The organism is Bradyrhizobium sp. sBnM-33, from assembly GCF_032917945.1.
Lineage (GTDB): Bacteria > Pseudomonadota > Alphaproteobacteria > Rhizobiales > Xanthobacteraceae > Bradyrhizobium.
In genome coordinates this window covers 1-115343 of the sequence record NZ_CP136624.1, presented here as the reverse complement: position 1 = coordinate 115343, position 115343 = coordinate 1, and the positions used below count along the sequence as shown (strand labels likewise).

At 63.7% G+C, this 115343-nt stretch carries 98 protein-coding genes, 1 tRNA gene and 2 pseudogenes (1 of these 101 running past the window's edge); 32 read left to right on the top strand and 69 right to left on the bottom strand.

Annotated features, from left to right (window positions below):
• From ugpB to RX328_RS00500, 3 genes are all read right to left on the bottom strand, one after another.
• A protein-coding gene (ugpB, locus tag RX328_RS00510; RefSeq protein WP_213252516.1) for a sn-glycerol-3-phosphate ABC transporter substrate-binding protein UgpB crosses the window boundary here: on the bottom strand, positions 1 to 444 show its 5' end (the start). The gene continues 870 nt to the left of window position 1, outside the view; only the first 444 of its 1314 coding nucleotides appear in the window; it begins with the start codon at positions 442 to 444; the stop codon falls past the left edge of the window.
• 289 nt (positions 445 to 733) lie between these two features.
• Positions 734 to 1930: a CaiB/BaiF CoA transferase family protein gene (locus RX328_RS00505; RefSeq protein ID WP_249726559.1), complete on the bottom strand. Its 1197-nt coding sequence runs from the start codon at positions 1928 to 1930 to the stop codon at positions 734 to 736.
• Positions 1931 to 2103: 173 nt separating this feature from the next.
• Positions 2104 to 2529 carry an organic hydroperoxide resistance protein gene (locus RX328_RS00500; protein WP_213252515.1) on the bottom strand — a complete coding sequence of 142 codons (426 nt, stop codon included), beginning with the start codon at positions 2527 to 2529 and terminating at the stop codon, positions 2104 to 2106.
• 165 nt (positions 2530 to 2694) lie between these two features.
• On the opposite strand from RX328_RS00500, the gene RX328_RS00495 reads away from it, so the two are divergent.
• Complete coding sequence (locus RX328_RS00495; protein ID WP_213252514.1) at positions 2695 to 3153, top strand: MarR family winged helix-turn-helix transcriptional regulator; 459 nt, start codon at positions 2695 to 2697, stop codon at positions 3151 to 3153.
• Positions 3154 to 3174: 21 nt separating this feature from the next.
• Here the strand turns inward: RX328_RS00495 and RX328_RS00490 are convergent, their stop codons facing one another.
• The 3 genes from RX328_RS00490 to RX328_RS00480 all read right to left on the bottom strand — a co-directional run bounded on the left by RX328_RS00490 (position 3175) and on the right by RX328_RS00480 (position 4189).
• Positions 3175 to 3411 carry a GIY-YIG nuclease family protein gene (locus RX328_RS00490; protein ID WP_213252513.1) on the bottom strand — a complete coding sequence of 79 codons (237 nt, stop codon included), beginning with the start codon at positions 3409 to 3411 and terminating at the stop codon, positions 3175 to 3177.
• A 186-nt stretch (positions 3412 to 3597) separates the two neighbouring features.
• Positions 3598 to 3673 (bottom strand) — tRNA-Ala (locus tag RX328_RS00485).
• A 90-nt stretch (positions 3674 to 3763) separates the two neighbouring features.
• Positions 3764 to 4189: a TIGR02300 family protein gene (locus RX328_RS00480; RefSeq protein WP_065726216.1), complete on the bottom strand. Its 426-nt coding sequence runs from the start codon at positions 4187 to 4189 to the stop codon at positions 3764 to 3766.
• Between the two features lie 143 nt (positions 4190 to 4332).
• Between RX328_RS00480 and aroA the strand changes: the two genes are divergently transcribed.
• The 13 genes from aroA to RX328_RS00415 all read left to right on the top strand — a co-directional run bounded on the left by aroA (position 4333) and on the right by RX328_RS00415 (position 17949).
• On the top strand, positions 4333 to 5670 hold the full coding sequence (aroA, locus tag RX328_RS00475) for a 3-phosphoshikimate 1-carboxyvinyltransferase (protein WP_213252512.1): 1338 nt from the start codon (positions 4333 to 4335) through the stop codon (positions 5668 to 5670).
• Positions 5667 to 6299 (top strand): (d)CMP kinase, encoded by a 633-nt coding sequence (gene cmk / locus RX328_RS00470; RefSeq protein WP_213252511.1) that lies wholly within the window; start codon positions 5667 to 5669, stop codon positions 6297 to 6299. Before aroA ends, cmk begins: the two co-directional genes overlap by 4 nt.
• A 372-nt stretch (positions 6300 to 6671) precedes the next feature.
• Positions 6672 to 8375 (top strand): 30S ribosomal protein S1, encoded by a 1704-nt coding sequence (gene rpsA, locus RX328_RS00465; RefSeq protein ID WP_028347899.1) that lies wholly within the window; start codon positions 6672 to 6674, stop codon positions 8373 to 8375.
• A 292-nt stretch (positions 8376 to 8667) separates the two neighbouring features.
• Positions 8668 to 9648: a signal peptide peptidase SppA gene (gene sppA / locus RX328_RS00460; RefSeq protein ID WP_213252510.1), complete on the top strand. Its 981-nt coding sequence runs from the start codon at positions 8668 to 8670 to the stop codon at positions 9646 to 9648.
• A 171-nt stretch (positions 9649 to 9819) separates the two neighbouring features.
• Positions 9820 to 10125: an integration host factor subunit beta gene (locus RX328_RS00455; RefSeq protein ID WP_057844774.1), complete on the top strand. Its 306-nt coding sequence runs from the start codon at positions 9820 to 9822 to the stop codon at positions 10123 to 10125.
• 80 nt (positions 10126 to 10205) lie between these two features.
• Positions 10206 to 10598: a DUF1049 domain-containing protein gene (locus RX328_RS00450; protein WP_213252509.1), complete on the top strand. Its 393-nt coding sequence runs from the start codon at positions 10206 to 10208 to the stop codon at positions 10596 to 10598.
• A gap of 63 nt (positions 10599 to 10661) precedes the next feature.
• Positions 10662 to 11321 carry a phosphoribosylanthranilate isomerase gene (locus RX328_RS00445; protein ID WP_213252508.1) on the top strand — a complete coding sequence of 220 codons (660 nt, stop codon included), beginning with the start codon at positions 10662 to 10664 and terminating at the stop codon, positions 11319 to 11321.
• Positions 11318 to 12535, top strand: a complete 1218-nt coding sequence (gene trpB, locus RX328_RS00440; RefSeq protein ID WP_213252507.1) for a tryptophan synthase subunit beta — start codon at positions 11318 to 11320, stop codon at positions 12533 to 12535. The genes RX328_RS00445 and trpB overlap by 4 nt, the downstream gene beginning before the upstream one ends.
• A complete protein-coding gene (gene trpA / locus RX328_RS00435; RefSeq protein WP_213252506.1) occupies positions 12532 to 13368 on the top strand; it encodes a tryptophan synthase subunit alpha in 837 nt (278 codons plus the stop codon). The genes trpB and trpA overlap by 4 nt, the downstream gene beginning before the upstream one ends.
• Positions 13369 to 13471: 103 nt before the next feature.
• Complete coding sequence (accD, locus tag RX328_RS00430; protein ID WP_213252505.1) at positions 13472 to 14413, top strand: acetyl-CoA carboxylase, carboxyltransferase subunit beta; 942 nt, start codon at positions 13472 to 13474, stop codon at positions 14411 to 14413.
• Positions 14410 to 15750 (top strand): bifunctional folylpolyglutamate synthase/dihydrofolate synthase, encoded by a 1341-nt coding sequence (locus RX328_RS00425; RefSeq protein WP_213252504.1) that lies wholly within the window; start codon positions 14410 to 14412, stop codon positions 15748 to 15750. The genes accD and RX328_RS00425 overlap by 4 nt, the downstream gene beginning before the upstream one ends.
• Before the next feature lie 251 nt (positions 15751 to 16001).
• Positions 16002 to 16742, top strand: a complete 741-nt coding sequence (locus RX328_RS00420) for a metallophosphoesterase family protein (protein ID WP_213252503.1) — start codon at positions 16002 to 16004, stop codon at positions 16740 to 16742.
• A gap of 172 nt (positions 16743 to 16914) precedes the next feature.
• Positions 16915 to 17949, top strand: coding sequence for an IS110 family transposase (locus RX328_RS00415; RefSeq protein ID WP_317258590.1), 1035 nt, complete (start codon positions 16915 to 16917; stop codon positions 17947 to 17949).
• Between the two features lie 345 nt (positions 17950 to 18294).
• Here RX328_RS00415 and RX328_RS00410 read toward each other — a convergent pair whose 3' ends face one another.
• The 13 genes from RX328_RS00410 to ubiE all read right to left on the bottom strand — a co-directional run bounded on the left by RX328_RS00410 (position 18295) and on the right by ubiE (position 37264).
• On the bottom strand, positions 18295 to 18756 hold the full coding sequence (locus RX328_RS00410) for a DUF2231 domain-containing protein (protein ID WP_213252741.1): 462 nt from the start codon (positions 18754 to 18756) through the stop codon (positions 18295 to 18297).
• A 210-nt stretch (positions 18757 to 18966) separates the two neighbouring features.
• Positions 18967 to 19977 (bottom strand): ATP-dependent DNA ligase, encoded by a 1011-nt coding sequence (locus tag RX328_RS00405; RefSeq protein ID WP_213252819.1) that lies wholly within the window; start codon positions 19975 to 19977, stop codon positions 18967 to 18969.
• Between the two features lie 139 nt (positions 19978 to 20116).
• A complete protein-coding gene (gene trxA / locus RX328_RS00400; protein WP_016847387.1) occupies positions 20117 to 20437 on the bottom strand; it encodes a thioredoxin in 321 nt (106 codons plus the stop codon).
• 104 nt (positions 20438 to 20541) lie between these two features.
• Positions 20542 to 24033 carry a double-strand break repair helicase AddA gene (gene addA, locus RX328_RS00395; protein ID WP_409410830.1) on the bottom strand — a complete coding sequence of 1164 codons (3492 nt, stop codon included), beginning with the start codon at positions 24031 to 24033 and terminating at the stop codon, positions 20542 to 20544.
• Positions 24027 to 27173 carry a double-strand break repair protein AddB gene (gene addB, locus RX328_RS00390; RefSeq protein WP_213252742.1) on the bottom strand — a complete coding sequence of 1049 codons (3147 nt, stop codon included), beginning with the start codon at positions 27171 to 27173 and terminating at the stop codon, positions 24027 to 24029. The genes addA and addB overlap by 7 nt, the downstream gene beginning before the upstream one ends.
• 234 nt (positions 27174 to 27407) lie before the next feature.
• On the bottom strand, positions 27408 to 28130 hold the full coding sequence (locus RX328_RS00385; RefSeq protein WP_213252743.1) for a nucleotidyltransferase family protein: 723 nt from the start codon (positions 28128 to 28130) through the stop codon (positions 27408 to 27410).
• Positions 28131 to 28258: 128 nt separating this feature from the next.
• The gene (locus RX328_RS00380; protein WP_057844762.1) at positions 28259 to 28582 is read right to left on the bottom strand and encodes a PilZ domain-containing protein; all 324 of its coding nucleotides are present in this window, start codon (positions 28580 to 28582) and stop codon (positions 28259 to 28261) included.
• Positions 28583 to 28669: 87 nt separating this feature from the next.
• On the bottom strand, positions 28670 to 30190 hold the full coding sequence (gene tsaE, locus RX328_RS00375; RefSeq protein WP_213252744.1) for a tRNA (adenosine(37)-N6)-threonylcarbamoyltransferase complex ATPase subunit type 1 TsaE: 1521 nt from the start codon (positions 30188 to 30190) through the stop codon (positions 28670 to 28672).
• Positions 30187 to 32706 (bottom strand): PAS domain-containing sensor histidine kinase, encoded by a 2520-nt coding sequence (locus RX328_RS00370; RefSeq protein ID WP_213252745.1) that lies wholly within the window; start codon positions 32704 to 32706, stop codon positions 30187 to 30189. The genes tsaE and RX328_RS00370 overlap by 4 nt, the downstream gene beginning before the upstream one ends.
• A gap of 272 nt (positions 32707 to 32978) precedes the next feature.
• A complete protein-coding gene (dut, locus tag RX328_RS00365; protein ID WP_249726601.1) occupies positions 32979 to 33431 on the bottom strand; it encodes a dUTP diphosphatase in 453 nt (150 codons plus the stop codon).
• Between the two features lie 2 nt (positions 33432 to 33433).
• Complete coding sequence (gene coaBC, locus RX328_RS00360) at positions 33434 to 34873, bottom strand: bifunctional phosphopantothenoylcysteine decarboxylase/phosphopantothenate--cysteine ligase CoaBC (RefSeq protein WP_213252747.1); 1440 nt, start codon at positions 34871 to 34873, stop codon at positions 33434 to 33436.
• 58 nt (positions 34874 to 34931) lie between these two features.
• Positions 34932 to 36506: a 2-polyprenylphenol 6-hydroxylase gene (ubiB, locus tag RX328_RS00355; RefSeq protein ID WP_213252821.1), complete on the bottom strand. Its 1575-nt coding sequence runs from the start codon at positions 36504 to 36506 to the stop codon at positions 34932 to 34934.
• Positions 36503 to 37264: a bifunctional demethylmenaquinone methyltransferase/2-methoxy-6-polyprenyl-1,4-benzoquinol methylase UbiE gene (gene ubiE / locus RX328_RS00350; RefSeq protein ID WP_213252748.1), complete on the bottom strand. Its 762-nt coding sequence runs from the start codon at positions 37262 to 37264 to the stop codon at positions 36503 to 36505. Before ubiE ends, ubiB begins: the two co-directional genes overlap by 4 nt.
• A 78-nt stretch (positions 37265 to 37342) precedes the next feature.
• Between ubiE and mutM the strand changes: the two genes are divergently transcribed.
• A complete protein-coding gene (gene mutM / locus RX328_RS00345) occupies positions 37343 to 38224 on the top strand; it encodes a bifunctional DNA-formamidopyrimidine glycosylase/DNA-(apurinic or apyrimidinic site) lyase (protein ID WP_213252749.1) in 882 nt (293 codons plus the stop codon).
• Positions 38212 to 38778 carry a GNAT family N-acetyltransferase gene (locus RX328_RS00340; protein WP_249726597.1) on the top strand — a complete coding sequence of 189 codons (567 nt, stop codon included), beginning with the start codon at positions 38212 to 38214 and terminating at the stop codon, positions 38776 to 38778. The genes mutM and RX328_RS00340 overlap by 13 nt, the downstream gene beginning before the upstream one ends.
• Positions 38779 to 38922: 144 nt before the next feature.
• Here the strand turns inward: RX328_RS00340 and RX328_RS00335 are convergent, their stop codons facing one another.
• Entirely contained in the window at positions 38923 to 39678 is a 756-nt protein-coding gene (locus RX328_RS00335; protein WP_213252750.1) for a ParA family protein, read from the bottom strand.
• Positions 39679 to 40111: 433 nt separating this feature from the next.
• Positions 40112 to 41491 (bottom strand): serine protease, encoded by a 1380-nt coding sequence (locus tag RX328_RS00330; RefSeq protein WP_213252751.1) that lies wholly within the window; start codon positions 41489 to 41491, stop codon positions 40112 to 40114.
• 266 nt (positions 41492 to 41757) lie between these two features.
• Between RX328_RS00330 and RX328_RS00325 the strand changes: the two genes are divergently transcribed.
• Positions 41758 to 42561: a HesA/MoeB/ThiF family protein gene (locus RX328_RS00325; RefSeq protein ID WP_213252752.1), complete on the top strand. Its 804-nt coding sequence runs from the start codon at positions 41758 to 41760 to the stop codon at positions 42559 to 42561.
• A 273-nt stretch (positions 42562 to 42834) separates the two neighbouring features.
• On the opposite strand, the gene RX328_RS00320 is transcribed toward RX328_RS00325, so the two are convergent.
• Positions 42835 to 43836, bottom strand: a complete 1002-nt coding sequence (locus tag RX328_RS00320; protein ID WP_213252753.1) for an aldo/keto reductase — start codon at positions 43834 to 43836, stop codon at positions 42835 to 42837.
• Between the two features lie 104 nt (positions 43837 to 43940).
• On the opposite strand from RX328_RS00320, the gene RX328_RS00315 reads away from it, so the two are divergent.
• Entirely contained in the window at positions 43941 to 44855 is a 915-nt protein-coding gene (locus RX328_RS00315; RefSeq protein WP_213252754.1) for a LysR family transcriptional regulator, read from the top strand.
• A gap of 189 nt (positions 44856 to 45044) precedes the next feature.
• Here RX328_RS00315 and RX328_RS00310 read toward each other — a convergent pair whose 3' ends face one another.
• A complete protein-coding gene (locus tag RX328_RS00310; RefSeq protein ID WP_213252755.1) occupies positions 45045 to 46046 on the bottom strand; it encodes a 2-hydroxyacid dehydrogenase in 1002 nt (333 codons plus the stop codon).
• Between the two features lie 345 nt (positions 46047 to 46391).
• Between RX328_RS00310 and RX328_RS00305 the strand changes: the two genes are divergently transcribed.
• Complete coding sequence (locus RX328_RS00305) at positions 46392 to 46919, top strand: SH3 domain-containing protein (protein WP_213252756.1); 528 nt, start codon at positions 46392 to 46394, stop codon at positions 46917 to 46919.
• A gap of 144 nt (positions 46920 to 47063) precedes the next feature.
• On the opposite strand, the gene irrA is transcribed toward RX328_RS00305, so the two are convergent.
• Complete coding sequence (gene irrA / locus RX328_RS00300) at positions 47064 to 47555, bottom strand: iron response transcriptional regulator IrrA (protein WP_057844747.1); 492 nt, start codon at positions 47553 to 47555, stop codon at positions 47064 to 47066.
• Between the two features lie 335 nt (positions 47556 to 47890).
• On the opposite strand from irrA, the gene fabA reads away from it, so the two are divergent.
• From fabA to fabI, 3 genes are all read left to right on the top strand, one after another.
• Positions 47891 to 48415 carry a 3-hydroxyacyl-[acyl-carrier-protein] dehydratase FabA gene (fabA, locus tag RX328_RS00295; RefSeq protein WP_171578877.1) on the top strand — a complete coding sequence of 175 codons (525 nt, stop codon included), beginning with the start codon at positions 47891 to 47893 and terminating at the stop codon, positions 48413 to 48415.
• Positions 48416 to 48476: 61 nt separating this feature from the next.
• Positions 48477 to 49700, top strand: a complete 1224-nt coding sequence (fabB, locus tag RX328_RS00290) for a beta-ketoacyl-ACP synthase I (RefSeq protein WP_213252757.1) — start codon at positions 48477 to 48479, stop codon at positions 49698 to 49700.
• A 213-nt stretch (positions 49701 to 49913) separates the two neighbouring features.
• Positions 49914 to 50714, top strand: coding sequence for an enoyl-ACP reductase FabI (gene fabI, locus RX328_RS00285; RefSeq protein WP_213252758.1), 801 nt, complete (start codon positions 49914 to 49916; stop codon positions 50712 to 50714).
• A gap of 108 nt (positions 50715 to 50822) precedes the next feature.
• On the opposite strand, the gene RX328_RS00280 is transcribed toward fabI, so the two are convergent.
• The 4 genes from RX328_RS00280 to RX328_RS00265 form a co-directional block, all read right to left on the bottom strand.
• Positions 50823 to 51419 (bottom strand): glutathione S-transferase family protein, encoded by a 597-nt coding sequence (locus tag RX328_RS00280; protein ID WP_213252759.1) that lies wholly within the window; start codon positions 51417 to 51419, stop codon positions 50823 to 50825.
• A 188-nt stretch (positions 51420 to 51607) separates the two neighbouring features.
• A complete protein-coding gene (locus RX328_RS00275; protein WP_213252760.1) occupies positions 51608 to 52444 on the bottom strand; it encodes a hypothetical protein in 837 nt (278 codons plus the stop codon).
• A gap of 79 nt (positions 52445 to 52523) precedes the next feature.
• Entirely contained in the window at positions 52524 to 52979 is a 456-nt protein-coding gene (locus RX328_RS00270; RefSeq protein WP_213252761.1) for a GNAT family N-acetyltransferase, read from the bottom strand.
• 31 nt (positions 52980 to 53010) lie between these two features.
• Positions 53011 to 53949, bottom strand: a complete 939-nt coding sequence (locus RX328_RS00265; protein ID WP_213252762.1) for a LysR substrate-binding domain-containing protein — start codon at positions 53947 to 53949, stop codon at positions 53011 to 53013.
• 104 nt (positions 53950 to 54053) lie between these two features.
• Here RX328_RS00265 and katG point away from each other — a divergent pair, with 104 nt between their 5' ends.
• The gene (gene katG, locus RX328_RS00260) at positions 54054 to 56207 is read left to right on the top strand and encodes a catalase/peroxidase HPI (protein WP_213252763.1); all 2154 of its coding nucleotides are present in this window, start codon (positions 54054 to 54056) and stop codon (positions 56205 to 56207) included.
• Positions 56208 to 56276: 69 nt separating this feature from the next.
• On the opposite strand, the gene RX328_RS00255 is transcribed toward katG, so the two are convergent.
• The 9 genes from RX328_RS00255 to rimP all read right to left on the bottom strand — a co-directional run bounded on the left by RX328_RS00255 (position 56277) and on the right by rimP (position 67591).
• Complete coding sequence (locus RX328_RS00255) at positions 56277 to 57023, bottom strand: superoxide dismutase (RefSeq protein ID WP_213252764.1); 747 nt, start codon at positions 57021 to 57023, stop codon at positions 56277 to 56279.
• A 217-nt stretch (positions 57024 to 57240) separates the two neighbouring features.
• A complete protein-coding gene (gene pnp, locus RX328_RS00250; RefSeq protein WP_213252765.1) occupies positions 57241 to 59397 on the bottom strand; it encodes a polyribonucleotide nucleotidyltransferase in 2157 nt (718 codons plus the stop codon).
• 319 nt (positions 59398 to 59716) lie between these two features.
• Positions 59717 to 59986 (bottom strand): 30S ribosomal protein S15, encoded by a 270-nt coding sequence (rpsO, locus tag RX328_RS00245; RefSeq protein WP_028347859.1) that lies wholly within the window; start codon positions 59984 to 59986, stop codon positions 59717 to 59719.
• Positions 59987 to 59988: 2 nt separating this feature from the next.
• Complete coding sequence (gene truB, locus RX328_RS00240; RefSeq protein WP_213252766.1) at positions 59989 to 61122, bottom strand: tRNA pseudouridine(55) synthase TruB; 1134 nt, start codon at positions 61120 to 61122, stop codon at positions 59989 to 59991.
• A complete protein-coding gene (gene rbfA, locus RX328_RS00235; protein WP_028347857.1) occupies positions 61122 to 61535 on the bottom strand; it encodes a 30S ribosome-binding factor RbfA in 414 nt (137 codons plus the stop codon). Before rbfA ends, truB begins: the two co-directional genes overlap by 1 nt.
• 182 nt (positions 61536 to 61717) lie before the next feature.
• A complete protein-coding gene (gene infB, locus RX328_RS00230; protein WP_213252767.1) occupies positions 61718 to 64369 on the bottom strand; it encodes a translation initiation factor IF-2 in 2652 nt (883 codons plus the stop codon).
• 75 nt (positions 64370 to 64444) lie between these two features.
• Positions 64445 to 65128: an RNA-binding protein gene (locus RX328_RS00225; protein WP_213252768.1), complete on the bottom strand. Its 684-nt coding sequence runs from the start codon at positions 65126 to 65128 to the stop codon at positions 64445 to 64447.
• 75 nt (positions 65129 to 65203) lie between these two features.
• Positions 65204 to 66814: a transcription termination factor NusA gene (gene nusA / locus RX328_RS00220; RefSeq protein WP_213252769.1), complete on the bottom strand. Its 1611-nt coding sequence runs from the start codon at positions 66812 to 66814 to the stop codon at positions 65204 to 65206.
• A gap of 3 nt (positions 66815 to 66817) precedes the next feature.
• On the bottom strand, positions 66818 to 67591 hold the full coding sequence (gene rimP, locus RX328_RS00215) for a ribosome maturation factor RimP (RefSeq protein ID WP_213252770.1): 774 nt from the start codon (positions 67589 to 67591) through the stop codon (positions 66818 to 66820).
• A gap of 337 nt (positions 67592 to 67928) precedes the next feature.
• Between rimP and RX328_RS00210 the strand changes: the two genes are divergently transcribed.
• The gene (locus tag RX328_RS00210; protein WP_213252771.1) at positions 67929 to 68999 is read left to right on the top strand and encodes a DUF2336 domain-containing protein; all 1071 of its coding nucleotides are present in this window, start codon (positions 67929 to 67931) and stop codon (positions 68997 to 68999) included.
• Positions 69000 to 69116: 117 nt separating this feature from the next.
• Here RX328_RS00210 and trmB read toward each other — a convergent pair whose 3' ends face one another.
• The 18 genes from trmB to murJ all read right to left on the bottom strand — a co-directional run bounded on the left by trmB (position 69117) and on the right by murJ (position 87313).
• Positions 69117 to 69860 carry a tRNA (guanosine(46)-N7)-methyltransferase TrmB gene (trmB, locus tag RX328_RS00205; RefSeq protein WP_213252772.1) on the bottom strand — a complete coding sequence of 248 codons (744 nt, stop codon included), beginning with the start codon at positions 69858 to 69860 and terminating at the stop codon, positions 69117 to 69119.
• Positions 69857 to 70984 carry a M20 family metallopeptidase gene (locus RX328_RS00200; RefSeq protein WP_213252773.1) on the bottom strand — a complete coding sequence of 376 codons (1128 nt, stop codon included), beginning with the start codon at positions 70982 to 70984 and terminating at the stop codon, positions 69857 to 69859. Before RX328_RS00200 ends, trmB begins: the two co-directional genes overlap by 4 nt.
• Positions 70985 to 71108: 124 nt before the next feature.
• Positions 71109 to 71525, bottom strand: a complete 417-nt coding sequence (locus RX328_RS00195; protein ID WP_213252774.1) for a helix-turn-helix domain-containing protein — start codon at positions 71523 to 71525, stop codon at positions 71109 to 71111.
• Positions 71526 to 71770: 245 nt separating this feature from the next.
• A complete protein-coding gene (lnt, locus tag RX328_RS00190; protein ID WP_213252775.1) occupies positions 71771 to 73381 on the bottom strand; it encodes an apolipoprotein N-acyltransferase in 1611 nt (536 codons plus the stop codon).
• A complete protein-coding gene (locus RX328_RS00185) occupies positions 73378 to 74499 on the bottom strand; it encodes a hemolysin family protein (RefSeq protein WP_409410831.1) in 1122 nt (373 codons plus the stop codon). Before RX328_RS00185 ends, lnt begins: the two co-directional genes overlap by 4 nt.
• Position 74500: 1 nt before the next feature.
• Positions 74501 to 75001: an rRNA maturation RNase YbeY gene (gene ybeY / locus RX328_RS00180; protein ID WP_409410832.1), complete on the bottom strand. Its 501-nt coding sequence runs from the start codon at positions 74999 to 75001 to the stop codon at positions 74501 to 74503.
• Between the two features lie 83 nt (positions 75002 to 75084).
• Positions 75085 to 76140: a PhoH family protein gene (locus RX328_RS00175; RefSeq protein WP_213252777.1), complete on the bottom strand. Its 1056-nt coding sequence runs from the start codon at positions 76138 to 76140 to the stop codon at positions 75085 to 75087.
• 4 nt (positions 76141 to 76144) lie between these two features.
• On the bottom strand, positions 76145 to 77581 hold the full coding sequence (miaB, locus tag RX328_RS00170) for a tRNA (N6-isopentenyl adenosine(37)-C2)-methylthiotransferase MiaB (protein WP_213252778.1): 1437 nt from the start codon (positions 77579 to 77581) through the stop codon (positions 76145 to 76147).
• Positions 77582 to 77813: 232 nt separating this feature from the next.
• Positions 77814 to 79586 carry a glycosyltransferase family 39 protein gene (locus RX328_RS00165; protein ID WP_213252779.1) on the bottom strand — a complete coding sequence of 591 codons (1773 nt, stop codon included), beginning with the start codon at positions 79584 to 79586 and terminating at the stop codon, positions 77814 to 77816.
• A gap of 500 nt (positions 79587 to 80086) precedes the next feature.
• Positions 80087 to 80485, bottom strand: coding sequence for a hypothetical protein (locus RX328_RS00160; RefSeq protein ID WP_213252780.1), 399 nt, complete (start codon positions 80483 to 80485; stop codon positions 80087 to 80089).
• 206 nt (positions 80486 to 80691) lie between these two features.
• On the bottom strand, positions 80692 to 81390 hold the full coding sequence (locus tag RX328_RS00155) for an HAD family hydrolase (protein WP_213252781.1): 699 nt from the start codon (positions 81388 to 81390) through the stop codon (positions 80692 to 80694).
• A 12-nt stretch (positions 81391 to 81402) separates the two neighbouring features.
• Positions 81403 to 81852, bottom strand: a complete 450-nt coding sequence (locus tag RX328_RS00150; protein ID WP_028347833.1) for a Fur family transcriptional regulator — start codon at positions 81850 to 81852, stop codon at positions 81403 to 81405.
• Between the two features lie 52 nt (positions 81853 to 81904).
• Positions 81905 to 82390, bottom strand: a complete 486-nt coding sequence (gene rimI / locus RX328_RS00145) for a ribosomal protein S18-alanine N-acetyltransferase (protein ID WP_213252782.1) — start codon at positions 82388 to 82390, stop codon at positions 81905 to 81907.
• Entirely contained in the window at positions 82387 to 83085 is a 699-nt protein-coding gene (gene tsaB / locus RX328_RS00140) for a tRNA (adenosine(37)-N6)-threonylcarbamoyltransferase complex dimerization subunit type 1 TsaB (RefSeq protein ID WP_213252783.1), read from the bottom strand. Before tsaB ends, rimI begins: the two co-directional genes overlap by 4 nt.
• 142 nt (positions 83086 to 83227) lie before the next feature.
• Complete coding sequence (locus RX328_RS00135) at positions 83228 to 83797, bottom strand: NifU family protein (RefSeq protein WP_213252784.1); 570 nt, start codon at positions 83795 to 83797, stop codon at positions 83228 to 83230.
• A 115-nt stretch (positions 83798 to 83912) separates the two neighbouring features.
• Complete coding sequence (locus RX328_RS00130) at positions 83913 to 84407, bottom strand: universal stress protein (protein ID WP_213252785.1); 495 nt, start codon at positions 84405 to 84407, stop codon at positions 83913 to 83915.
• A gap of 92 nt (positions 84408 to 84499) precedes the next feature.
• Positions 84500 to 85552, bottom strand: a complete 1053-nt coding sequence (trpS, locus tag RX328_RS00125) for a tryptophan--tRNA ligase (RefSeq protein ID WP_213252786.1) — start codon at positions 85550 to 85552, stop codon at positions 84500 to 84502.
• Between the two features lie 216 nt (positions 85553 to 85768).
• A complete protein-coding gene (murJ, locus tag RX328_RS00120; protein ID WP_213252787.1) occupies positions 85769 to 87313 on the bottom strand; it encodes a murein biosynthesis integral membrane protein MurJ in 1545 nt (514 codons plus the stop codon).
• A gap of 290 nt (positions 87314 to 87603) precedes the next feature.
• Between murJ and RX328_RS00115 the strand changes: the two genes are divergently transcribed.
• From RX328_RS00115 to RX328_RS00105, 3 genes are all read left to right on the top strand, one after another.
• Complete coding sequence (locus tag RX328_RS00115) at positions 87604 to 88605, top strand: adenosine kinase (protein WP_213252788.1); 1002 nt, start codon at positions 87604 to 87606, stop codon at positions 88603 to 88605.
• Between the two features lie 224 nt (positions 88606 to 88829).
• Complete coding sequence (locus RX328_RS00110) at positions 88830 to 89150, top strand: hypothetical protein (RefSeq protein WP_213252789.1); 321 nt, start codon at positions 88830 to 88832, stop codon at positions 89148 to 89150.
• Positions 89151 to 89399: 249 nt separating this feature from the next.
• Positions 89400 to 89786: a hypothetical protein gene (locus RX328_RS00105; RefSeq protein ID WP_213252790.1), complete on the top strand. Its 387-nt coding sequence runs from the start codon at positions 89400 to 89402 to the stop codon at positions 89784 to 89786.
• Positions 89787 to 90737: 951 nt separating this feature from the next.
• Here RX328_RS00105 and RX328_RS00100 read toward each other — a convergent pair.
• Positions 90738 to 91925, bottom strand: a complete 1188-nt coding sequence (locus RX328_RS00100) for a serine hydrolase domain-containing protein (RefSeq protein WP_213252791.1) — start codon at positions 91923 to 91925, stop codon at positions 90738 to 90740.
• Positions 91926 to 92269: 344 nt separating this feature from the next.
• Here RX328_RS00100 and RX328_RS00095 point away from each other — a divergent pair, with 344 nt between their 5' ends.
• Both RX328_RS00095 and RX328_RS00090 read left to right on the top strand, forming a co-directional pair.
• Positions 92270 to 92590 (top strand): hypothetical protein, encoded by a 321-nt coding sequence (locus tag RX328_RS00095; protein WP_213252792.1) that lies wholly within the window; start codon positions 92270 to 92272, stop codon positions 92588 to 92590.
• Between the two features lie 112 nt (positions 92591 to 92702).
• A complete protein-coding gene (locus tag RX328_RS00090) occupies positions 92703 to 94196 on the top strand; it encodes an NAD-dependent succinate-semialdehyde dehydrogenase (protein WP_213252793.1) in 1494 nt (497 codons plus the stop codon).
• Between the two features lie 11 nt (positions 94197 to 94207).
• On the opposite strand, the gene RX328_RS00085 is transcribed toward RX328_RS00090, so the two are convergent.
• The 4 genes from RX328_RS00085 to RX328_RS00070 all read right to left on the bottom strand — a co-directional run bounded on the left by RX328_RS00085 (position 94208) and on the right by RX328_RS00070 (position 99423).
• Entirely contained in the window at positions 94208 to 96406 is a 2199-nt protein-coding gene (locus tag RX328_RS00085; protein WP_409410834.1) for an SLC26A/SulP transporter family protein, read from the bottom strand.
• A 111-nt stretch (positions 96407 to 96517) separates the two neighbouring features.
• Complete coding sequence (locus RX328_RS00080; RefSeq protein ID WP_213252794.1) at positions 96518 to 97324, bottom strand: crotonase/enoyl-CoA hydratase family protein; 807 nt, start codon at positions 97322 to 97324, stop codon at positions 96518 to 96520.
• 197 nt (positions 97325 to 97521) lie between these two features.
• Entirely contained in the window at positions 97522 to 98436 is a 915-nt protein-coding gene (locus RX328_RS00075; RefSeq protein ID WP_213252795.1) for a phosphoribosylaminoimidazolesuccinocarboxamide synthase, read from the bottom strand.
• 69 nt (positions 98437 to 98505) lie between these two features.
• Positions 98506 to 99423, bottom strand: coding sequence for a pirin family protein (locus RX328_RS00070; protein ID WP_213252796.1), 918 nt, complete (start codon positions 99421 to 99423; stop codon positions 98506 to 98508).
• A gap of 208 nt (positions 99424 to 99631) precedes the next feature.
• Between RX328_RS00070 and RX328_RS43215 the strand changes: the two are divergent.
• The 3 genes and pseudogenes from RX328_RS43215 (at position 99632) to RX328_RS00050 (ending at position 102918) form a co-directional block, all read left to right on the top strand.
• Positions 99632 to 100197 (top strand): annotated as a pseudogene (locus RX328_RS43215) (GNAT family N-acetyltransferase).
• 77 nt (positions 100198 to 100274) lie between these two features.
• On the top strand, positions 100275 to 101339 hold the full coding sequence (locus RX328_RS00055; protein ID WP_213252797.1) for a helix-turn-helix domain-containing protein: 1065 nt from the start codon (positions 100275 to 100277) through the stop codon (positions 101337 to 101339).
• 148 nt (positions 101340 to 101487) lie between these two features.
• Positions 101488 to 102918 (top strand): serine hydrolase domain-containing protein, encoded by a 1431-nt coding sequence (locus RX328_RS00050; protein WP_213252798.1) that lies wholly within the window; start codon positions 101488 to 101490, stop codon positions 102916 to 102918.
• A 302-nt stretch (positions 102919 to 103220) separates the two neighbouring features.
• Here the strand turns inward: RX328_RS00050 and RX328_RS00045 are convergent, their stop codons facing one another.
• From RX328_RS00045 to dnaA, 9 genes and pseudogenes are all read right to left on the bottom strand, one after another.
• A complete protein-coding gene (locus tag RX328_RS00045) occupies positions 103221 to 104591 on the bottom strand; it encodes an MmgE/PrpD family protein (protein WP_213252799.1) in 1371 nt (456 codons plus the stop codon).
• Positions 104592 to 104823: 232 nt separating this feature from the next.
• Complete coding sequence (locus tag RX328_RS00040; protein ID WP_213252800.1) at positions 104824 to 105297, bottom strand: DUF2867 domain-containing protein; 474 nt, start codon at positions 105295 to 105297, stop codon at positions 104824 to 104826.
• Positions 105294 to 106700, bottom strand: coding sequence for an MATE family efflux transporter (locus RX328_RS00035; RefSeq protein WP_213252801.1), 1407 nt, complete (start codon positions 106698 to 106700; stop codon positions 105294 to 105296). The genes RX328_RS00040 and RX328_RS00035 overlap by 4 nt, the downstream gene beginning before the upstream one ends.
• A 53-nt stretch (positions 106701 to 106753) precedes the next feature.
• Positions 106754 to 108052 carry a UDP-N-acetylglucosamine 1-carboxyvinyltransferase gene (gene murA / locus RX328_RS00030; protein WP_213252802.1) on the bottom strand — a complete coding sequence of 433 codons (1299 nt, stop codon included), beginning with the start codon at positions 108050 to 108052 and terminating at the stop codon, positions 106754 to 106756.
• A gap of 14 nt (positions 108053 to 108066) precedes the next feature.
• A complete protein-coding gene (gene gyrB / locus RX328_RS00025; RefSeq protein WP_213252803.1) occupies positions 108067 to 110505 on the bottom strand; it encodes a DNA topoisomerase (ATP-hydrolyzing) subunit B in 2439 nt (812 codons plus the stop codon).
• Between the two features lie 327 nt (positions 110506 to 110832).
• A complete protein-coding gene (recF, locus tag RX328_RS00020; protein ID WP_213252804.1) occupies positions 110833 to 111972 on the bottom strand; it encodes a DNA replication/repair protein RecF in 1140 nt (379 codons plus the stop codon).
• A gap of 86 nt (positions 111973 to 112058) precedes the next feature.
• Positions 112059 to 112331: an endonuclease domain-containing protein gene (locus RX328_RS00015; RefSeq protein WP_410733925.1), complete on the bottom strand. Its 273-nt coding sequence runs from the start codon at positions 112329 to 112331 to the stop codon at positions 112059 to 112061.
• A 201-nt stretch (positions 112332 to 112532) separates the two neighbouring features.
• A complete protein-coding gene (gene dnaN, locus RX328_RS00010) occupies positions 112533 to 113651 on the bottom strand; it encodes a DNA polymerase III subunit beta (RefSeq protein WP_213252806.1) in 1119 nt (372 codons plus the stop codon).
• Positions 113652 to 113915: 264 nt separating this feature from the next.
• Positions 113916 to 115336: pseudogene (dnaA, locus tag RX328_RS00005) on the bottom strand (chromosomal replication initiator protein DnaA); the annotation flags it as partial.
• Between the last annotated feature and the right edge of the window lie 7 nt (positions 115337 to 115343).

Below are 115343 nucleotides of genomic sequence, written 5' to 3'. Positions count from 1 at the left end.
CACCATGGAAGACGAGTTGAAGGGGAACGACAGCATCTCGCCTTTGGAGGTCGAGTAGTAGCCGGTGATGGTCGGCAGGTACGCCTTGGGATCGAACGGCTCGCCGGCATCCTTCATGAGCTGGTAAACCGGCTTGATGGCGCCGGTAGCGCTCATCATGGTGGCGGTGCCGACCTCGAACACCTGCATGATGTGCGGCGCGTTGCCGGCGCGGAAGGCGGCGATGCCGGCGTTCATGGTGTCGGGATAGCTGCCCTTGTAGGACGGCACGACCTTGTAGTCGGACTGGCTGGCGTTGAATTCCTCGGCAAGCTTGTTGACGATGTCGTTGTTGCCGCCGGTCATGGCGTGCCACCACTGGATCTCCGTCACAGCGTGGGCAGGTGTTGCGAACGCCAGCGCGACAGTAACTGCCGCGGCTGGGCCAAATTGTCGAAATGCCATGTAATTCCTCCAGGTTGGGGTCGTCACCTTCGTTTCGCGCGATAGCAGCGCCGGATGACGTGCAAATGACCCTATAAGCGAAAGGATGCTAGTGGGAAAGCTTACGGCTGGGGAAGCCGGAAAATAGGCGAAGGCATGCGGTGACGGCGTGCCCCGGACGCGGCGCAGCACGAAGTGATGCATCGCAGAGCCGGGGCCTAGCGAGCGCCATTCAGATTACATATCGGCGGTAGGTCCCGGCGCTGCGGAGCAGCGTTGCACGCTGCACCGCGTCCGCGACACGAAAGCCTCAGCGCTTGCGTTCGGAGCCGCAGACCGCGCCGTTGGCGACCAGCGCCTCGATCTCGCCCTTCGAGTAGCCGAACTCGCCCAGCACCTCCGATGTGTGCTGGCTGAATTTCGGCGGCGTGCGGCGCAGGCTGGGCTTGGTCCGCTCCAGCCGAATCGGAGAGGCGACGCCCTTGTACCAGTCCTTTTCGATGATATCGCCGCGATGCAGCGTATGCGGATTGGTCAGCGCCTGGTCGATCTTCTGCACCGGACCCGCCGGCAGGCCGGCTGCCAGCAGCCGATTGCACAGCGGCTCGGCCTCGTGCTGGCTGAACACGGCGGCAAGCTCGGCGCGCAGCGCCTCGCGGTTGGCGATACGGTCCTTGTTGCGGGCAAAGCGCGGATCGGTGCCGAGTTCGGGCTTGCCGATTTCCTTGGCGAGCTTGCGGAAGGTGCCGTCATTGCCGACACCGATGAAGATATCATCGGTCTTGGTCGGAAAGATCGCGTAAGGAACGAGATTCGGGTGCTCGTTTCCGGTGAGCGACGGCGGCTTGCCATGCATGAAATAGTTCGCGGTGTGCGGATGCATGATCGCAAGCCCGGTTTCATACAGCGTGGTTTCGAGAAACTGGCCGAGACCCGAACGCTGCCGCTCCGACAGCGCCATCAGGATACCGATCGCCGCGTAAAGCCCGGTGGTGATGTCGACCAGGGGAACGCCGATCCGCATCGGGCCGCTTTCGGGCGAGCCGGTGGCCGCGATCATGCCGGTCATTGCCTGGATGATTGCGTCATAGCCGGGATTGCCGCCGCGCGGGCCATCGGCGCCGAAGCCGGAAATCCGGCAGTGCACCAGCTTTGGAAACTTCGCGCGCAAGACGTCGTTGCCAATGCCCCATTTGTCGAGCGTGCCCGGCTTGAAATTCTCGATCAGGACGTCGGCCGTCTCCAGTAGCTTCATCAGCACCGCGCGCCCGTCTTCGGACGCGAGGTCGAGGCCGATCGAGCGCTTGTTGCGGTTGATCCCGACGAAATAGGCCGCGTCCTCCTCGTGGAACGGAGGACCCCAGTCGCGCACCTCGTCGCCGGCCGGCGGCTCGACCTTGATCACGTCAGCGCCGTGGTCAGCGAGGATTTGCGTGCAATAGGGGCCGCCGAGCACGCGCGTCAGATCGATCACGCGCAGGCCGGTCATTGCGCCGGGAGAACTCATGGAGAAAACCTTCGCTCAGGATGAGAAATGGAGGCTTTGAGCTAGCGGTCTTCAGGCGCGGCCGCAATGGCGTCTCGCGCACAGGCGCATGACGGGACAGCCGTAGCACGAGGTGAAAATTCCGCGGGACGAATGGCCCGCCTATATCGGCGGCGGGCCATCCTGCATCGTCGTCAGACGACGGTCAGGCGCACGTCGACATTGCCGCGGGTGGCGTTGGAATAGGGGCACACCTGGTGGGCCTTGGCGACGAGAGCTTCCGCTTCAGCCTTGGGAACGCCGGGCAGGGAGACGGCGAGTTCGACGTCGAGGCCAAAGCCGCCGGCCGAGCGCGGGCCGATGCCGACGGTGGAGGTCACCGAGGCGTCCGCCGGCACCTTCGGGCCGCCCTGGGAAGCTACGAATTTCATCGCGCCGATGAAGCAGGCGGCATAGCCGGCCGCGAACAACTGTTCGGGATTGTTGCCGGCGCCACCGCCGCCGCCGAGCTCTTTCGGGGTGGCGAGCTTGACGTCGAGTGCGCCGTCGAGGGTGGCGGCGTGGCCATCGCGGCCGCCGGTGGCCTTGGCGCTGGTCCTGTAGAGCACGTTCACGGACATGTCGGTCTCCCCTTGGGTTTGCCGTTTCGATGAACGGTGTATTGCACACAATTAGATCGTGCGAATATAAATTATTGCAGAGGTCGCAATTTAATTGTATGCAATTGAAATCAAGAGCTTGCGGCTCCGAATCGGGGCAGGGCGCCACCCATTGACGAGGTTGTGATGGCCAGAAAACACGCGGCCGACCTGCCGCTGAAACTCGACAATCAGCTCTGCTTTGCGGTGTATTCCACCGCGCACGCGTTCAACCGCGTCTACAAGCCGCTGCTCGACCGGCTCGGCCTGACCTACCCGCAATACCTGGTCATGCTGGTGCTGTGGGAGCGCGACGGCGTACCGGTGAAAGATATCGGTGAGCGGCTGCACCTGGATTCCGGCACGCTGACGCCGCTGCTCAAGCGGTTGGAGGCGGCCGAACTGATCAAGCGGACACGCAGCACCGAGGACGAGCGGCAGGTGCTGATCGCCCTGACACCAAAGGGCGAAGCGCTGCGGGAGAAAGCGAGAGCTGTGCCACAGGCGATCCTGGCGGCGTCAGCCTGCTCGGTCGGCGAACTCGTAGCGATGAAGAACGAGATCGTCGCGCTGCGCGATCGATTGAATGCGGTGGCAGGGGAGTAAGGGCTTGCCGCGCAGATACGGTCAGAAGTGCTTCTTTGCAAATGCCCTGCCGGAGCCTGACTTCAGATACTTCTCGAACGCGCGGGCGCACTGCTCATCGCTAAACGCGATGTAGGTTCTGGGCCGCCAAGGCCCGTACTTGGAGGTATGAGGCACTTCCCCAGCATTATGCTTTGCCAAGCGAGCACGTAGCTCTTCGGTGATGCCGACGTAGAAATGCTCGGAGTCGAAACTTTCGGGGATGTAGACGTATTTCATGCGACCCGCCCGCGTTGAAGAACAGATCGCAGGATACCGCATTCGCGAGGCCGCACGGGATTGCTTGCACGAGGGCTTGCCGAGGCCCGCCGTCGCCCTTCGGGCTATGGCGTGGCAGCCTTCTCACTTCGCTACGAGGGACTTCCAGGGGCTTGCCCAGCCGAAGCTCGCGAAGCGAGCGAAGGCTGGTGGAGCCAGGCGGGATCGAACCGCCGACCTCTTGCATGCCATGCAAGCGCTCTCCCAGCTGAGCTATGGCCCCGTCACAGTCAAGGCACGGTCTTTCCGACCATGCTCCCGCGAGCCTTGGGCGACTCGCGGGGGAGACCCAGAACATAGTTCTGGGCCGATCTCAAGTCTCTTCGTCGCCTCCGACGTCGCCGATGATGTCGGTGACGTCCTCATCGCCCTCTTCCTCGTCCGGAATGAAGGTGGAATCGTCGTCGTCATCGTCCTCGATGGTCTCGTCGATCTCGATATCGTCTTCCGATTCGGGAACCACGGCCTTCACCTTGCCGGTGTTCTCCTCGGCGTCAGCCTCCTCAAGCGAGACCAACTCTTCGGCCTCGGCGGCCTCCGGCATGTCGGCAGCGGCAGTGGCCGAAGCGGCAGCAGCAGCGCGCGCGGCATCGCCACGGGCAGCCCGCGGCGGCGCGATCGGGGCAATCGGAACGACCTCGCCGGTGTAGGGCGAAATCACCGGGCTCTTGTTCAGGTCATAGAACTTCTTACCCGTCGTCGGGCAAATACGCTTGGTTCCGAGATCGGATTTGGCCACGTGTAGATCCTGGGAAATTCTGAAAAACGGTGCTTCACTTGGCTAGTTGAGGGGCCGGTGTCAATAGCGCTTTGAAGCTTTTGAGGGCCGCGTGACGCCGTGTGGTCCATGTGATACTGCCGCCCCCGCAGAGGACCACCATCTTGACCCATTCAACCACCCAGACCCCGCTGGAATCCCGTGCCAGCGGTCCCTTGGCCGGGAAAGTCCGCGTTCCCGGCGACAAGTCGATTTCGCACCGCGCACTCATCCTGGGGGCACTTTCGGTCGGCGAAACCAGGATCTCGGGCCTGCTCGAGGGCGAGGACGTCCTCAACACCGCCAAATCGATGCAGGCGCTGGGCGCCCAGGTCGAGCGAACAGGGCCATTTGCCTGGCAGGTCAGGGGCGTGGGCGTGGCAGGCTTCGCCCAGCCGGCTTCTCCGCTCGATTTCGGCAATTCCGGTACCGGGTGCCGGCTGGTGATGGGGGCTGTGGCCGGCTGCCCGATCACGGCCGTGTTCGACGGCGATGCCTCGCTGCGCTCTCGCCCGATGCGCCGGATCCTCGATCCCCTGGAATTGATGGGGGCCAAAGCCGGGGAGATCAAGGAAGGCGGCCGCCTGCCGCTGACGCTGCATGGCGCCCGCGATCCCGTGCCGATCCTGTATCGCACGCCGGTGGCCTCGGCTCAGATCAAATCGGCGGTGCTGCTGGCGGGACTTGCCGCGCCCGGCGTTACGACCGTCATCGAGCAGGAAGCCAGCCGCGACCACACCGAGCTGATGCTGAAACATTTCGGCGCAGATATCGTCTCAGTCACGGAAGGAAGCCACGGCCGCAAGATCGCGCTCACCGGCCAGCCCGAACTGCACGGCGCTGACGTGGTGGTGCCTGCCGATCCATCCTCGGCGGCATTCCCGATCGTCGCGGCGCTGATTGTCGACGGCTCCGACGTGACCTTCTCCGACGTGATGACCAACCCGTTGCGCACCGGCTTGCTCACGACGCTGCGCGAGATGGGCGCCGCCATCGAGGAAAGCGAGGTCCGCGGCGACGCTGGCGAGCCGATGGCCCGCTTGCGCGTGCGCGCCTCAAAACTGCGCGGCGTCGAGGTGCCGCCGGAGCGCGCGCCGTCGATGATCGACGAATATCTGGTGCTCGCGGTCGCAGCCTCCTTCGCCGAAGGCACCACCATCATGCGCGGCCTGCAGGAACTACGCGTCAAAGAGTCCGACCGGCTCGAGGCAACCGCCGCCATGCTGCGCGTCAACGGCGTCAGGGTCGAGATCGCGGGCGATGATTTAATCGTCGAGGGCCGCGGCCACGTGCCCGGCGGCGGTCTCGTCGCCACTCACATGGATCACCGTATTGCGATGTCGGCGCTGGTGATGGGGCTTGCGGCCGACAAGCCGGTCAAGGTCGACGACACCGCCTTCATCGCCACCAGCTTTCCGGATTTCATCCCGATGATGCGCTCGCTCGGAGCGGAGTTTTCATGATCATCGCCATCGACGGGCCGGCAGCTTCCGGCAAGGGCACGCTCGGCAAACGTCTCGCCCATCATTACGGCTACCGCCATCTCGACACCGGCGTGATCTATCGCGCGGTGGCGAAGGCGTTGCTGGACGAGGGCTTTGATCTCACCGACGAAGCGCGGGCAGTGGCGGTCGCGATGGAGCTCGATCCCGAGAAGTTTGGGCATCCCGAGCTGAAGACGCAGCGGATCGGCGATGCCGCCTCGGTGGTGTCGGCGATCCCCAGCGTGCGCGAGGCGCTGGTCAATTTTCAGCGCCAGTTCGCGGCCGATCCGCCGGGCGCCGTGCTCGACGGGCGCGACATCGGAACCGTGATCTGCCCGAATGCCGATGTGAAGATTTTCGTGGTCGCCGATGCGCAGGTGCGGGCCCACCGCCGGACGCTGGAAGCCCGCGCGCGGGGCGAGGAAGCTGACGAGGCGGCGGTGCTGGCCGACATCCTCAAGCGCGATGAGCGGGACCGCAATCGAGCCGCCGCGCCGCTGAAAGCGGCCGACGACGCGCATATCCTGGATAATTCCAATCTCGACATCGAGGCCGGCGTCCGCGCCGCGATTGCCATCGTCGAGGCCGTCCGCGCCCAGCGAAAATAAGCAGGATTTGGCCTCTCAGGGCCGCCCCAAACGCCCGTAAATTGGGCATTTCCGGCTTGCCGAAAATGGCTCGTGGGGCTATATCCACGCCCATCCGGGCCGCCATCGATGAGATCAGGGCTGTCCGAGCGGGCCGGCCGGAGGTTTGAACCCCCGCCGTCATTGGAGGAAAGCCCGCTCCAGGCTCCTGAAGTCGATACGCTCGTTTCAGGCTCCGGATAGACAATCAACGTATCGAACGTGCAGGCATGCTGCCGGCCCGCTTTTGCGCCCTCCGCAAATGCGGTCGTCAGGGTTTGCGGACCCCTGACACTTCACGCGCGATGCGCCCTTTAACCCGAACGGCCGGCAAGATCCCGCATTGGAGAACAAATGGCTTCGACTACTGCTGCTTCTTATAATCCGACCCGCGACGATTTCGCTGCGATGCTGGACGAGTCCTTTGCCGGCGGCAATCTGCAGGAAAGCTCCGTCATCAAGGGCAAGGTGGTTGCAATTGAAAAGGACATGGCCGTCATCGACGTCGGCCTGAAGACCGAGGGCCGTGTGGCGCTGCGCGAATTCGCCGGACCCGGCCGTGAAAGCGATCTCAAGGTTGGCGACGAGGTTGAGGTGTTCCTCGACAGAATCGAGAATGCGCTCGGCGAAGCCGTGCTGTCGCGCGACAAGGCGCGCCGCGAGGAAAGCTGGGGCAAGCTCGAGAAGGCCTTCAACAACAACGAGAAGGTTCACGGCGTCATCTTCAACCAGGTCAAGGGCGGCTTCACCGTCGACCTCGACGGCGCTGTCGCCTTCCTGCCGCGCTCGCAGGTCGATATCCGCCCGATCCGCGACGTAGCTCCCTTGATGAACAACTCGCAGCCGTTCCAGATCCTCAAGATGGATCGCCGCCGCGGCAACATCGTGGTGTCGCGCCGCACGGTTCTCGAAGAGACCCGCGCCGAGCAGCGCCAGGAGCTGGTGCAGAACCTCGAAGAAGGCCAGGTGATCGACGGCGTGGTCAAGAACATCACCGATTACGGTGCGTTCGTTGATCTCGGCGGCATCGACGGCCTGCTCCACGTCACCGATATCGCCTGGCGCCGGGTCAATCACCCGACGGAAGTGCTGACCATCGGCCAGACCGTGAAGGTCAAGATCATCAAGATCAACCACGAGACCCACCGCATTTCGCTCGGCATGAAGCAGTTGCTGGACGATCCGTGGCAGGGCATCGAGGCGAAGTACCCGCTGAACGCGCGCTTCACCGGCCGCGTCACCAACATCACCGACTACGGCGCGTTCGTCGAACTGGAGCCGGGCATCGAAGGCCTGATCCACGTCTCGGAAATGTCGTGGACCAAAAAGAACATGCACCCCGGCAAGATCGTTTCGACCTCGCAGGAAGTCGAAGTGCAGGTGCTCGAAGTTGATTCCGTCAAGCGCCGCATCTCGCTCGGCCTCAAGCAGACCATGCGCAACCCCTGGGAAGTCTTCGTCGAGAAGTTCCCGGTCGGTTCGGTGGTCGAAGGCGAGGTCAAGAACAAGACCGAGTTCGGTCTGTTCCTCGGCCTCGACGGGGACGTCGACGGCATGGTCCACCTGTCCGACCTCGACTGGAAGCTTCCGGGCGAGCAGGTCATCGACAACTTCAAGAAGGGCGACATGGTCAAGGCCGTGGTGCTCGACGTCGATGTCGAGAAGGAACGCATCTCGCTTGGCGTCAAGCAGCTCGAAGGCGACCCCTTCGCAGAACCCGGCGACGTCAAGAAGGGCGCGGTCGTGACCTGCGAAGTGCTCGAAGTGAAGGAAGCCGGCATCGAGGTGAAGATCTCGGGCACCGACTTCACCACCTTCATCAAGCGCTCCGAACTGGCCCGTGACCGCAACGATCAGCGCGCCGAACGCTTCGCCGTCGGCGAGAAGGTCGATGCCCGCGTGATCCAGTTCGACAAGAAGGCCCGCAAGGTGCAGGTCTCGATCAAGGCGCTGGAAGTTGCCGAAGAGAAGGAAGCCATCGCGCAATACGGCTCCTCCGATTCGGGAGCGACGCTGGGCGATATTCTCGGCACCGCGCTCAAGAACCGCGAGAAGTAAGCGCCCGCTTATCGGCTGCGACATCAGGCCTCGGTTTCGACCGGGGCCTTTTTCGTTCTTCCTTCTCTCCTTGTGGGAGAAGGTGCCTTGCCGAAGGCGGATGAGGGGTTCTCTCCGCGGAGACAGACCCCTCATCCGTCACAGACTTCGTCCGCGCCACCTTCTCCCACAAGGGGAGAAGGGAAACAGGGTCCTTGTTTTCTTCATATTGCGTCGCAATTGATGTAATCAGGTGACGCTTCGCTGACGCTGCGAGTGCAAAAAGCGCGATGATTGTTTCAGGAGAATTTCGATGTCGCTCGATTCGGACGTGATCGTCGATCGCCGCAGGATCCGCCGCAAGCTGACGTTCTGGCGTATCATGGCTGGCCTTGTCACGATCGCGGCGATCGTCACCTTTGGCGCAATCGCGACAACGCGCGGGCCGGCCGCGCTGACGCCATCGGGATCGATCGCGCGCGTCAATATCGAAGGGCTGATCCGCAGCGACCAGCAGCGCGTCGAGGCGCTGGAGCGGCTGGAGAAATCGAGCCATGCTGCGGTTATCGTGCACATCAACTCGCCGGGCGGCACCACGGCCGGCTCCGAGCAGCTCCATGAGGCGCTGATCCGGCTTAAAGCCAAAAAGCCGCTGGTGGTGGTGGTCGAGGGGCTGGCCGCTTCGGGCGGTTACATCGCGGCAATGGCCGCCGATCACATCGTCGCCCGGCAGAGCTCGCTGGTCGGCTCCATCGGCGTGCTGTTTCAATTTCCGAATTTCAGCGAGCTGATGAAGACCGTGGGCGTCAAGGTCGAGGAGGTGAAATCCTCGCCGTTGAAGGCTGCGCCCAATGGGTTCGAGCCGACCAGCCCGGAAGCGCGTGCTGCGCTGGATGCGCTGGTGAAGGATTCCTATGCCTGGTTCCGTGGCCTGGTGAAGGAGCGGCGCGGCATGGATGACGCGCTACTCGAAAAAGTTGCGGATGGTCGCGTCTTCACCGGCCGTCAGGCGGTCGAACTGAAACTGGTCGATCAGCTCGGCGATGAAAAAGCAGCCGTCGCGTGGCTGGTCGCCGAGAAGAAGATCAAGAGTGATCTGCCGGTGCGCGATTACAAGCTGAATCCGCAGTTTGGTGACCTGACATTTCTGCGCACGGCGGCTTCCATCGCGTTCGATGCGCTCGGGTTGAGTTCCATCGCGCGTCAGATCGAGCAGGCCGGGGTCGCACAGGCGGTCGATCAGCTCTCGCTCGACGGCATGCTGGCATTGTGGCGCCCCGCAGCCTCCAATTGAGCCGCTGCGGCTGCCCTTCGCTGCGTTCTCCCGCATTGCGGGTATTGTCACAAACCGCTTCCGGGCGGTTTGTCGCGCCATTTCTCGCTGCCCAAAAGTGATTTAGCGTCTTGACAGTGCAAGGCATTTTCACGGAAATGGATATCCGCACGATCCCGGATCCCAACTTCGATGATCAAATCCGAACTTGTTCAGCGCATCGCCGAGCACAACCCGCACCTCTATCAGCGGGATGTGGAGAACATTGTGAACGCGATCCTCGATGAGATCGTCGCGGCCTTGGCGCGCGGCGACCGTGTCGAGCTGCGCGGCTTCGGCGCCTTCTCGGTCAAGCATCGCCCGGCTCGGGCGGGGCGCAATCCGCGCACTGGCGCCCATGTGCCGGTCGACCAGAAGAGCGTCCCGTTCTTCAAGACGGGCAAGGAAATGCGTGAGCGGCTGAACCGCGACAACGGCTCCCCCGAGGCCGGCGCATAAGCATTGTTTCGGGCTTTAATTAGATGTAGCCGTGTTGCGGGGCTCGTGCCCGCCTTTCTCCATCACGACGAGAGATGGTCATGCGAAAGTTCTTCACGGCGCTGGTCGTCATTCCCCTGGGCCTGATCTTCATTGTCTTTGCGGTCGCCAACCGCCATTTCGTGACGGTGTCGTTCGATCCGTTCAATGCGACCAATCCGGCGATTGCAGTGTCGCTGCCGCTGTTCGCCGTGATCATCACGGTGGCCATTCTGGGGGTGGCGGCGGGCGGCATGGCGACCTGGTTCCGCCAGCGCCACTGGCGCCGGGCGGCGCGCCACCACGAGGCCGATGCTCGCCGGGCCAGGGCGGAAGCTGCCGATTTACGGGCCGCGGCGGCGGTTTCCCGGGCCGATCAGCAGCGGCTTCCGGCGCCGTCCCAGTACGGCTTCTACGGGGCCGCCGGGCGAGACAAGCAGGGCGCGACGTTGTAGAACCCGCCCCGTCAACTTGTTCCAATCGGCCTTGGCGGCCGTAGACCCGCCTCCTGAGAGACCATGTCCCTGCTCGTCAAAATTTGCGGCCTGTCCACGCGCGAGACGCTCGATGTAGCGCTCGAGGCGGGTGCCGACATGGTGGGGTTCGTATTCTTTCCGCCGTCGCCGCGTCATCTCAGCCTCGAGACCGCGCGCGAGCTCGGCCGGGAAGTCAAGGGCCGGGCCGCCAAGGTGGCATTGACTGTCGATGCCGACGACGCGACGCTTGAAAATATCGTCGAGACACTGCGGCCGGACCTGCTGCAATTGCACGGCAAGGAAACCATCGCGCGCGTGCGCGACATCAAGGCGAAGTTCGCGCTACCAGTCATGAAGGTGATCGCGGTCGAGACCTCAGCCGATCTCGCCGCGCTGCCGGGCTATGCGAGCGTAGCTGATCGCATGCTGTTCGACGCCCGTGCGCCCAAGGGCGCCACTCGTCCCGGCGGATTAGGAGCCGTGTTCGACTGGCACGTTCTGGAAAAGCTCGATCTCAAGCTGCCCTTCATGGTCTCGGGCGGGCTCAGCGCCGGCAATGTCGCTGAGGCGCTCCGTGTCAGCCGTGCCGGCGGCGTCGATGTGTCCTCCGGCGTCGAAAGTTCGCCCGGCATCAAGGACCCCGAGCTGATCCGCAATTTCATTCGCGCCGCGCGCGCCACCGAAGAATTGATGGTCCGATGAATTCAAGCCTTCCGAACTCTTACCGTACCGGTCCCGACGAGCGCGGGCATTTTGGCAATTTCGGCGGCCGCTTCGTAGCGGAAACGCTGATGCCGCTGATCCTCGACCTGGAAAAAGCCTATGCGGCGGCCAAGGCCGATCCGCTGTTCCAGGCCGAGATGACCGGCTATCTCAAAGATTATGTCGGCCGGCCATCACCGCTTTATTTCGCCGAGCGGCTCACCGAGCATCTCGGTGGCGCCAAGATCTATCTCAAGCGCGAAGAGCTGAACCATACCGGCTCCCACAAGGTGAACAACGTGCTCGGCCAGATCATGGTCGCGCGGCGCATGGGCAAGAAGCGCATCATCGCCGAGACCGGCGCCGGCCAGCACGGCGTCGCCACCGCGACGCTGTGCGCGCGTTTTGGTCTCGAATGCGTGGTCTATATGGGCGCGGTGGACGTCGCCCGCCAGGCGCCGAACGTGTTCCGCATGGAGATGTTGGGTGCCAAGGTCGTGCCGGTGCAGTCGGGCACGCGCACGCTGAAGGACGCGATGAACGAGGCGCTGCGCGACTGGGTCACCAACGTGCACAACACCTTCTACTGCATCGGCACGGTGGCGGGGCCGCATCCCTATCCGATGATGGTGCGCGACTTCCAGTCGGTGATCGGCGAGGAAACGCGCAAGCAGATGCAGGAGGCCGAAGGCCGGCTGCCGGACTCACTGATCGCCTGCATCGGCGGCGGCTCCAACGCGATGGGCCTGTTTCATCCCTTCCTCGACGACCGCTCGGTCGAAATTTTCGGTGTCGAAGCGGCCGGCCATGGACTGACGCAACTGCATGCCGCCTCGATCGCCGGCGGCCGGCCCGGCGTTCTCCATGGCAACCGCACCTATCTCTTGATGGACGATGACGGCCAGATCCAGGATGCGCATTCGATCTCGGCGGGTCTCGACTATCCCGGTATCGGCCCGGAGCATTCCTGGCTGCATGAGACCAGCCGCGTCACTTACCTTTCCGCGACCGACGACGAAGCGCTCGCCGCCTTCATGCTGCTGTCGCGACTGGAAGGCATTCCACCCGCGCTGGAATCTGCGCACGCGATCGCCAAGGTCACGGAGCTCGCGCCGAAGCGGCCGAAGGAGCATCTGATGGTGGTCAATCTTTCCGGCCGTGGCGACAAGGACATTCCGCAGATCACGGAGATATTGAAAGGCAAGAAGCAGTGACCACCCGCATCGATGCACGCTTTGCCGAGCTCGCAAAAGAAGGCCGCTCGGCGCTGGTGACCTTCCTGATGGCCGGCGATCCCGATCCCTTAACTTCGCTCAACATCGTCAAGGCGCTGCCCAAGGCGGGCGCCGATATCATCGAGATCGGCATGCCCTTTACCGATCCGATGGCGGACGGACCGTCGATCCAGGCCGCGGGCTTGCGCGCGCTCAAGGGCGGCATGACCCTGAGGAAGACGCTCGAGATGGTGCACGGCTTCCGCAAGGAGGACGACACCACGCCGCTGGTGCTGATGGGCTATTACAATCCGATCTATATTTACGGGGTCGACAAGTTCCTCGCCGACGCCAGGACCGCCGGCGTCGATGGCCTGATCATCGTCGACCTGCCGCCGGAGGAGGACGAGGAGCTCTGCATTCCCGCCCTGAAGGCCGGGCTCAACTTCATCCGCCTGGCGACACCTACGACCGACGACAAACGCCTGCCCGCGGTGCTCGCGAACACCTCCGGCTTCGTCTACTACGTCTCGATCACCGGCATCACCGGTGCTGCGGCGGCCGATTTGAAAGTCGTCGGCGATGCGGTGGCCCGTATCAAGCGCCACACCAAGCTTCCGGTGTGCGTCGGCTTCGGCATCCGCACCCCGCAGGCGGCGCGCGCAATTGCCGAGAAGGCCAATGGCGCCGTGGTCGGCACCGTCTTAGTCGATGTGTTGCGCGACAGCCTCGACGCCCAGGGGCAGGCGACCACCAAGACGGTGGCCGCGGTGGCCGATGTCGTGGCGTCGCTGGCGCAGGGCGTCCGGGGCGCGAAGCAGGCCGCGGAATAAGCCACAATTTGCGTGGAAATAGGCGTTAACGGCGGCTTGCCGGCCCTCGGGCGGACGGCCATATATCTCATCTGATGCGTTCAACCGCATTTCGGAGCGAACCATGAATTGGCTCACCAATGTCGTCCGGCCGAAAATCCGCAACATCCTGCGCCGCGAGACGCCGGAGAATTTGTGGATCAAGTGCCCGGATTCCGGGCAGCTCGTGTTTTACAAGGACGTCGAGGCCAACCAGTTCGTCATTCCCGGCTCGAACTACCACATGCGCATGGGCGCGGTGGCGCGGCTGAAGTCGATCTTCGACAACGAGACCTGGTACGACATCGCGTTGCCTGAGGTGACGCCGGATCCGCTGAAATTCCGCGACGAACGCAAGTATGCCGATCGCATCAAGGACGCGCGTGCCAAGACCGGGCTGAATGACGCCATCAAGGTCGGCTACGGCAAGCTGGAGGGCGCCGGCGTTGTCATCGCAGTGCAGGATTTCGATTTCATGGGCGGCTCGCTCGGCATGGCCGCGGGCGAGGCGATCGTGCGCGGGCTCGAGCTTGCGGTTGAAAAGAAGTCGCCCTTCATCGTGTTCGCGGCCTCCGGCGGCGCGCGGATGCAGGAGGGCATCCTGTCGCTGATGCAGATGCCGCGCACCACCGTCGGTGTGCAGATGCTGCGGGAGGCGAAGCTGCCCTACATCGTGGTGCTGACCAATCCGACCACCGGCGGCGTCACCGCGTCCTACGCCATGCTGGGCGACGTGCAGATCGCCGAGCCCGGCGCGCTGATCGGCTTTGCCGGCGCGCGTGTGATCGAGCAGACTATCCGCGAGAAATTGCCGGAAGGATTCCAGCGCGCCGAATATCTGCTCGACCACGGCATGATCGACATGGTGGTGCATCGCCACGAGATGCGTTCGACACTGGCGCGGCTGTGCCGGCTGTTGACCAAATCGCCGCCGCTCGAAGCGGCCTCAAAGCCTTTGCCGCAGGTGACGGACCCGGCCCAGATCGTCTCGGCGCCGGAAGCCGTGCCGGCTGCGCCCCACGCGTGAACCTGCCTGCCGCCAGACCCCAACCGCTCGATGAATTGATCGCGCGGCTGTCTGCCTTGCATCCAAAGCGCATCGATCTCAGCCTTGATCGGATGCACCGCCTGCTGGCGCGGCTCGATCATCCGGAGCGGCTGTTGCCGCCGGTGATCCACGTCGCCGGCACCAATGGCAAGGGCTCCACCATCGCTTACCTGCGCGCGATCCTGGAGGCCGCAGGCTTGCGCGTGCACGTCTACACCTCGCCCTATCTGGTCAGGATCAATGAATGCTTCCGCCTGGGCGAGAAGGGCGGCGGACGGCTGGCTGATGATGCCGAATTGCGTCGGGTGCTGGAGCATTGCGAGCAGGTCAACGCGGGCGATCCGATCACGATTTTCGAGATGGAGACCGCGGCGGCGTTTTGCCTGTTCGCGGAGCATGACGCCGACGTGGTGCTGCTGGAAACCGGCCTCGGCGGACGATTAGATGCCACCAACGTCATCGATCGGCCGATCGCGACCGTGCTCACGCCGGTCAGCATGGACCACACCGAGTTTCTCGGCAGCTCGCTCACCGCGATCGCCGGCGAGAAGGCCGCCGTCATCAAGCGCGGTGCGCCGGTGATCTGCGCGGAGCAGGCACCGGAGGCGATGTCGGTGATCGAGGCGCAGGCCAACCGCATGCGCGCGCCGCTGCATGCGGCCGGACAACACTGGCATGTCGGCGTCGAGCGCGGGCGGCTGGTTTATCAGGACGAGCGCGGCCTGATGGATCTTGCAGCGCCCAAGCTGTTCGGCCGGCATCAATTTGATAATTCCGGCCTTGCCATCGCGACGCTGCGCGCGATCGAGGCGTTCAGGATCGGAATGCCGGCTTTCGAGGCCGGCATCATTGGCGCCGAATGGCCGGCTCGGATGCAGCGGCTGGTTGCGGGGGTTTTGGTCGATCAGGGGCCGAAGGGGTGCGAGATCTGGCTCGATGGCGGACACAATGCGGAAGGCGGGCGTGTTGCGGCGGCGGCGCTTGGCGATCTCGAAGAGCGGGTGTCGCGGCCCTTGGTGGTGATCGCGGGCATGATGGCGAACAAGGACGCGGACGCGTTTCTCGCCAATTTCGCAGGACTGACGCGGCACATCGTGGCGGTGCCGATTCCCGGGCGCGACAATGCGATGCCGCCGGACCGGCTGGCGGATGCGGCGCGCGCGCTCGGCATGCGCGTGGAAAATGCCGCAAGCGTCGAAGCCGCGCTGCACGCGCTGTCGCGTCTCGCTTACGAAGTGCCGCCGCGGATTCTGGTTACCGGCTCGCTTTATCTCGCCGGCCATGTGCTCGATATCAACGGCACACCGCCGGCATAGTATTCCCTAAAATTAAATGACCGCTGGAATCGCTTCCAGCGGCCGCCCGGGAAAAAAATATCGATTGCTTATGAATTCGCCAGCCCCGGTCTTTGTAAACTCTAGCCAAGACGCCTCAAAGCTGCGAGTCGGAACCTTCGTTCCGCAATAGGAAGTAAGGATAATGTTGCAGGCTGGCTTCACCCAAATGAGGTAGATGGCGCAGCATCGTTCTTGCAGGCCGTACCACAATCATCAAAGCTGGAAACTCCATGCGTTTTGCCGCCATTGCCGACGTGCACGGAAATTATCTCGCGCTGGAAGCCGTGCTGGCCGACATCCGCGCGCGTGGCATTGGCGAAATCGTCAATCTCGGCGACATGGCGAGCGGTCCGCTCGACGCGCGACGCACGATGGATGCGCTGATGGCGCTCAACGCCGTTCACATCCTCGGCAATCACGATCGCTATCTGATCGACCGGCCGCCGGAGCAGATGGGATCGTGGGATCGGCCGGCGCACGCGCAGCTTGAAAAGCATCATCTCGATTGGCTGCGCGCGGTGCCGAAGACGGCGGTGTTTCGCGATCAGGTCTTTCTGTGTCACGCCACGCCTGAATACGACGAACTCTATTGGCTGGAGACGGTGTTGCCCGACGGCACCGTGCGAATGTCATCGCTCGATGCGATCGAGGAGCACGCGCGAGGCATCGCGCAATCCCTGATCCTCTGCGCCCACACCCATCTCGCCCGCGCGGTAAGGCTTCGCGATGGCCGCTTGGTCGTCAACCCCGGGAGCGTCGGCTCGCCCGGCTATCGCGACGTGCATCCCTTTCCGCATGTCGTCGAAGCCGGCACGCCGGATGCGCGTTACGCGATCCTCGAACTTGCTGATGGCGCCTGGCGCGTCACGTTTCGGCATGTGCCGTATGATCACGGCGCGATGGCCGCGCTCGCGCGACAGAACGGTCAGGCAGAACTCGCGAGCGCGCTGGCGACAGGATGGATCGGGTAGCCGATACCTGTAGATGGGGTAACGGGCCGGCCGAACCAGCCGCACGCTCGCTACGGCGCGATTTGGAAGCGCGCTCGCGTGCGGCTTTGCCGGGAGGCGGTCGTCCCTCAGACTGATGGTGTCAATAACCGGAGTCGGGCGAGCCCGCTCCAAGCATCATCGAGGGACGACCATGTACCACTATGCCGGAATCGACGTGTCTTTGAAAAGCTCGACCATTTGCGTGGTCGATGGCGCGGGCAAGATTTTGCGGGAGGCGAAGGTGGCGAGCGAGCCGGAGGCCCTGATCGCCTGGTTTCGGTCGTTGGGGCTTTCGCTCGAGCGGATCGGCCTGGAGGCAGGTCCTCTGTCGCAATGGCTTTACGCGGCGCTGCGCGAAGCGAAGTTTGCGGTCGAGCTTTTGGAGACGCGGCACGTCCGCGATGCCTTCAAATCGATGCCGGTGAAGTCGGACCGCAACGATGCCCGCGGGATCGCGCAACTGATGCGGCTGGGCTGGTTCCGCCCGGTGCACTGCAAGTCGATCGAAGCGCAGGAGACGCGTGCGGTTCTGACGGCGCGCAAACTGCTGCAGTCGAAGCTGCGCGACGTCGAGAACAGTCTGCGTGGCGTGCTCCGGGGCTTTGGCCTGAAGGTCGGCAAGACCACCGAATGCACGTTCGCCAGCCGTATCCGGGAGCTGGTCGCCGGCCATCCTGGACTGGAGCTGGTGGCAAAGGCGCTGCTCGAAGCCCATGCCGTGCTGCGGCGCGAGTTCAGCAGCCTGGACAAGCGAACCCAGAAGCTCGCCCGATCGCATCCGCCGGCCAGGCTTCTGATGACAACGCCGTCAGTCGGTCCGATCGTCGCTCTCACCTATGCCGCTGCGATCGATGATCCGAAGCGATTCCGCGCATCCAAGGCCACAGGCGCGCACTTCGGACTGACCCCGAAGAAACATCAGTCGGGGCAAAAAGACTACACCGGCCGCATCAGCAAGATTGGCGATGCCTCGGTGCGGGAGGCACTCCACCAGGCCGCTCACGTCATGCTGACCAAACCGATCAAGGGCTGCTCGGCGCTGAAGAGCTGGGCGATGCGGATCGCCAAACGCGCGGGCATGCGCAAGGCCAAGGTGGCGCTGGCGCGCAAGCTTGCCGTCATCCTGCACCGCATGCTTGCCGACGCCAAACCGTTCAACCCGATGGCCAAGGCCACCGCAACCTAAGCAAGGAGTATCGATCGATTCCGGGCGGGCCAAGACACCAGGCTCTCCCCGAGCGAAGTCCCTCGCCGGGACGATGGATCCGGTCAGGCCGCCATCCGGGAAGTCGGCTCACAACCACGCACCCCGTAGATTGGCCGGCCGATTCCTCATGCACCCCAGAAGGTGACGGCCTCAGCGCCGATCCCGTACAGAAGCAAGTGCCCGGCAAGTGGACCAAGCAAGAGGGATTGACAAACCAAGGCCCGTTACAGAAGCCCGGATGGAGCGAAGCGAAATCCGGGTTCGCGCCGCAAACAAGGACCCCGGGTTACGCTTTCGCTTCACCCGGGCTACAGCCCGCCTTAATCAGCGCGCCTGATCGGCGACGTCGGAGACGCCGACGTGGTCGCGATAAACCATCTCCCAGCCTTTCCAGCCGGTGAAGAGCAGGATGAGTACCACGATGAGCGATAGGATCAGTCCCGTGGGGACGATGGCCGAGGTTCCCTCAGCGTAGCGCGAGTACCAGTTGTAGAGCTCGATCAAGACCGCAACGACATTGCCGCCGGCATGCAGCCAAGCGTCATTGAGATTGCGGATGCGATCGTCTCCCATCAGGTCGATCACGCCCACGATCGCCGCGAGCGCAGCCATGATCAGGCCTATTCCCAGCAGCCAGAGCGACGCGCTGGCCCAGAATTCGTTCGAGGTTCGCCAGAACGCCACGTCTGAGACGAATGCGAGGACGAAGCAGGCGACCGGAAATGGAATGAGCATGGGATGGATCGGGTGTCCGGCAATTTGCGCGGTCGATCTGGGGTTTGTCATGCGTCCCTCCTCAAGTGGCAGTTTCGCGGTCAACTGCCTGTTGCCGGGCCAGTTCCTGGCAATTTGCGGATTAGGTGCTCGTTTGCGCCGCAATAATTTCGGTAATTTAGCTGTAGCCCGGATGGAGCGCACCGCAATCCGGGATAAGTTTGAATAATTGTACGAGCGCTCCCGGGTTACGCTTTCGCTTCACCCGGGCTACGGCCACCCCTACTTCAGCAGCTTCATCGGATCGGCAGCCTTCTGCTTGAGTTGATCGAAGGTGCACTGCCGCGGCGCCTTGTCGGGTCGCCAGCGCAGGATGGAGGTGCCGTGGCGGAAGCGCTCGCCGCTGAAATGGTCGTAGCAAACCTCGATCACGAGCTTTGGCTTCAAGGGACACCACTTTGCGGATCGCTCGGTCGACCACCGGCTTGGCCCGCCCGGCGCGTTGCCGGTGAAGCCGGGCGGCGCAATCAGCGGTTCGAGCCGATATGTCAGCGCCGGCTTGTCCGCCTGCTTGATCGCGGAGGTGAAGCCGACATGATGCAGGAGACCTTTATCGTCATAGAGGCCGAGCAGCAGCGAGCCGACGACTTTCCGGTTTGCAATTTTGTTCGTCGCGTAACGGAAGCCGCCGACGACGCAATCGGCGCTGCGGAATTTCTTGATCTTCTGCATGCCGTCGCGGTTGCCGGCCTGATAGGGCAGGTCGACGCGCTTGGCGATCACGCCATCCGAACCGCCGCCGGCCTGCTTCAGCCATTTCTGGGCGGTGGTGTAGTTCGTGGTGACCGGAGACAAGCGAAACGTCGGATTGGATTTGAACTGCGCTTTCGCAAAGGCGTCAAGCGCGGGGCGGCGCTCGCGCAGGGGCGATGCGGCGAGCTTCTTGTCCGCGGCGGTCTTCAGCAGGTCGAACGCGAGAAACAGCGCCGGCGTCTCCTGCGACAGCTTCTTGACCCGGCTTGCGGCGGGATGAATCCGCTGCAGCAGATCGTCGAACGAAAACGCCTTGCCATGCGGCACGACGATTTCGCCGTCGAGCACGAATTCGCTCGCTTTCAATGCCAGCGCGGCGCGGACCAGTTCGGGAAAATAGCGGGCGAGATCCTCGCCGGACTTGGAGCGGAGATCGACGGTCTCGCCGTGGCGGGACAGCAGGCAGCGGAAGCCGTCCCATTTGGGCTCGTACTGCCATTCCGCACCGCGCGGGATGGCATCGACCGAGCGCGCCTCCATGGCCGCAAGCGGGGCGCGGCGCCGACGCGCCTTTCCGGATGGCAGGCTCGATAACTCTTCAACGCGAGACATACCGTCTCAACGCAACGGCCAGCTATTCGCCGGCCGTTGTTAAAAATTTATTGTCTCAAGACGGCGATCAGACCGCAGCGGTGATCCACTGCTGCAGCTTCGCCTTCGGCGCGGCGCCGACCTGACGGGAGGCCATCTCGCCGCCCTTGAAAATCATCAGGGTCGGGATCGACATCACGCCGTATTTCGAGGCCGTCTTCGGGCTCTCGTCGACGTTCAGCTTCACGATCTTGACCTTGTCGCCCATCGCGCCGGAAATCTCGTCGAGCGCAGGCGCGATCATGCGGCAGGGCCCGCACCATTCGGCCCAGAAATCGACGACCACCGGCCCGGTCGCCTTGAGCACTTCGGCTTCGAAATCGGCGTCAGAAACCTTGCCAACGGCCATCGGAATTACCTCGTTCGGTTAGAAATTATGGGGCGCGGTCAAGAATCGCGCCCAAGGATGATAGTGGCAAACCTATGAACGCGACCCTGCCGGGTCAAGCGCGGTCACGCCGAGATGATGGATGCCAGCTCGGCCTCCAGCGCGGGGGCGGAAATCTCCATTAATTCAGCGGATTCGGTCCAAAGCAGCGCGGCCCGGACGGGGAGCTGGGGATAAAGCTTGCCGAGCACCGCCCGGTACAGCGCAAGCTGGCGGACATAGCCTCTCGGCGCCTCCTCGGGCCGGCCCGGCGGGGCGTGGTTGGTCTTGAAATCGACGATCAGGACTTCGCGCTCGGTCACCACGAGGCGGTCGATCTGCCCAGATACCAGCGCCGGCCGGCCGCCCGGCCGCTCCAGCCGTCCGACGATCGGGACTTCGGCGCGGCTGCCGGGGGCGAAAGCGTGCGCAAACCGCGCATCGGCGATCAAGGCGAGCGTGCTTTCGGCCAGCATTTGCCGTTCTTCCTCCGTCCAGCCATCGGCGTTGCGGGCCAGATAGGCCAGCGCGGCCTCGCGGCGGCGCGCGGCGGCGACGTCGGGCAGCGACTGCAGCAGCCGGTGTACCAGCGTGCCGCGCTGCAGGGCGCGGGCACGCTGCACAAGAGATTCGGCCGTCCGTACCGGGTGCTCGCTGTCTGCCGGGTCCGAAGGCCGCAACAGACCTTCTGGCGAAATTTCGGGCTGTGCTGGCGTCAGCAGCCAGGTGGGCAGCACGATCGGCGCTGCCGGGGATGACGCAGCAGGCGGAGCGGCCGAGGGCGCTGCTTCTTCAGGCCGCGTATAGCGCTTCACCCGGCCTATGGCGGTCTCGATCTCCTGAAGCTGCAATCCGGAGCCGGCGAGCCCCTTGGTGATCAGATCGTACCAGGACAGCGGCCGGACGCTCTTCATATTGCCGGGCAAGCAGCCGCCGACGATCAGGCGGTCTGCCGCACGCGTCATCGCAACATAGAGCAGGCGGCGGTATTCATCCTCGGTATCGTCGATCATCGCGGCGCGGGCGGTGGCGACAGCCGGGGGGTCCTCCGCCTTGCGGCCGGCCCACACCACGACACCGGGCGCATGCGGATCTGCATTGCCCAGCGGCAGGTTGATGAGCTTCAGCCGCTGCGTATCCGAGGGCGAGGTCGTGGTGTCCACCAGGAACACGACGGAAGCCTCCAGGCCCTTGGCGCCGTGCACCGTCATGACGCGGACTTCGTCCCGCGAGATCTCCATGTCGCGCTTCACTTCGAGATCGGCCGTGCGCAGCCACGCCATAAAGCCCTGCAGCGAGGCCGGCGCTTTGCGTTCGTAGCTCAGCGCCAGCTCCAGAAATTCATCCAGCGCATCGTTCGCCTCGTGCCCAAGCCGCCGCAGGATACGCGCGCGGCCGCCGTCGCCGCCGAGCAGCCAGGCATAGAACGAAAACGGCGTTTCGCTGGCAAAGCGGCGCTCACATTGCTCGAGCCGCCACAGCGCATCCCGCAACCGCCCGTCGGTTGGGGCACGCGCGGTCAGTGCGGCGCGTAACGATCCCTTGCGCTGCCAGGCGATCTTGAAGAGATCGTCGTCGTCGAGCCCGAACAGCGGGCTCTTGAGCGCCACCGCCAGTGCCAGATCGTCCTGCGGCAGCAGCAGCGCGTCGGCGAGGTTCATCAGGTCGATGATCGCGATGTGCTCGGTCAGCTTGAGGCGATCGGCGCCCGCGACCGGAATGCCGGCGTGCTTCAACGCCTGGATCACGGCGTCGAACGCGTTGCCGCGCCGCCGCACCAAGACCAGCATGTCGCCATAGCGCAGCCTACGGCGGTCGTTCTTGCTGCCGGTCATCGCACCACTGCCGACCAGCGCCTTGATCTCGGCCTGGATGCGCCGCGCCAGCTTCACTTCAGGGCTGGTCGCGGAGACGCCGTCGAATGGCGCGCGCCAGCCCTCGATATCCTGCCGGTCGTCGGCTTCCGCCAGCTCCCAGAGATCGATCTGGCTCGGACCAGCGTCGGCCAGCGCGTGATGGATCGGGTTGCCGATATCGACCGCATGAATGCTGCGAAAAATATCCTGCTCGCGAAACACCTGATCGACCGCGTGCAGGATCGCCGGCCCCGAGCGGAACGAATAGGTGAAGGACACCGGATCGAATTTTAGTCCGGCGCCCTCGAACTTCCGCTGCAATGCGCGTCGGCGCAGGTCGAATTCGCGCGGGGCCGCGCCCTGGAACGAAAAGATCGACTGTTTCTCGTCGCCGACCGCGAACACCGTTCGCACCACGCCGTCGCGCGCGCCGGCACCCGAAGTAAATTCGGAGATGATGTGTGCGACGATGTCCCATTGGCGGGGGCTGGTGTCCTGCGCCTCGTCGATCAGCACATGGTCGACGCCGCGGTCGAGCTTGTAATGCACCCAGCCCGAGGAAACGCGGTCGAGCATTTCCAGCGTCTTGTCGATCAGGTCGTCATAGTCGAGCAGGCCGCGTTCCTGCTTCTCGCGGCGGTAGTTCGCCGCCGCAGCGGTTGCGATATATAGCAGCGCCTCGGTACGGTCGCGCGCCACCAACGCGCGCCGGCGTTCGATCAGGGGGAGGACGCGGCCGACTTCCGAATCGAACAATCGACCAACCGCAGGATTCTTTTTGACAAAGCCGTTGGTGACGACCGTGGCCCTTGGCGTGCGTTCATCTGTGAGAAATAACCCGAGATACGCGTCAACTTGGGCAGCCCCGGTAAATGCCAGCGCCTCTCGAAGTCGGTCGGCCTGTTTCTGGTCGGCCTTACCGCTAGTATCGAGAACTCTGGCAATTTCCTGCCATTGCGATCGCGGCAGGTTGGGTCCTTCAATGATCTCACGCTCGACATCTTCGATGCGATCATTGGGATCAACACCGAGTGCGGCTGAAATCTGCGCTGCGGCCGCCTGCGCGCTTCCGGCGGCGTCCGTCCAGGCCATGAAATGATCGCGGCTGAGACAGGCCTCGCGCACCACGTCCTTGAAGGTGACGTCGGCGGCGCTGGCCATCGCCGTCATCAGCGCGCGCCCGGTCGCGCTGTCAGGGTTGCGCGACGCCTCGAGGAAAACGGCGAGATTGGCTCGCTCCATCATCTCGTTCTGGTCGCGCTCGTCGAGCACGGCAAACCGCGCCGGCACATTGGCTTCGAACGGGAATTGCTGCAGCAGTCGCGTGCACAGCGCGTGGATGGTCTGCACCTTTAGCCCGCCCGGCGTCTCCAGCGCGCAGGCGAACAGTTTGCGCGCCGACTTGCGCAGGCGTGTGCTGGGATGGGGAATGCCGGCCTCGCGGATCGCCGCATCCAGAGCGTCGTCGTCGAGCGTCACCCAATGGCCCAGCGTGGTGAACACGCGCTCCGCCATGTTGGCGGCGGCGGCTTTGGTGAAGGTGATGCAGAGAATCTTTTCCGGCGCCACGCCGTCGAGCAAGAGCCGGATCACCCGCTGCACCAGCACATGCGTCTTGCCCGAGCCGGCATTCGCCGAAACGAAGGCGGACGCGGCCGGATCGGACGCGCGCGCCTGCGTTGCGCGGACGGCGTCGGGAATGATGCGTCGCGCCTTCACCATTCCTCGATTCCCAGGCCGCCGGCTGCCGACCATTCCTTGATGCGGGCGAGATCGTCATAGGCGCCGTAGCGGTTCGACCACATGGAAAGGTTCAGGGAAGTGTACGCGGTCTCTTCGTTCTCGAATTTGCGGATCAGCGCTTCGAGCTGTTCGCGGGCGTAGTCGGCGGCCTCGTCCGGCGGCTGCGGTGTGTCGTTGTTCCTGATCTTCAGCTCCAGCGAGCGCTGCTCGCCGGGCGGATTGTTGCCGCTGAGCCTGACATAGACGAGCTCGCCGACGGATGAGCCGGCGCGGATATTCTCAAAGCCGCCCTCGCGCAGGATCGCGGCCTCCAGCGTCAATTGCGGCGACAGGCCCATGCGCACCTGCTTGCCAGTCGGCGGCTGTCCGGTCTTGTAATCGAGGATCGCAAAACTGCCGTCATGGCGCTGCTCGATCCGGTCGGCACGCGCGGACAGCGTGAAGGTGCGCTCATTGTCGAGCGGGATCTTGATCTCGCCCCTGATCTCGGCGGCAATCTTCACAATGTGGTCGCGCCGCGCCTTTTCCCAATCCGCAAACCAGGCGGCGATGCGCTGAAACCGCGGCCACCACAGGGCGCGTGCCTCCGGCCGCTCCATCAGCGGCGCGAAATATTTCTCGCCGATGCCGCGCAGCGCCAGCGCGGGCTCTGGCGGAAGCGCGTCGGCGAATTTCTGCGTGAACTCGCCGAGCGCGTCATGGATCGCCGAGCCGCGGTCGGCGGCCGACAGCGGCATGTCGACGGGATCGAGCGGATCGAGTCGCAGGATATATTTCGCGTAGATCGTATAGGGATCGCGCAGCCAGTCCTCGATCGCGGTGACCGACAGTTTAAGCGGCCGCGTCGCGACGGGCGGCCCCGGCGCGGGCTGCTCGATCGGCTTGACCTCGTCGGGCTGATCCAGTTCGGCGGCGAAGCGGACGTAATTTTCTCCGGCACGTTTGGCTTCCTCCCAGCGCGCTTCGCCGGCCACCGCCTCCAGGCGGTGCAAGAAGCGCGAGGCGACCGCCGGCGCGCCGCCGACTTTTGCCGAATGGGTGAGAATCACATCCGGCGTGCCCAGCAATTGCGCGAAGTCGTGCGCGGAGAGGCCGATGCGCCGCTCCGGCAGATCGAGGCCGAGCTCATGGCGCATCGGCCGGCTCAGCCACGGATCCACGCGCGGCGCCGGCGGCCACACGCCTTCGACCAGCCCGCCGAGAATGACACGGTCGGATTCCGTCAGCCGCGCTTCGAGCTGGCCGTAGATCTGGAGCTGCGCGTTGGCGGATTCCGGCCGCCGCACCATGCGATCGGCATAGGCGGTCTGGAACACATCGGGGTAATCGCCGAGCTGGACCATCAGGCCGCTCGGCTTTTGCTCGGCAAGCAGGTCGTCGAACGCCGCTGACAGGCCAGCGCCTTGCGCCTCCTCGAAGACAACCGCAACGCCGTCTTGATTCGAGGACAGCGCGATCAGCATTTCGCGATGGCGCAGCGCCAGTTCGGCGAAATCGTACGGCTTTGATGAGCCGATGATTTCCAGCGGCGACAGCGCCTTCTGCAACGCTGCGATCAGCGCCTGGGCCTCGTCGAGCTCGTGATCCCGCAATTTCGCGCGGGGCTCCGAGGCGTGAAGCGAGGAGGATTCCTTGCGCCGGAGCTTTCCGAGTTCGACGCGGAAGCGATCGAAATCGCGCGCCAAACCGGCCGTTCCCGCCTGCGGCCGGGTGCCACGCAGCAACGCCAGTTCGAGAGTCTCGATGGCATGCTTGAACGCGCCGGATGCGCCGCCGAGCCGAAACAGCGAATGCTTCAGTAGCGCCAGCAGCGTCGGGGGCTCCAGCCCCTTCGCGGCGGCTTCCGCAGCGAGACGGGCAAAAATGCCGCTTGGCGTGTCCATCAGCGCGTCGCCGCCGGAATCGTCGAATTCGAGATTCCAGCGCCTCAGCGCCGCCATCACCCGCCGCGCCAGCGCAGGATCCGGCGTTACCAGCGCGGCTGACTTACCGAGGTGCCGCGCCTCGCGCATCGCCACCGCGATCGCGAGCGCCTCCATCTCTGAGTTGGGTGCTTCGACGACGGCAAGCTTCGTCATGCCGGCAGCAATCCCTGCAGATACTTCCGGCTGCGCCAGCCGGTCGTGCCATTGCTCGGTCGCCGTCGACGGCCGCATCGTCTCCGATACCAGCACTTCTCGGCCCAGCGGCGCCGACGTGCCGAGAATTTCGACGTCGCTTCGCTTGATGCCAAAGCGATCCAGCAATCCCTGCATCGCAAATTGCGGGTGGTTGGAGGAGGGCTGCGTAGTGAATTTGCCCTGCGCGTCCCTGACGCCGCCAATCGTCTGCCAGGCTTCCTCGTCGAGATCGGTGTCGAGCCCCGGCAGCACCACCGCGCCCTGCTTCAGGTGGGCGACGGCATTGAGGAATTTCGCGGTCGCCGGCATCGAGCCGGTCGAACCTGCCGCGACCACCGGCCCCTCATGATGTGCGGTGAGCCGCGCGGCTTCCGCCTCGATCAGGCGATCGCGCCGTTCGGCGGGCTCGATCCTTCCGATTTCCTTTAAGTGCTCCGGCCACGCCTTGCGCGCGATGCGCAGGAATTCCAGCGAGTGCTGCCAGTATTTGTCGAACTGGTCGGGCACCAGCCTGTCGAGCGCTTCCCAGGCGACGCCGCGCGTCACCATGTCGTCCATCAGGCGCGCCAGATCGCCGGCCAGCGCCAGCGTCGAGGCCGGGCCGCCGACCACGAGCGGCGCCGACACCGGGCTTTTTGCCCATGCCGCCACCAGATGCGCCAGTGTCAGGCGGCGCTCCAGTTCGCCAAGTTTTGGTGGAATGTCGAGCGGCGCGCCGGCGCTGAATTGTTCGGAGCCTTCCGCAAACGCCAGCTCGTCTTCGTCAATGTCGCCGAGCGCCACGATGCGCGGCAAGATCGCGGCATCGGTCTTCAGCTCATCGAGAAAGATTTCCCGCGCCAGCCGCCCGGCGCGCCGGGTCGGCAGGTAGAGCGTTGCCGTTGCGAGATTCAGCGGATCCTTGCGCGCGTCGAATCCCTCGACCAGCCGGCCGTCGACCAGCGCCGCGATGACGGTGCGCAGGAACGGTGCGGAGACGGGAACGCTGAAAACGCGCATGGGCTTCCTGATTCGAGATCAGGGGCAATATAGAGAGGTAAGGGGGGAAGGTCATGGGTCGGCGCGCGTAACCCCCGCTACTCACTGTCGTCATCCGCGAAAGCGGGTGACCGAGTATTCCAGAGACAGTCGGAATAGAAACGATGGCCGCGGCGTACTGGATGCCCCGCCGGAGCCTGTCATCGGGCGCGCATTCGCGCGACCCGTTGGCGGGGCATGACGGCTGTGGCCGGGCTACGCTACGCTTTCCAGAAACGCGTCTTCCGCGGCCTGTACCGCATCGGGGGTTCCGACATGCATCCAGATGCCGTCGAGCCTGAGGCCAAACAATCGTTCCTGCTCGTTGGCACGGTCGAACATTTTGGTCAGCGAAAACTCGCCTGCCGGCGCGTCGGCAAAGAGCGACGGCGACATGATTGCGGCCCCGGCATAGACGAACGGCACCACCTGGTGTTCACGCCGCTTGCGCAGCGCGCCATCCGGCAGCATGGCGTAGTCGCCGCGGCCGGCATAGCCGATGCTGTTCGTGGTCGGCGCCATCAAGAGCAGGATGTCCATGCGATCCGGATCGAAGGTTTCGGCGAGCCGCGTCAGATTGGGTTGCACGCCGTCGATCCACATCGTATCGGCGTTGACGTGGAAGAACGGCTCCTTGCCGAGCAGCGGCAGCGCCTTCACCACCGCGCCGCCGGTGCCGAGCACCTGGTGGCGTTCGTCGGAAATGATGATGCGGGGCTGGGTACGGTTCGCGGTGTGCCGGATGATCTGGTCAGGCAGGTAATGCACGTTGACCACGGCCTCGCTGACGCCGGCGTCGGCGAGTTTGTCCAGCACGTGATCGAGCAGCGGTTGGCCGGCCACGCTCACCAGCGGCTTTGGCATGTGGTCGGTCAACGGGCGCATGCGCAAACCGAGACCGGCGGCAAGGACCATGGCTTTGGTGGGCGTAACGGACATTTTTGGAGTTTCTCGAACCATCAAATCGCGCCGCGGATCATACCACGGCGATTCGCTTGAACCCAGCAGCCATGAGGCCTTAGTGGCCGCACATGACGGCCGTACGACGGCCGCCGGCGCAGCCAACTTCAGGCTTCGGCGTCCTCGGCCCCGCGCTTGGCCATTTTCTTCTTCTTGTCGCCCTGCTTCAGGAAATTGACGCCGATCTGATCGCCATTGACCCAGGCCAGCTCGCAGCGCCGATAGGCCAGTCCCGTCGACGACAGCAGCAGGAAGAATTCCTTGAGATGCAGGCCCTCGACTGAGCCTTCGACCGTCAGCTTGGCGCCGGTCTCGGAGACGTCTTCCATTACGCAATCGCGCCGCCAGGTGCCGTCGATCCCCATCATGTGCGCCGCAAAGCCGCGCTCGAATACGACTCGATCTCCCTTGCGCCGTTCCGCCGCCGCCATGGCCGTGTTTCCGTTTCAAAATGCTGGTCCACGCCTGCGCAGCGTGCCGGTTCCAGATTAAATGCGGGGTGGCTAACAGGAGGTAAATCAGGGCAGCGGCGGCGGCACGTTGGCGGCATACCATTCGCGAAATGCTGCCAATGCCGGATGCGCCAGCGAGCGGTTCAGGTAGGTCCAGATCCGGGGCTGGTGGCGCAGATATTGCGGCTTGCCGTCGCGTCCGTTGAGCCGGGCGAAGGTACCGAGCAGGCGCGTATTTCGCTGCGCCGACATGATGGCGTAGAGCTCGGCGAAGCTGGCCGGGTCGAACTGGCCATCTGCCGCGCGGCGCGCCTTGATGTAGCGGGTCAAGAGCGACAACTCGAGTGGTTCGGGGACGTCGATCCGTGCGTCCTGCAGCAAGGATACCAGGTCGTAGGCGGCAGGGCCCAACGCGGCGTCCTGGAAGTCGATAATGCCGACACGTAAAATCCCGGTGCGGTCGTCGAGCCAGATGATGTTGGGCGAATGAAAATCACGCAGCACCCAGGTTCGCGGCGCAGCCGCCGGCTTTTCCAGCAGGGTTCGCCACATCGCGACGAATTCGTCGCGTTGTTGCGGACTGACTTCAGCGCCGCGAACCGGCAGATACCATTCGAGCATCAGCCCGATCTCGACCAGCCATGCGTCGATATCGTAGAGCGGAATTTGGTAGGAGCCCTGCGGCCCCAGCGGCACCGTTTCGGGCAAGGTTTCGCGGTGTAACGCCGCGAGCATGTCGGTTGCCGCCTCATAGCGCTCGGCGATCGGCCGCGGCGGGTCGCCTTCTACGATGCCGACACTGCCGAAATCCTCGGTGATCAGGAAACCGGAATCGAGATCGGCGTGGCGGATCGCGGGCGCCGAGAAGCCGTGTGCGCGCAGGCCATTGTCGATGGCGACGAACGGCTTGACGTCCTCGGCAAGATGAACGGCTGCGCTATAGGATTTTCCGTCATAGATCGCCGGTCCATCCGGACGGCGCGGCGAATTCATCAGGATGGATGTGCCGTCGTCGCCGATCAGGCGCGCATAGGAGCGCGTCGACGCGTCGCCGGGCATGCGCTCGCGCGCTGCATCCAGAAAGCCGGCCTCAGTGAGAAATTTGCGTAAGCTGCTTAGTCGCGCCACCTGCGCCGCCGACTTGCCATAGCCGGTGATTTCGGCGGCCCGCGCGCTCGATCCGAGCGCGGGACGATGGCTGAAGGCGATATCGATGCGGTCTTCGGGCAGTGCGTCGGGTGCGCGCTCCGGCCATTCGATCAGCGCCAGCGTGCCCTCGGGCAGTGGCGACAACCCGATTTCCTCCAGCTCGCTCGAATCGTTGATGCGGTAGAGATCGGCGTGGACAATCGGAAACGGCAACTCGTAGCTCTGCGCCAGCGTGAATGTCGGGCTCGGCACTTCGAGCGTGGGATCGTCGGCGAGGTAGCGGATCATAGCGCGCGCCGCCGCGGTCTTTCCCGCGCCGAGATCGCCCGACAGCGTAATGACGTCGCCGGGGCGGACCAGCAGCGCGAGGTCGGCCATCAGATGCGCCGTTGCCGCCTCGTTCGCCAACGCCACTGTAAATGTCGCAGGCGCGGTCATTCGGCGGCGTTACGGTGGGCGTTCTGGTCGATCGGGAAATCGCAGGTGACGGTCGTGCCTCTGCCGACGACCGAGTCGACGCGCACCTTGCCGCCATGCAGTTCGACGAACGAGCGTACCAGCGACAGGCCAAGGCCGGCGCCGCGGTGGCGCGAGCCGTGGGAGTGGCTCTCAAACCAGTCGAATACCTTGTCTTTTACCTCGGCGGGAATGCCGGGGCCGGAATCGGAGACGGTGAAGATCACGCGATGCTTGGTTCGCCGCGCGCTGATCGTGACCGCGGCATCGTGCGGCGAGAACCCGACGGCGTTGGCAAGCAGGTTATAGAGCACCTGCACCACGCGCCGCTCGTCGCCGATGAAGTTGCCGATGTCAGGATCGATATCGACCTTGAGCTCGATGCGATCGGTTGCCAGCCGGTCCTGGATGCCTTCGGCGGCGGCCTGAATGGCTTTTTCAATATTGACTGGGCCGAGCTCGAGCTTCATCGCGCCGGCATCGATGGTGGCGAGATCGAGGATGTTGTTGGTAAGCGCGAGCAGCGCGTTGGTCGACTTGGTAACGTAGTCGAGATACTCGGCCTGCTTTGGCGTCAGCGGGCCGGTCGAGGGATCGCTGAGGAAATGTGCGAAGCCGATGATGGTGGTCAGCGGTGCGCGCAGCTCGTAGGACACGTGGTGGACGAAATCCACCTTCATCTGGTCGGCGGCTTCCAGCGCCTCGTTGCGCTCGCGCAACGCGCGCTCGACGTTTTCGGTATCGGTGATGTCCTGGAATGTCAAAAGGGTTGCGCCGTCGGGCAGCGGCATGGTCATGCAATCCAGCACGCTGCCGTCCTTGCGTTCGAGCTTCAGCGCTACTTGCGCCCGGTTCTCGATCGCGGTGATGGCCTCGCGCAGCGCCCGCCAGGTCAGCGCGTCGTCGAACAGCGGCTTGCACCACGCTTCCACGGTTTCGATGTGGGGCTGTTCTTTGAGGGATTCCGCCGAGAGCTTCCACATTTTCAGGAAAGCGGGATTGAACAGTTCCACACGGCCGTTGCTGCCGAACACCGCGACCGCTTCAGCCAGATTGTCGAGCGTTTCATGCTGGACCCGGGTCAGCCGGTCATAGCGGCGTGCGAGATCGAGGCTCTCGGTGACATTGTCGAACAGATAGGTGACGCCGCCTTCGAGGTTCGGCGTGGTGACGACGCTGACGGCGCGGCCATCGGGCAGAAACCAGGTGTAGTTCTCCGGCTCGACGGCGCGGTAGGCTTCGTGGAGCTTGGCCTTCCAGGCGCGGAAATCGGGCTGTTCGGGCAGTTTGCGCGCTGCGCGCAGCCGGTCGAGCACGCTCGAATCATCGGGGTTGGAATCAAGGAAGGCCTGATCGAGACCCCACAGCCGCCGGTAGGATTCGTTGTAGAAGGCAAGCCGCCGGTGGCCATCGAACACGGCAACCCCTGACGACAACTGGTCGAGGGTGCGGCGATGGGCTTCGGACATCCGCTCCATGGCGTCGCGCAACTGGGTCGCCTCGCTGGCGTCGATGGCGATGCCGGCGCTGCCGCCGCCGAGCTTGAGCGCCTGAACATCATAGATGCGCCGCTCGCCGCCGACCACGATCGGCAGCCGCGCGGTGTAGGTGGAATTGTCGTTCAGCACCCGGCCCATCTCGGAACGCTGGTCGTTCTCGAGGAGCTCGAGGTTACGGTGGATCGTGTCCGCGAGGCTTGCGCCTTCGGTGGCCCGCACATAGGCCGTGTTCGCGTAACGCAGATTGCCCTCGGCGCTCTTGGCCCAGATCGGCCAGGGCGCCGCGGCGGCGAAGTCGCGCAACAACTCGGTCTCCTCCAAAAGCGTCCTGTAGCGGAGATTGGATTCGGCGAGCTCACGGCGCAAGCCGCCGAGTTCGCGAATCCGCACAATGGCTTGCCCCCCAATGGCGCGGCCCATTGCTTCGATGGCGCGGCCGTTCGAGGTGGAGAGGTTGAGCAGAAAGCCTTCGCCGGCCTCGCGCAGCGCGTCGACCGCATGGTCCATCTGCAGGGCCGGCTCCGGCGGCAGCCAGGTTCCAAAGGCGAGGATGCGTTGCGGTGAATTCGACAGTGCGTCCTGCGAGATCAGAAGCGAGGTGTCGCCGCTGATCTGGGGCCGGTTATCCCCCGCGGCCCAAGCGATCAGGATCTGGGGCTCGGCGAACAAGAGCGCGCGCAGCCGATCGGCTTGTACCTGCAGGTCGGCGATATCGGAGCGCAGGTCGAGTTCCAGCCGGGTGGCCCGAATCCGCGTGCGCATCAGCAGGATCGCCGCCACTACGGTAAAGCCGAGCAGCGATAGCGCCGTCGTCAGCGCCGCGAATTCCTGGTGATTGAGGTCGAACAAGGCGGAAATCGCCTGCGTGATGGTCAAATCGTCGGCCAACGCGGGCTCCGGCAGCGCGGAGAGGGCGGTGGCAAGCGCAATCACGCCGTGGCGCGCCAGTGAGGTGCACGACAGCAGGGTTCGACGCATCGCAGCGGCTACGCCCGACATTATTTGCCCCAAGAACGCATGACTGCAGGCACCACCCCCCAGCGCATAATCCGCCAAAATGTGGGCGGTTTGCGTTGAGATTATGCGCCGACTAAGGATTGAGCGCGCCCGGACACAAAACCGGACCCCACTTTTGCTGGTCGCGCTCTACACGAATCGGGTCGAGAGTATCCCCTTCGGAAGTCGACCGGTAAGAGTCCAGACCGTGAACGCAAAACTGCCTGTGAAAAAATCAAGGCGGCGCCGTTCCGAACCGTTCAAATTGAAACGATTCAGCTGCCGGTCGAGCCAAAGCCGCCACTGCCACGGCCGGTTGCCGTCAACGAGTCGACGAGAACCAGTTCCGCTTGCACTAGGGGCGCGATCACCATCTGCGCGATGCGCTCGCCGCGCTTGATGGGAAAGGGCGTATCGCCATGGTTGATCAGGAGCACGTTGATCTCGCCGCGGTAATCCGCATCCACCGTGCCGGGCGAGTTCAGCACCGTGACGCCGTGTTTCGCGGCAAGCCCGGAGCGCGGCCGCACCTGCGCCTCATATCCGGAAGGCAGCGCGATCGTAAGCGCGGTCGGCACCATCGCGAATTTTCCGGGCGGGAGGATCAGCGGCGTATCCGCCGGCACCGCCGCGAGCAGGTCGAGCCCGGCGGCATCGACGCTCTGATAGGCCGGCAGGGCGAGGCCTTCGCCATGTGGTAATTGGCAGACGTCGACCTTCACAGTCATGCTCACGAATTCTTCTCCACGGCCTTCGCAATCTTCGCCACCAGTTCGGCTGCGACCTGCTCCTTGGTCATCACCGGCCAAGGCTCCACCTTAATGCTATTGACGTTGATCTCCTCGCCATCGCGCGTCAGCAGGTGAACGGTGTTGCGGTCGCCGCCCATTACGCCGGTGGCAGGCGAAACGTCATTAGCGACGATCCAGTCGCAGCCCTTGCGCGCGATCTTGGCTTTTGCGTTGTCGATCAGATGTTCGGTCTCGGCAGCAAAGCCGATCACCAGCGGCGGACGCTTCTCCTTCAGTTTCGAGATCGTCGCCAGAATGTCGGGATTTTCCACCAGTTGGAGCGGCGGCATGCCACCGGACGTCTTTTTCAGTTTCTGCTCGCCTTCATTGGCAACGCGCCAGTCGGCGACCGCGGCGGCGAAGATCGCAATGTCGGCCGGCAAGGCGGCTTCCACCCGATGCAGCATGTCACGCGCCGATTCGACCCGGATCACCGTGACGCCGGGGGGATCGCGCAAATCAACCGGACCGGACACCAGCGTGACGTCCGCGCCTGCGGCCTGGGCGGCAGCGGCGATGGCAAAACCCTGCTTGCCGGAGGAGCGGTTGGCGATATAGCGCACGGGATCGATCGCCTCATGCGTCGGGCCGGCCGTGATCAGCACGCGCTTGCCCGCGAGCGGGCGCGGTTGCGGCGGACGCAGGATATCTACGGCGGCGGCAGCGATTTCGACGGCCTCCGACATCCGCCCGATGCCGGCCTCATTGGCCTCAGCCATCTCACCGGCGCTGGGGCCGATCATGTGAACGCCGTCGCGGCGAAGCTGCATCACGTTGCGGCGGGTGGCGGCGTTGTTCCACATCAGGGGGTTCATGGCGGGCGCCAGCAGGATCGGGCGGTTGGCCGCGAGCAGGATCGCGCTGGCGAGATCGTCGGCATGGCCATGCGCCATCTTCGCCATCAGATCGGCAGTCGCCGGCGCCACAATGATCAGGTCGCATTCGCGCGCCAGCCGGATATGGCCGGCGTCGAATTCGCTCTCGGCATCGAACAGGTCGGTATAGACGCGCTCATGCGACAGCGCGCTGGCCGAAAGCGGCGTGACGAATTGCTGGGCGGCCTTGGTCAGCACGCAGCGGACGTGAATGTGTCGCTCCTTCAGCCGCCGGATCAGCTCCAGCGACTTAAAAGCGGCGATGCCGCCGCCGATGATCAGCGTGACACTCCGTTCGCTGGAAGCGCTGACCGATGGCGCTGCGTGTGCGCCGGCCTCTGCGGAGGGTAGTGACGTGGTGGCGCCTGATAGTTCTCGCCCTTGGATGAGTTCTCCCAGGATGACCCGGACTTCCTCCTCGACGGAGCGGCCGTTTCCGGCCGATCGGAGCCGCAGATAGGCTTTGACGGTTTCGTCGAGTTTTCGGATGGTCAGGCTGGCCATAGGCGGCCTCCGAGCGAAGGTATGCAATCAATGCTAGCACATGTTGCTAGCATTGCAATCACAACTGCCGGATAGCGACGAGAATTCCGATAAAGGTCGCCGCAATGATCCAGAGCGCCACCGTGCGCCAGCGGCTCTTGCGGCCTTCGGCCCGGCCGAGCGCCGCAATGGTCTCTGGCGACAGCGTCAGGCCCTCCCGCGTCATCTTTTCCATGTTCTCGATCACGGCAACCGCCCGCGAAGCGATCGCCGGCAGACCCGTCATCACGCGCCCGAGTTCGCCAGCGCCAGTCATGGCCCCCTGAACCCGCCCGAGCGGACCGAGATTGCGCTCGATCCATTCGCGCACCACGGGATCGGCCACCTTCCAGATATCGAGCTTAGGATCGAAGCCACGCGCGACGCCTTCGACGACGACCATGGTCTTTTGCAGGAGGATCAGTTCAGGCCGGGTCTGCATGTCGAACAGGCCGGTGACCTCGAGCAGCAGGGTCAACAGCTTCGCCATCGAGATTTCTTCGGCGGTGCGATTGTGGATCGGCTCGCCGATGGCGCGGATGGCCTGCGCGAAATTTTCCACCGAATGATGCCCCGGCACGTAGCCGGCCTCGAAATGCACCTCGGCGACGCGGCGGTAGTCGCGCGTGATGAAGCCCAAAAGAATTTCAGCGAGGAAGCGCCGCTCCTTCACACCGAGCCGGCCCATGATGCCGAAATCGACCGCCACCAGCCGGCCGGCCTCGTCGAGAAACAGATTGCCGGGATGCATGTCGGCATGAAAGAAGCCGTCGCGCAGCGCGTGGCGCAGGAAGCTCTGAATCACCTTGCGGCCGAGGTCGGGCAAATCGACCTGCGATGCTTCGAGGCGCGCATGGTCGTTCAGTGCGATGCCGTCGATCCACTCCATCGTCAGCACGTTATGCGTGGTGCGGTCCCAGTCGACGGCCGGCACGCGGAAATCCGGATCGTCGCGGGTGTTCTCCGCCATCTCGGACAGGGCGGCAGCCTCAAGCCGCAGGTCCATCTCCATCGCGACCGAGCGTGACATCGTGTTGATGACCTCGATCAGCCGCAGCCGCCGCGCTTCGGCCGAATGCGCTTCCGCGTTGTGCGCGACAAAGAAGAAGTCGGAGAGGTCGCGGCGAAAGCGCGAGGCGACGTTGGGCCGGAGAACCTTTACGGCGACCGGCTGGCGCACGCCATCGCGCTCGATCTCGCCGCGATGCACCTGCGCGATGGACGCGGCGGCGACCGCCGGGCCGAGGCTGACAAAGGCCTTAGCCACAGATCGTTCCAGCGACAGTGCGATCACCGCTTCCGATTCACTTTGCGGAAACGGCGGCAGCCGGTCCTGCAGGCTTTCCAGGTCGCGCGCCATCGCAACCCCGACCACATCGGGGCGGGTCGCCAGAAACTGACCGAGCTTGAGGTACGCGGGCCCCAGCCGCGTCAGCGCGCGGGATAGCTGCGGGCCGGTTTTGGCACCGGGCCGCTCGATCAATCGCGCCAGCCGCAGCGCGAGCTGCCCGGGCGCCGGCACCAGGCTCGGATCGACGACGCCGAACACGCCCTCGCGCGCGAACACGTAAGCGGCGCGGACAAGCCGCGCGATGTGGGTCGCCGCAGAAATCACAAGCGCCAGCCCGAATGCAGCGCCACGATCCCGCCGGAAAGGCTTTCCCACCTCACCCGCGAAAAGCCGGCGGCGCGAATCATCTCGGCAAACACATTGGGTCGGGGGAATTTCCGGATCGATTCGACCAGATACTGATAGGACTCTGCATCGCCGGTCACGGCGCGGCCGAGCGGCGGGATCAGCTTGAACGAGAACTGGTCGTACAGCCAGTCCAGTCCGGGAACGTCGACGGTGGAGAACTCCAGACACAGGAATCGGCTGCCCGGCCGCAGCACGCGATAGGCCTCGCGCAGCGCGACATCGATCCGCGGCACGTTGCGAATGCCGAAGGCGATGGTGTAGGCATCAAAGGAACGATCCGCGAAAGTCAACGCCTCGGCATTGCCTTCGACAAACAACACCTGCTGATCGAGATGGCGCGCCATGGCGCGATTGCGGCCCACCTCGAGCATATCGGCATTGATGTCGCAGACGGTGGCGTGGAAGCCCGCGCCTGCAGTCTTGGCCGCACGGAAGGCGATATCACCGGTGCCGCCGGCGACGTCGAGCAGCGCGAACGGCGCATCATTTTTCGGCGGGTTGAGCGCCGTGATCATGATGTCTTTCCAGACCCGGTGCAGGCCTGCCGACATCAGATCGTTCATCAGGTCGTAGCGGGACGCCACGCTGTGAAACACGCTGTTCACCAGCGTCTGCTTGTCCCCCAGAGGCACATCCCTGAAGCCAAAATGAGTGGTTTGATCCGGCCGATCCATTAGCTTACTCCATTACCGGACCATAGCGCGCCCGCCGCAATGGCGCTATCACGTCGCCTTCACAAGGTGAATGCCTGCATGCCTGAATTGCCTGAAGTTGAGACCGTCCGCCGCGGCCTGCAGCCCGCCATGGAGGGGTCAAAAATCCTCAAAGCGGAAGCCCGCCGCAAGGATTTGCGGTTTCCCTTTCAAAAAGACTTTATCGCCCGGCTGGAGGGTCAGACCGTGACTGGCCTTGGCCGCCGCGCCAAATACCTGATGGCGGACCTTACCTCCGGCGACGTGCTGCTGATGCATCTGGGCATGTCCGGCTCGTTCCGGGTGCTCGATGGCGGCACTAGCAATACGCCCGGCCAATTCCACCATCCGCGCAGCGAGGACCGCGCTCATGATCACGTGGTGTTTCACATGTCGTCGGGCAGATCCGTCGTGTTCAATGATCCGCGCCGTTTCGGTTACATGAAGATTATTGCCCGTAACGTGCTGGAGCACGAACCGCTATTGAAGGACCTCGGGCCCGAGCCGCTCGGCAACGAATTCGACGCCGCGATGCTGGCGCGCTCCTGCTTCAACAAGAAGACCAGCCTGAAGGCCGCGCTGCTCGACCAGCGCGTGGTCGCCGGCCTCGGCAATATCTATGTCTGTGAGGCGCTGTACCGGTCGCATCTCTCGCCGCGGCGGCTGGCGGCGACACTGGCAACGACGAAGGGTGAGCCGACCGACCATGCAGGGCGGCTGGTGGATGCAATTCACACAGTGCTCAATCAGGCCATTAAAGCCGGCGGTTCCTCGATCAGCGATCATCGGCTGACCTCGGGCGAGCTCGGCTATTTCCAGCACTCGTTCCAGGTCTATGATCGAGAGGGCGAGAAGTGCCAAACCAAAGGCTGCGTAGGTATCGTGCGGCGCTTCGTTCAGAACGGCCGTTCGACCTTCTGGTGTCCGAAATGTCAGAAATGACCATCACGCCGACGCTCGAAACCAAGCGACTGATCTTGCGGCCGCTCGCGCTATCCGATGCGCCGGCGATCCAACGGCATTTCAACAACTGGAATATCATCCAGCATCTCGCATCGGTTGTCCCCTGGCCATATCCGGAGGACGGCGCGACGACTTTCATCACGAGGGAGCTGGAGAGGGTCGCCGCGGGGGAAGAGATCTATAACTGGATGCTGGTGCTGCGCGGCGGTGATGGCGAGGCGATCGGGAATATTCGCTTCCGCCCGAGATCGGACAATGCGAAGGGCAACCGGGGCTTCTGGCTCGCGGAACGCTATTGGAATCAAGGCCTGATGAGCGAAGCCGTCGCGGAGGTGAACAGTTTCGTCTTCGGCGTACTGGGTCTCGAGGTCTTCTACGCTTGTAACGCGGTTACCAATGAGGCATCGCGCCGGGTCAAGCAAAAGACCGGCGCCGAATTGGTCGGCTACGTCGAGCTTGCCCATCACAACGGTCAGACGCTAGCCGAACGATGGCGTGTGACGCGGGAACAATGGCTGCGCCGGAACAGATAGCGGAGCGAAGCAATCCGGCGGGGCTGGTGGGCCGGATTGCTTCCGTCTTCGCCCGCCGAGCTTTGGCGGACAAGTCGTCGCGATGCTCCCTTGCGCAAACGCTTCGCATTTGTCGCAGGCAACGGCGTTGCGGGGAGCGGGGTGTCAGCTTCGAGCCGGCGCTCTCAGGAAGAGAGCGCTGTCGTTTTCGATTGGCGCGAGCGCAGCCATTGCCGGAAGGATCTCCGGCGCTCCCACGAATGCCTCCGCGATCCGTTCGTCGGCGGCCGCCGTATCGTCCAGCCGGGCTTCGATCCATTGCCAGAGGCCGCGGATCTCCTCGGCGGATTTGCCGCTTGGTGCATATTCGCTGACCGCAAGACCCGAGCTCAGCGCGTCCTGGTGATCGTTGCGCATCACGATGAAGGGCCTTGCGACGATGTCGGCGATATCGCGTGCGGCCTCCTCGCTGAGCGCAGCCTCGGCGTTGCTAAGGCGCGCGCCGCGGATCGGGGTCTGGTTCAGGACGTAGGCGAACGGCTTGTGCCAGGCCCTGATGACGCTCAGCGTCGCGGCAGTCGCTTCGATGTCGGCGACGCTCGGGCGCGTCGGAATCAGGCACAGATCGGCATAACGAATGGCTGAATTGGTCGATGCACTGACGCCACCGGCGGTATCGATGATCGTCATCGTCACGCCGTCACGATCGAGCGATTGTAGTCGTTGTTCGACGTCGCTGGCCACGTAGACCGGCTCGACGATGGGCTCGGCAAAGGGGCGCCGGCGCTGCCAGTTCGAAAGGGTGTCCGTCTCGATCAGGCGGACGGTGTGCCCGGCCTGGATGGCTGCAAGCGCGAGGCCGATGGCCAGCGTGCTTTTGCCGGAGCCGCCCTTTTGGGTGGCCAATACGATCGTCTGCATTCTAGATCCTTTGGATGGCTTCAGAGGGGTTACGCCACACGAGGAGCACCGCATTCTGCGGTGCCGAGCTTTCGCTCCTCAGACGTACCCAGCCCGATCCAAAGGTCTTCTCGAATCGCGGTTGTCCGAATCAGTCAGCTTGCAATGATGCCGAATTATGGAATTGTGGCAATAACGGGTGAATACGGCTGTGCATGCTGCAGCGGGCCGATTTGCCTCGATGAATGACAACAAGAAGCGCGTGATCGCATCGCGCGTCCCCGCTCCGCGCGCGTCTGCATAATCCACGGAGCAGGTCATCTCGTGCCCCGGACGCAGCGCAGCACGCAGTGATGCGCTGCTGAGCCGGGGCCCATCGCTCCGCGGCACAGATAGGTCCCGGCTCTGCGGAGCAGCGTTACACGCTGCACCGCGTCCGGGACACGAGCGAGCGCTATTTCCGCACGCAGATCACGCGGACGACCGACGGCTTCGCATCGCTCGATCCGCCGGCCGCGTTGACGCCGTTGGCCTTGAGGAAACCGCGCACGGTATCGGCTGCCACCAGCACAGCCTGCGCCGCCGGTACGCCATTGGTAGGTCCCGCCACCTGAACCGGCTTCAACAGCGCGATGCCGGCGAAGCTGCCGTCGCCGTCCTGCGCGGGCGCGCCGGAAAAGCCGAGTACCGGCGCGGGCGTCAGCGCGATGTCGCTGCCGCCACCAAGCTGGGCCACCGATGCCTTGGCGCTGGTCACCGCCGCGCCGCCGCCCTGGTTCTGCGGATCGGCAATGCCGGTGAGGTCGAGCGCCGCCTTGGTGGCGGCATTGGCGAGATTGAGCGCCTTCAGCCCGCGCGCGCCATAGATGCGCAAGAGCGCCAGATCGTGCTCTTTGTCTTCGGCGACGCGATCGGCATTGCCGAAGCCTGCGATCGCGACCGTGAGGCAACCATCGGTGATCTGGCGGTCGGCCAGAATCGCGCCATCGTCGCCGACGACGAGGCCGGTGCCATATTCCACGCTCCTGCGCGGGGGAGGCCCTGCCGTTTGCGCGGCAGCCGGAAACGCATTGAACGCGCTCGACATCGCGATCACGACCGGCTCGACGGTGTTCTCGGTTGCCTGGTCGTACATGATGGTGAGGATGCGGACCTCATCGCCTTTGAAGGTGCCGCGCATATAAAACTTCTTCAGGCCCTGGAGGCCGGACAGCACGAAGAAATCCGGCTTGACCACGGTGTAATCGATGGTGCGGCCCGGCTCTTTCTTCTCGCGTTCGGCGAGTTTTGTCGTGGTCGGATTGGCTTCCTTGCGCCGCGAAAGCTGGATCTGGATCGTGCCGTTCGGAGAGGTCCATTTGGTGCCATTGGCATCGCTGGCCTGCTGCGGCACCAGCTTGGTGGGAATGCCGAGCCGCGCACCGGTGCGGGGATCGACGGTGATCTTCCAGCCAACGTTTTCCTGCTTTTTTCGGGCGGTATCGGCGAGCGTGCCGCGCTCCTGCGGATTGAGCACGCCGGTTGGCTTGGCCCCGCGCGACTTCTGGAATTCCTTGATCGCATTGACCATGCGCTCTCTGACGTCACCGGTGATGGCGCCGTTATATTGCCCGACCCAGGCGAGGTCCGACTGCAGCGCCAGCCGCTCGGCCTGGTTTAAGGCCTTCGCCGTGTCCTCCGGCCTCTGCAGCGCGGGACGGATCGGCACCGTCGTGACTTGCTTCGGCTTGGCGCCCGCCGTCGAAGGTGGCGTCATTTGCGCCTGCGCGGCGGCCCCTGAGATCACAAAAATCGACGCAGCGATCATCAATGTTGCTGAAAGCACCAATCTCATGACAAATCCCGACAAATCCCGGCAGAAAATAAGGAGAGTGCAATCATTGACGTCCGACCAATTAAGCACATCTGCTTAGTCGGCAACAACCGCACCCCGGTTCAGTTTTCCCCTCATCCTGAGGAGCCGCGAAGCGGCGTCTCGAAGGACGAGGCCACCAGCCGGGCCTCATGGTGTCCAGACGATGCGAAGCATCGTCCGGTGAACGCGCGTTCCGCGCTCCTCACCATGAGGGTTTGCCAGCGAAGGAAGGACAGCACACGACCATGCTGAGCGCCGACGAACTCGAACGCTACGCCCGCCATATCGTGCTGCGCGAAGTCGGCGGTCCCGGGCAGGCCGCCTTGAAAGCGGCATCCGCGCTGGTGATCGGCGCCGGCGGCCTCGGCGCGCCCGTCCTGATGTATCTGGCGGCGGCCGGTGTCGGCAGGCTCGGTGCTGTTGATGACGACGTTGTCTCGCTGTCCAATCTGCAGCGGCAGATCATCCACGCCACGCCCGACATCGGGCGGCGCAAGGTCGACAGCGCCGCGGATACGGTTCACGCGCTCAACCCCCATGTCCAGTTCGAGGCGCATGCGGTGCGCCTCGATGCGGGGAACGTGATGTCGCTGATCGACGGCTACGATCTCGTGCTCGACGGCTCCGACAATTTCGAAACCCGCTACCTGGTTTCCGATGCCTGCTTCTTCGCCGGCAAGCCGCTGATCACGGCGGCGCTGGGGATGTTCGACGGATCGCTGACCACGATCCGGGCGCATGAACGGGACGGTGACGGCCACTTCAATCCGACCTATCGCTGCCTGTTTCCCGAACCGCCGCCGCCTGGCACCATACCGGCCTGCGCCGAGGCCGGCGTCATGGGCGCGCTGGCGGGCATGCTGGGCTCGATGATGGCGCTGGAGGCGATCCGTGAGATCGTCGGCTTCGGCGAGAGCCTGGTAGGGCGGCTGGTGATGGTGGACGCGCGCGCGATGCGGTTCGAAACCCTGCGCTACACGCGCGACCCGGCCAACCCGCTCAATGGCGATACGCCCACGATCACTGATTTGAGCGGCTACGCGGCCTAGAATCCCGGAGTGGCTGCCCCCACCCCGGCCCTCCCCCGCAAGAGCGGGAGAGGGCCACGAGCGCGCCGCTTCGTGAGATGCGCGCTCAACAAACCCCATCTGTAAGATCAAGAACTGGCGGCCCCACGACGTACGCTATCCGCTCCCTCTCCCGCTTGCGGGGGAGGCATAGGCGGCCTCCGGCCGCCGTCCTTAACAAACACGCCGATGCGGAGCATCGGCTATGGTCGGGGGTGCCGCCGCATACACCGGCGCCGATGACGCTTGGCGTTCTCACTGCTTCGCGGCCCTCTCGCTGTCCATATGCGCGAGCTGCGACTCCGGATACCGCGCGCCGGCCGCAGCGCCTGGCGGAAACGCCTTGGCGAGCGCGGCGAGATGCTTCTCGGTCAGCTTCACGTCGAGCGCGCCGAGCGCTTCGGAGAGACGGTCACGACGGCGGGCGCCGACCAGCGGCACGATGTCGTTGCCCTGCGCCGCGACCCACGCAATCGCGACCTGTGCGGGGGAGGCGCCGAGCTCGCTTGCAATCGCACGCAATGAGTCCACCAGCGCCAGATTGGCGTCGAGATTGCTTCCCTGGAAACGCGGGCTCATGGCGCGAAAATCCTTGGTCCCGCGATCGGCCGTCCAGTGCCCGCTGATCAACCCGCGTGACAGCACGCCATAGGCCGTGATGCCGATGCCGAGTTCGCGGCAGGTCGGCAGGATGTTGTCCTCGATGCCGCGCGAGATCAATGAGTATTCGATCTGCAGGTCGCTGATCGGGTGCACCGCATGGGCGCGGCGGACGGTCTCCGCGCCGACTTCCGACAGGCCGATATGCCTGATCCAGCCGGCCTTCACCATGTCTGCCATCGCACCGACCGTCTCCTCGATCGGCACGTCCGGGTCGAGCCGTGCCGGCCGGTAGATATCGATTGTATCGACGCGCAGTCGCTGCAGCGAATAAGCGAGGAAATTCTTGATCGCCGCCGGGCGGCTGTCGTAGCCGGACCAGTTCTTTGCGGGGTCGCGCAGCGCGCCGAACTTGACGCTGATCCGGACGTTGTCGCGGCCGCGCGCGGCAAGCGCTTCGCCGATCAGCATTTCATTGTGACCCATGCCGTAGAAATCGCCGGTGTCGAGCAGGGTGATGCCGGCGTCGAGCGCGGCGTGGATGGTGGCAATGCTCTCGCTGCGGTCGGCCGGCCCGTAGAAGTCTGACATGCCCATGCAGCCGAGGCCGATGGCGGAGACGGTTGGGCCCGTCGTGCCGAGTTTGCGCTTTTCCATGATGGTCCTCCTCAAAAGATCGGTGGCGACGAGACCGATATGGACCGTCTCGACTGAATCGATAAGCTGGACAATACGAAATAGCTTGTTCAGTATATCGAACAATGAAGGATTTCGACCTCCGCGACCTCGACGCGTTCGTCGCCGTGGCGCGCACCCGGAATTTCCGCCGTGCCGCGACAGAACAGGGCGTCTCTGTCTCAAGCCTCAGCCAGCGGCTGCGCGACATGGAGGAGCGGCTCGGCGTCCGCCTGATGAATCGCACCACGCGCAGCGTAGCCCTCACCGAAGCCGGCGAGTTGTTGCTGGGGCGCGTCGGCCCGGCGCTATCGGATGTCGGTGCGGCGCTCGATCAGGTGCGCGGCCTGCGGGCCGTGCCGTCGGGGCGTCTACGCATCAATGCGCCGCCGCCGGCAATCGACCTCGTGTTGGCGCCGATGGTCGCGCCGTTTCTTGAGAAGCATCCCAAAATCGAGTTGGAGATCGTCGGCGAGAGTTCGTTTATCGATATCGTTGCCGGCGGATTCGACGCCGGCGTGCGCTATGGCGAACATCTGGCGCAGGACATGATCGCGGTCTCGCTCGGAGCGCCGCAGCGTTACGCCGTGGTGGCGTCCAAGGAGTATGTTGCTCGACATGGTCGACCGGAAGCGCCGAAGGATCTGCTCGACCATGCCTGTATCCGCACCCGCTTCGGCAGCGGCGCGATGCTGGATTGGGAGTTTGAGAAAGCGGGCCGTGTCGTAAAGGTTTCCCCGCCGGCCAAGCTGGTCGCGACCTATCTGGGGCTGGCATTGCGCGCCGTCCATGACGGGGTGGGCTTCTGGCTGACGTTCGAAGGTTATGTACGCTACGGCATCAAGTCGGGCGCGCTGGTCAGCGTGCTCGACGACTGGTGCCCGCCGTTTCCGGGGCCGTTTTTGTACTATCCGAGCCGTCGCCAGCCGCCGCCGGCGCTTGCCGCGTTCGTCTCGTTTGTCGCGGAGTGGCGGAAACGAGAGCGGCGGAAGAGCAAATGATGTGGTAGCCCGGATGGAGCGGCGGCGGAATAAGTCGCTGTAGCGCGTTCGTGTAGCCCGGATGGAGCCAACGGGTCGCGCGAATGCGCGCCCGATGACAGGCTCCGCGCAATCCGGGATCAGTTCATCCGGCGTGTACCGCCCTCGGATTGCACTGCGCTCCATCCGGGCTACACGTGGCTAATAGACTCACAGCATGCTGGGCAGCACGCGATCGGGCGGCTTGTGGTTGTCGAGGAAGGTTCTGATATTGATGATCACCTTCTCGCCCATCTCGACGCGGCCTTCGATGGTAGCCGAGCCCATATGCGGCAGTAGCGTCACCTTGCCGGCTTTCGCCAGCCGCACCAGTTTCGGATTGACCGCGGGCTCATGCTCGTAGACGTCGAGGCCGGCGCCGCCGATGTCACCGGCTTCGAGCAGCTTGATCAGCGTGTCCTCGTCGATCACCCCGCCGCGCGCGGTGTTGACGATGTAGGCGTCTTTGCGGATCAGCTTCAGCCGCCTGGCCGACAAGAGGTGATAGGTCGCAGGCGTATGCGGACAGTTCACCGAGATGATGTCCATCCGCGCCAGCATCTGGTCGAGGCTTTCCCAGTAGGTCGCGCCGAGTTCATCGGCGATAACAGGCGCCACCGGGCGGCGGTTGTGATAGTGGATCTGCAGGCCGAAGGCGCGCGCGCGGCGGGCAACCGCCTGACCGATGCGGCCCATGCCGATGATGCCGAGGCGTTTTCCCCCGATGCGATGGCCGAGCATCCAGGTCGGCGACCAGCCAGCCCAGTTCTTGCCGTCGGTGAGAATCGAGGCGCCCTCGATCAGGCGCCGCGGTACGGCGAGAATCAGCGCCATCGTCATGTCGGCGGTGTCTTCGGTCAGTACTTTCGGCGTATTGGTCACCGTGATGCCGCGCGCATGCGCCGCCGCGACGTCGATATTGTCGACGCCGTTGCCGAAATTGGCGATCATGCGCAGCTTGCAGTCGGGATCGTTGAGCATTTCCTCGCGGACCATGTCGGTGACGGTCGGCACCAGCACGTCAGCAGTGCGGACCGCATCCGCGATCTGCTCCGGCGTCATCGGCGTATCGTCGAGATTCAACCTTGCGTCGAACAGCTCGCGCATCCGGGTCTCGATCGAGTCAGGCAATTTGCGAGTGACGACGACGAGAGGTTTTTTCTTAACCGACATGTCCTGCTCTCATGAGGGAGGGTGCGCAGAGGCGCGCCGTTCAGACCTCATTAACCCGGTTGTTCGACACTGCGATGGCCACGCGGTCCCGGTATCCGGCTGTTTGCTGAGGTAAGTCCCTTGGGTTCCCAATACTTGCCTCGGATTCTCGACGGAAAATCCGGGCGTTCTGGTTCTAGGCGTTCCGTCCTCTCTATCAGAAGGCCGGGCCAAGACAAGAACCCCTCGGACGTTGCAAGTCGGGTGCGGCCAAAGCGGGGCACGGGGATTTGGGTTTTTCGGGCGTTAGCGGGCGGTCTCAACTCGGAGAATTCGAGTTGGGGTAGCTCGGCAGGAGACGGGTTGATGGCGTTGGGGCGTTTCTGTTCGGTGGCGGTGCTGGCGGCGTGCTGGCTTGTCGCATCGGTCAGTGCAGGGTTTTCGGCCAAGGATTCGGCCACCACCACGAGCGGCCTGCCGGTGCCGCGATATGTCAGCCTCAAATCCGATCATGTGAATGTGCGGGCCGGTCCGACCAAGGACAACGACGTCGCCTGGATCTATACCCGTTCGGGCCTGCCGGTCGAAATCACCGCCGAGTTCGAGAACTGGCGGCGCGTGCGCGATTCCGAAGGCGCCGAGGGCTGGGTCTATCATTCGCTGTTGTCCGGCCGCCGCACTGCGGTCGTCACCATGAAGAGCAAGGATGAGCTTGCATCGCTCTATGATCGTCCCGATCCGACGAGCGCGGTTGCGGCCCGCCTGCAGGCCGGCGTCGTCGCGCAAGTCAAGAAATGCGCCAATGGCTGGTGCCGCGTCGTCGGCAACGGCTTTGACGGCTGGATCGAGCAGCAGCGCCTGTGGGGCGTGTATGCGGACGAAAGGGTGGATTGAGGTTCTCCGTCGTCCCTGCGAAAAGCAGGGACCCATACGCCGCGGCCTGTCGATGAGGCGAGCGGGTAGACGCCTTCCTTAACAACAAAGATTAGTGGTTGTGGGTCCCCGCGTTCGCGGGGACGACGTGTGGAGAGAGGCGCGTCAGCGCTTCTTGCGCAGCCGCACGACCATGTCGACGCGGGCGATCTCATAGCCCTCGGGCACGTCGGGCATCTTCGACAACACCAGGTGCGGATCGGGGATGTCGACCAGCTCGTGATTGTTCTCGAGATAGAAGTGGTGATGCGCGGTGACGTTGGTGTCGAAATAAGTCTTGGTGCCGTCGACCGAGACCTGGCGCAACAGACCGGCGTCCGTGAGCTGATTGAGCGTGTTGTAGACGGTGGCCAGCGACACCGGAACCTTGGCGAGCGTCGCCTCCTCATACAGCATTTCCGCGGTCAGATGGCGGGCGCCCTTGCCGAACAGCAGCCAGCCCAGCGCCATGCGCTGCCGGGTGGGCCTGAGGCCAGCGGCCTGCAGCATTTCATTGACGTCGTGCCACGGACAGCCAGTCAACGCCGGCTGGTGTCCAGCGGCGCGGGCAGCCGGATCGATACCGTCGTCGTTCAGGGGCGAGGCTTGGTCGTTCATGTCCACTTCGGGTACCACACGCGCTAACTTGGGCAATATTCTTGCCCAATATAAAAGGAAATCAGGTAGATGCAAGTTTTTCGCAACTAGAACTGGCCCAAGGTTAAGAGGAACAAGCGTAACGACGGGGCGTTTTAGCCCGTTCCAGTGCTTTGCCGCGCGCTAATGCCTATGTTACAGAGCGCGCGGACCACATATGCGATTTCGGCAGAGGCTAGTGCCGATAGCACCCTAAGTAGCGCCAGATTGCGGGGAAACAAGTGTTCTCCCGTAGGGAAACGGGTCCGGTTCGCTCAAAGCGCTCCATCGGGACATCTAAGGTGAGGCTGACTACGATGCTGGATCGGCGCAGCGGTTATGAATACGAGGATTTGCTCGCCTGCGGCCGCGGTGAGATGTTCGGCCCCGGAAATGCGCAGCTACCGCTGCCGCCGATGCTGATGTTCGACCGCATCACCGAGATCACCGAAAAGGGCGGTGAGTTCGGCAAGGGCCTGATCCGCGCCGAACTCGATGTGAAGCCGGACCTGTGGTTTTTCGGCTGTCACTTCAAGAATGACCCGGTCATGCCGGGGTGCCTTGGCCTGGACGCGATGTGGCAGATGGTCGGATTCTACCTCGGCTGGATCGGCGGCGAGGGACGGGGCCGGGCGCTGGGGCTCGGGGAATTGAAGTTCTCCGGCCAGGTGCTGCCGAACGCCCGCAAGGTTGTGTACAACATCGACATGAAACGCGTGATGCGTTCAAAGCTGGTGCTCGGCGTTGGCGACGGCTGGCTTTCCATGGATGGCGAGATTATCTATCGCGCCAAGGATCTGAAGGTCGGGCTGTTCAAGCAGGGCTCCGCGCCGGGCGGCTGAGCAACGCGATCAGCAGCAACACACCTTCACAGAACAACGTAAACGGCGAGGCGAGGCGATCATGAGGCGGGTTGTCATCACGGGGATGGGTATCGTCTCATCCATCGGAAACAACACCCAGGAAGTGCTTGCGAGCCTTCGCGAGGCAAAATCCGGCATCACGCGCGCGGAAAAGTACGCCGAGCTCGGTTTTCGCTCGCAGGTGCAGGGCGCGCCAACGCTCAATCCCGCTGACGTCATCGATCGTCGCGCCATGCGATTCCTCGCCGAAGGCGCGGCTTGGAATCACGTCGCGATGGAACAGGCGATCCGCGATTCCGGTCTTGAAGCCAACGAAGTCTCCAATGAGCGTACCGGCATCATCATGGGGTCGGGCGGACCGTCGACGCGGACGCTGGTGGAAGCGGCAGACATCGCGCGCACCAAGGGTCCGAAGCGGGTCGGCCCGTTCGCGGTGCCGAAGGGCATGTCATCAACGGCCTCGGCGACGTTGGCGACCTGGTTCAAGATCAAGGGCGTGAACTATTCGATTTCTTCGGCCTGCGCGACCTCCAACCATTGCATCGGCAACGCCTATGAGACGATCCAGATCGGCAAGCAGGACGTGATCTTCGCCGGCGGTTGCGAGGAGCTCGACTGGACCCTGTCGGTGCTGTTCGACGCCATGGGCGCAATGTCGTCCAAATACAACGACACGCCGGCGACGGCCTCGCGTCCCTACGACATCAGCCGCGATGGTTTTGTCATTGCTGGTGGCGCCGGCGTGGTGGTGCTGGAAGAGCTCGAACGTGCCAAGGCGCGGGGCGCGCGCATTTACGGCGAACTGGTCGGCTATGGCGCGACGTCGGACGGTTACGACATGGTGGCGCCGTCGGGCGAAGGCGCCGAGCGCTGCATGCGCATGGCGATTTCGACGGTAAAGACGCCGATCGACTACATCAATCCGCACGCCACCTCGACGCCAGCCGGCGATCCGCCGGAAATCGAGGCGATCCGAAAGGTGTTCGGCACCGGCGACAAGTGCCCGCCGATCTCGGCGACCAAGGCGCTGACCGGCCATTCGCTCGGCGCTACCGGCGTGCAGGAGGCGATCTATTCGCTTCTGATGCTGAACAACGGCTTCGTCTGCGAGAGCGCCCATATCACCGAACTCGATCCGGTGTTTGCCGACATGCCGATCGTGCGCAAGCGCATCGATAACGCCAAGCTCGGCACCGTTCTGTCGAACTCCTTCGGCTTCGGCGGCACCAACGCCACGCTGGTGTTCAAGCGGCTGGATGCGTAGTTTTCAATCGGCTGTCATGCCCCGCCACCGGGTCTCGCCTTCGGCGAGCCCGATGACAGGCTCCGGCGGGGCGGGAAGTCAGCCGCGACCTCGCGGCCTATCACAAACGTCTCTGGAATACTGTATCACCCCCGGGAGCCTGTCATCCGGCGGGCCGAAGGCCGGACCGGGTGGCGGGTGATGACATCAACGAAATAAGTGGAGCGTAGGCGAATGCAGGACCTGATGAAAGGCAAGCGCGGCTTGATCATGGGCGTCGCCAATGATCATTCGATCGCCTGGGGCATCGCCAAGACGCTTCACGCGCACGGCGCCGAGCTCGCTTTCACCTATCAGGGCGACGCGCTCGGCAAGCGCGTCAAGCCGCTGGCGCAATCGCTCGGCGCCGATACGGTGCTGTCGTGCGACGTCGAAGACCTTGCCAGCGTCGATTCCGTTTTCGCGACACTGAAGGCCAAATGGGGCGGGCTCGACTTTCTCGTCCACGCGGTTGCGTTCTCCGACAAGAACGAGTTGAAGGGGCGCTATGCCGATACCACGCGCGAGAACTTTTCGCGCACCATGCTGATCTCCTGCTTTTCGTTCACCGAAATCGCCAAACGTGCCGCCGACCTGATGCCCGAGACCGGTGGCTCCATGATCACGCTGACCTTCGGCGGATCGGTGCGCGTGATGCCGAATTACAATGTAATGGGTGTGGCGAAAGCGGCGCTGGAAGCGTCGGTACGCTATCTCGCCGCCGACTTCGGCCCGCGCAAGATACGCATCAATTCGATCTCGGCAGGCCCGGTTCGCACGCTGGCAGGTTCCGGCATCGGCGATGCGCGCGCGATGTTCGCCTTCCAGCAGAAACATTCGCCGCTCGGCCGCGGCGTGACGCTGGAAGAACTCGGCGGCTCCGCACTCTATCTGCTGTCGGACCTGTCGGGTGGCGTCACGGGGGAAATCCACTACGTCGATTCCGGCTACAACGTGATCGCGATGCCGCGGCCCGAAGAGCTGAAGGCGGAGTAAGCTTTCGTAGCCCGGATGGAGCGAAGCGAAATCCGGGGACTCTCGCACGAGGCGCATTGCTCCCGGATTGCGCTTCGCTCCATCCGGGCTACGCTTACTACGTCTACTTCACCCCGCCGCGATCTTCTCCGCGCGCTGAAAGGCCGGGCGCGCCGCGCAGCGGTCGATATAGACGTCGAACGACGGCCGCGGCGGCACCATCTTGAACAGCCGCACCGCAAAATTCAGCCCCGAGCCGAGCATGATGTCGGCGGCCGAAAACTTCTCGCCGAGAATCCATGGACCCTTTTGCAGGGCGGCGTCGAGCACGTCGAACGTCTGGGTGGCACTGCCCCACGCCGCGGTGCTCGCCGGCACCTCCAGTTTCGTGAAGAGCTGGATCAGCGCCGGCTCGATGCAGCTCGGTGAAAAGAACAGCCACTGCAGGTATCTTGCCCGCAGCGGATCGGTGACGGCCGGCGCAAGGTTGGTTTCGGGATATCGGTCGGCGATGTAAGCGCAGATCGCCGCCGCTTCTCCGAGCGCCGAGTCGCCGTCCTTCAGCCCTGGCACCTTGCCCATCGGATTGATCGCGAGATATTCCGGCGCCTTCTGCGCGCCAGTCGTGATGTCGGTGAGCACGCGCTCATAAGGCAGCCCGGCTTCTTCCAGCAGCCAGATCGCGGAGAAGGAGCGGGACCGCGGCGACCAGTAGAGTTGGATCATAGGACGAACCTTTCTTCGGCTTGGACGAACAGCGCTTGTTCATTGCGCGTCTACCGCGAATTGGCAATGCACTACGCCTGGAACCAACAAGCCGTGCTCCAACGATATGTTGGTCAACTTTATTTCGTGCAGCAGGTCGGCTGGCGATTCCAGACTCGAACCACTGTGGCCCCGCTATACAGGAGTGCCTAATCGTTCTTGAGATAGTCAGGCAGCGTTTGATCGAGCCTTGCCGCAACCAGCGCACCGGTTCTTTCGCGAAGCATCGCATTACCCGGAACGGCTGTTGCCGGTTCGGGAAACAGCGAGTTGTCGAGTTTGGTGAGCGGATCTTCGGTCAGTCGCAAGCCGTCGGCCAGTCGCGTGCCTAGACCAGCGAATGGACGGCTAATAGTCTCGTAGTTGCCGCCGTCGAGCAGAGTCACCCCAACATTAGCGAACAGGTGCGAGTGCCTGATGACTGATCCTAGTCCGCGACTGTATGCACCGATGCCGTCAAGCATCAGATTGGTGCCCGGCACCTGCCCTTTGAATCGGGTTACAACAAGGTAGCGTTCGCAGTTCGCAGCCGGCGTGATACTCCTGACGATCGCCGGCAGGCCCTCGCGGGGGTCGGGCAAGAACCGTGACGTCGGGTTATAGAAGGGCTCAAACGCGCCCTTCGGATAGGTGATCCTCCGCACTGCCGGATCAGTGCCGGTCGCCGCGCGTACCCGCGCGACTACGAGATCATCGAATCCCCATCCCTCGACCGCGACCGCGCTCTCCTCGGTCTCAAATATCGTGAGGCCAAATTTTTGTACAGCAAAGCGGTCCCCGAGCGCCGAAATGATGCCAAGTCGGCAAGGACCCGTTTCCGCAGCAACCGGTTGCTTCGCGGCCGCCTTGGCTTTGGGCGCCGCTTTCTTTGTGACGGCTTTCGCGGGTGTCGATGCCGCCGGAGTGTTCGTTGTTGGAGGAGATTGGGCCCATCCATCTACCGCGAAGCATGACAGGAGGATGACGGCAGTGAAGCTACGGAACATGGTCTGAAAACGAGAGTTGATGACACGGAGCAGGCAAACTAGAGGGTGCAGGCGCCGCCCGCAAGTCGAGCGACGGCTTTCACGCCGATTTCCGCCAGCGATAATATTTCATCATGAATCCCGTCATCGGCTCGACCTGCTCCTTTTCCAACACAAAGCCTTCGCGCTCGTACCAGTGCCAGGCTTTTTCGTTCTCTCGCACGCAGCGCAGCCAGATTTCATCCGGCAGATGCTTGCGCGTAAAGGCGAGCAGTTGGTGTCCGACGCTGTTGCCCTGATATTCCGGCGTGACGAACAGCTGGTCGAGATAGCGATCGGGAAGATGCAACGCGAGCATCGCTGCCAAATTCCCGTTATCGTCGACGACATAAAGGCTCCAGCCCCTCTCCACCTCCATTGGGATGCGCGCGCGCAATTTCGCCAACAGGGCATCGCTGGCGTCTTCCAATCCGGTCGAGGCCCAACTGTCCATCCAGGCCTGGGCGATCCTGTCATACTCGTCTGGTCGTGCGAGGCGGATGATCGTTTGTAACAAGGCTGAGATATCCCCGAGGCGGCCTGACCCGTCAGGTCCGCGATTTCCGTGATGACGATGCCGTCTTGCGCTGTTCGCGCAATGCGTCGGCGGCGAGGCAGACCACCTCGGATATCTGCTGGAGCTGTCCGGCGAGCGGGCTTGTCTTGCGCCAGACCATGCCGATGGTTCGCGACGGCTGCGGATTCCTGAAGCGGGCGACGGAGACCGGCGCTGAGCGGGTTTCCACCGCGACCGCCATTTCCGGAATCAGGGTGACGCCGATACCGGCGCCGACCATTTGCACGAGCGTCGACAGCGAGCTCGCGTCCAGGACTTCCCGCGGCGGCGAGGACTGCATGTTGCAGAACGACAGCGCCTGCTCGCGAAAGCAGTGTCCCTCCTCGAGCAGCAGCAGCCGCATTTCACGCAGCGTTTCATGACTCGGCACCGGCGTGCCCTCATCCTCGCCCGGCCGCACCAGCAGGAAGTTCTCAGAAAAACACGTGACCTCGGTCAGCGAAGACTCCGACACCGGCAGCGCAACGATCGCGGTATCGAGTCGGCCCTCCGTGACCTCCTTGATCAGCTTTGGCGTCAGCGTCTCGCGCACGTGAATGTCGAGCTCGGGATGCAGGCGCGCGAGATGCTCGATCACCTTGGGCAGCAGGTAGGGCGCGATCGTCGGAATCATGCCGATGCGTAAGCGCCCCGCGAGCCGGTCGCGTGAGGCGCGCGCGAAATCGCCGAGTTCGTCGACCGATCGCAGGATGTCGCGGACGCGCTGGACGATCTCTTCGCCGAATTTGGTCAGCGTGACCTGCCGCGCGCTGCGCTCCAGCAGCACGCCGCCCAAAACTTCCTCCATTTCCTTGATCTGCATCGAGAGCGCCGGCTGCGAGATCGAACATGCCTCTGCCGCGCGTCCGAAATGGCCGTGACGTGCCAGCGCGTCGAAATAGCGCAGCTGTCGGAGCGTCATCTGGATCATCAGAATATCTTATCAGACCGATCATTAAAATCAACTTCACCTGATGGAAGGCGCTGCTTAGAGTGCTTCCAATCCGAACAGGAAGCGACCCTCAGGAGACAATCATGGATGACAAGACAAAATGCCCGTTCTCGGGCGGCAATCGTGCACGCACGAACCGCGACTGGTGGCCGGACGCGCTGGACGTTTCGGTTCTTCACCGCAATTCCACGCTCTCCGATCCGATGGGGGAGGCGTTCGACTACGCCAAGGAATTCAAGACGCTCGATCTCGACGCCGTGATCAAGGACCTGCATGCCTTGATGACGGATTCGCAGGAATGGTGGCCGGCCGATTTCGGTCACTATGGCGGTCTGATGATCCGCATGGCCTGGCACAGCGCAGGCACCTACCGCATCACGGATGGCCGTGGCGGCGCTGGCGCCGGTCAGCAGCGCTTCGCGCCGTTGAATAGCTGGCCTGACAACGCCAATCTCGACAAGGCGCGCCGGTTGCTGTGGCCGATCAAGCAGAAATACGGCCGGAAGATCTCGTGGGCCGACCTGATGATTCTCGCCGGCAACGTCGCGCTAGAATCGATGGGCTTCAAGACGTTCGGCTTCGCCGGCGGCCGCGCCGACGTCTGGGAGCCTGAAGAGCTGTTCTGGGGACCGGAGGGCACGTGGCTCGGCGACGAACGCTACAGCGGCGAACGCCAGCTCGCGGAGCCGCTCGGCGCCGTGCAGATGGGCCTGATCTACGTCAATCCGGAAGGGCCGAACGGCAATCCGGACCCGATCGCAGCGGCCAAGGACATCCGCGAGACGTTCTTCCGCATGGCGATGAACGACGAGGAAACCGTCGCCCTGATTGCGGGCGGCCACTCCTTCGGCAAGACCCACGGCGCCGGTGACCCGTCGCTGGTCGGCCCGGACCCGGAAAGCGGTGCGCTGGAGGATCAGGGCCTTGGCTGGAAGAGCAAGCATGGCACGGGCGTCGGCGCCGACGCCATCACCGGCGGCCCGGAAGTCACGTGGACGCAGACGCCGACCAAGTGGAGCAATCTGTTCTTCAAGAACCTGTTCGAAAACGAATGGGAACTGACGCAGAGCCCGGCCGGGGCGAAGCAGTGGAAGGCAAAAGGGTCGGAAGCCACCATCCCGGACGCCTACGACAAGTCGAAGAAGCATGTGCCGACCATGCTGACCACCGACCTGTCGCTGCGCCTCGACCCGGCCTACGAGAAGATCTCGCGGCGCTTCTACGAGCATCCGGACCAGTTCGCCGATGCGTTCGCGCGTGCCTGGTTCAAGCTCACGCACCGCGACATGGGCCCGATCGCGCGTTACCTCGGCCCGCTGGTGCCGAAGGAAACGTTGATCTGGCAGGACCCGATTCCGGCGGTCGATCATCCGCTGATCGGCGAGCAGGACATCGCCGCGCTGAAGGCGAAGATTCTCGCCTCCGGCCTGTCGGTGTCGCAGCTCGTCTCGACCGCATGGGCGTCGGCCTCGACGTTCCGCGGCTCCGACAAGCGCGGTGGCGCCAACGGCGCGCGGATACGTCTCAGCCCGCAGAAGGACTGGGAGGTCAATCAGCCGGCCGAGCTCAAGACCGTGCTGCAGAAGCTCGAAGCGATCCAGAAGGAGTTCGGCAAGAAGGTTTCGCTTGCCGACCTGATCGTTCTCGGCGGCTGCGCGGCGGTCGAAAAAGCCGCAAAGGACGCCGGGCTAGACGTCAAGGTGCCGTTCACGCCGGGTCGCATGGACGCGTCGCAGGACCAGACCGACGTCGAATCCTTCGCCCCGCTGGAACCGCGTGCCGACGGCTTCCGCAACTATATCAACAGCAAGAGGCACCAGTTCATGAAGCCTGAAGAGGCATTGGTGGACCGGGCACAATTGCTGCGGCTGACGGGACCCGAGATGACGGTTCTGCTCGGCGGCCTGCGTGTCCTCGGCGCCAATTTCGGCGGGTCGAAGCACGGCGTGTTCACCCAAAAGCCTGGCACGCTGACGAACGACTTTTTCGTCAACCTGCTCGACATGGGCACGCAATGGCAGCCCGCCGGCTCTGACGGCGTATACGAGAGCCGCGACCGGAAGACGAATGCGGTCAAATGGACCGGCACCCGCGTCGACCTGATCTTCGGTTCGCACTCGCAGCTCCGCGCCTTCGCGGAAGTCTATGCGTGCACCGACTCGAAGGAGAAGTTTGCGAAGGATTTCGTGGCGGCGTGGGACAAGGTGATGAACCTCGATCGATTCGACATCACCTGATCCTGGCAAGAGCCAACTGCAAAAGCAAAAAGGGCGGCCGAGAGGCCGCCCTTTTCACATTGAATGCGCTCAAACGCCGAGCGTGCCGGCCTTCGCCGCCGCATAACGCTCGGCGATTTTGGCCCAGTTCACCGTATTCCACCACGCCCTCAGATAATCCGCGCGGCGGTTCTGGTAGTTGAGATAATAGGCGTGCTCCCAGACGTCGTTGCCCATCAGGGCGCGCTTGCCGTCCATCATCGGGGTATCCTGGTTCGGCCGGGTCTCGATCGCAAGCTTGCCGTCCTTGCTCACCGTCACGAATACCCAGCCCGAGCCGAACTGGCGTCCGCCGGCGGCATTAAAATCGTTCTGGAATTTTTCCATGCCGCCGAGATCGCGATCGATCGCAGCCAGCACCTCGCCCTCGGGCTTGCCGCCGTTCGGGCCCATGATCTCCCAGAACATGGTGTGGTTGGCATGACCGCCGAGATTGTTGCGCACCGTGAACTTGATGCTGTCGTCGAGCGCATTCAGGTTGCCGAGCACGTTCTCGATCTTCGCCGTGCCCAATTGCGGATTGGTCTTGGCGACGTTGTTGAGGTTGGCGACATAGGCGGCGTGATGCTTGCCATGATGGATTTCCATCGTCCTCGCGTCGATATGCGGCTCGAACGCATTGGTCGGATAGGTCAGCGGCGGCAGCGTGAACGGCCCGGTTGGGTCGGCGGCCGGGGCGGGAGCCGCGGCCTGCGCGAAAACGAGACGTGGGGCTGCAGCCACGGCCGCGATACCGGTTGCAGCAAACATCAGTTGGCGCCGGGATATGGATGACATCGACTTCTCCTTAATTGTAGGTGAGCTTGGTGACTGTGTGCGCCGTAGGCCGCTGCGCGCGGCAAGTTACGGGCGAGGAGCGGGATCGGGTTTCGTTTTCTTTCCTCAACCCTGCGACGGAATCGCACAGGTGCCGCGGTCCTGGCAATGTAACTCGGGCGGCCCACAAAAAAGGGCGGCCGTTCGGCCGCCCTCTTGTTCACATTTTAGCGATGCCTTACTCGCCGGCGGCTTCACGCGGCGCCTGGCCTTCCGCCTTCTGTTTGGCCTCGAGGTCCTCGCCGGTGACCTGATCGACCACCTTCATCGACAGCCGGGTCTTGCCGCGGTCGTCGAAGCCGAGCAGCTTCACCTTGACCTTGTCGCCTTCCTTGACGACATCGGAGGTCTTCTGCACGCGGTTGGCGGCGAGCTGGCTGATGTGGACCAGGCCGTCCTTGGCGCCGAAGAAGTTCACGAACGCGCCGAACTCCATCACCTTGACCACGGTACCCTCATAGATCTGGCCGATCTCCGGATCGGAGGCGATCGACTTGATCCACTTGATCGCGGCCTTCATCGCCTCGCCGTCGTTGGAAGCGACCTTGACGGTGCCGTCGTCCTCGATGTTGACCTTGGCGCCGGTCTTCTCAACGATCTCGCGGATCACCTTGCCGCCGGTGCCGATCACTTCACGGATCTTGTCGGTCGCGATCTTGAAGGTCTCGATGCGCGGGGCGTATTCGCCGAGCTCGGCGCGAGCGTTGGTCAGCGCCTTGGCCATTTCGCCGAGGATGTGGACACGCCCTTCCCTGGCCTGGCCGAGTGCCACCTTCATGATCTCCTCGGTGATGCCCTCGATCTTGATGTCCATCTGCAGCGAGGTGATGCCCTGGTCGGTGCCGGCCACCTTGAAGTCCATGTCGCCGAGATGATCCTCGTCGCCGAGAATGTCGGACAGGACCGCAAAACGGGAGCCTTCCAGGATCAGGCCCATCGCGATGCCCGCGGTCGGCCGCTTCAAGGGAACGCCCGCATCCATCAGCGCCAGCGAGGCGCCGCACACCGAGGCCATCGACGAGGAGCCGTTGGATTCGGTGATCTCGGAGACCACGCGAACCGTGTAAGGGAATTCGTGGTGCGGCGGCAGTACCGGATGGATCGCGCGCCAGGCGAGCTTGCCGTGGCCGATCTCGCGGCGCTTGGTGCCGCCGAGGCGGCCGGTTTCACCGACCGAGTAGGGCGGGAAGTTGTAATGCAGCAGGAACGTCTCTTTATACGTCCCCGACAGCGCGTCGATATACTGCTCATCCTCGCCGGTGCCCAGCGTGGTCACGACCATCGCCTGGGTCTCGCCGCGGGTGAACAGCGCCGAACCATGGGCGCGCGGCAGGACGCCGACTTCGGCGATGATGTTGCGCACCGTCTTGCTGTCGCGGCCGTCGATGCGCTTGCCGGTATCGAGGATGTTCCAACGAACGATCTTGGCCTCGAGCTCCTTGAACACGCCGGCGATGCGCAGCTTGTCATATTTCGGCTCCTGGCCTTCCGGGAAATAGTGCGCGATCACCTTTTCCTTGGCCTTGCCGACCGCCGCATAGCGCTCCTGCTTGATCGGAATCGCGTAGGCCGAGCGCAGGTCCTGCTCGACCAGACCGAGCATTTCCTTCTCGATCTCGCTGTTGTCGATGGTGGTGACTTCGCGCGGGTCCTTGGCGGCCTTCTCGGCCAACTCGATGATCGCCTTGATCACCGGCTGGAAGTGGCGATGACCGAACATGACGGCGCCGAGCATGATCTCTTCCGAGAGCTCCTTGGCTTCGGATTCGACCATCAGCACCGCGTCCGACGTGCCGGCGACGACGAGGTCGAGCTGCGTGTCGGTCATTTCATCGAGCGTCGGGTTGAGGATGTATTCGTCATTGCTGAAGGCAACGCGCGCGGCGCCGATCGGCCCCTTGAACGGCACGCCCGACAGCGTCAGCGCTGCGGAGGCGGCGACCATCGCCACCACGTCGGGATCGTTCTCCATGTCGTGTGAGAGCACGGTAACGATGACCTGCGTCTCGTTGCGCCAGCCGTCGGCGAACAGCGGACGGATCGGGCGGTCGATCAGCCGGGAGACCAGCGTCTCCTTTTCGGTCGGGCGGCCCTCGCGCTTGAAATAGCCGCCGGGAATGCGGCCCGCGGCGTAGGTCTTTTCCTGGTAGTCGACGGTCAGCGGCAGGAAGTCGACGCCCTCGCGCGGCGCTTTCGCAGCGACGACGGTGGCGAGCACGACGGTCTCGCCATAGGTGGCGAGCACGGCGCCGTCGGCCTGACGGGCGATCTTGCCGGTTTCCAGCTTGAGGGGACGTCCACCCCAGTCGATCTCGACGGAATGCTTATTAAACATAGTGGTCTTCTTTCATGGGTTCACGAGAGCGCGGAGCCCAAAAACACAAAGACCATGCGCAAGATGGCGGGACGCTGATCGCAACATGAGATCAGCATCCGGCGATCCTGCCATGGTCTTCATCTTTCGGATGGCGTCCATCCCCTCGGCAGTCATGGGCACCTTGCCCTGTCCAGCGGCCGGATTGCTGCTGGACGTTTGTCGAGCACGATCCTTGTCGGATGATGCTCCTTGCGCATGATCGTCTCCAAAAACTGGAGTCCGTTTCTTCGGAAAATCATGCGAAAACGCGCGCAAAGTGCGCGCGCGTACACTCAAATCAACGACGAATGTTATGCTTTTCGAGCAACGCCTTGTAACGCGCCTCGTCCTTCTTCTTGATGTAGTCGAGAAGCGAGCGGCGCGTCGACACGAGCTTCAGGAGGCCGCGGCGTGAATGATTGTCCTTCACGTGGGTCTTGAAGTGGCCCGTGAGATTGTTGATGCGTTCCGACAGGATCGCGACCTGGACCTCGGGCGAGCCGGTGTCGCCGGCTTTGGTGGCATTCGTCTTGATGACTTCCGCTTTGCGTTCGGCGGTAATCGACATCGTCAAACTCTCTCATTGCTGCGACCGGGACTGGCAGTCAGCCCGGTCAGGTTGAACACGCGCTTGGGGATGAGTTCGCCATTGCCAATTTCAGCAAGCGCCAACAGGCGGCCTGCCACCGTGACATAGACTGTGCCGCTACTATTGGGCGCATCCCGTCCGCGCAACAAAACGGCCTGACCCCGGTGGAGCCTTGCCGCATCCGCCCGTGTGACGGCCAGTGCCGGGATGTCGTCCAGCGCGGTCTCAACGGGCAAAAGCGCGTCGGCGAGGCTTCCCTCGCCAGACGCGGCTCTATTGCATAAAGCCTCCAACTCTTCCAGCGGAATCATGTCCGTCTCGCGGAATGGGCCCACCAAAGTCCGCCGCAACGCGCAGATATGGCCGAAACAGCCCAGAATCCGACCGATATCGCGGGCCAGCGCCCGGACATAGGTGCCCTTACCGCACTCCGCCTCGAACGCGGACTGGCCGTTATCTCCATGTTCTACAAGGGTTAATTCGTGAATCTCGACCGGCCGGGGCTTCAATTCGACGGTTTCGCCGTCCCGAGCCAAGTCGTAGGCGCGCTCGCCCTGGACCTTGATTGCTGAATATTGCGGCGGGATCTGCTCGATCGGCCCTGTGAACTGGGGCAGCAGGGCCCGGATCGCGTCCGCTGACGGGCGGAGTTCGCTGCTACGGGTCACCCGACCCTCGGTATCGTCGGTGTCGCGCTCCTCGCCCCAGGCGACCGTGAAGCGGTAACGCTTGCGGCCGTCCATCACGAACGGAACCGTCTTGGTGGCCTCGCCGAGCGCGATCGGCAGGCCGCCCGATGCCAGCGGATCGAGCGTGCCGGCGTGGCCCGCGCGCTTGGCCTGGAACAGGCGCTTGAGAATGGCAACCGCGTGAGTCGAGGTCATGCCGATCGGCTTGTCGAGAATCACCCAGCCATGAACGTCGCGCTTGTCGCGTCGCGGCTGGTTGTTTTGGCGCGGCTGTTTGGTGTGACGCGGATCGTTGTTGGTGCGGCGCTCGCCGTTGTCGACGCGTCGTTCACCATCGTTGCGCGAATCGGAAAAATTATTTTTTTCAGCGTCGTGCGGATCGGCAGTTTGCTGCGCGATCACGCGGTCGGCGGTGGGCATCGTCATCACTTGTCGTCCGAATCGGGTGCGAGGTCTCTTTGCACCGCAGGTGTTCGCAGTAACTTCTCGATCCGTTCCGCTTCGTCGAATCGTTCGTCGACGCGAAAGCGAAGGTCGGGAGCAAATTTTAAGTTAACGCGATGCGCGATCTCGCCGCGCAGGAACTTCTTGTTGCGTTCGAGCGCCGCAATCACGACGTCGGTGTCACGTCCACCGAGCGGCATCACGTAAATCGTCGCGAGTTTCAGGTCCGGCGACATTCGCACCTCGGGAACGGTGATGATGTGGCCTTCGAGGTCGGGGTCGTGCACGTTACCGTGCGATAGAATATCGGCGACCGCATGGCGCACGGTCTCGCCGACGCGCAATTGTCGTTGCGAGCCGCCGGGTGCGGAACCCTTGCTGTGGTGGCGGGGCATTTGTCGTCCTCGAAAACAAATCGTCATGGCCGGGCTTGTCCCGGCCATCTACGTCTTCTTTGCTGCTGAATCCTGGGACGTGGATGCCCGGCACATCGATGCGAAGACGCGCTTCGCGCTTTTGGCCGGGCATGACGCCGAACTAGTTCAATATCCTTCTAACGAAGCCGTAAGGTTCAGACTTACAGGCTGCGCTGGATCGTCTCCACGCGATAACACTCGATCACGTCGCCGACGCGCATGTCGCCGTAATTCTCGAACGCCATGCCGCATTCCTGGCCGGACTGCACTTCCTTCACTTCATCCTTGAAGCGCTTCAGCGTCGAAAGCTTGCCCTCATGCACGACGACGTTGTCGCGGATCAGGCGAACATTGGCGCCGCGCTCCACGGTGCCGTCGGTGACGCGGCAGCCGGCGACCTTGCCGACCTTGGAAATGTTGAACACTTCCAGGATCTGCGCATTGCCCAGCATGGTTTCGCGCAGCGTCGGCGCGAGCAGGCCGGACATCGCCTTTTTGATGTCGTCGACGAGATCGTAGATGATGTTGTAGTAGCGGATCTCGATGCCGTTGCGCTTGGCGGCGGCCGCGGCCTCCTTGTTGGCTCGCACCGAGAAGCCGATGATCGCGGCATTGAAGCCTTCCGCCAGCGTGACGTCGGATTCCGAGATACCGCCGACGCCCGCATGCAGGATGCGCGCGGCAACTTCCTCGGTGCCGAGTTTTTCCAGCGAACCCAAAATGGCTTCGAGCGAACCCTGCACGTCGGCTTTCACGATCAGCGGGAATTCCTTGCGGCCCGCGGTCTTGAGCTGCGACATCATCTGTTCGAGCGAGCCGCGCATGCCGGAAATCGAGGCAGCCGCGTTCTCGCGCTTCTGGTGGGCGCGATAGCTCGTCACTTGGCGGGCGCGGGCTTCGTTCTCGACCACCGCGAGGCGGTCGCCGGCTTCCGGCGGGCCGTTGAAGCCGAGCACCTCGACCGGCACCGAAGGTCCGGCCTCGTCGAGGTTCTCGCCCTGATCGGAGATCAGCGCGCGGACGCGGCCCATTTCGGCGCCAGCCACGATGATGTCACCGACCCTGAGCGTGCCGCGCTGCACCAGCACGGTCGCAACCGGACCGCGGCCGCGATCGAGCTTGGCTTCGATCACGGTGCCTTCGGCAGGCCGTTCCGAATTGGTCTTGAGGTCGAGAAGCTCGGCCTGCAGCGCGATCATCTCGAGCAGCTTGTCGAGATTGGTCTTGTTCTTGGCGGACACCTCGACGTCGACGACTTCACCGCCGAACGATTCGACCTGAACCTCGTGCTGCAGGAGTTCGGTGCGCACGCGTTCCGGCTTGGCGTCGGGCTTGTCGATCTTGTTGATCGCCACGATCATCGGCACCTTCGCCGCCTTGGCGTGGTTGATCGCCTCCACCGTCTGCGGCATGACGCCGTCGTCGGCCGCCACCACCAGGATCACGATATCGGTGACCTTGGCGCCGCGCGCACGCATCGCGGTGAACGCGGCGTGGCCGGGCGTATCGATGAAGGTGATCTTCTTGCCGCTTTCCGGTGAGGTCACCTGATAGGCGCCAATATGCTGGGTGATGCCGCCGGCTTCGCCGGACACCACGTTGGCGTGGCGCAGCGCGTCGAGCAGCGAGGTCTTGCCGTGGTCGACATGGCCCATCACGGTGACCACCGGCGAGCGCGGCTCGGTATCGGTGGAATCGTCGACGACGTCGAACAGGCCTTCTTCAACGTCGGACGCGGCGACGCGCTTGACGGTGTGGCCCATTTCCTCGGTGATCAGTTGCGCGGTATCGGCATCGATCACGTCGGTGATCTTGTGCATCGCGCCCTGCTTCATCAGCAGGCGGATGACGTCGACCGCGCGCTCCGACATGCGGTTGGCGAGTTCCTGGATGGTGATCGCTTCCGGGATCGTGACCTCGCGGACCAGCTTTTCCTTCGGTTCGTTGGAGGCATGGCCCTTCAGGCGCTGGGTGCGGCGGCGGAATGAGGCAATCGAACGCTCGCGCACGTCATCATTGAGCGCGGTGACCACCGTCAGGCGGCCGCGCTCTTTTTGTGGGCCGGGCTTGTGGGTGGTCTTGGGAGCGGCCACGGGGCGAATGGCGCCGCCGGGGCCGCGCCGAACCTGACGCGGACCTTCGTCTTCGTCGGAACCGTCGGCGGCAACGCCCGGGGCGCGCGGGGGCGGCACTGCCGCCGGACGGGCGCCGGCCGGGCGGGCTGCGGCGGGTCGCGCGGTGGCGGGTGCCGGCGTCGCCGCGGGCTTGGCCTCGGTCTCGCCAAATCGCTTCTTGGCCTCGACTTCGGCCTTGCGCTTGGCTTCCTCTTCGAGGCGGTGCCGTTCTTCCTCGGCCTTGCGGCGGGCTTCGGCGGCCTCGCGTTCGGCCTGTTCGATGCCTTCACGGCTGGCGCGGCGCTTGGCCTCTTCCTCGGCCAAACGGCGTTCTTCGATTTCGCGCATCTTGGCGTCGGCCAGCGCGCTGGCGCGGGCGGAACGCTCGTCTTCCGTCAGCGTTCGCAGCACCACGCCCGAACCGCTGCGCGGCGCGCCACCCGGCGTTGCCGCAGGGCGCGAGAGGGGAGCCTTTGCAGCGGGCGCCGCCTTGGTGGCGGCCGGCTCGGGCGCATGCGTCTCAGTGGCGGGCGCGTCGCCGCCGACGCGGCGCTTGCCACGCTTTTCGACCACGACCTGCTTGGTCCGGCCATGGCTGAAGCTCTGGCGTACGGTGCCCGTCTCGACCCGCGGCTTCAGCGTCAAGGTCTTGGTCGGAACACTCAAAGTCTTGTCGCCAGGCGTTTTGGTATCAACCATTCAGCAGTCCTAATCTCGTTAGCGTTGTGCGTTTTCCGCACCATCATTGAAGCAGGTCTTCGGAACCAATCTTCGTCAGTCAGAATTTCTGGCCGCCATCCCGGTCTTGTCGTCGTCGTCCGTCCGGTATCGAACCAGGATCTGGCAGCGCGACAGGAACGTTTTGCTCGCCGGGCCCGCGAGCAGCGCAGCATGTATCACATTTGACCGGCCCAGTGCCAAATCCAATTGTGCCGAGGTTAAAGCGGTAACGATCGGCAAATCCCGCGATTCACCGATATTTCGGCCCCTTTGCCCGGCGATCGCGTCCAATTTGCGGATTCCGTCGGCCGCGCCGTCGGAAGCGTGGATCAGGACTTCGGCCCTGCCCTGTTCGAGCAGGCCCTCCACCTTGGCAAAGCCGGAAATCACCTGACCGGCCTTGGCCGCCATGGCCAGTGCCTCGGTGCAGCTTCGCTCCAGCAGGGCCTCGGTATCGGCGGGAAGGGTCGCCGCGACCCGGACGTCGCGCTTGAACCCTCTGCTAAATTGGTGACGCCGCACCGCTTCCGCAACCATCCGGCGGGAGGCCGATACCCAGAGGCCGCGGCCGGGCAGCTTGCGTTTCAAATCGGGGATTACCTCGCCCGAGGGGGCGACAACGAACCGGATCAACTCGTCGATCGGGCGGACCTCGCGACTGACCGCGCACATCCGCATGGTCGCGGACTTGTCGGTCCGCGGCCCATGGTCGAGATCGGGGTCAGCCAAAGCAAGCATGCCTGTTTGATCGCTCCAGTCATCTGCGCACGGTCTGCGCGCAGAAAAGATATTCGGTTTTGCGGAACACCCGCATTACGCCGTCTGGTCTTCGGTGGCCCCAGCCGTCTCGGATTGTTTGGCGAGCTCGGCCTCGGTGATCCAGCCGGCAATGACGCGCGCCTGCATGATCATGCGTTCGGCCTCGTCGCGCGAGATCTCGTTGGCGTCGAGAATGCCGGGATGCTTGGTCGGCTCCCCGCCCTCCTTGCGCTCGGTCCAGCCGACCAGATCGTCGGTGGCGCAGCCCGCCAGATCCTCGACGGTCTTGATGTCGTTTTCGCCGAACTTCACCAGCATTTTCGAGGTCACGCCGGGGACCTTCTTCATTGCATCTTCCACGGCGAGTTCCTTGCGCTTGTTTTCCAGCTCGGTTTCGAGCTGCTCCAGATATTCTTTCGCCCGGCTCTGCAGCTCGTTGGCGGTTTCCTCGTCGAAACCCTCGATGCCGGCTAATTCCTTGGCATCAACCAGCGCCAGTTCCTCCACCGACGTGAAGCCTTCGGATGCCAGCAACTGGCCGACCACTTCGTCGACATTCAGCGCTTCCATGAAAACGCGGGTCGAGTTCTCGAAATCGGCCTGACGGCGCTCGGATTCTTCCTGCTCGGTGAGGATGTCGATATCCCAGCCGGTGAGCTGCGAAGCGAGGCGCACGTTCTGGCCGCGCCGGCCGATCGCCAGCGAGAGCTGGTTGTTGGTGTCGGGAACCACGACCTCGATCCGCTCGCGGTCCTCATCGATCACGACTTTGGCAACCTCGGCAGGAGCCAGCGCGTTGACGACGAAGGTCGCGATGTCGGGCGACCACGGAATGATGTCGATCTTTTCGCCCTGCAGTTCGTTCACCACCGCCTGAACGCGCGAGCCGCGCATGCCGACGCATGCGCCGACCGGATCTACGGAGGAGTCCCTGGAAATCACGCCGATTTTCGCGCGCGAGCCGGGATCGCGGGCCACCGCCTTGATCTCAACGATGCCGTCGTAGATTTCCGGCACTTCCTGCGCGAACAGCTTCGCCATGAACTGCGGATGGGTGCGGGAGAGGAAGATCTGCGGTCCGCGGGTTTCGCGGCGGACATCGAAGATATAGGCGCGGACGCGATCGCCGTTGCGGAATACCTCGCGCGGCAGCATTTCGTCGCGGCGGATGATGGCTTCACCGCGGCCGAGATCGACGATCACGCTGCCATATTCGACGCGCTTGACGACGCCGTTGACGATGTCGCCGATGCGGTCCTTGAATTCCTGGTATTGCCGGTCGCGTTCGGCCTCGCGCACCTTCTGCACGATCACCTGCTTGGCGGATTGCGCGGCGATGCGGCCATATTCCAGCGGCGGCAGGGTGTCGGCGATGGTGTCGCCGACCTGGGCGCCCGGATTGGCGCGCTGCGCGTCCGCCAGCGAAATCTGGTTCGCCGAGTTCTCGACGTGATCGACCACCAGCATGTGGCGCGACAGCCGGAGTTCGCCCTTCTTGGCGTCGATCTCGGCGTGAACGTCGGTCTCGCTGCCGTAACGGGCGCGTGCCGCCTTGGCGATGGCATCTTCCATCGCGGCGATCACGATGCCGCGGTCGATCGACTTTTCGCGGGCGACCGCGTCTGCGATCTGCAGCAGCTCGAGTTTGTTGGCACTGACTGCCATGGTCTAGTCTCCTTCGGTAGGATCGATCTCGCCCCTGCGGAGTCTTTCTGCAGCGAGGCGGTGTTTCTTTGTATTGGTCGGCTCAGGTTTTTTGGGCTCCGGCTTTTTGCCGGTCTTCGGTTTCTTGCTCTTCGCCGGATCGCTCTTTTTCGCGTGCGGCGGAGGCGGCGGCGCCAACCCGAGATTCTGCTTCAACTCGCGCTCGGCTTGCTTGCCGCGCCGCATCGATTCAGCAATCAACTCGTCGGTCAGAACCAACCGCGCATCGGAAATGTCTTCCATCACCAAGAGTACGTCGGCATCTTCGTCCGCGCGTGTGTCATCCCGATGTAGCCGCACGGTATCGCCTTCGACGCCGGCGAGCGTACCACGGAAACGCTTACGGCCCTGATGGGCGACCGCCATTTCGATCTTCACGAGATGACCGGCGTAGCGCTCGAAATCGGAGCGGCGCACCAGCGGTCGGTCGATGCCCGGCGATGATATCTCCAGCCGATAGGCGCGGTCGATAGGATCGGCGACGTCAAGCACTGGCGACAGCGCCCGCGAGATCGCCTCGCAATCCTCGATCTGCATCGAGCCGTCGGGCCGCTCGGCCATGATCTGGACGGTGCAGCCGGCGTCGCCGGATATCTTGATCCGGACCAGCCGGTAGCCCATTCCCTGCAAGACCGGCCCCGCAACGGCCGATACCCGCGCCGCCACGCCCGGCTCGACGACGAGACGGGGCTCGGCCAAGAGGTCGGCATCCTCGGGAATAGCATTTGGATCGGTCATGTCCAGGGTCAAAAGCGTCTTACTTGCATGGGTTTAGGCCGGGCCTAACCGGAGGTCCGGCCGGTTCCCCGAACCGCCCTTGAGGCCCGTTCTGGGCAAGGCAGGTTCAGGTAATAAAAAAGAGCGGGTCCCGGGGGGCCCACTCTCAATACGCGATCGTATGAGAACCATAAGTTGCCGCGGATATAGCGGTTTTTCCGCAATCCGACAAGGCCCGCAATCCCGTTAAGTCCGATTTTGCCAAGCTTTGAGAGCGGGGTAAAGTCTAACCCTTCATTCATGAACGCTGCCTAGATTTCCCGAAAACCAGCCAATTTCGGCCGGTTTGGGTGGGTTTATGATTGCTTCACCATCGCTGATCCCGGAACTCGACGACATCGTCAGTCGTGGCGACCCCAAGCGCCGCGCCGATGCCGCGCGCCGTATTAGCGAGCTTTTCCTGCAGGGTGCGGCAAGCTTCCGCCCCGATCACGTCGATCTGTTCGACGGCGTTCTGACCAGTCTTGTCCCTCATGCCGAGATCGAGGCGCGCGCCGAGTTGGCCGAGCGCTTGTCGACGCTTGCGAATGCGCCGCGTGGGCTGGTTGGCCAACTCGCCCATGAAGATGAGATCGCCATCGCGGGTCCGTTGCTGCGCCGCTCGCCGGTTATCGACGAAAAAATGCTGCTCGAAATTGCGTCCATGAAGGGCCAGGGTCATCTGCTGGCGATGGCGGAGCGGCCTACGCTTTCGGCCCATCTCACCGACGTCATGATCGCCCGCGGCGACCGCGCGGTGGTCAGGCGCGCCGCCGGCAATGCGGGCGCGGCCTTTTCGTCGAACGGCTATTCGACGCTGATCAAGCGTGCCGGCCAGGACGGCGTGCTGACGATCAGGCTCGGCCAGCGCGACGATCTGTCTTCGGAGCAATTGAAGGAGTTGCTCTCCGGCTCCATCGACATTATCCGTCGCCGCCTGTTCCAGGTCGTCAAGCCCGAGCGGCAGGCTGACATCAAGCAGGCGATGAGCGCCATCACCGGCCTGTCCGAACGCGAGGAGCGACGCGACTTCGTGCCGGCGCAGCGCACGGTGCTGAAACTCCATCGCGAAGGCGCGCTGGGCGAAGGCGCATTGCTCAACTTTGCCAGGGCCTTCAAATACGAGGAGTCGATCGCCGCGCTGTCGGCGATGACCGGCGTCAAGATTGAAACCCTCGACCGCCTGATCAGCGGCGAACGCTACGATCCGATCCTGATCGCCGGCAAAGCCATCGATCTCGAATGGGCGACGGTGCGCGCGCTGATCATCCTTAGGCTCGGTCCGAACCGAACGGCATCGCCTGCCGACATCGAAAGTGCGCGTGTGAACTACGTGCGCCTGATGCCCATGACCGCCCAGCGCGTCGTCGAGTTCTGGAAGACGCGATAGCGATCTAACGCTTCCTCCCTCATTCCGGGGCGCAAAGCGAACCCGGAATCTCGAGGTTCTCAGGTGCGCAATTGCGCACCATAGTCCGATGCTGCGCATCGCCCCGGAACGACATATCTAGCTCACCCGCCGAAACCGCAGATACGCCGCCACTCTTCCCTCACGCTCGGCTTTGCGGCCGTAGCGCGTCATGGTGTAGCCCTCCCAGGGCTTTTGCCAGTCGGCGGCGCGCTCGGCGGTCCAGACAAAATCCGGCGAACGCATCAGATGCGCCAGCGTCCAGGCGCAGTAATCGTCGATGTCGCTGACGAAACGGAATTCGCCGCCGCCCTTGAGGATGCGCGCCATCGCCTTCACCGTTGCGTCCTGCACGAAGCGCCGCTTCCAATGCCGCCGCTTCGGCCAGGGATCGGGATGGATCAGATCGATCCGCGTCAGCGAACGCGGCGGCAGCCAGGCCAGCAATTCCGCGGCGTCGCCGGCATAGAGCCTGATATTGCGGAGATTGTGCGCCTCGATCTGCGTCAGGATTTTTGCCATGCCGTTTACATACGGCTCGCAGCCGATGAAACCGATGTTCGGATAGGCTTGCGCTTCCGCGATCAGATGTTCGCCGCCGCCGAACCCGATTTCGAATCTGACATCGCCGATCTCGCCATCGAACAGATCGGTAAGCCGCTCCGGCGCCGGCATCGCAATGTCGAGCGCGAGATGCGGCAGCAGTTTATCGATCAGGTCGGCCTGGTGGATGCGGAGCTTGTGGCCCTTGCGGCGCCCGAAGAACGAGCCGCGCGTATGCGTAGCCACGCCGTCATCGGGCGCGGTGCCGCGATCTTCCGTATCGTTCGGGGCGGATATCATCGCAGCGTCTGGTAGAGCCGGAACAGCAGCCGCGCTCTCGGCTCGATCGAGGAGACGTACATCTGCTCGTAATGGGTATGCGCACCCCGGCCGTCAACGCCAAGGCCGTCGAGGGTCGCGGTATGCGGCGCGGTGAAATTGCCGTCGGAGCCGCCGCCGGTTGAGGTGTCGACCAGATCGAAGCCGATCTCGGCCGCCAGCGTTTTGGCATGCTCGTAGAGTGCGGCGCCGGCATTGCTCTTTTCGTAAGGAGGGCGGTTCAACTCGCCGAGCACCTTGACCGTGACGCCTTCGGTGCGCGATTCCAGGTTGAGGATTTTGGCAACGAGCTCGTCGGAATCGGCCATCGTCGGCACGCGCAAATCGACCTCGGCATAGGCTTCTTCCGCGATCACGTTCGGCTTGGTGCCGCCTCTGACGACGCCGACATTGACGGTGATGCCGCGCACCAGGTCGTTCATCGCCTCTAGCGTTTGAATGACGTTGCCGAGTTCGCGGATGGCGCTGCGGCCGTCCTCAGGCCGCGTGCCGGCATGCGAGGGCACGCCCTTGATGAACACCTCGAAGCGGCCAACGCCCTTGCGTCCAGTGACGATCTTGCCGCCGTCGCGCGCCGGTTCGGTGACCAGCACATATTTCGCCTTGCGGCCCTCGGCCTCGATCAGCGCGCGCGAGGTCGGACTGCCGATCTCTTCATCGGAGACATAGAGCTGGGTGATGCCGAGTGGCGGCCTCGAACTGTTGGCGCTGACTTGCCGAAACGCATGATAGGCGAGATAGGCGCCGCCCTTCATGTCGTAGATGCCCGGGCCGAATGCGCTGTCGCCTTCGATCCGGAATGGCAGCCGCTCGATGAATCCGAGCGGATGCACGGTATCGAGATGGCTCAGCACCAGGATGCCCGGTTCACCCTGCCCCCATGCCGAGCGCGCCACCAGGTGATCGCCGCAGCCGGAGTGCCCGGCGATCCGCTCCACCGTCGCGGGCAGGCCGCGATAGCCTTCAGCGACGAGGTCGGCGAGCTTGTTGACCTGCTCGGGCGCTTCGGTCGGGCTCTCGATTTCGACCCAGCGGCGAATGCCCTCGAGGATCGGCGCGGAATCGAACGGATTGGTTGTCGTCATGTCGTATCCGATACGGCGTCATGCCCCGATGCGCAATCGCACATCGTGGGGCCCGCGCCGATGCGTGCGCGAAATGACGGCATATTCCAGAATACGAAATTCTCAAAACCAGCGCGGGATGAAATCAACGCGGGTCCGGGCCGTCGCGCGACGCGATCTGCTCGACCAATTCGACGATGGAGCGGCGCATTTTGGAATCGGTGATGCGCGTGAACGCGCGTGTCAGCGCCAGACCCTCTGACGTCGCGAGGAAATCGGACACGTAGGCCGGAGAGCCACCGTCGCCAAACCCGTCCGCATTCGCTATGCCGCTCGGCCCGCCATCAAACAGAAACGATACCGGCACCTGCAAAATCTCGGAGATCTGCTGCAGGCGGCTGGCGCCGACCCGGTTGGTGCCTTTTTCGTATTTCTGAACCTGCTGAAACGTGAGGCCGAGCGCTTCGCCGAGCTTTTCCTGACTCATGCCCAGCATGATGCGGCGCATCCGGACGCGGCTGCCGACATATTTGTCGACCGGATTGGGCGCTTTGGTGGACATCTGCATCACTCCTAGGATTGCGCGCCGGGAATGAGGCAGTGGAAATGCTATGCCTCAGGCGCGCCGGTACCGTCATATCCTGCTCGGAGGATCGGGTAGAATTGCGGACGATCTGAGCAACGGAGGTGACTGGTTGTTGTTTTTGGCTTGCAACCGCAGAAAGCGAATCGCAGGCCGTCTGTCAACTGGTGGAACCGCGCGCGTCGCGTTTTTAGTAAATAGTGACAACCGGTCATGTGCAAATCTCAGGCAGCGTGCTTCGCAACGCGGCGCCTGACGACGACCAACAAGGCTGCGGCCACAATCACGGCCGCCGGGATATCTCCAAGGCGAGCATAAACCGTCGGCGACAGCGCTGTCGGCAGGCTGGCATCCAGCACGCCTTCAAGGCCGAGGTTGAGCTGTGCCACAATTCGTCCAGAGGGATCGATCACCGCCGAGATGCCGGTGTTGGCGGCGCGCACCATCGGCAGACCTTCCTCGATCGCTCGCAGCCGCGCCTGCTGCAGGTGCTGGTACGGGCCTGTCGAATTTCCAAACCAGCCGTCATTGGTCAGGTTGACGATCCAGCCGGGGCGATCGTCACGCGCTGCAACAGTTCCGGGAAAAATCGCCTCGTAACAAATCAACGGTAGCGCGCGCGGCGCATTCGGGATCTCCATCGCGCGCTGCCGCGTGCCCGGAATGAAGCCGCCGTGGACTTTTGTAAGCTGCACGAATCCGAGCTTTTCCATCCATTCCTGAAATGGCAGGTACTCGCCGAACGGCACCAGATGCAGCTTGTCGTAGACCGACAGCACGCCGCCGTCATGGTCGATCACATAGATCGAATTGTAGGCGCGGGAGACGCGGGCGCCGGGCGGGCCGTCGGGAGCGCGCACCGAGCCGGTCATCAGCACTGTGCCCTTGGGCAGGAGCTCGGCGATCTGTGCCATCGCGTCGGCTTCGCGCGTCAGAAAAAACGGGAAAGCCGATTCCGGCCAGATCAGGATTTGCACGTCGCGCACGCCAGTGGACTGCGGGCCTGAAGCGCGGTCGGACAGAGCAAGGTATTTCTGCATCACCTCCGCTTTGGCGCCATAGTTGAATTTGACGTCCTGCTGCAGGTTCGGCTGCATGATACGTAGCTTGACCTTGGTCAGGGCTGTCGGCTGCAGCGAGAGCCGCACGGCGCCGTAAATTCCCATCGCCGCGAGCAGCAAGAGCGCCGCCACCGGCGCGATCCAGGGCTTGCGGCCGCGCGATGAACCGTCGATCAGCGCCGCCGGGCTGGCAAAGATCGCAACGCTAAGGAAGGTCATGCCCCACAGCCCGATCAGCGACGCCGCCTGCGCCAGTGCCAAGGGCTCCGATAGCGCGTAGCCGAAGGCATTCCAGGGAAATCCCGATAGCATATAGCCGCGCAGCCATTCGCTGACCGTGAGTCCGATCGCGAGTGCGAGAACCCGCGACGCATCCCGCGTCCAGATCAGCCGCGCCAGTGCGAAGCCGAGCGCCGGAAACAAGGCGAGATAGGCCGGCAGGCCGAGCACCGCGAACGGCATCAGCCAGGCAAAGGTCGGCGCGTCGACCAGGAAGGCGTTGCCGATCCAGTAGAGCCCCGGCACGAAATAGCCGAGCCCGAACCAGAAGCCCGCTATCGCCGCCGCCGGCAGGCCGCGCCATTTTCCGGCCGCGGCGCCGTCGATCAGCCAAACCGCGACCGGAAACGTCACAAACAGCACCGGCCAGGCGTTGAACGGCGCCATCGCAAGTGCCGACATGGCGCCGGCAACGAGCGCGATCGCTGCGCGCTTCCAGCCCCAGGCCAGGATGATCGAAAGTCCCGCGGCGCGGAATTTGCTGGTTGAGATCACTGCGAGCCGGCTCCATCGCCGGAGGCCGGCGGCGTATTGTCGTTAGTCGGCGGCGCACTGGTGTCGGGCGTGGCCTCGCGGCGGCTTCGCTCGCGCGTCGCGCGCGCCGCGGGGCGTTCTTTCCGAATCCCGATCCGCAGCCGCTTGACCCGCCGCGGATCGGCATCGAGCACCTCGATCTCGAAATTGCCCGGACCGGCAATGACCTCGCCGCGCACCGGCAGCCGGCCGACCTGGGACACCAGATAGCCGCCGAGGGTGGCGACTTCCTCGCTCGCCTCGCCGGTCACGAATTCCTCGCCGATCATCTTGCGCGCATCCTCGAGGCTGGCGCGGGCATCCGCGATGAAGGCGTTATCTCCCTGACGGACGATCGACGGCGGCTCGTCGCTGTCGTGCTCGTCGTCGATTTCGCCGACGATCTGCTCGACGATGTCCTCGATCGAGACCAGCCCGTCGGTGCCGCCATATTCGTCCACCACCAGCGCCAGGTGGATGCGCGAGGCCTGCATCTGCGCCAGCAAATCGATCGCCCGCATCGACGGCGGCACGTACAGGAGCTTGCGGATGATGTTGGCCTCCGCCAGCGGCATTGCGAGGTCGACCGCGCGCAGGTCGAGCCCCGCCGGGAACGGCTTCTTGCGCTTGGGCCTGGTGGTATCGCCGACGCGCGCCTTCGCGGTCATGAACGCCAGCAGGTCACGGATGTGAACGATGCCTTCGGGGTCGTCGAGGGTTTCGTTGTAGACCACGAGCCGCGAATGCGCCGCGCTCTCGAACAGGCTCATCAGTTCGCCGAGCGGAATATCTCGCTTGACCGCGACGATGTCGGCGCGATGCACCATCACGTCGGCGATCCGCCGCTCGTTGAGACCGAGGATGTTGCGCAGCATGGTGCGCTCGATAGCGGAAAAGCCGACATCATCGGGCGTGGAAGCATCGAGCACGACCTGAAGATCGGCGCGCACCGATCCAGCCCTCCAGCCGAACAGGGTGCGGATCGCCCGCATCAGCCAATTGTCAGCGGCGGCCGGACGCAGCACCTCGCCTTCCTGTACCACCACGGGCAAGTTGCGCGTGTCGCGCGGGTTGTCCTGTATCGGGTCGGAGTCCGGCATTTCAGTCCGTCCGCTCCCGGTCCGCATACGGATCGGGAATGCCGAGCTGCGCGAGAATCTCCCGTTCGAGACCTTCCATGGCTTCGGCATCGTCGTCATTCTCGTGGTCGTACCCGATCAAATGCAGGAACCCGTGGACCGCAAGATGGCTGAGATGATGATCGAACGGTTTTTCTTCCTCATCGGCCTCTTTCCGGGCGGTCTCATAGGCGATGGCGATATCGCCGAGCATACGCGGCGCGTCCGCAGGCGCGCCCGCGGCCGGCTGCAGCGCCGGAAACGACAGCACGTTGGTGGCCTTGTCGATGCCGCGCCAGTTGCTGTTCAGCGTGCGGATTCCGGCATCGTCGGTCAGCATGACCGCAAGTTCCGTGTCGCCGACGTCGGCATCGGCGATTTCGGCCGCCGCATTGATGGCGCGATGGATCACCGCCTCGGCCTCCGGCTCGGTCTGCCAGCAAGCGGCGACGACGAGAACTTCGGTGAGGGGAAGGACGGACACAAGCGTTCCAGCGGTTTGCATTGCAATGTTGGGGTTGCGGCCCCGGCCTGCCGGCGGCAGGTCCGGGCGCGAAGAGTTTGCGGTCAAGATTTTCCGGTTGCCGGTTTCTGCGGCAATCCCTCATAGGCGGCGACGATCCGCGCCACCAGCTCATGGCGGATAACGTCTTCCGCGGTGAATTTCACCTGCGCAATGCCGTCGACGTTGTCGAGCAGCTTGCAGGCTTCGGCAAGTCCCGAAGCCTGTCCGTGCGGCAGGTCGACCTGCGACGGATCGCCGGTGACGATCATGCGGCTGTTCTCGCCGAGCCGGGTCAAGAACATCTTCATCTGCATCGACGTGGTGTTCTGCGCTTCGTCGAGGATGATCACGGCATTGGTCAGAGTGCGGCCGCGCATGAAGGCCAGCGGCGCGATCTCGATTTCTCCGCCCTGCAATGCACGTTCCACCACTCGCGCGTCCATCAGGTCGTACAGCGCGTCGTAGATCGGCCTCAAGTAAGGATCGACCTTTTCGCGCAAGTCGCCCGGCAGGAAGCCGAGCCGCTCGCCGGCCTCGACCGCGGGCCGCGACAGGATGATGCGATCGACTTCCTTGCGTTCGAACAATTGCGCGGCATGCGCCACCGCAAGCCAGGTCTTGCCGGTGCCGGCCGGGCCGACGCCGAACACCAGCTCGTGGCGTTTCAGCGCGCGGATGTAGGAATCCTGCGCCGCGGTGCGGGCGCGCACCGGACGCTTGCGCAGATTGATAGTCTCGAACGAGGGTTTTGCGGTCTTGGCGTCGAATTCGAACAGAGAGCCCTGCGCAAGGACGGCGCGGATCGCGCCTTCGACCTCGCCCTGCGAGAGGTCGTGGCCTTGCACGGCCTGTGCATAGAGCGTCTCCAGCACGCGCCGCGCGGCGTCGCAGCCGTCACGCGAGCCGGCGATGGTGATGTGGTTGCCGCGGGAATCGACCACAACGCTGAGCCGCCGTTCGATCAGCGCCAGGTTCTGGCCGTAAGGGCCGACGAGGGCGGAAGCGGCGCGGTTGTCGTCGAAATCGATGACGACCTGGGTCTCGGGCGGAAGTTGCATGTCGCGGTCAAATTTGCGGCTGGGAGCGAGCGAAGAAGAATCCGATGCGCTTTTTGGCAAGGGTTCAGGCTCCCATGATTTTTTGAGAAGAATTGGTCAATTGAGAAGAATCGGTCACGTGTGAAACAGGTGATCGGATGGCGCGCGCAGAGGTATCAGCGAGTTCGCCGAGCAGGCTGTAACGCTCAAGGCTCTCGATCCTGACCGGCAGCACCTGTCCGATAATATCTGACGAGGCAAACACGTGCGCAGGCTGAAGATAAGCGGTGCGGCCGACGATCTGGCCGGGATTGCGGGCCGCGCGTTCGAACAGCACATCGACGGTGTTGCCAATCATGGCCCTGTTGAAGGCCGATTGCTGACTGTCGATCAATTCCTGGAGCCGCACCAATCGCTCGTCCATTTCAGCCGCTGACACCGTCTCCTGCATGTCCGCCGCCGGCGTGCCGGGCCGCGGCGAATATTTGAACGAATAAGCCGCAGCGTATCCGATTTGCATGACAAGCGCGAGGGTGGCTTCAAATTCTCCCTCAGTTTCGCCCGGAAAACCGACGATAAAATCCGATGAAAACGCAATATCTTGGCGGGCGGTACGGAAACGGTCGATGATGCGGCGATAGTCATCGGCGGTATGCTTGCGGTTCATGGCCGCCAGAATCCGGTCGGAGCCGGACTGCACCGGAAGATGGACGAACGGCATCAGGCCTGCGAGGTCGCGATGCGCTGCAATCAGCGAGTCCTCGACGTCGCGGGGATGGCTGGTCGAATAGCGCAGCCGCGCGATGCCCTCGATTTCGGCGAGCCGGTGCAACAGCTTGCCAAGCGGCCAGCTCCGTCCGTCGGGGCCCTCGCCGTGATAGGCGTTGACGTTCTGCCCGATCAGGGTGATCTCGCGCACGCCATTGTCGGCGAGCCGCTTCACGTCGTCGACGATCTTTGCGACCGGGCGCGAGACTTCCGCGCCGCGCGTATAGGGCACCACGCAGAAGGTGCAGAACTTGTCGCAGCCTTCCTGCACAGTGACGAAAGCGGAGATGCCGCGCGCTCGGATTGCATCCGGCTTGGGAGCGGGGAGGAAGCCGAACTTGTCCTCGATCGGGAATTCGGTTTCCAGCGCGCGGCCTTCGCTCCTCGCGCGCGCGAGGAGTTGCGGCAGATGATGATAGCTCTGCGGCCCGACCACGACGTCCACCGTCGGCGCGCGGCGGATGATCTCTTCGCCCTCGGCTTGCGCGACGCAGCCGGCAACCGCAATGCGCATCTCGCGCCCGTTGCGTGCCGCCTCGTCCTTGGCGACGCGCAGCCGGCCGAGTTCGGAGTAGACCTTTTCGGACGCCTTTTCCCGGATATGGCAGGTGTTGAGGATCACCAGATCCGCATCGTCAGCGCTTTCAGTCTCGACAAAGCCTTCCGGCCCCAGCGTATCCACCATGCGTTGCGCATCGTAGACGTTCATCTGGCAGCCATAGGACTTGATGTGCAGCTTGCGCGGCGGCTTCATGGAACCTTGAGTGCTGGTGGAAATGGCGCCCTGGCGGCGGCTGGGGCTCAGATATAGCCTAAATGGCCAAAAAGCCAGTGTTTGGCCCCGTCATTCTGGGGCGCGTAAGCAAACTATGATGCGCAGTTGCGCATCTGAGAATCTCGAGATTCCGGGTTTCGAGGCTGACACATGATGGGGTAGGCTCAGTTCGCAGCACCCCAGAGATCGAACAGTTCGGGCGGCGGAACCTCTACCCACTCGTTGCCGAGATTGATGCGGTAGGGCGCGCTGCTCGAAGGCCCGACAGGCGCCACAACTTTGGATCGACGGGGCGACCGTTGGCACGCACCCATCGAGCGATCGGCTCGAGCGCCGCCGCCTGCTTCGCGGGCGCCAGGGTAAATCCGCCAAGCATCACGAAGCGCAGTTTCCTATCCGAGGCCAGCCGTTCGATGTCGGAAGGTTTCAGGATCGGATCGTCGCCGAGATATCCGCCCATTGCCATGACAGGCAGGCCGGTCGAGATAATGAGCGGCGCGGCGACGTTCGCGTTGGGAACCGCGACCAGAAAGTTTGCGGCCTCGCGATTGGCGATCAGGTAGCCGGTGAGTTTCTGGCGGAAGGCTTCCAGCCGCGATGTCCGCAATGCCCCACGTTCAGTCTCTGGCGGTGCGAGCAGCGCGCTCATGTTGGCAACCGGCGCCGCTATGTTCGGGCGCCGCAGAACCACGCTCGCGGAGGTCAATGCGGGCGGAACGAGCAGCGCGCCAATTGCTGTGACCGCGAAGAGTTTCGATAATGTGTTCTGCAGCGGAAATACATAGAGAACGGCCGCGCAAATCGTGGCGATCCCGATCGATGTCAGCCATGTCAGGCTGAGCCAGTCAGATCCGATTGTCTCTGACTGCGTGATGCAGAGATAAACTTGCCACGCCGCCGTGACTACGATGATCAGCGGCAGGTATATCTGCCCTGACTTGCCCGTCCGCCACCTCGACCAAAGCCCGGCGACCGCGATGCCGGAAAACACGGCGAGCGGTGGACCGAGGACGGCTACGTAGTAGGTGTGGATCAGTCCGCCCGCAAAGCTGAGCACGATCCAGTACATCCCGAGCCAGCCGGTCCAGACGGCGGCGGCGATGCGGCGTGACGCCGGCGTGGCCGGAGCCGATGCATCCGACCAGGCGAAAACGAGGCCTGCGAGCGCAAGCGGAAGCAGCCAGGCGAACTGTGTTGCGGCCCTCGGCCGGAACAGGCGGAGTGGACCGGTTGGCGAGTCATCCGTCATAACGGGTTGCGAGCGGACTTCCGCGCCTGCAGGTGCCGTCTCGCCCGAGACGGCGGGGGAGGGGTTTGCCGAACTCGTGGCGAGGAAGCGGGCCGCGCCATTATGCACCAAGGCAAGCTCCAGCATCGAATTGTGCTTGGTGCTGCCCGCATAGGGCCGGTCCCGGGCCGGCACGAGATCAAAGAAGATCGCCCAAGACAGCGAGACGGCAACAAGGACGACGCCCGCGATGGCCTGTCGCCCGATATGCCAGGTGATCGGCGCGGCCGGCCGGGCGAGGCTGAACGTCAGGGCCACGACTGGCGCCAGCACCAGCGCCGCGCCCATCTTCACGTTGAAGCCTATGCCGATCGCAGCCATTGCGGCGCAGAGCATCGCGAGCCGGCCGGTTTCGGCGGCCCGTATTGCAAGCCATGCACCGGCCAGCAGCACCAGGATGAGACAGCTCTCGGTATTGTTGGAGCGGTCGACGGCAACATTGACCGGGCTGAGCGCGAGCGCCAGCGCGGCCACAGCTCCGGCCATCCTGCCCCAATATTTCTGCACCAGAACGTAAACGAAAAGGATCGCGGCCAAGCCCGCCATCACTTGCGCGAGCAGAATCGAAAGCGCACCAAAGCCAAACATTTTGGCGCTGGCGACTTGCAGCCAGATCGCCACGGGCGGCTTGTCGATAGAGACAAAGCCGGCAGGGTCGAACGCGTTGAAGATGAAATTGTGCCAGCTATCCAGCATGCTGCGCACGCTTGCGGCGTAATATTGTCTTCCAAAATCGTTCTGCGAAAGCTGCCAGGTTCGCGCAAGCGCAGCCAGCGCTACGATGAGCGATAGCGGCCGCGTCCGGGACAGAATACCTTGCCGCGAGTTAACTGGGCGCCGATGCCGCGGATGATAGACTCAGAAGCAGCTCGCGCGAGGGGAGCGGCGCATTCTGAAATTACCCGATAGCCGGATATTGCAGGCAGCGCTGTGCGGCGCGAAGCGACGCACCGCAGAGCCGGGACCCATCGTCGCAACATGTGGACCCCGGATCAGCTGCACCACGCCGCAAGCGCGGCCTGGTGCGCAGCATCCGGGGAACGCTGATCGAGAGCGTTGCTTCTAGCCGACCTCTCGACCAACGCGCGCGATCAGATCGGGCAGTCTTCGCAAATCGCCAAAGATTACGGCGGCACCGGTGTCGTGCAGTTGCCTGCCATGGCCATTGCCAGTTTTGCGCACCCGCAAACTGACGCTCACTTGATTCCCAGGGCGTCCTTGAGTTCTGCCGCTTTCTTCATGCACCCTTGTTCGTCGCCAGCCGCAGACATCTTGCGGGCATCGGCCATCAATTGGTTGGCATGTTCCGCGCTCTGGGTGCTGCGTTTGCTAACGACTTGTTCCTGATGCGGTGAAGTGGGCTCCACGGCCGCTGCCGTTGATCCGGTGGTCTGAGGCTCAGCGCTTTCTTGCTTACTGGCCAGAATCTCCTCTTGGTGCTTGGTCGCGGGCATTCCCGATTCGCTCGTGGTCGCGCCCGTCCCCGCGGCAACGACATTCGGTTCGAGCGCCTTCAGTTCCTGGTTACAATCAGCAAACGCTGGCGAGGCGAGGATAAGGGCGAATGCTGCTGCGGTCACTATGCGTGTAGACATCTGAACCTCCTGCTTGAGGTTGTTTCTCGCTCGAGATCAAGGATACAGGAAAACGTCCACCGATATTCAGTGGTTCCTTCCAATCTGGCGACGATCTGATTGCAATGCTCTCCATCCAACGGGTGCTGCTAATCTCTTCAGCGGACATACCGAAAGCGTCGGTGAAGATTCTGGTTTTATGAAACAAAGCGGACGTCGACCGATCCTCAGTACGCAGTCTGGTTCGGTGCCGCCTCAACCCCAATCTTCCTGATGAGCGCGGGCAATTGCCGCATATCGTCGAAAACAGCGACGGCTCCGGCATCGTGCAGCCTGTCCCCATAGCGGGGGCGGCAATGGCTGCCGCCTTGAAAGCCAAGCACCGTCATCCCGGCGGCGCGGCCGCCGGTGACGCCGGGAACGCTATCCTCGATCACGATGCAGCGTTCCGGTGACGTATTCATCTGCTTGGCAGCAAACAGAAATAGGTCGGGCGCAGGCTTGCCGCGGCTGACCTGCGTAGCGGAGAAAATATGCGGAGCGAGCTGGTCATAAAGGCCGGCGCAGGTGAGGCCGTGGCGGATCTTTTCCGGCGTTCCGCTCGAAGCCACGCATTTGGGCAGGCCGATCGCGCCAATCGCCTCGCCAACATGCGCGATCGCCTGCAAATCGCCCGCGTAGAATCTCAGCGTCGCTGCCTTCACCTGTTGTTCGAAATCATCGGGCAGTCTTCGGTCGATCTCGCGTTCGATGGTTTGGCGCGCCTCGCGGTCCGACACGCCGAGAAACCGTTCGAGCACCTGTTCTGCCGTGATCGGATAGCCGTGGCGCGTCAGTGTTTCCGCATGCGCGCGGCATGAAATGACCTCGCTGTCGACCAGCACGCCGTCGCAGTCGAAGATGACCAGATCGAAGTTCGGGTTCAAGTTGGCACGCGATCAGGATTTGTCGTCATCGAGCGGCACGCAATAAAGCTCCAGCCGGTGATCGACCAGTTTGTAGCCGAGCTTGCGGGCGATCTCGGCCTGCAATTTCTCGATCTCCTCGGAGGTGAACTCGATCACCTTGCCGTCGCGCAGATTGATCAGATGGTCGTGGTGACTGTCGGGCATCTGCTCGTAGCGCGCGCGGCCCTCGCGGAAATCGTGCCGCTCGATGATGCCGGCATCCTCGAACAGCTTGACGGTGCGATATACCGTCGAGATCGAGATCTTGTCGTCGACTGCGACACAGCGCCGGTAAAGCTCCTCGACATCCGGATGATCGGCCGATTCCGCCAGCACGCGCGCAATCACCCGGCGCTGCTCGGTCATGCGCATGCCGGTGGCGGCGCAGCGAGCCTCGATGCCGGTATTTTTTTGCGCAGACGGGGATTTCAGTACGGGCATGACCTTGGGGCCTTGAAGAAAACGTCGGGGCTGTTGTGCCACCCTGCGCATATTACGACAAGTCACGTCGCATCAGAAGCGCATTCAATTGCTCCCCGCCGGGCTGCTGATAGTAGCGTTCCCGGCGGCCAACGACCTCGAAGCCGGCCCATTCGTATAGCCGCCGCGCCGGCTGATTATTTTCTTCAACCTCGAGGAACACCTTGCGCACGCCGCGGCCGGCGAGATGGCCGAGATGCGTCAGCAACAGGTTGCGCGACAGGCCGCGGCCGCGCTGCGTCGCGTCGATGGCGATCGACAATAGCTCCGCTTCATCGGCCGCCATGCGCGACACCGCAAAGCCGATGATCTTGCGCCCGAGCCTGAGACGGTGAACGAGCGTGTTGCGCTCGCTCAGCATCACCTCGAATTCGCCTTCGCCCCAGCCGCGATGAAACGATGCGCCGTGCAGTTGCGCCAAACGTGACGCATCGCGCGGAGTGGCCGGTTCGATCACCGAAGTGCCGCCGCCCCACCATTCGGAGAGCCATGTCATCATGATGCCGGCGGCTGCGGTGTGTCGGATAACGGACTCTTCGGCGGCTTGGCGTCGGGGGCGCGCAGATAATAGGGCCGTGCCGGTGAGCTCTCGGGACTGACCGCGGCGCCCAGCCACGCCACCCAGGCGATGTCGGGTGCGGCCTGCTGATCGATTTTGAACGGCGGCGGCGCATCGGCCGGCCAGCGCTCGGCCATCATTTTCGCCGCATTGCCGACCAGATGCGGCGCGCCGAAACGCGCCGCGTCGAGCGCTTCCGCGATCGGCGCCACCTTCGGCTTGATCAACGAACTGCCGTCGCCGCCCAGCACCTGGAAATAGACGTGATCATGCCGCGCATCAATCGCGGCGATGACGGGATGTTCGCTGCTCTCGCTGACGATGGGGGCGGCAAACACGGTCAGTGTCGTCACGCCCACCACAGGCTTGTCGGCGGCGAGCGCAATACCGCGGGCGGCGGATAGGCCGACGCGCAATCCGGTAAAGCTGCCGGGGCCGGTCGTCGCAGCAACGCGGTCGAGCGCGGCAAAGGCAACGCCGGACGCCTTCATGACGCGCGCAATCAGCGGCATCAGGGCCTCGGCATGACCGCGCTTCATCGCCTGCGATTCCCGGGCAATCACACCGCCCGCGCTGGTGTCGAGCACGGCCGCGGCGCAGGCATCGAGCGCGGTATCGATGGCGAGGATCAGCATGGACTATATTCTCGTCATGCCCGGGCTTGTCGCGGGCATCCACGTCTTTTGCTTATCACAAGACAAGACGTGGATGGCCGGGACAAGCCCGGCCATGACGAAATCCTTAATTTCATTACATAGGATGCGGCCGATCAGCCGATCACACCGGCCGGACTTCGACCACGTCGGGCACGAAATGCCTCAACAGATTCTGGATGCCGTGCTGCAGCGTCGCCGTCGAGGACGGGCAGCCGGCGCAGGAGCCCTTCATGTTGAGATAGACGACGCCGTCCTTGAAGCCGCGGAAGGTGATGTCGCCGCCGTCATTGGCGACCGCGGGTCGTACCCGCGTCTCGATCAGGTCCTTGATGGTGGCGACCGTGTCCGCGTCAGCCTCGTTGAAGAACTCGCCTTGCTCGTCCGCCGCTTCGTCATTGCCGACGGTGCCGTCCGCCAGGAGCGGCGCGCCGGACATGTAATGCTCCATGATGGCGCCGAGGATCGCGGGCTTCAGATGCTGCCAGTCGCCGTCCGCCTTGGTCACTGTGACGAAATCGTAGCCGTAGAACACGCCGGAGACGCCGGGCACGGCGAACAGTCGCTCGGCGAGCGGCGATCGGGCGGCGGCTTCGCGATTGGCGAATTCCATCGTGCCGGTGTCGAGCACGGTGCGGCCAGGTATGAATTTCAGGGTGGCGGGATTGGGCGTGGCTTCAGTCTGAATGAACATTGGTTTTCTCCGGCGTCGCCGGTTCAAGGCCGGCGCGTGGGGTGTCCCATAGCAGATGGCGACCGCCGGCGCACGGTCAAGGGGGAAATCAGAAATTCTCTAACCAGATCAATCCCTAAGACAGCCCGTCGATCTCGGCATCGCTGAGATCGCCGGGGACGATGACGACGGGAATCGGGAACGAGCCGGCAGCCTGGGCCATCATGCTGATCAGCGGCCCCGGCCCTTCGGGACCGGGATTGGCGGCCAGCACCAGCATCGAAATATCGACGTCCTGGTCGATCACGTCGAGGATCTGGGTGGTCGGATCGCCCTCGCGAATCACCCGCTCGGGCGTGATCGCCGCGATGCCGTTGGCGCGGCCGGAGGCGCGGTCGAGCGCCTCATTGGCGGCGTCCTCGGCCTCGGCGCGCATCAGGTCGGCGACTCCAAGCCATTGCTGGTTCTGGTCTTCGATCGCGATGATTCGCAGCATCACCACGCCGCCGCCGACGCGCACCGCCCAGCGGCTGGCGTAATACACCGCGCGGTCCCATTCGGCGGTGTCGTCAACAATGACGAGGCATTTTGGCTTGTGACCCGTCTCGTAGCTTCGTCGCTGGGTGGTCATGCATGTCCCGGTGCTGCGCCAAACCGCCGCATGCTGCCACGGCGCAGCCGCCTTCGACAAGCGGCGAGGCTGTTGCAACGCAGTGGCGAGAGCTAGCTCTTGCGGATGAAACCGACGATGTCCCGTGTCGCCCGCATGGTTTCGTCGGCGAGGACGCGCGCGCGGTCGGCGCCGTCGACCAGGATTTTGTCGACATGGCCGGGATCGGCCACCAGCCGCTTCATCTCGGAGGCGATCGGCGCGAGTTTCGCCACGCAAAGTTCCACCAGCGCATTTTTGAAGCTGGAGAACTGCCCGCCGCCGAATTCGCGGAGCACGTCGGCTTTGCTGCGGTCGGCCAGCGCCGCATAGATGCCGACCAGGTTGTCGGCCTCGGGCCGGTTCTCCAGCCCCTTTTCCTCCGACGGCAACGGTTCCGGATCGGTCTTGGCTTTCCGGATCTTTTGCGCGATCAGATCCGCATCGTCGGTCAGGTTGATCCGCGAATTATCAGAGGCGTCCGACTTCGACATCTTCTTGGTGCCGTCGCGAAGCGACATCACCCGCGTCGCCGGGCCGGTGATGAACGGCTCCGGCAGCGGAAAGAACTGGCCGTCGTTGAAACCGTGGCCGCGTATAGAATCGCCGAAATCGTTGTTGAATTTCTGCGCGATGTCCCGCGAGAGCTCCAGATGCTGCTTCTGGTCCTCGCCGACCGGCACATGGGTGGCGCGGTACAGCAGAATGTCCGCCGCCATCAGCACCGGATAATCGTAGAGCCCGACGGACGCGTTCTCGCGATCCTTGCCGGCCTTCTCCTTGAATTGCGTCATGCGGCTGAGCCAGCCGATGCGCGCCACGCAATTGAAGATCCAGGTCAGCTCGGCGTGGCCGGCGACCTGGCTCTGGTTGAACACGATGTGCTTGTTCGGATCTATGCCGGCAGCGATGAAGGCCGCGGTGACTTCGCGGGTGTTGCGCGCCAGCTCCGCCGGGCCGCCCCAGACGTCCATGCCCATCGTGATCGCGTGCATGTCGACGACGCAATAGATGCAGTTATGGGTTTCCTGCATCTTCACGAAGTTGACGATCGCGCCGAGGTAATTGCCGAGATGCAGATTACCCGTCGGCTGGACGCCGGAAAAAACCCGTTCAACAAAAGCCATTGTCAGCTTCCCCAAGGATCCTGTTTCGGATGCCTGTTTCGCGCCGTCGTTTGCCACGCAGGGGCTGTTGGCGCAAGCCGCCAGATACGCTCTCCGCCGTCATCCTGAGGCGCGAGCGCAGCGAGCCTCGAAGGATGGGCCACGGGCCGTACATCCTTCGAGGCGCGCAAGAGCGCGCACCTCAGGATGACGGATTTAGCCAAAAGTCGTCACGGTCTAGCCCCCGGTTTGCCTGACGGCGTTAACCGCGTCGCGCCAGCCGATGACGCCGAAAGCCCGCAGAAACAGGCCGTATGTTGCGATTCCCGCCGCGATCACGACCAGCAGCATAACGGCCTGCACGAGGCCGTGTGCGCCCGAGATGAGGGAAGGCAGCGAGCGCGCCGCAAGCCACAGCAACGCGCCCATGGCGAGCGCGGATAGCGCGATGCGCGGCAGTCGTCGTTTTGCTTCCGTGTCGATCGAAAACCCGAAAGTTTTCGCGCCGCGGCGGATCAGGCTGAACGCCATGCCCCAGGCGCCAACGGCAATGGCCACCGCGATGCCGTCGGCGCCGTACCAATGGCTGAGCAGGAAGGCAGAAGCGATCGCCAGCACCACGCCCGTCAGCGCGGCGACCAGCGGCGTCATCGTATCCTCGCGTGCAAAGAACGCCGGCGACAGCGCCTTCACCAGCACATGCGCCGGCAACGCCAGCGTCAGCCACATCAGCGCGCGGGCGGTGGCTTTGGTGTCATCCGCGGTGAAGGCGCCATGCTCGAACAACAGCCGCACGATCGGCGCAGCTAACACGATCAGGCCGAGTGTTGCGGGCAGTGCGAGGCCAACCGCGAGTTCGAGCGCGCGCGATTCCGCGTGAGCAACGGCGGCGCGATCCTCCGCCCGCACCGCGCGCGTCAGTTCCGGGATCAATACCGTGCCCATGGCGACGCCGACAATGCCGAGCGGCAGTTCGACCAGGCGATTGGCGAAATAGAGCCACGACACCGCCGACGGCGATGAGGACGCGACGATCGCGCCGGCCACGACAAGCAATTGCGGCGCGCTCGACGCCATCATGCCGGGCGCAGCCTTGCCGAGAAAGCCGCGGATCTCCTTGTCGAACGAGACGCGCAAGGGTGTCGCGATGTTCTCACCACGGCGCAGCACCAGCACGGAGAGCTGCAACAGCCCGGCGATGCCGACAGTTGCGGCGATGATCTGCGCTGATTGCACCGCGGATGGTTGCATCATCAGCAGCGTGGCCATCACCGCGATCAGCGCGATGTTGAACAACAGCGGTGAGAACGCCGTCAGCGCAAATCGCCCCTGTGCGTTCAGCAGTGCCATCATCACGGTCGCCGGCCCGGCCAAAGCGAGATACGGCAACATCAGCCTCGCATTGTCGACCGCGAACTGCAGCGTCTCGCCGCCGGCAAATCCCGGCGCCAGCACGGTGATGACAAGCGGCATAGCGAGCGCGATCAGCGCGGTGGCTGCAATCAAGGCAAACGTGATCGTGCCGAGCACGCGCCCCGCAAACGCCGCCGCAGCCGCCACGCCGCCGGTCTCTCGGACGCGCAGCCATGAAGGCACCAGCGCGGCGTTGAGCCCGCCCTCGGTCAGCAGCCGCCTGACAACATTGACCAGTTGAAACGCCGCCAGAAACGCATCCGCCACCGCGCCCGCGCCGAGCAGCGCCGCCAGCACAGAATCGCGCGCGAAGCCTAATAGCCGCGACGCCAGCGTTCCCGAAGATACCGTGAGAAAAGAGCGGATCATGGATGGGCTGTGTATAGCAGCGAGACCCAAAGAAACACCACCAGCCCCGCGCACCGGCGCCTCTTCTCCCTCTCCCCCGTCCTTCACGGGGAGAGGGTTGGGGTGAGGGGCTCTATCCGCGATTGAGCTCTATCGATGGACCTGTACCCCCTCACTCGGAATTCAAGCTGCGCTTGAATTCCGACCTCTCCCCGCAAGCGGGGCGAGGTTGACCCGTGCCGCTTCCCTTGCTGTAAGAGGGCCGATCTGGTAGGCCGCAACCTCTCGCAACGCCGTACCAGGACGGATGAATGACTGACGCAAAATACGACGTTCTCGCTATCGGCAATGCGATCTTCGACGTCTTCGCGCAAACCGATGAGAAATTCCTGGCCGATCACGGCATGACCAAAGGCGGCATGGCGCTGATCGACGAGGCCCGCGCGGCGTCGATCTACCGGGACATGGGCCCGGCGACGGAGGTGTCGGGCGGATCGGCCGCCAACACCATTGTCGGTATCGCCAATTTCGGCGCCCGTGCCGCCTATGTCGGCAAGGTCAAGAGCGACCAGATCGGCGGCCTCTACACGCACGACATCCGTGCCGCCGGCGTCGCCTTCGAAACCAGGGCGGCCGAGGCGGGCCCCGCCACCGGCTGCTCCTACATCCTGGTGACGCCGGATGGCGAGCGCACCATGAACACCTATCTCGGCGCCGCGCAGGACCTTAATCCGTCCGACATCGATGAAGCGCAGATCGCTGCCTCCCGCATCGTCTATCTCGAAGGCTATCTCTGGGATCCCAAAAACGCCAAGGAAGCCTTCGTCAAGGCCGCTCATATAGCGCACGCGGCCGGCCGACAGGTGGCGCTGACGCTGTCGGACTCATTCTGCGTCGATCGCTACCGCGACGAGTTTCTCGACCTGATGCGCAAGCGCACGGTCGATCTCGTGTTCGCCAACGAGGCCGAGCTGCATTCGCTGTACCAGACCTCGGATTTCGAGGGCGCGCTGAAGCAGCTCCGCACCGACGCCAAACTCGCCGTCGTCACCCGCAGCGAGAAGGGCTGCGTGGTGGTGTCGTCCGATGGTGTTGTCGCGGCGCCTGCGTTCCCGATCGAAAAGCTCGTCGACACCACCGGCGCCGGCGACCTGTTCGCCGCCGGCTTCCTGTTCGGGCTTGTGCGCAACGCGAGCCACGAGACGTGCGGCCGGCTGGGCGCGCTGGCGGCGGCCGAGGTGATCCAGCACATCGGCGCGCGGCCGCAGGTGTCGCTGAAGGAGCTGGCGGGGCAGAATGGATTGGGGGTGTAGCCTTAGGTAGAGGGCGCGACCTCTCAATTGTATCCAGCCGTCATGCCCGGGCTTGACCCGGGCATCCAGGTCTTTCCTAGTGCTCCGTCGAGCGGATCTACGGGGCTTCCGATCAGGAGCAATTTCGCCTAGAAGTTGAACGAATCCTCTTTCCATCCGGAGCACAAGGCCAGTCAGCAAGGTCCAGAAAGCGATCCCCGAGGCGCTGAAGAAGCCGCCGTTCGATGCGGAAGCGTGGTTTGCGCGTGTCGATGAACTTGGTGGACGCGATTTCTTGCCGAACGGTATCCCCGACGAACCGCCAGCTGAACCGGACCCGCGCATCTTCTTCGACGAATGATCTGATGAAAGACGAATATGACTTCTCGATCGCCGAACGCGGCAAGTTCTTTCGGGAGGCTGCACGCCTAGTGCCGCCGATCCATTTGGACCCCGAGGTGCTTGACTATATCTCCGAGCGGGCCGCGGCGCAGGTAGTCTCGTTCAGTTCGCTGGTGAACACGCTGCTGAAGCAATATCGAACTGATCGACGACGATCGGAATGATGAGGAGATCGAAATCAACCCGATCAAACCAGAGTTCGATAAACTAGACGAGGCTTCGGGAACTCCGTTAACTCCTAGGAAATTGAGGCTGCGCGTGTAGCTCTCGCACGATGGCGAAGCCCCGACACGTTTGGAACCGCTGTAGATGGCTTTTGCGCGCGGTGTACGTCGAATGATTGGTTCAATCGCCCGCAACTCAAATTCCTACACGATGCCTTTGTGCTCGCTCGTTTCGCGCGATGCCAGTGCGTGGACGATGTCCGTCTGGCGGAGCCTTTTGAGCAATGGCCGGACGGTTTCGTGCGGGCTGCAGGCAAAGTCCACAACATCGAGATAACCAGCACGCATGGGGGCCGGAAGCTCGGTAAGGAAAATCGAGAGGTCAAAGCCCTCACGATAGACCCAGGAGAAGATTGGATCGCGCGCGGCGATTCTATTCCAAAGTTTCTTGACGAAGCTGTCGCCGCCAAGAGTGGGAAGCGATACGGAGCGCCCTGTTGGCTTGTGGTCTATCTCAACATAAGCGAATACGGCATTCGTCAGAAGGAAACGGAAGCAGCCATTTCACAAATAAAGGCGCGTTACGCGTCGTCGTTCGAAACAATTTCGGTGCTCTGGAAGGGGCGACTGTACTGATGCTCAATTGTGAGATCGCTGACGAACTGAAGTTTCCTATGTTGCCCCAGCATTGATTTGCCCGACAACGCAAATCAAAAACCGCTCTCCCGCAAAAATAATTCGCTTCACGATTGACCCAAATCACTTCTACAACTCCGCTATCCCGTCCCACACAGAGGGGCGTTTCGCGATCGTCACTAAACGCGGGGCGGGGTGCGGTGGACGCGGCAGCGTCGGGCGCGCAAACGTCGTCGCAGGGCGGGCTCTTCTCGAGCCCGTGAGCGAAGGGACGGCACGCAGACGACCGATGCTAAAGCGCCTCTTGCCGGACTTCGGCGGATGGGTACCAAGCCCGTCGAGACCTCTGGCAAGAGCGTGTCGCGTACGGCCAAGTCGTGTGGTCCTGGCACCCGTGGCTGGTGTCAAGTCCGCGGAGGATGTGCCGGCCCGACCGGGCCAGCGCCATCCATCAATCCGCGGATGATGGTGGCTAAAGGAATTCGCACACCAGGGAGAGCGCGAAGTACGCCGTAAAACCATTGCGCAGGGAAGGCCGGATGCTCTCCGCTGGACCTGTATGCTCGTGTGCGCGTTCTTTTTGCGCAATTGCACACGAGACCGCGGGTGCAGCGCGCACCCGGTCTTCCCTGCGCCCTCTGTCTTCTGGGGCGCGAAAGATAAGGCAAAGCTCGGGCGGAATGCGCCGCGAGATCGTGAAAGTATGTCAGTAATTGGATGTGTGCCAATCCCTCCCCGTCATTGCGAGCGAAGCGAAGCAATCCATTGCGCCGCATATGCGGAGAGATGGATTGCTTCGTCGCTTGCGCTCCTCGCAATGACGTCGCGGAGGAAGCAATGATTGAGCCGAGAAGCCGCGGCGTACTGGATGCCCCGCCTGCGCGGGGCATGACACGTGTGGATGAGGTGAGGGCGTACCACGCGACGAAGCGTAGCCGCCCTCCTTGTTTTTCACGCCGCGCGTTGGCCGCTGCCGGCATCCAGCCCGGCATAAACCCCGCGCTCAAATCCCGCAAAGGCCTCCAGGCACTTGGCATCGGCGAACGGCAACAGCTGCATCAGGATGACGCCGGCGACGTCGCGCGCTGGGTCGATCCAGAAATAGGTGTTGGCGAGGCCGGCCCAGGCCAGGCTGCCGGCGCTGCGCCCCTCGGCCGTCTGTGCGGTGGTGATGAGGAACGAGAGCCCCCACTTCTTGACGATGTCGGGATAGAGATCGACGTCGTTGGTGTAGATCGGCGCCACCGTCACCATCTTGCCCATCGTGAGGTCGCCGATCTGGTTCTGGCTCATCAGCGCGATGGTCTCGGGCTTCAGAACCTGGTTGCCGTTGCCGCGGCCCTTGTTGAGGATCATCTGGGTGAACTTGATGTAGTCGGCCGCGGTGCCGTAAAGGCCGCCGCCGCCCATGTGGAATTCCGGCTCCTGTTCGAGCTCGAACGGGATCGGCGCCAGCGATCCGTCCTCGCCGCGGGCATGCATGCCGACCAGCCGCTGGCGCATGGAATCGGTGATCTTGAAAGCGGTGTCGTTCATGCCGAGCGGCGTGAACATGTTATCGCGCAAATAAGCGTCGAGCCGGGTGCCGGTCACGGCCTCCACCGCCTTGCCGACGAAGTCGATGTTGGTGCCGTACTCCCAGCGCGTGCCGGGCTCGGACATGATCGGCGTCTTCAGCGCGGCGTTCTGGCAGGTGGTGATCGCCGGGGTTCCGGTCTTCTCCAGATATTGCGCGCAGTCGCCGTTCCACATGTTGTAGGCGAAGCCCGCAGTGTGGGTCATCAGATGGCGCAGCGTGATCGCCTTCGTCGCGGGACGCAGCTCGCCATTGGCGTCGAAACCTTCCAGCACCTGTGGCGAAGCGAGATCGGGCAGCACGTTTCCGATCGGCTCGTCGAGCGAGAGTTTTCCCTGCTCCACGAGCTGCATCCCGGCCGCGGTCGTAATCGCCTTGGTCATCGAGGCGATCCAGAACACGCTGTCGGCGGTCATGTCATCGTCCTTCGAAAGATCGCGCTTGCCGAACGCGCCCTGATAGATCACCTCACTGCCGGTAGCCGCCATCGCGACCACGCCGGGAATCTCCTTCGCCTCGCATTTCTGCCGCAGAATCTGGTCGATCTCAGCCTTGCTTTGCATGGGTCTCCTCCCGCTTTGATTTTTATGGAAGTGGAACGATCTTCCTCCCGGCCGCGTGATCCCGCAAGCGCTCGGCGAGCGCGGCCTCTGATGTCGCGATCTCGTGATGGGCAAAGGGCGTGGGCCGCGGGTGCGCAGGTTCGGCACCAAACTGCAACACCTCGCCACAATCCGCGATGGATGAGGGCTCGGCGGGTGACCGGATTGGGCAGCCACGATAACGTGATTCTGCGGCGATTCCCGGCGCCGATTTTCTGCAGTAAAGCGTTCAGATTCCAGCACAAACGATGCTGGTTGCAGCATTGATTTGATGAAAATCGTTGTAATACGAATTGCGAGGCGCGATGATCTCGACCTGGAGTGAATGGAAGCGGTATCCCCGTCCCGGGCGGGGCGAGAACATCGAGGCGCCGATCACGCCCGGGCTCTATGAAGTCCGCTATGCCGGCACCGGCGCGCTGCACTCCTTCGAGGCGGTCGACAACGTCGCCCAGGCCCTGGCGCAGCTTGTGGTCGGCTCCAAATCCTGGTTCGGCCGCCGCGACACCGCCAATCTGCCCGACCTTGAGTACCGCACCTGCGCGACCTCCTCGAAAGCCGACGCCAAGTCGGCCGCGCAGCGCATGATCGGCCGCCGTGAGACGTATATGAGCGGGGCGGCGTGAGGGGGCTGCCCTCAACATTCGTTGAAGCATGGCTGCCTCAGCAGGCGATGCATTGCCGCTGATATGGGCCTATACTCGGACCAATCTCTCAAGAAAATCCGAGGAGTACGCCATGAACCCGCCCGTCGCCGCTCGCGCCCAATCCTCCCAGTCCTCGCTGCATGACCGCCTGAAAGATCCCTCGCTGCTGCGTGACCGCTGTTACATCGACGGCGCCTGGGTCGGCACGCCGTCGCGCCCGGTCACCAATCCGGTCAATGGCGTGGAGCTTGCAAAAGTCCCGGCGTTCAGCACGGCCGAAGCAACCCAAGCCGTCGAAGCCGCCGAGCGTGCATTCCCCGCCTGGGCCAAGCTCACCGCCAAACAGCGCTCAAACATCTTGCGCAAATGGTTCGATCTGATCGCGGCGAACCGCGAGGATCTCGCGCTGATCCTCACGTCGGAACAAGGCAAGCCGCTGGCGGAAGCGCTCGGCGAAGTCGATATCGGCGGCGCCTATGTCGAATTTTTCGCCGAGGAAGCCCGCCGCGTCTACGGCGAGACCATCCCGACCCAGCGGCCGGATGCGCGGCTCTTGGCGATCAAGCAGCCGATCGGCGTCTGCGGCGCCATCACGCCGTGGAATTTCCCGTGCTCGATGATCACGCGAAAAGTCTCGCCGGCGCTGGCCGCGGGCTGCACCGTGGTGCTCAAGCCCGCCAATGAAACGCCGCTGACCGCGCTGGCGCTGGTCGCGCTCGCCGAGAAGGCTGGCGTGCCGAAGGGCGTGTTCAACATCCTCACCGGCAATTCGTCCGCAATCGGCAAGGTGCTGTGCGAGCATCCGGCGGTGCGCTTCATTGGTTTCACCGGGTCGACCGAAGTCGGAAAGATCCTCTATCAGCAGGCTTCCGTGGGTGTGAAGAAGCTCGGCCTCGAACTGGGCGGCAACGCGCCGTTCGTGGTGTTCGATGATGCCGATATCGATGCCGCCGTCGAGGGCGCGATGATCTCGAAATACCGTAACATGGGCCAGACCTGCGTCTGCGCCAACCGCATCTACGCCCAGGACAAGATCTACGACGCGTTCGTCGAAAAGCTGTCCAAGAAAGTCGCGGCGATGAAGATCGGCGACGGCACTGAACAGGGCGTGACACAGGGCCCGCTGATCAACATGGACGCGGTGCTCAAGGTCGAGAAGCACATTGAGAATGCCGTGAAGGGCGGCGCGAAGATCGTCACCGGCGGAAAGCGCCATGCGCTCGGCGGCAGCTTTTTCGAGCCGACGGTGCTCTCGAATGTGAAGCCGGATGCGCTGGTGGCGCATGAAGAAACGTTTGGGCCTTTGGCGCCGGTGTTCCGCTTCAAGGACGAAGCCGACGTGATCGCGATGTGCAACGCCTCGCCGTTCGGCCTCGCCTCTTACTTCTATTCCCGCGATCTCGGCCGCGTCTGGCGCGTCGCCGAAGCGCTGGAGTCAGGCATGGTCGGCGTCAACACCGGCCTGATCACCACGGAAGTGGCGCCGTTCGGCGGCGTCAAGGAGTCAGGCTTGGGGCGCGAAGGCTCGCATCACGGCATGGAAGAATATGTCGAGATCAAATATGTGATGATGGCAGGGGTGTAGTCCCGGGCTTGCTACCTTCGCAACACCGCGATCGTGCGATTGGCGAAGGAAAGCCGCTCCGCCATGACCGAGACGAAATAGGTCAACAGCTTCTGGCCGAGCTCGGGGGCGTCGGCCTTGATCGCCTCGAACTGGTGCTTGTTCAGCACGTACAGCACGCTGGCGATCTCGGCCTGGATCGTCGCGCTGCGCGGCGCGTGCGAGACGAGGCCCATCTCGCCGATCGTGGTGTAGCGGCCGAGGCCGCGCACCCGCGTGATACGGCCGTCATCTGCCGGCACCATGATGCCGACGCGTCCGTCGAGGATGAAATGCATGGAATCGGCGGCATCGCCGGCGCGCACGATGATCTCGGCGGTGTCGACCTCTATGCGCTGGCAGCGGCGGATAAGCTCATCCGCGTCGTCCTCGCTGTCGAATATCTTGGTGAACCAGTCGCGCAGATTGGCCGCTTCCTGCGCGAGTCCCTGATGCTGCATGATGATCTCGTTCTCGCACCATTCCAGCGCATGGTCGAGTTCGTCGATCGTGGTGACGCCATCGGTGATGAAGTCGCTCAAGCGCAGCACCTTCGCTGTGCTAGCGGACAGATGCACCAGCACCAGATGGACGCCGAGATCATGCGCGCTGCGTTTGATCTGGGCAAAACTGTACGCTGCCGACGAATCGATGCCAGTGACGAGCTTGAAGTCGAACAGTAGATAGCGGCACTCCGGCTGTTCTTGCAGCAGCGCCTTGACATGCTGATAGAGCCGGTTGGCGGAACCGAAGAACAGGTAGCTCTGCAGGTTCAGCCCCTGGATCTTGCCGCCATGGGCCAGTAGCACTTCCTGGTCGTCGCGCGAACGATCCAGCGAGCTGCGATATTCCGATCCGTCAAAGCTGAACTTGATCGCCTCGATCCGTGCCGCGCTGAAAGCAAAGGTCGCACAGCCGATAATGATCCCGATCAGAATGCCCGGCACGAAGCCCCACTGGACGATGATAACGATGATCACCAGCAGCGACGCGTATTCGGTCCTGGTCAGGCGCTTGCGCGACTCGATAATCCATTTGTGCAGTTGGTCCGCGCCCAGATAGAGCAAGAGCCCGCCAAGCACGAATTTCGGCATGTAGCCGAGCAGCTCGGGCGCAATCGCCAGCATCAGCAGCGAGACGGCCGCGGCCGTCAGGCCGGACAGCCGGCCCCTGCCGCCGCTGCTGAAATTCAGGATGGTGCGGCTTACCGAGACGCAGCCGGTATAGCCGGCCAGCGCCCCGGCCAGGATATTGCCAAAGCCGGTGACGTTGAGTTCGCGTTCCAGATTGGCTTCGCGATGCGCCGCGAGCTCGATGCCGGTGGTGTTGAACAGCGTGCTGGCCGCCGTAACGAAGACCACTGCAATCAGATTGCCGAGCAGGTCCGGCACCGCGGTCCAGGGATACTGGGCAAGCGCGTCCGCGTGCCAAGGCAGCATGAACGCCGAGGGCGGCGGAGGCCCGAAGGTCCAGCCGGTCGCGCGGGCCTGTTCCGGCGAGATGCCGATGATCCAGAAGGCCAGATGCGCCGCGATCACGCCGCCGATCAGGATGATCGGCAAGCCGAACGGGCCGCGCGAACGGTGCCAGGTCAAATACAGCACCAGCGCCATCGCGCAGGCTGCGGCCAGTTCCGATATCGTGACGATATTGGCGAACTGAGGTAGCGAGCTGAATTGTACCGGACGATCGGTAATAACGCGGATCGCACCCAACATGATCAGAAGCCCGGTCGCGCCCAGGAAACCGCCGATGACAGGATAGGGCACGTAGCGGATGGCGCGGCCCATCCGGGTCAGGCCGAGGCCGCACAGCGCCATGCCGGTGACGATGGTCGAGAGGCCGACCGTGATCAGAACAGGCGTGAGCAGCGGCGCCGACGGATCGGCTGCGATGATGCGCTCGACCAGCGATGCGGCCAGGATTCCAGTCACTGCCGCGGTGGAGCTGTCGGGGCCGGCGACCGCAAATGACAGGGAGCTGCCAAGCGCGATGGTGGCCGCAATCACGGCCGAGCTGATGAAGGTTGCCGCGATACCGTAGGACAAATAAGGCGACAGCGGCCCCGCGAAGATCAGCAACGCATAGGACAGACCGAATGTAATGCCGAGGATGCTCGCCGCGCTCCCGCCAAGAACATCATTGACGGCCCGCCTTGCCCGCGGGCCGAAATAAATTGATTGATTAATCACGCAAAAAAAGCCCCAAAATTCAGCACGTTAGTCGTAGACGAGGGCGGCCTGGGACGACAACAACAATTTTATGACAACTGGGCTCTCGTGGAGGCACATGGCTGCGCGGCGTCAGTCGGTTCCCACCGCGCCACCGAACGCGCCATGCCGGCCGACGCCGGAGGCGAAACGCGTTGCGCCCGACAGCGTTTCGCCCGAGGCGATCACTTCAAGCCCGCCGCGCATTTCGTTGGCGATCGCTTCTTCCTCCGAAAGATCCCATTGCCGCAGCGCCGACAGCCGATCGGCGCGCAGGCATTTTTGCGGGAAGCGCGCGATCTCCCGCGCCAGCGCAATCGCCTGTGCGGCCGCCTCGCCGCGGCCGACGACGCGATTGGCCAAGCCCATTCGCAGCGCTTCCTCCGCGCCGACCGGCCGTCCGGTGAGAATCAGGTCGATCGCCTGCGAATGGCCGATCAGCCGCGGCAGCCGGATGGTGCCGAGATCAATCAATGGCACGCCGAAGCGGCGGCAGAAGATGCCGAAGGTCGCGTCTTCCGCGACGACGCGCATGTCCGCCCATAGCGCCAGCTCCATGCCGCCGGCCACCGCAAAGCCTTCGACCGCGGCTATCACGGGCTTCGACAGCCGCAGCCGGCTCGGTCCCATCGGCGCGATCGAATCATGGCCGCCGAGCTCGCGCTTCTTGTTCGGATCGCCCGCCGCCACCGCCTTCAGATCGGCGCCGGCGCAGAAATAGCCGCCGGTGCCGGTGAACACCGCAACCGACGCGCTCTCGTCGGCATCGAAAGCAAGAAACGCATCGTAGAGTTTTCGCGCGGTCGCACCGTCGACGGCGTTGCGGCAATGCGGACGGTTGATGGAAACGATGGTCACGGGACCGTCGCGTTCGACGAGCACGGAGTCGACTTCGGTCATGGGGCGTTCCCTCTGAATTCTTCAGGGAACGAGCTTCGCACCAGATGGGTCTTACGGGCAATCCCGTATCCGCGCGTCATTGCGAGGAGCGACAGCGACGAAGCAATCCATCTATCCCCGAGCAGAGACGTGGATTGCTTCACGGAGCCTGTCATCCGGCGGCGCTTCGCGCCGACCGGGTGGCTCGCAATGACGGGTTATAGCGTCAACTCTTCCCCCGTCACGCGCCGGTACGCTTCGAGATAGCGCGTGCTGGTCTCCTCCACCACGCTGTCCGGCAGCGGCGGCGGCGGGGCGTCGCCGTTCCAGCGGCCGGCGCGGCGCTCGGCGTCGAGATAGTCGCGCAGCGGTTGCTTGTCGAAGGAGGGCTGCGGCCGGCCGGGCTTGTAGACGTCGGCGGACCAGAATCGCGAACTGTCCGGCGTCATCACCTCGTCGATCAGGATGATGCGGTCGTCGGCTGCGCGGCCGAACTCGAACTTGGTGTCGGCGATGATGATGCCATGGTGACGGGCGATGCGCTCGCCGAAATTATAGACCGTGCGCGCCATCCGCTCGAGCTTTTCGGCAACGTCGCTCCCGACGATCTCGCGCATGCGCGCGACCGTGATGTTCTCGTCATGGCCGGTCTCGGCCTTGGTTGCCGGGCTGAAGATCGGCGGCTCGAGCTTTCCGCTTTCGAGCAGCCCTTCCGCCAGATCCTCGCCCGCAAGCGTGCCGGAGGCCGCATACTCCTTCCAGGCGGAGCCGGAGATATAGCCGCGGATCACGCATTCGACCGGAAACACGGTGGTGCGCCGGCACAGCATCGCGCGGCCCAAAATGTCGGCACGATGATTCTTCAACGCGGGCACCTTGCGGATGATCTCGTCGGCGTCGGCGCTTATCATGTGATGCGGCACCACGCCTTCGAGCTGGCGGAACCACCACGCGCTGATCTGCGTCAGCACCGCGCCCTTCATCGGGATGGTTTCCGCCATCACCACGTCAAAGGCGCTGATGCGGTCGGTGGTGAGCAGCAGCACGCAGTCGCTGCCGACGGCGTAGATATCGCGCACCTTGCCGCGGCCGATCCGGGGCAGGGGCAAATCGCTGGCGAGCATTGCGTTCATCTGGTCAGGCTTTCGAACAGGCGGCCTCGTGCAAGAGCGTGGCAGCAAATGAGAAAGCGGAGCAATAGCTCACTCCGGCAGCGGAATGAACTCATGTTCCTGCGGAACGGCGGCAAACCGGCCGGTTTTCCAGTCCTGTTTGGCCTGCTCGATCCGCTCCTTGCTGGAGGAAACGAAATTCCACCAGATATGCCGCGGGCCTTCCAGCGCGTCGCCGCCGAGAAACATCATCCGCACCGGCGTGACCGCCTTCACCGTGATGCGGTCGCCGGGCCGAAAGATCAGGAGCCGCGGTCCTTCGTAGCGTTCATTCGCGATCTCGACCTCGCCGTCGACGAGGTAGATCGCGCGCTCTTCATGGTCAGGGTCGAGCGGCACGCTGGTCCCGGCCTGCGCCGTCACTTCAGCGTAGAACCACGGCGAGACCATGCTGACCGGCGATGTCACGCCAAAGCCGTGGCCTGCGATAATGCGCGCAGTAAATCCGCTCTCCTTCACGGTCGGGAGGGCTTCGGCCGCGTAGTGCTGGAACGACGGCGCGATTTCTTCAGAGCCCGCCGGCAGTGCGATCCAGCTTTGCAGGCCGAGCATCTTCTGGCCGTCGCGGCGCTGCACGTCGGGCGTGCGCTCGGAATGCGCAATGCCGCGCCCGGCCGTCATCAGATTCATGGCGCCGGGCTGGATCTCCTGGATGTTGCCCTCGCTGTCGCGGTGCATGATCGAGCCGTCGAACAGATAGGTGACGGTGGCAAGCCCGATATGCGGATGCGGCCGCACGTCCATGCCACGGCCCGCCATAAACTGAACGGGGCCGAAATGATCGAAGAAGATGAACGGCCCGACCATCTGCCGCTTGCCATGCGGCAGCGCGCGCCGCACCGCAAACCCGTCGCCGAGATCGCGGGTGCGCGGCACGATGATGAGGTCGAGCGCGTCGCAGGTCTTGGGATCGCCGAGCACGGGATCGTTGGACGGTTGCCAGCTCATGTGGACTCCTTCGGGTTTGCGGCGATTATAGCAGGAATTGCGCGATGGACCACGGGCGATGACCTCTCCCCGTCATTGCGAGCGAAGCGAAGCAATCCATCTCGCAACGAAGCAAGTATGGATTGCTTTCGTCGCTTGCGCTCCTCGCAATGACGGCGGTAAGCAACCATGCAGATAACAATTGCAGAAGAATGGAGGCTGGAAACCAATGATCCCTCCGCTCAAACCCGACGCAAAATTGCTGAAGGTCGACGGTCCCATCATCGAGACCGCGCGCCTGGTCCTGCGGCCATGGCGCAGCGATGACATTGCCGCGAATACGGCGATGCCGTCCGATCCCGACACCGCGCGCTTCATCACGCCCGACGGCAAGGCGATCACCACCGAGATCGGCGGATGGCGCAACGCTGCCGTGATCTCAGGGCATTGGGCGCTGCACGGCTTCGGCATGTTCGCCGTCGAGGAAAAATCTAGCCGCCGCTATATCGGCCGCGTCGGGCCGTGGTGCCCGCCGGGCTGGCCGGGCTTTGAGGTCGGCTGGGGCATCGACCGCCAATACCGCGGCAAGGTTATGCAGTGGAAGCGGCACGGGCGTCGATCGACTGGGTGTTCGCGACCTTCGAAATCGGCGAGATCATCCATTGCATCGACTTCTCTAACGCACCGTCGCAAGCGGTCGCGCGTCGGTTGGGGGCGAGGAGGGATGGCGAAGTTGATCTATCCGGCAAGACCAATGAGCGCTGGGTGACGTCGCGCGATCGCTGGAGGGGCTGATCGGCAGAAATTGAACCACAGTACGATTCATACTAGATTGTTTGCGTCGCGGATGATCCGCGCGAACGGACCATCCGATGCTGCTTTCCACCTTCGAGATCGCCTTGCGCGGCGCCACCGTGGCGCTGCTCTTGGTCTTGGCAGCATCACTGTTTCGCGGTTTCGGAGCGGTGCTTGCCGGACGGCTCGCGGCGGCATTTGCAGTGGGGTCGGCTGCGCATGCCGTGATCTCTTCGATCGGTGTGACATCGAAGGTGCCTCCGGCGCTTGCGCCCGTGATCGCGCTGTCGACCGGCAATGCCGTGGTGTTTTGGCTGTTTACGCGCGCGCTGTTCGAGGAGACGTTCAAACTGCGCTGGTGGCACGCGTTGACCTGGGCAGCGATCGCGGCTTTCAGTTTCGTCAATTGCATGTGGCTGGCGCCCGCATCCGGCGTGCGGCTTTACATCATTGCGGTCAATCTGCTCGCGCTCGGCTTCATCGTGCTGGCCGTCGTGCAGACCATCGCGTCCTGGCCGGCTGATCTGGTCGAGGGCCGGCGCCGCATCCGCGTCTTCATTGTCAGCGCGGCGGCACTGTACGGCGGGCTGAATGCGGTGCTGCAGATATCGCTCTCTGGCAGCGGTGCCGCGGAGATTGCCAACACGCTGAATTCGGCGCTGCTCGCCGCCGTGGTCGCGGCAATCGCGATTGCGTTGATGCGTTTCGATGGCGCCGATCTATTCCCGGCCGCAGCAGTCGTCCGGACCGACCCAATCGAGGCGGCAGCCGCCGTCGAAGCCAGCGCCGCCGATCAAAAACTCATCGATGCACTGATGCGGCTGATGGCCGACGAGCGCATCTATCGCCACGACAACATCACCATCGGCACGCTCGCAGCCAAACTCGCCATTCCCGAATACCGGCTGCGGCGGCTGATCAACCAGCGGCTCGGCTACCGCAACTTCAATGTGTTCCTCAACGAGCACCGGATCGCCGAAGCCAAGGCCGCGCTGGCCGATCCGAGCCAGGCCGAAGTCCCCGTGATTACCATCGCGATGGATGCCGGCTTCCAATCGCTTGGGCCCTTCAACCGCGCCTTCAAGGCTATCACCGGCGTCACGCCGACCGAATACCGCCGGCTCAAGGCGATCGCGGCCTAGCTTGTATCATCTTGCTGTTGCTGTCTAATTTTGGAATCGGCGAGGCGCGTTGAGCATTCGACCAGCGCGCATTCCAAATCCGGCGAGCGGCCACAAGCCGCTTCGTGAACATCCCCGGCACGCGCTGATGCGTCATGCCGGAGGCTCCGTGACCAGACGAAATCTCATCCTCATCCTCGCCGCCACCACGGCGCTCAGCGCGCTCGCGCTCTCGGCCGCCCGCGCCCGCGACGTGCCGAAGGTCGCGACCGGCTTCGTCGCCGGCGTGCTCTGCACCGAGACCTTCGTCTCTGGCCTCGACCCGGCGCGGGTGTTTGCCGAGACCACGTCCGCGATGCCGGGCGCCGGCCTGATCGCATGGTTGCTCGACTATCGCGTCGATCGCGCGCGCAAGGGCGTCACGGTGACGCTGTTCGGCTTCGGCCGCAGCTATGCCGTCTATCGCGGCGATGGGCTCGGCTGTTATCTCGATCTTGGTGGTGCCGTGACGGCGATTGTGTTGCCGCAGTCGGAGGCCAGGCCGGCATTGCTGCCTGACATCGCCGGCCGCGCCATTGTCGAACCGCAGACGCCGCAACTCGCAGTGGCACTCGACCGCGCCTTCGCCGAGCCGGACAGATCGACGCCGCGCAACACGCGCGCCGTGGTGATCCTGAAGGACGGGCGCATCATTGCCGAACGCTATGCCGAGGGCATCGGCGTCGACACGCCGCTGCTCGGATTCTCCGCCACCAAATCGGTCGTCTCGGCGCTGGCCGGCATCCTCGTGCGCAAGGGTGCGCTGAGGCTGCATGAACCGGTGCCGATCGCGGCGTGGCATCAGCCCGGCGATCCAAGGCGCGCCATCACGCTCGATCATCTGCTCCGGCACACCGCGGGACTAAAGCTTGGCAGTTCGCTGCAGGCCTCGCTGGCGTCTGCGCTCGAGCCGGTCAATCGCATGAAGTTCATGGAGCCTGACATGGCCGCGTATGCTGTGAGCATGCCGGCGGAGTCGGTGCCGGGCGCGGCGTGGAACTACCATGACGGCAACACCGTGATCCTCGCGCATCTGATCCGCCAGGCCACCGGCGGCAGCGCGGCTCATATGATTGCCTTCGCACGGCAGGAACTGTTCGAGCCGCTCGGCATGCGCAATGTGACGCTCGAATTCGACGCCTCGGGCAATGCGGAAGGATCGAGCCAGTTGCTGGCGAGTGCGCGCGACTGGGCGCGCTTCGGTCGGCTCTATCTCAATGACGGCATGACGGGCGGAAAACGCATCCTCCCCGAAGGCTGGGCGAAATATGCGGCGACGCCGACGCCGAACGCGTGGATCGGCCAGGGCGCCGGCTTCTGGACCAATCACGGCGACAGTTTTGGCGCTACCTACCGCACCGAGCGCGGCTGGCCACGCGATGCCATCTTCGCCAAGGGCACGCTCGGGCAATATGTGATCGGCGTGCCCTCTGAACGGCTGGTGATCGTCCGGTTCGGGCGCTCGCCGAACTGGCCGCCCGAAGCCGACGGCGTGTTCGAGCTCGTGCGCGACGTGGTCGGGGCAACCGACAGCAAGGGAAAGCTGGCGGGCGCGAATTGAATGACCTACGTCAAATCTTCCTTCTCCTCTTGTGGGAGAAGGTGGCGCGCAGCGCCGGATGAGGGGTTCTCTCCACGAATGCTAATGCGAGAGGTTCACTCGCGGAGAGAACCCCTCACCCGTCTCAATCGTGCTTCGCACGATTGATCCACCCTCTCCCACAAGAGGAGAGGGGTACACCGCCGATGTTGAAGCTAGACGCGTAGCCCGGATGGAGCGAAGCGAAATCCGGGGACTGCCAACGGATGGTCTGATCCCGGATTGCGCTTCGCTCCATCCGGGCTACGTACTGAGGCTGGCAGCTACTGCCGTCCTAACTGCGTGGCTTTCTCAACGCGATCGAATCTCTCGAGCGACAGGATCGCATCGGCGAGCTGATCGGCGCGGCCGTTCAGCACGGGGCGGGCGAGCGTGAGAAATTTTTGCTGCATCGCCTGCGCGTCGGGAAACGTATCCGGCTCGCCGGAGGGGTCGGCATAGAGCCGCTCATGCACGCCATTGTCGGTGGTGATCGAGACGCGCGCGCCGAAGGGGTGGGTGCGGCCGATCTCCAGTCGATCGTCCTGCACCACGTCGAACTTGTCGGCGAGCGCATTGACGGCGGCATCACCGAGCCGGGCGTAATCGTCCCAGCCGAAACGGCCCTGGTCGAGCGCCAGCGCGCCGGTGAAGAACATCGAGAACTGTCCGCCGACGATCGAGGTCGGATGGCGCTTGGTGGCGGCATCGCCGGTCAGCGTGATGCCGTTGCGATGAAGACCGATCTCGACGCGCTTGATCTGATCCGGCGTCAGATTGTGTTCCCGGCGCATCGCGATCAGCGCATCCAGCGCGGCATGGGTGTAGCGGCAGCTCGGGTAAGGCTTCACGCCAATCTTGAGCGTCTCGTAGGTCTTGCCGAGGCCTGCGACAGCCTTGTCTGGATGAGCATCGTCGCTGTAGCCCACGAGGAGGCCGTGCTTGCCCTCGACCGACTCGGTCGATCCGATAAAATTGTTGCGCGCCAGCGTCGCGGCAATCACGCCGTTCATCGCGGCGGCGCCGACCTGGTAGCGCTTGTTCCAGGCACCGTTGACGAGGAACTGCAGCGAGCCCGCGGCCTGGCTGCCGGAAACGCCGAAGGCCGAGATGATCTGGTCCTTCGAGAGGCCGAACAACTTCCCCGCCGCGGCCGCAGCACCATAGGTTCCCGCCGTCGCGGTCGGATGAAAGCCGCGCGCATAATGCGAGGTCGGATCGAGCGCGTTGCCGAGCCGGCAGCACACTTCATAGCCGGCCACGATCGCGGTCAGTACGTCGCGCCCGGATGCGCCGACCATTTCGCCGACCGCAAACGCCGCCGGCACCACGGGCGCGCTCGGATGCAGCGAGGAGTCGGCATGCGTGTCATCGAAATCAAGCGAATGGCCGAGCGCGCCGTTGAGCAGCGCGGCCACTGCGGGCGTCCAGGTCTTCGAATCGCCGAACACGGTCGCCTCGCCCTTGCCGTCCAGCGCCAGCGCTTCCAACATCCTGAGCAGCGAGGGCGTGGATTCCGCATCGCGCCGCGCCCGGATCGCACTACCGAGGAAATCGAGCGTCAGCACCTTGGCGCGCTCCAGCACCTCTGGCGGAATGTCTGCAAATTTCAGGTCGGCGACATAGGCAGCGAGCGTTGCGGTTTCGTGGGCCATCGTGTTTCCTCGTTTTGCCGGGCAGGGTAGGCGGGCCGACTTGACCTTTCAAGCCGCCTCCCGTCGCGGGCATCAGCGATGCCTGGTGTCGTCTAGCACAGGCGCGGTGTGCAGATTCCGTAGCGCGGCGCATGATGGCCTTCGCAAAACGCATGCTTGGAGCGCTCCGGGCGGAAGACGCAATTGGCGCTCGCTGGAGCCAAGCGTTAATCGATGGGTGGTGATGCCGGCCTCAGGCAGCAACCTGGCGCAGCAGGGCGGGCACGATCAGCCGGTGAAACGGCATGATGATCGCGAGATAAGTCCGGCCGAGCCAGTTGTGCGTCTTGACCAGCGTCGTCGCGGTGACCTGCCTGACGGCGCCGGGAGGCGTTACGTCCACCACCACGCGAAAGTCGAGATGACGATCGTTGAAGCCGGCGATCAGGCGATCCGGCGTTTCGCTGACGACCGGAAAGATTCCGACCATGTCGCGGGGTGCGCTCGGATCGTCACCCGACGTCTTCAGCCCGAGTGGCGCGACCAAAAAATTGCGCAGCGATAACAGCGCCTCGGCCCATCGGGGCTGACGCGCCATCATCCGATCTGCTGCACGGCGGGGGTCGAGATCGCGGTCGCTGATTTCAATACAGAAGGCGTCTGCGAACTGAGCGCCGGCCAGCAGCGCATCGGCATCGACGGCAGGCGTGATTTCGCGGACGTTCATGGAGACACCAGTCTGCTCGCCAGCAGCCGGAATCGCAAGACGAGCAGACTGGCGAAGACAACGGTACCGATCGACAATCCGATCCAGACTCCGCTGGCGCCAAGCGATGTCCAGAACCCGAGTGCGCAGGCAAAAGTAAAGCCGATCAGCCAGTAGCTGAAGGTGGCAAATAGCAGCGGCACGCGCGTGTCATTCATTCCGCGCAGCGCACCGGCGGCGATGGTTTGGATACCGTCCGCGACAAAGAAAGTGGAACCGATCAGCAGCAGCGTTGCCGTCAGCGTCGCCGTCGCGTCGACGGCTTCGCCGAGGAATATCTCGGCAATCAGGAACCGTCCAAGGATCACGGCGAGTGTCATCGTGGCCATGAACGCCGCGCCGAGCAGTATCGCCACGTAGCCTGCGCGCCTGACGGCGTTGCTGTCGCGGCGCCCGACCGCATGACCGACCCGGACCGTCGCTGCCATACTGATTCCGAACGGTACCATGAACAGGATGGCTGCGATTTGTAAGGCAATCTGGTGCGCTGCGAGTGCTGTGGTGCTGATCAGACCCATCAGCAGGCCGGCAGCGCCGAACAACCCGTATTCCAGCAGAAACGCCATCGAGATCGGCGCGCCGACGATCACGAGCTTCGCCATCAACGGCCAGTCGATACGCCAGATGTTACCGAGCACGTGGTACTTTCGAAACGGCTGGCGCAGCGCGGTGAACCACAGTCCGGCGAGAAACGTGCCGAGATTGACCATGCTGGTCGCAAGGCCCGCGCCGAACAGCCCGAGTTCAGGCAGGCCCCATTTCCCATAGAGCAGCAGATAGACCAGCAACGCATTCGCCGGGATCGCGGCCAGCGTGATCCACAGCACCGGCTCGGGCCGGTTCACCGCGCTCATGAAGCCGCGGATCCCGATAAACCACAGCGCCGGCAGGATGCCCCAGGCAAGGCCGAACAGGTATTGCTGCGCGGGCCCGGCGGCGGTCGGCGCCTGGCCAAGTGCAATCAGGATCGCCTCACCGCGGAATGGCAGTGCCATCAGCGGCAGCGCGATCAACAGCGCCGCCCATAAGCCGACGCGCAGCGCGCGCCGTACCATCCGCGGATCGCGAGCACCGAAAGCCTGCGCCGCTAGCGGCGCGACCGCCGATACCAGGCCCATGCCGAAAGTGAAGGTGACGAAGAACACCGTGTGGGCGAGGGCTGCCGCAGCTACCGTTTCGCTGCCGAGCCGACCGATGAACGCCAGATCGGTCGTCATCATCGCGATCTGTCCGAGCTGGGTCAGTGCGAGCGGCACCGCGAGTTTTAGCGTCTCGGCAAGCTCAATCGCGAGATGACGGCCGGACACGGCCGCAGAAGCCGGCGGCGCGATCGATGCGCGTTCGATTTTTTCGAGCGAGGTCATTGCAACAGACTAATACCGGCGAAGGACGAAAAAGTGACGCCGGCGTCCGCAGCCTAGTGGCCGTCGCGTGCCGGAACTCGGGTGATTCGCGCGCCCAGCGCGTTGAGCCGCTCCTCGATGCGCTCATAGCCGCGCTCGATCTGGTCGGCGTTGTTGATCGTTGAGGTGCCTTCGGCAGCGACCGCCGCCAGCAGCATCGCCATGCCGGCGCGGATGTCGGGCGAAGTCATCGGTGCGCCGCGCAGCCGGCTCGGGCCGGCCACGATCGCGCGATGCGGGTCGCACAGTACAATGCGGGCGCCCATCGAGATCAGCTTGTCGACGAAGAACATTCGCGACTCGAACATTTTTTCGAACATCAGGATCACGCCGTCGCATTGCGTCGCGGTCACGATCGCAATCGACATCAGGTCGGCCGGAAAGGCCGGCCACGGCTGATCCTCGAGCTTCGGTACATGACCACCGAAATCGTCGTGGATCTTCATGGTCTGCCCTGAGGGCACCACGAGATCGTCGCCCTCGACGCCGCAGACGATGCCGAGCCGTTCAAATCCCATCCGGATGGAGCGCAGATGCTCGACGCCGGCCTTGGCGATGCGCAGCGGCGAGCGCGTCACCGCGGCGAGCCCAATCAGCGAGCCGACTTCGATATGGTCGGGCTGGATCGAATAGCTTGCGCCGCCAAGCGTCGCCGGGCCGTGCACGATGATGGTGTTGGTGCCGATGCCCTCGATCTTGGCGCCGAGCGCGACCAGGAAATGCGCCAGGTCCTGCACGTGCGGCTCGGAGGCCGCGTTGCGCAAATAGGTGGTGCCGTGGGCGGCAACCGCTGCGACCAACGCGTTTTCGGTGGCGGTGACGCTCGGCTCGTCGAGAAAGACGTCGGCGCCCTTCAGGCTGGCGGCGCGGAATTCCAGCCGGTGGGTGGCCGTGACGGTGGCGCCTAACTGCTCGAAGGCGAGGAAATGCGTATCGAGACGACGGCGTCCGATGACGTCGCCGCCGGGCGGCGGCAACGCTACCTCGCCGCAGCGGGCCAATAGCGGTCCCGCCAGCAGGATCGAGGCGCGGATCCGCGCGCACAGTTCAGGATCGAGATCGGCGGCGCGGACCTCCTTGGCATGGATCGCAAGCCGATTGCGCCCCTCCCATTCGGCGGAAGCGCCAACCGAGCGGATCAGTTCGACCAGCGTCTCGGTGTCGCGGATGCGCGGCACGTTGTCCAGCGTGACCGGATGCTCGGTGAGCAGAGCGGCGGCGATGATCGGCAGCGCAGAATTCTTGTTGCCGGACGGCTCGATCGTTCCCGAAAGCCGGTGGCCGCCTTCAACGATGTACTGAATGGGAGGCACGGGTGCGTCCTGCCTCACACGTCGACATTGGCGCTGAGCGAATTATCCTGGATGAATTCGCGGCGCGGCTCGACCACGTCACCCATCAGCTTGGTGAAGATGTCGTCGGCCTCGTCGACCTCCTTGATCTTCACCTGCAGCAGCGAACGCCCGTTGGTATCGAGCGTGGTGTGCCAGAGCTGATCGGGGTTCATCTCGCCGAGGCCTTTGTAACGCTGCAACGCCACGCCCTTGCGGCCGGCGTCGGTTATCGCCTCGAACAGGCTGACCGGTCCATAGACGGCAGTTTCCGTATCCTTACGGCGCAACACCCCGGTCGGGTTCGGATAGGCCTCCTGAAGTCTCACGGCATAGTCGTCGAGCTTGCGGGCGTCGGCGGAGCCGAGCAGGGCGTCGTCGATGATGGCGACATCCTTGACGCCGCGGATGGTGCGCTCGAAGAAGAAGCCCTCGCCTTCGGTGAAGCGGCCGGTCCAGCCGCGCTCGACCTCGTCGGCCAGCGCATCGAGACGCCTGGCTATGTAGTCGGCGGCGGCATTGGCGGTGGCGATGTCGCCGGTGATCCTCGGATTGAGCACGCCCGCGATCGCGGCCTGCTCGACCACCTTGCGGTTATAGCGGCTGTGCAAATTGTTCAGGATGCCGCGGATGACGCGCGCGTCCTCGACCAGCGACAGCAGGTCGCGGCCGCCGCGTTCCGAACCCGACGCCGGCTTGAACACGCAGTCATCGAGGCCGGTCGCAATCAGGTAATCTTCCAGCGCGCGCTCGTCTTTCAGGTACTGTTCGGACTTGCCGCGCGTCACCTTGTAGAGCGGTGGCTGCGCGATATAGAGGTGGCCGCGGTCGATCAATTCGCGCATCTGCCGGTAGAAGAAGGTCAAGAGCAGCGTGCGGATATGGGCGCCGTCGACGTCGGCGTCCGTCATCACGATGATCTTGTGGTAGCGCAGCTTGTCGACGGAGAAATCGTCGCTGATGCCGGTGCCGAGCGCGGTGATCAGGGTGCCGATCTGCTCTGACGACAGCATCTTGTCGGTGCGGACGCGCTCGACATTGAGGATCTTGCCGCGTAGCGGCAGCACCGCCTGGAATTCGCGGTTGCGGCCCTGCTTGGCGCTGCCGCCTGCCGAGTCGCCCTCGACGATGAACAGTTCGGACTTGGCCGGATCCTTCTCCTGGCAGTCGGCGAGCTTGCCGGGCAGCGAGGAAACGCTGAGCGGGCTCTTGCGCGTCAGTTCGCGCGCCTTGCGGGCGGCTTCGCGCGCGGCCGCCGCCTGGATCACTTTGCCGACGATGACCTTGGCCTCAGCCGGGTGCTCCTCGAACCACGCCGCCAGCGCCTCGTTGATGATGTTCTCGACCACCGGGCGCACTTCCGAGGACACCAGCTTGTCCTTGGTCTGCGACGAAAATTTCGGGTCCGGCACCTTCACCGACAGCACGGCGGTGAGGCCTTCGCGACAATCGTCGCCGGTGAGCGCGATCTTCTCCTTCTTCGCGTTAGCGTCGGCATAGCCGTTGACCTGGCGGGTCAGTGCGCCGCGGAAACCGGCGAGATGTGTGCCACCGTCACGCTGCGGGATGTTGTTGGTGAAGCACAGCACGTTCTCATGGTAACTGTCGTTCCACCACAGCGCCGCCTCGACGCCGATGCCGTTGGATTCCGACCGCACCATGATCGGGGCGGGGACGATCGCCTTCTTGTTGCGGTCGAGATATTTGACGAACTCCTCGACGCCGCCGCTGTAATACATCTCCTCGCGCTTCTCGACCGCGTGACGCATGTCGGAGAGGATGATGTGAACGCCGGAATTGAGAAAGGCGAGCTCGCGCAGCCGGTGCTCCAGCGTCGCGAAATCATACTCGATGTTCTTGAAGGTCTCGCCCGAGGCGAGGAAGGTTACCTCGGTGCCGCGCTTGCCCTTGGCCTCGCCGATCACCTTCAAAGGCGCCAGCGAGTCGCCATGGGCGAACTCGACGAAATGCTCCTTGTCGTCGCGCCACACCCTGAGCTTCAGCGAGCTCGACAGCGCGTTGACGACGGAGACGCCGACGCCGTGCAGGCCGCCGGAAACCTTGTAGGAATTCTGGTCGAACTTACCGCCGGCGTGCAGCTGGGTCATGATGACCTCGGCGGCGGAAATGCCTTCGCCCTTGTGGATGTCGACGGGAATGCCGCGGCCGTCGTCGCGCACGGTAACGGAATTGTCCGCGTTCAGGATCACTTCGACGCGCGTGGCGTGGCCCGCGAGCGCCTCGTCGATCGCGTTGTCGACGACCTCGTAGACCATGTGGTGCAGGCCGGAACCATCATCGGTATCGCCGATATACATGCCCGGCCGCTTGCGCACGGCATCAAGGCCCTTCAGCACCCGGATCGATTCCGCACCATATTCGACGGGAATGGGATGCTCAGTTTCGGCAGGGGTCTGCCGGGCAGGTTCTGTCATGTGAAGCCTTCGAGGATGTCCCGAATCAGCTGCGCAATATGAGGCGCTGATTGATCTATTTGTGCCATGAAACAGGCACCGCGCCTAGCGCAATCTCTCTGTATGCAAGTCGTTGAATAAATGGTGGTTTTTTACTCTTTTTCAAGGTCTCCAACGCCCGATTCTGGAGGCCCCGAAAAGCGCGATTCGGGGGCTGACTCTGCGCCCGCGAGGGCCCGCTTTTTGGGCCTCGAAGGCCCTCGATCTGGTTGTTGCGCGCCTGTCCGCCGGCGATTTTCAGCGCATACTGCCAGCGCAGGATCAGGTTCAAACCGGATCTGTTCGAGGTCAGCCGCGACGGCTCACCCGGCCGGACTCCACATCGAAAATCTCGCCGCCAGCGCCGATGTCACCGAATGGGGCCGGATCAGCGCCGGTCATCCAGACCTGCGCGCCGAGCTTTGCGAGTTCATCGAACAGCGCCTTGCGCCTGACGGGATCAAGATGGGCGACGACTTCGTCGAGCAGCAGCAGCGGCACGATCCCAGTCATCTCGGCAACCAGCGTGGCATGGGCCAGCACCAGCCCGATCAGCAGCGCCTTCTGCTCACCGGTGGAGGCGTCGCGGGCCGGCATGTTTTTTGGTGCGTAGATCACCTGCAAATCCGTGAGATGGGGGCCGTCCAGCGTGCGGCCGGCCGCGGCGTCGCGGGCGCGGCTGGCGCGCAGGATCTCGCGGTAGCGATCCTCCACGGCGGTGGCGGATTCATTGACCAGCGCATTCTCCATCCAGCCGTCGAGCATGATCTGCGCGGACGGAAAGGCCGAAGCCGCGCCACGTTCACGCAGCATCGCCGCCAGTCTCGTCACCGTCTGGCCGCGCGTTGCGGCAACCGCAACTGCCAATTCGGCAGTTTCGCGCTCGATCGCGTCACACCAATGGTCGTCATAATTGCGCACTTCGAGCAGGCGGTTGCGCGAACGCAGCGAGCGATCCAGCGCGGAAACGCGGCTGGAATGCTCACTGTCGATCGCCAGCACCAGGCGGTCGAAGAAGCGCCGCCGCTCGGAAGCTGCGCCAAGGAACAGGCCGTCCATCGCCGGCGTCAGCCACACCATGCGCAAATGATCGCCGAACGCGGTTGCCGAGCTCACCGGTTCGCGGTCGATCCGGCACCGTCGGGTGGTGGAGGCGCCCTCCGCAGCCGGCGCATTGATGCCGGTGCCAAGCGTGGCCAGCCCCAGCGCGCCCTCGACCTCGGCAGACACCGCCCAGGAGCCGTCGCCCTGATTGTCGGCAACATCCTCCAGCGTCGCGCGCCGCAAGCCGCGTCCCGGCGAGAGAAACGAGATCGCCTCGAGGCAATTGGTCTTGCCGGCGCCGTTCGGCCCTACCAGCACCACCATATCGCCGCGCACCTGCACGCTCGCCGCGCGGTAGTTGCGGAAGTGCGTCAGCGAAAGGCGATGGATGCGGGAAGGGGTCATGGCGAATAAATCGTCGGCCTTTCTTCCCCTCTCCCCTTGTGGGAGAGGGTGGCGCCTCACGAAGTGAGGCGACGGGTGAGGGGTTCTTACCGCTCGGCGAGTTTTACGAAAATGTCCTCCAGCACGGCAAAGGGTTGTTGCAGCACGTCATTGTTCCAGTACCGCGCAATTCGAAATCCTTCGGCGATCATCACCGCTTCCCTCGCTTCGTCGCGTGTCGATGATGCGTGCTGACCTCCATCGATTTCAATGATCAGCCGCTTCTCGAAGCAGACAAAATCGAGAATAAAATTTCGAAACGGAACTTGCCGTCGAAATTTGAAACGCGCGAGGCGTCGGTCGCGAAGCAGTCGCCACATCGCCAATTCCGCATCGGTGGGCTCGTGACGCATCTTCTTGGCGAAGCTGCTTCTTGGCGAAGCTGCGGATGCGCTTGGCAACCGGCCTATGATTTGGTGTATGCGGCGCGAACCCCTCACCCGTCGCCGAACTTCGTTCGGCGCCACCCTCTCCCACAAGGGGAGAGGGGAGGAGGTCCGCGTTCGTTTTGGACGAAGCAGTCACACGCGCATCGGCATCAGCACGTAGAGCGCGCCCTTGTTGTCCTTGTCCTGCACCAGGGTCGGCGAGCCGGGGTCGGCGAGGCGGAGCACGGCGACTTCGCCTTCGATCTGGGCGGCGATGTCGAGCAGGTAGCGCGAGTTGAAGCCGATATCGAGCGCGTCGGAGGCGTATTCGACTTCGAGCTCTTCGGTGGCGCTGCCGGAATCCGGATTGGTCACCGACAGAACGAGCTTCCCGGCGGACAACGCCAGCTTTACGGCACGGCCGCGCTCGCTGGAAATGGTCGAGACGCGGTCTACTGCCGCCTCGAAATCCTTCTTGTCGACGATCAGTTCCTTGTCGTTGTTCTGCGGAATGACGCGGCCATAATCCGGGAAGGTTCCATCGATCAGCTTTGAGGTCAGCACGACATTGCCGAGCGTGAAGCGGATCTTGCCCTGCGACAGTTCGATTTTGACTTCGGCTTCATTGTCCTCGATCAGCCGCAGCACCTCGCCCACTGTCTTGCGCGGCACGATCACGCCGGGCATGCCGGTGGCGCCGGAGGGCAGCGCGAGATCGATCTGCGCCAGGCGATGACCGTCGGTCGCCACCCCGCGCAAGGTCGTGGCCTTGGCGCTGCCGGCCGTGTGCAGGTAGATGCCGTTGAGGTAATAGCGGGTCTCTTCGGTCGAGATCGCAAACTGCGTACGGTCGATCAGGCGCTTGACGTCGGCAGCCGCAAGCGAGAACGAGTGCGTCATGTCGCCGGCGGCGAGGTCGGGGAAGTCGCTTTCAGGCAGGGTCTGCAGCGTGAAGCGCGAGCGGCCGGCGCGGATAGCCATCACCGAGCGGTCGCCGTCGGCTTCCAGCACGATCTGCGCACCATCGGGCAGCTTCCGGACGATGTCGTAGAACATATGCGCCGGCACAGTGGTGGAGCCGGCGGTTCCGGTCTCCGCCGGCAGCGTTTCGGTCACCTCGAGATCGAGGTCGGTCGCCTTCAGCGACAGCCTGGCGTTTTCGGCGCGGACCAGCACATTGCCGAGGATCGGGATGGTGTTGCGGCGCTCGACCACGCGATGGACGTGACCCAGCGATTTCAGCAGTTGCGCGCGTTCGACGGTGACCTTCATTGCAATATCCGCCAGAGATGGAAAAGCCGGGCGGCCCGTCAAGGCAGCGCCGCGGCATTGGAAACCCGAAAAGCCGGATCAGGATCGGATTTGATCAAACCCCCGGGGGGACCGCAAGGTGGCGCGGATGGGGCGCCGGTGCAAGGGAGGCAGGCCGCCGTTTCCCACTTTTACGGCGAAAAGGGCAGCAGAAAAAAATTCTCCCGCCCTGGATCAGGGCGGGAGAGGCTGGGGAGGAGCCAGATCCTGTTCCTGCCGCTGCTATTCCTGCAATTGCCGCTTCAGAGACTCGACCTCTTCGGACAGCGCGATATCCCGGGCCACCAGTGCCTCTATCTTGCGCACGGCGTGCAGCACCGTGGTGTGGTCGCGTCCGCCGAACCGGCGACCGATCTCGGGCAACGAGCGCAGTGTCAGCGTCTTTGCCAGATACATCGCGACCTGGCGCGGACGAACCACGTTCGCGGTCCGCCGCGACGACAAGAGATCCGAACGGCTGACATTGTATTGCCGGGCGACAACCCGCTGGATGTCCTCGATCTTGATCCGCTTCGGCTCCTGCGGACGGATCAGGTCGCGCACCTCGCGCTCGGCCATTTCCAGCGTCACCGGCTGGGCGTTGAGCTTGGAATGGGCGAGCAGGCGATTGATGGCGCCTTCGAGGTCGCGGCCGTTATGGGTGATGGTGCGCGCCAGATAATCCAGCACTGCCTCCGGCACATCGAAGCTCGCATGATGCGCGCGCGCAGCCGCGACGCGCGATTTCAGGATGCCGAGCCGCAGCTCTTCGCCAAGCGAGCCCATCTCGACAACAAGCCCGCCAGCCAGCCGCGAGCGAACGCGGTCGTCGAGGCTCTCGAGATCGGACGGCGGGCGGTCGGCAGCGATCACCACCTGACGTCCGGCATCGATCAGCGCGTTCAGCGTGTGGCAGAACTCGGCCTGGGTCGACTTGCCCTGCAGGAACTGCAGGTCGTCTATCACGAGCACGTCGATGCCGCGCAGCGCCTCCTTGAACGCCAGCGCCGTCTGCGTCTTCAGCGCAGCGACAAAGCCGTACATGAATTTTTCAGCGGTGAGATAGAGCACCTTGCGCTCGTTCCCCGAATTGCCGGCCCACGTCACGGCCTGCAGCAGATGGGTTTTGCCGAGCCCAACGCCAGCGTGAATGTAGAGCGGGTTGAACATCACGGGATCGCCGCGGCGGCCTTCTGCAACCTGGCGCGCCGCCGCATGGGCGAGGGTATTCGAGCGACCGATTACAAAACTTGCAAAGGTCAGGCGCGGGTCGAGCGGCGAGCCGCCGAGCGCATCATGGCTGGCGGACACCGGCGCAGTGGCGGTCGCGCGCAATTCGGGCGCGGGCCGGCCATTGGCGTGCTCGATACGGCGTTGATCGGTAGGCGCCGTCGGTTCCTTGGCGGGCGCGGCGGATCGCATCGCCGTGCGCACGGTGAGGTCGATCCGGTGTACTTCCGGCATCTCGGCCTGCCAGCAGGTCAGGACACGGTCGGCGTAATGCGCCTGGATCCAGCTCTTGAGGAACCGGGTTGGGACCGACAGGTGGACGCTTTCGTCCTGCACGGCTTCGAGGTCCATGCGCGCAAACCAGCTCGTATAGACGTCCTCGCCAACACTCGTCCGCAACCGCCCCTTCACGCGCGACCAGCGATCCTGTTCCGTATTTGTCAT

Excerpts from the sequence above, each read along its gene's own strand:
- RX328_RS00505 (WP_249726559.1), bottom strand. The coding sequence starts at position 1,930 with ATGAGTTCTCCCGGCGCAATGACCGGCCTGCGCGTGATCGATCTGACG.
- RX328_RS00500 (WP_213252515.1), bottom strand. The coding sequence starts at position 2,529 with ATGTCCGTGAACGTGCTCTACAGGACCAGCGCCAAGGCCACCGGCGGC.
- RX328_RS00495 (WP_213252514.1), top strand. The coding sequence starts at position 2,695 with ATGGCCAGAAAACACGCGGCCGACCTGCCGCTGAAACTCGACAATCAG.
- RX328_RS00490 (WP_213252513.1), bottom strand. The coding sequence starts at position 3,411 with ATGAAATACGTCTACATCCCCGAAAGTTTCGACTCCGAGCATTTCTAC.
- cmk (WP_213252511.1), top strand. The coding sequence starts at position 5,667 with ATGATCATCGCCATCGACGGGCCGGCAGCTTCCGGCAAGGGCACGCTC.
- rpsA (WP_028347899.1), top strand. The coding sequence starts at position 6,672 with ATGGCTTCGACTACTGCTGCTTCTTATAATCCGACCCGCGACGATTTC.
- sppA (WP_213252510.1), top strand. The coding sequence starts at position 8,668 with ATGTCGCTCGATTCGGACGTGATCGTCGATCGCCGCAGGATCCGCCGC.
- RX328_RS00455 (WP_057844774.1), top strand. The coding sequence starts at position 9,820 with ATGATCAAATCCGAACTTGTTCAGCGCATCGCCGAGCACAACCCGCAC.
- RX328_RS00450 (WP_213252509.1), top strand. The coding sequence starts at position 10,206 with ATGCGAAAGTTCTTCACGGCGCTGGTCGTCATTCCCCTGGGCCTGATC.
- RX328_RS00445 (WP_213252508.1), top strand. The coding sequence starts at position 10,662 with ATGTCCCTGCTCGTCAAAATTTGCGGCCTGTCCACGCGCGAGACGCTC.
- trpB (WP_213252507.1), top strand. The coding sequence starts at position 11,318 with ATGAATTCAAGCCTTCCGAACTCTTACCGTACCGGTCCCGACGAGCGC.
- accD (WP_213252505.1), top strand. The coding sequence starts at position 13,472 with ATGAATTGGCTCACCAATGTCGTCCGGCCGAAAATCCGCAACATCCTG.
- RX328_RS00420 (WP_213252503.1), top strand. The coding sequence starts at position 16,002 with ATGCGTTTTGCCGCCATTGCCGACGTGCACGGAAATTATCTCGCGCTG.
- RX328_RS00415 (WP_317258590.1), top strand. The coding sequence starts at position 16,915 with ATGTACCACTATGCCGGAATCGACGTGTCTTTGAAAAGCTCGACCATT.
- RX328_RS00410 (WP_213252741.1), bottom strand. The coding sequence starts at position 18,756 with ATGACAAACCCCAGATCGACCGCGCAAATTGCCGGACACCCGATCCAT.
- RX328_RS00405 (WP_213252819.1), bottom strand. The coding sequence starts at position 19,977 with ATGGAGGCGCGCTCGGTCGATGCCATCCCGCGCGGTGCGGAATGGCAG.
- trxA (WP_016847387.1), bottom strand. The coding sequence starts at position 20,437 with ATGGCCGTTGGCAAGGTTTCTGACGCCGATTTCGAAGCCGAAGTGCTC.
- addA (WP_409410830.1), bottom strand. The coding sequence starts at position 24,033 with ATGGTGAAGGCGCGACGCATCATTCCCGACGCCGTCCGCGCAACGCAG.
- addB (WP_213252742.1), bottom strand. The coding sequence starts at position 27,173 with ATGCGCGTTTTCAGCGTTCCCGTCTCCGCACCGTTCCTGCGCACCGTC.
- RX328_RS00385 (WP_213252743.1), bottom strand. The coding sequence starts at position 28,130 with ATGTCCGTTACGCCCACCAAAGCCATGGTCCTTGCCGCCGGTCTCGGT.
- RX328_RS00380 (WP_057844762.1), bottom strand. The coding sequence starts at position 28,582 with ATGGCGGCGGCGGAACGGCGCAAGGGAGATCGAGTCGTATTCGAGCGC.
- tsaE (WP_213252744.1), bottom strand. The coding sequence starts at position 30,190 with ATGACCGCGCCTGCGACATTTACAGTGGCGTTGGCGAACGAGGCGGCA.
- RX328_RS00370 (WP_213252745.1), bottom strand. The coding sequence starts at position 32,706 with ATGTCGGGCGTAGCCGCTGCGATGCGTCGAACCCTGCTGTCGTGCACC.
- dut (WP_249726601.1), bottom strand. The coding sequence starts at position 33,431 with ATGACTGTGAAGGTCGACGTCTGCCAATTACCACATGGCGAAGGCCTC.
- coaBC (WP_213252747.1), bottom strand. The coding sequence starts at position 34,873 with ATGGCCAGCCTGACCATCCGAAAACTCGACGAAACCGTCAAAGCCTAT.
- ubiE (WP_213252748.1), bottom strand. The coding sequence starts at position 37,264 with ATGGATCGGCCGGATCAAACCACTCATTTTGGCTTCAGGGATGTGCCT.
- mutM (WP_213252749.1), top strand. The coding sequence starts at position 37,343 with ATGCCTGAATTGCCTGAAGTTGAGACCGTCCGCCGCGGCCTGCAGCCC.
- RX328_RS00340 (WP_249726597.1), top strand. The coding sequence starts at position 38,212 with ATGTCAGAAATGACCATCACGCCGACGCTCGAAACCAAGCGACTGATC.
- RX328_RS00335 (WP_213252750.1), bottom strand. The coding sequence starts at position 39,678 with ATGCAGACGATCGTATTGGCCACCCAAAAGGGCGGCTCCGGCAAAAGC.
- RX328_RS00330 (WP_213252751.1), bottom strand. The coding sequence starts at position 41,491 with ATGAGATTGGTGCTTTCAGCAACATTGATGATCGCTGCGTCGATTTTT.
- RX328_RS00325 (WP_213252752.1), top strand. The coding sequence starts at position 41,758 with ATGCTGAGCGCCGACGAACTCGAACGCTACGCCCGCCATATCGTGCTG.
- RX328_RS00320 (WP_213252753.1), bottom strand. The coding sequence starts at position 43,836 with ATGGAAAAGCGCAAACTCGGCACGACGGGCCCAACCGTCTCCGCCATC.
- RX328_RS00315 (WP_213252754.1), top strand. The coding sequence starts at position 43,941 with ATGAAGGATTTCGACCTCCGCGACCTCGACGCGTTCGTCGCCGTGGCG.
- RX328_RS00310 (WP_213252755.1), bottom strand. The coding sequence starts at position 46,046 with ATGTCGGTTAAGAAAAAACCTCTCGTCGTCGTCACTCGCAAATTGCCT.
- RX328_RS00305 (WP_213252756.1), top strand. The coding sequence starts at position 46,392 with ATGGCGTTGGGGCGTTTCTGTTCGGTGGCGGTGCTGGCGGCGTGCTGG.
- irrA (WP_057844747.1), bottom strand. The coding sequence starts at position 47,555 with ATGAACGACCAAGCCTCGCCCCTGAACGACGACGGTATCGATCCGGCT.
- fabA (WP_171578877.1), top strand. The coding sequence starts at position 47,891 with ATGCTGGATCGGCGCAGCGGTTATGAATACGAGGATTTGCTCGCCTGC.
- fabB (WP_213252757.1), top strand. The coding sequence starts at position 48,477 with ATGAGGCGGGTTGTCATCACGGGGATGGGTATCGTCTCATCCATCGGA.
- fabI (WP_213252758.1), top strand. The coding sequence starts at position 49,914 with ATGCAGGACCTGATGAAAGGCAAGCGCGGCTTGATCATGGGCGTCGCC.
- RX328_RS00280 (WP_213252759.1), bottom strand. The coding sequence starts at position 51,419 with ATGATCCAACTCTACTGGTCGCCGCGGTCCCGCTCCTTCTCCGCGATC.
- RX328_RS00275 (WP_213252760.1), bottom strand. The coding sequence starts at position 52,444 with ATGTTCCGTAGCTTCACTGCCGTCATCCTCCTGTCATGCTTCGCGGTA.
- RX328_RS00265 (WP_213252762.1), bottom strand. The coding sequence starts at position 53,949 with ATGATCCAGATGACGCTCCGACAGCTGCGCTATTTCGACGCGCTGGCA.
- katG (WP_213252763.1), top strand. The coding sequence starts at position 54,054 with ATGGATGACAAGACAAAATGCCCGTTCTCGGGCGGCAATCGTGCACGC.
- RX328_RS00255 (WP_213252764.1), bottom strand. The coding sequence starts at position 57,023 with ATGTCATCCATATCCCGGCGCCAACTGATGTTTGCTGCAACCGGTATC.
- pnp (WP_213252765.1), bottom strand. The coding sequence starts at position 59,397 with ATGTTTAATAAGCATTCCGTCGAGATCGACTGGGGTGGACGTCCCCTC.
- rpsO (WP_028347859.1), bottom strand. The coding sequence starts at position 59,986 with ATGTCGATTACCGCCGAACGCAAAGCGGAAGTCATCAAGACGAATGCC.
- truB (WP_213252766.1), bottom strand. The coding sequence starts at position 61,122 with ATGACGATGCCCACCGCCGACCGCGTGATCGCGCAGCAAACTGCCGAT.
- rbfA (WP_028347857.1), bottom strand. The coding sequence starts at position 61,535 with ATGCCCCGCCACCACAGCAAGGGTTCCGCACCCGGCGGCTCGCAACGA.
- infB (WP_213252767.1), bottom strand. The coding sequence starts at position 64,369 with ATGGTTGATACCAAAACGCCTGGCGACAAGACTTTGAGTGTTCCGACC.
- RX328_RS00225 (WP_213252768.1), bottom strand. The coding sequence starts at position 65,128 with ATGCTTGCTTTGGCTGACCCCGATCTCGACCATGGGCCGCGGACCGAC.
- nusA (WP_213252769.1), bottom strand. The coding sequence starts at position 66,814 with ATGGCAGTCAGTGCCAACAAACTCGAGCTGCTGCAGATCGCAGACGCG.
- rimP (WP_213252770.1), bottom strand. The coding sequence starts at position 67,591 with ATGACCGATCCAAATGCTATTCCCGAGGATGCCGACCTCTTGGCCGAG.
- RX328_RS00210 (WP_213252771.1), top strand. The coding sequence starts at position 67,929 with ATGATTGCTTCACCATCGCTGATCCCGGAACTCGACGACATCGTCAGT.
- trmB (WP_213252772.1), bottom strand. The coding sequence starts at position 69,860 with ATGATATCCGCCCCGAACGATACGGAAGATCGCGGCACCGCGCCCGAT.
- RX328_RS00200 (WP_213252773.1), bottom strand. The coding sequence starts at position 70,984 with ATGACGACAACCAATCCGTTCGATTCCGCGCCGATCCTCGAGGGCATT.
- RX328_RS00195 (WP_213252774.1), bottom strand. The coding sequence starts at position 71,525 with ATGTCCACCAAAGCGCCCAATCCGGTCGACAAATATGTCGGCAGCCGC.
- RX328_RS00185 (WP_409410831.1), bottom strand. The coding sequence starts at position 74,499 with ATGCCGGACTCCGACCCGATACAGGACAACCCGCGCGACACGCGCAAC.
- miaB (WP_213252778.1), bottom strand. The coding sequence starts at position 77,581 with ATGAAGCCGCCGCGCAAGCTGCACATCAAGTCCTATGGCTGCCAGATG.
- RX328_RS00165 (WP_213252779.1), bottom strand. The coding sequence starts at position 79,586 with ATGCTGGATAGCTGGCACAATTTCATCTTCAACGCGTTCGACCCTGCC.
- RX328_RS00160 (WP_213252780.1), bottom strand. The coding sequence starts at position 80,485 with ATGTCTACACGCATAGTGACCGCAGCAGCATTCGCCCTTATCCTCGCC.
- RX328_RS00150 (WP_028347833.1), bottom strand. The coding sequence starts at position 81,852 with ATGCCCGTACTGAAATCCCCGTCTGCGCAAAAAAATACCGGCATCGAG.
- rimI (WP_213252782.1), bottom strand. The coding sequence starts at position 82,390 with ATGATGACATGGCTCTCCGAATGGTGGGGCGGCGGCACTTCGGTGATC.
- tsaB (WP_213252783.1), bottom strand. The coding sequence starts at position 83,085 with ATGCTGATCCTCGCCATCGATACCGCGCTCGATGCCTGCGCCGCGGCC.
- RX328_RS00135 (WP_213252784.1), bottom strand. The coding sequence starts at position 83,797 with ATGTTCATTCAGACTGAAGCCACGCCCAATCCCGCCACCCTGAAATTC.
- RX328_RS00130 (WP_213252785.1), bottom strand. The coding sequence starts at position 84,407 with ATGACCACCCAGCGACGAAGCTACGAGACGGGTCACAAGCCAAAATGC.
- trpS (WP_213252786.1), bottom strand. The coding sequence starts at position 85,552 with ATGGCTTTTGTTGAACGGGTTTTTTCCGGCGTCCAGCCGACGGGTAAT.
- murJ (WP_213252787.1), bottom strand. The coding sequence starts at position 87,313 with ATGATCCGCTCTTTTCTCACGGTATCTTCGGGAACGCTGGCGTCGCGG.
- RX328_RS00115 (WP_213252788.1), top strand. The coding sequence starts at position 87,604 with ATGACTGACGCAAAATACGACGTTCTCGCTATCGGCAATGCGATCTTC.
- RX328_RS00110 (WP_213252789.1), top strand. The coding sequence starts at position 88,830 with ATGCGGAAGCGTGGTTTGCGCGTGTCGATGAACTTGGTGGACGCGATT.
- RX328_RS00100 (WP_213252791.1), bottom strand. The coding sequence starts at position 91,925 with ATGCAAAGCAAGGCTGAGATCGACCAGATTCTGCGGCAGAAATGCGAG.
- RX328_RS00095 (WP_213252792.1), top strand. The coding sequence starts at position 92,270 with ATGATCTCGACCTGGAGTGAATGGAAGCGGTATCCCCGTCCCGGGCGG.
- RX328_RS00090 (WP_213252793.1), top strand. The coding sequence starts at position 92,703 with ATGAACCCGCCCGTCGCCGCTCGCGCCCAATCCTCCCAGTCCTCGCTG.
- RX328_RS00080 (WP_213252794.1), bottom strand. The coding sequence starts at position 97,324 with ATGACCGAAGTCGACTCCGTGCTCGTCGAACGCGACGGTCCCGTGACC.
- RX328_RS00075 (WP_213252795.1), bottom strand. The coding sequence starts at position 98,436 with ATGAACGCAATGCTCGCCAGCGATTTGCCCCTGCCCCGGATCGGCCGC.
- RX328_RS00070 (WP_213252796.1), bottom strand. The coding sequence starts at position 99,423 with ATGAGCTGGCAACCGTCCAACGATCCCGTGCTCGGCGATCCCAAGACC.
- RX328_RS00055 (WP_213252797.1), top strand. The coding sequence starts at position 100,275 with ATGCTGCTTTCCACCTTCGAGATCGCCTTGCGCGGCGCCACCGTGGCG.
- RX328_RS00045 (WP_213252799.1), bottom strand. The coding sequence starts at position 104,591 with ATGGCCCACGAAACCGCAACGCTCGCTGCCTATGTCGCCGACCTGAAA.
- RX328_RS00040 (WP_213252800.1), bottom strand. The coding sequence starts at position 105,297 with ATGAACGTCCGCGAAATCACGCCTGCCGTCGATGCCGATGCGCTGCTG.
- RX328_RS00035 (WP_213252801.1), bottom strand. The coding sequence starts at position 106,700 with ATGACCTCGCTCGAAAAAATCGAACGCGCATCGATCGCGCCGCCGGCT.
- gyrB (WP_213252803.1), bottom strand. The coding sequence starts at position 110,505 with ATGACAGAACCTGCCCGGCAGACCCCTGCCGAAACTGAGCATCCCATT.
- recF (WP_213252804.1), bottom strand. The coding sequence starts at position 111,972 with ATGACCCCTTCCCGCATCCATCGCCTTTCGCTGACGCACTTCCGCAAC.
- RX328_RS00015 (WP_410733925.1), bottom strand. The coding sequence starts at position 112,331 with ATGTGGCGACTGCTTCGCGACCGACGCCTCGCGCGTTTCAAATTTCGA.
- dnaN (WP_213252806.1), bottom strand. The coding sequence starts at position 113,651 with ATGAAGGTCACCGTCGAACGCGCGCAACTGCTGAAATCGCTGGGTCAC.